The organism is Caballeronia zhejiangensis (assembly GCF_022879815.1).
Lineage (GTDB): Bacteria > Pseudomonadota > Gammaproteobacteria > Burkholderiales > Burkholderiaceae > Caballeronia > Caballeronia zhejiangensis.
The window spans coordinates 338,978-454,320 of sequence record NZ_CP084287.1 but is presented as its reverse complement, the minus strand read 5'-3'; the positions used below and the strand labels follow the sequence as shown (position 1 = coordinate 454,320).

Here is a 115,343-nt window from a genome sequence, read left to right as displayed (position 1 = left end):
AACGCATCTCCAAGCGCATGCGCCGATGATTGGCAAGTTGCACAAGCTCGTGAGTGCTGCACTCCCCAACGCGGCGCGCACCTGTTGGCTGTTGCACCGCTGTAAGCACCAGGCGGGCGAAGGCGTCGATCAGGTAAAGGGCTGCTGCCGCACCGCGCAGCGCACGAAGTGATCCTGGCCGTTGTTAGTTGGGCGTCGTAGCCGCAGGGCTCGTCCAGACTGCCCCTGCGGATCCCTTCGGTTCGCTCGGCAACCTACAAAGGGATCTGCCGACCGACGAACCGACGGATCGACGGGCGCCGTCGTTCAAGACTACGTGTGCGGCAAGTTTAGGGCTGCCCGCGAATGCCCCGGCACATCGGGCCGCTCGATCGAATATTCGGTGGATCTCGCGGCATGTTGGTCGACGAGAACGTTGACTTACGTCAACTTATGACAGGCGTTGGGTGTTTGAATAACAGCACTCCACTTGAACGCAACAACGGTACCGCGTCTCCTGAACGTTTGACGGACCACCTCACATCTGTTGGGAGGGATTTGCCTTCCAGAGCGAGCTCGATCATGCGCGCCCAGCCATTGCCGCGTAACACTCCCGCCTTTCACCTTTCATTTCTCGAATGGGTTCGTGGCTATCAGAAGTCGTGGGTCAGACCGAATGTCAATGCTGGTCTCACGGCCGCGGCTGTCGTGTTACCGAAGGCAACGGCTTACGCGACTGTTACAGAGCTTCGCGTGCAGTTCGGGCCGTACACGGCCTTCTTGCCCTTGGTGATCTACGCGTTCTTCGGCACGTCGAGGTCACTCAGCGTCAGCACCGATGCGACTCCTGCGATTCTAGCGGCGGCGGCACTCGGACCGGTTGCCCCAAGCGGCGATCCAAGGCAACTGGCCGTCGCAACTGCCACGCTCACGGGACTTGTCAGCGCCTTAATCGTTGCGGCACTGCTGAGGTCTGGCTTCATCGCAAGCGTCATTTCCGAGCCGGTGCTGATGGGCCCGGAGGGCGGATCCTTTTCGTCAATGCATCCAACATTGGTCACAAGATCGCACCGTTGATGGAGAAGGCGCGGCCTCAGGTGGTCGCTCGGTACATGCGAGCAGTATTTAATCTCGAGCCAAGGCGCTGAAGATGTGGACCGAGACGGAAAGAAAGTTCAGCGGACGCGCAATCGCCACATGGCTCGTCGGTCTGAACCCAGACGATTTCGCGGCGGTGGAGAGCGCCGCGCTTGGCAAAAGCGCTCAACACGGGCGCATGTTTCTCACACTCGAGCAGGCGCTTGATGCGCGGCATCCGCTGCAGGAAAAGCAGAACGCGTCACGGAGCTCGTACGGTGAATTACGAGGCGTAGGCACAGAAGGCAGCGGTGATCTAGGCCCCGCCACTCCGGCGAGGCGCAACGTACAGACGACAGTGCAACCCAGGTAGGTTAACTTATGGACAAGGTCGATTCATACAAGGTCACTCATCTCAAAGAGAGCAGCGCTGCGTCCTATCGCACGCCTGATGAGCGGGCGGCGGTAGGGCGAGCAATCCGGAACACAGTGCCACGTTTGTCGCAAGCTGGCTGGGAACCGCCGAAGAATCGCAATAACCCCATCGAGCTCCTAAGCGAATCTAATAAAGGCCGCATCGAGAGTTTGGTCCCGATTCGCTTTGGTCGAATGGCGGAGTCACCGTTTGCGTTTTATCGTGGCGCGGCTGCCGTGATGGCGGCTGACCTAGCCTCGACGCCAACGAGCGGCTTGCGCGTGCAGGCTTGTGGCGATGCTCACCTGATGAACTTTGGCGGATTCGCGACGCCGGAGCGCAACGTGATTTTCGACATCAACGATCTGGACGAAACGCTCCCGGCGCCGTTCGAGTGGGATCTGAAGCGGCTCGCAGCCAGTGTGGTGATTGCTGCACAACATCTTGCGCTGCCCGCGAGCGACGCCGCGCGCGTTGCCACGGACCTTGTCCGTGAATATCGTGAACGGATGCACGATTACGCCGGGATGCGGGCGCTCGATGTCTGGTACGACCGGATCGATCTGAAAAAGTATGAAGACCGTTCGGGCGATCCGCTTGTCGTCGCTGCGATCCGCAAGCGGATCGCAGAGCGGATCGAGGTGGAGCAGCGCAAGCAAGTTCCCGAGTACATGTATCCAAAGCTCGTTTCGCAGGATGGGGCGCAACCGAGGATTAAGGACGAGCCACCGCTTATCGTCCACCCGAATGAAGAAACCGCGCCCGGCCTCGAATCGGGCTACGCCGAAGCCATCGCCTCGTACCGCAAGAGCCTAGCGGAGCACGTCCGCGTCCTGTTTGACAGATTCCACCTGGTCGATTTGGCATCGAAAGTAGTTGGCGTGGGCAGCGTCGGGACACTGTGCGGCGTTGGCCTTTTCATGGCTTCTGACAATGACCCACTTTTCCTGCAGGTAAAGGAAGCGCGAGCTTCGGTGCTCGAGCCTTATGCAGGTAGAAGCCTGCATCCGAATCACGGCGAACGGGTGATCGCCGGTCAGCGCCTGATGCAGGCCGCAAGCGACGTATTTCTTGGATGGACGCGAGGAAAGAGCGGCCGCGACTTCTTTGTTCGCCAGTTGCGGGACATGAAGATGTCTGCCGTTATGGAGGACTGGGACACGGGGCTGCTGCGCCAGTATGGGCGCATGTGTGCGCACGCCCTCGCCCGGGCACACGCCCGCTCCGGCGATGCGGCAATGATGGCCGCGTATATGGGATCCGGCCAGACTTTCGACGATGCCATCACCGAGTTCGCGACTGAATATAGTTCCCAGAACCGGCGAGACTATCGCGAGCTCATCCGCGCGATCCGCGAAGGCCGAATTGCTGCCAAAACGGAATGAGGAGGCGCGAAATCGGCAGCCGATCGGTTCTCGTCTGCGGCGCCGCTCTGGCGACGAGGGAAGCCGTGGCCAATCCGTGTAAGGAAGAGCGGCGATGGAAACCGGAAAGTGCAGTGCCCGTCCCTGGATGCCGAGTACGCGTTTATTCGTGGACCGAGTGGGGGCTTGTCTAGCGATATGTGCGACACTCGGCGGCTGCATGTCCCTTGGGCCGACAACCATCGTGGGGGATAGGTTCGACTACAGTGCGGCGATTGCCGACTCTTGGAAACAGCAGACGCTGCTCAACATTGTCAAATTGCGCTACGTGGACCTCCCCGTATTCGTAGACGTGGCGTCCGTTGTCAGCGGCTACTCACTACAAACAGGCGTGACATTGAACGGCACTGTCTCGACCGACCGGGCCGTACAGGGCAATTTTCTCGGGACCGTAGTCCAAGGTGTGTACACTGACCGCCCCACCATCACCTATACACCGACTACAGGACAAAGTTTCGTGCATGGATTGATGGAGCCAATTGATCCGAAGAACATCTTCTTCATGCTTCAGAGCGGCTATGCTGCGGACCTTCTGCTGGGCATGGCTGTCGAGTCGCTTAACGGCGTGCGTAACCGATCGACTGCAGCCGGGTTGATGCGCGAGGCTGACCCAGCGTTCGTTCAGGCCATTACGTTAATGCGCGAGGTTCAGGCTGCTGGTGCATTCACCATGCGTGTGGAGGAGGACAAGGCCAAAGGTCCCACCGCAGTGATTCTCTTGAGGCGCGATGGAATACCTGCCGATATCGTAGACAAGCTTGCTGAAATTCGGCGATTGCTCAAGATGCCAGCGACTGCTCAGAAGTTCACCCTTATCTATTCCCCGGTGCGCGGCGCCAATGATGAACTGACCGTCAACAGTCGCTCGATGCTGCAGATAATGGCCGCGTTTTCTAGCTACATGGATGTCCCTGACGAGCACTTGAGGGACCATAGCGCCCTACCCGCCATCGCGCAGCCTAATGGTGAGATCCCAGACCCGATGCTTCACATCTACAGTGGACAGAAAAAGCCGGCCGACGCCTATGTATCGGTGCGCTATCGCGGTTACTGGTTCTGGATCGACCAGGGTGATCTGCGGACCAAACGGGCTCTCAACGCCGTCATGCTGTTCTTCACGCTTGCAAATACGGGCAGCAAGGAGCCCCTCCCCTTGATCACTATCCCGGCGCAATAGCGCAATTCCGCTATGTAGCGCTACGGGAATGGCAACGGTCGTTTAGCCCATTCTGTCGTTCCCAGGGCATTAGAAACGATGCCTCAAGCCGACTGTCGCCTCAAGTCGATTAGGTCGTGGAAGACGGCGCGGTGACGCCGCTAATCCTGACCACGCGCAATGAAGAAGTGCCGCTCGGACTCGACGAGATATGCTCGGATCTGCTGTACGGGGAGTTGAGGCGGGCGATTGAAGGCGGTGGAGGCTTTAGCTGAGAATCTGATTGTCGAAGTCGGAAACCAGCAAACAACAAACCATCCACCATGAGCAAGTTTACGGAAAAAGCGGACATCGGTCTATCAGAAAGCGGTCTGGGCCTGGATGAATTGGTCCGTCACGGAGCCCGTCAGGTGATTCAACAGGCGATCGAAGCGGAGCTGCAGGCGCTGCTGGAGCGGTTCGAAAACGTCAAGACGTTGCACGGGCGACGGGCGGTGGTGCGCAATGGCTATTTGCCGGAGCGCGAGGTATAGACGGCGGCCGGCCCGATTGCGGTGAAGGTTCCCAAGGTTCGCGATCGTTCAGGGTCAGGTGTGAAGTTCAATTCATCGATCGTGCCACCGTATGTGCGCAAGTCGCCGCGTGTGAGTGCCGCGTTGCCGTGGCTCTACCTGAAAGGCATTTCAACGGGCGACATGAGCGAGGCGTTGAGCGTGCTGCTGGGCGAGGATGCGAAGGGTTTGTCGGCAAATGTGGTGAGTCGCCTGAAGACGCAGTGGGCCGACGAGCATGCGAACTGGAGCCGGCGTGACCTGTCGAAGTCGCGCTATGTGTACTGGTGGGTCGACGGCATTCACACTGGGCTGCGAAGCGAAGATTCAGACGGGCAATGCCTGCTGGTGATCATCGGCGTGTTGCTTTAGCTTTGCCTTGCTGCGACTTCGGCAAGCTGTTTTGCTTCAAAGCTGGCGGGTGGGACGGTGGTCGCATACAGTGGGTGGGGCCCACCGCCCCACATCGTATCGAGGACTCGCATGTTGCGGGGCCGAAAAGTATTGTGGTCTGTGTAGACCGCGGTTCAGAAGGACGTGTCTTGCGGTCTTGACTGGAGCACGCGAATGAACAAGACGTTTAAATTGGTGCGGTGACGATCATGACAGTTAATGTAAGTCAGGCTCGCGTCAAACAGTCCCTAGGGAAACACTGATTAATGAGGCTCGGCGGTCATCGCTCACGTAGCTGCGGACGTTATAGAAGGCAACTCACGAAACGGACCCACGAGGATGAAGAGGCAGATGGGCTTCGCGGAAGCGGAAACTGCAGGCAAGAAGCGCGTGACGAGGCGCCAACGCTTCTTGGCGGAGATGGAGAAGATTGTGCCGTGGCAGCGTTTGCTGTGTGCAATCGAACCGCATTACCCGAAGGGCACGCGAGGCCGTCCGCCGATAGGACTGGAGCGAATGCTGCGAATCTACTTTCTGCAGCAGTGGTACGGGCTGTCGGACGAAGGGCTGGAAGACGCGCTGTATGACAGCATTGCGCTGCGCGGCTTCGCCGGCATCGATCTGGCGGTCGAGAACGTGCCCGATGCGACCACGCTGCTGAAATTCCGGCGTCTGCTGATCGAGCACGAGCTTACAAGGAAGCTGTTCGACGAGATTGGTATCTCGCTGTGCGAGCGTGGGCTGATGATGAAAGAAGGCACGCTGGTTGACGCGACGATCATCGAAGCGCCATCATCGACCAAGAACGCCGGGAAAAGCCGTGACCCGGAGATGCACCAAACGAAGAAGGGAAACGAATGGCACTTTGGGATGAAAGCCCACGTTGGCGTGGACGCCGATTCGGGCTTGGTCCACAGCGTGGCTGGCACGGCGGCCAACGTGTCGGATGTGTCGCAAGCCCATTTGCTGCTGCATGGCCATGAAGAGGAAGCGTTCGCCGACGCGGGCTACATTGGTGTAGACAAGCGCGATGAAATGAAAGGCAAGGCAGTAAAGTGGCACGTCGCTGCCAAGCGCGGAAAGATCAAGGCGATGCAGGAAGGACCGCTGAAGGACCTCGTGACTGCGCTTGAGCGGACCAAGGCGCAGATCCGTGCGCGCGTCGAGCATCCGTTTCATATCGTCAAGAATCTGTTTCACCATCGCAAGACCCGATACAAGGGCTTGGCCAAGAACACTGCGCAACTGTTCAGCTTGTTCGCTCTGGCGAATCTGGTGATTGCGCGAAATCTGTTGCGATCGGTTCATGGGAGCAATCCGTCATGCGTATGAAAAATGAGAGCAGAGAGGCTCGCTTACGAGCCGAATTCGCCGAAATGCGCGCCGACTCGATTCGTCATCTAGAAAATCCGACGCTTTTTGCTCTGCAAGCCGACCCGACAACTCATTAATCAGCGTTTCCCTAGGGCGGCACACTGCTTTGTGCATGCCTTACGCCGGCAACGCAACATGCACGCTGCGAGCGCCGGAGAATCGCGGGGCCGCAGCAACGCAGTTTTGTTGGGGGCGTTGGTCATAACCTACCCGTGCCTTTCCGCAAGAACATGACCTAGATTAATTTTCCCAAAATCTCCCGGCCCTACGATGAGACTTAGCCCAGGAGTGGCAGCGACCGCTGACGCTTCCGCTCGTCCTTGCGGGTTCCACGATCCTTAAAGACCGGTGGGACAGGGCGATCCACCCATCGACTGGTTACCACTGCGGCATTTTGCAGGCTGAATCAGGTGAGAGAGGCGCTGAGGTCATGAATCGCTATTTTGACTTGGGACCACAAACAACAGATCATTCCGCCCCGACCGCGGACGAGATACTACGCGATACGCAGAACTTCTCACTGGTTCTGGGCGGCCCGCTCTTTCAGTTGCTGCGCAGGGCGCACATGGCCGACGATGCTCTAGAGTTGGTCCGGCAGCGAATTCTCGTCATCTCGCTTGTAGCCTGGTTGCCGCTGCTGGCACTCTCGGCTCTCGATGGGCGTCTGCTTGGCCATTCCGTGGCGGTACCGTTTTTGCTGGACCTTGAAGTTCACATCCGTTTTCTTGTGGCGGTGCCTCTGCTGATCCTTGCCGAACTGGTCGTGCACCGGCGCCTGCGCCCAATCGCGCGTGCATTCCTCGAGCGTAAGATCGTATCGGAGGCGTCCGCCGCGCAATTCGACGCGGCCGTCAGGGCGGCATTCCGACTCCGCAATTCCGTCGTCGCCGAACTACTGATGGTCGCTTTCGTTTACGCCGTGGGTATCTTCGTTGTCTGGCGCCAATACACCGCAATGCAAGCGACGACTTCGTGGTACGCCGTACCCGGCGCCGGTGGGCTGTCGCTTTCGCTCGCCGGATTCTGGTATGGCTATGTGAGCGTGCCAATATTCCAATTCCTCCTGATCCGCTGGTACTTCCGGCTTTTCATTTGGACGCGCTTCTTGTGGCATGTGTCGCGCATCGAACTGAGCCTCGTACCCACACATCCTGATCGCGTGGGCGGCCTCGGATTTCTTTCCAATACAGTTTACGCGTTCATGACTCTTTTGGTCGCGCATGGCGCAATGCTCGCCGCACAGTTCGCCAATCGAATCTTTTTCGCCGGGGCCGCACTCACAGAATTCAAGGCTGAGACCGCAGCAATGGTTCTCTTTTTGCTCTGCCTGGTCTTTGTTCCTCTGCTGGTCTTCGCACCTCAGCTAGCACAGGCGAAGCGGACGGGTCTGAGCGAGTACGGCTCGTTGGCAGAACGATACGTACGCGAATTTGACACCAAATGGTTGAGGAGTGGCATGCCTACCAGTGAGGCATTGGTTGGCAGCGCCGACATCCAGTCGCTTGCGGATCTCGCCAATAGTTTCGACGTGGTCAGGACCATGCGTATTGCTCCCATCACCAAGGATGCCATCATACGCCTCGCGGCTGCGGTACTCATCCCGATCGTTCCGCTCGGATTGACGATGATGTCCCTAGAAGAACTGCTAAAGCGACTGTTCGGATTGGTATTTTAGGCGTTGGCGTTCCTCGCGAAGGCTCCCGCCCTACCCCGGAGCCAGCTGAATGCGACATACGCGACGGGGCGCGCGATCGGTGGACCCATACCCTTCGTCACCTTCTGACAGCGCTGTTTCTGGCTATATCACTCGGTCTGACGACGCTCGACCGACATTGAGTACCAATCAGCAGGCCCATCACCCGCCCCACCTCGGGAAGACGGATAAGGGGCTTCGGCATCGAAGAAGGAGCGACCACCGGACCGGAAACGACTTGTTTCGGGGCGTTCTCACACTCATCTTATTCACGGAGCACAGAATGCTCAATGCACATGAAGCAGACGCCCGCGGGCCCGGCGAAACCCGCCGAGCCAGCCTCGCGGGAAATGCAAGAACGGCGATATCGGAGGTGGGCGCCCCGTGCGACAGGCGCGAACTGATCGCGTGCCACGAGTGCGACCTGCTACAGCACGGGTGCGACGTTCCGCCGGGCGGTGCGCTGCGCTGCTGCCGTTGTCGCGCGGTGCTCTACCGGTGTCGCCGACACGACTTCGATCGCGCCCTCGCCTTCGCCCTTGCGGCGGGTGTTCTCTGGGTCATCTCGAACGCGTTTCCGATTGTCGGTCTTTCGGTCAAGGGCCATCTCGTCCAAACTACATTGATCGGTGCGGTGGGCGTGCTGTATCGGGATGGTATGTGGCCGCTCGCGGCAATCGTTTTTGTCACGACGATTCTGATGCCTGCGCTGCAAGCGGTCGGAATGGTTTGGCTGCTTCTTCCGCTCTTTCTGAACCGTACGCCCTATCGCGCCGATGCTGTGTTCCGCTTGTTGCGCATCGCGCGCGACTGGGGTATGACCGAAGTGCTGACGCTGGGCCTGCTTGTCGCTGTCGTCAAGCTCGCGCACATTGCCTCCGTTGTGACCGGGCCGGCCCTGTGGTCGCTCGCGGGGCTAATGCTGCTGCTGGTCGGGACGGTGTTATCGTATGACGAACGCGAGATGTGGAATCGCATCGAAGGCGCGCCTCCCGCGATATCAATGCAGGAAACGCTGCAAAGACGTACAGGTGCAGCGAGCGGCCTCTGGGTTTGTCACGATTGCGGCATGTGCGCGCGCGCGCACCGCTTCGGAGAGCACGGCGCTGACGGCGCATACTGCCCCCGGTGCCACGCCCGCCTACATGTGCGCAAACCCGCGAGCTTATCTCGTACGTGGGCGTATCTGATCGCCGCAGCGATTCTCTACGTCCCTGCGAACTTGCTCCCCGTGATGAACACAACTTCGCTCTTCGGCTCACAGAAGGACACGATCATGAGCGGGGTCGTTTACCTGTGGACGTCTGGGTCCTGGCCGCTCGCCATCATTGTGTTCATCGCCAGCATCGCCGTGCCAATACTGAAAATTCTTGCAATCGGATACCTGGCGACGACCGCGAGTTTTCGCATGACGCAGCGGAGTCTGCAGCGCGCGCGCATCTACCGCGTCGTCGAATTCGTCGGCCGCTGGTCGATGCTCGATATCTACGTCATCGCCGTGCTGGTCGCACTCGTGCAGTTTAGCGCGCTAGCGACAATCGAAGCCGGCCCTGCCGCAATTGCTTTTGGCGCCGTTGTCGTGTTGACGATGTTCGCCGCAATGTCGTTCGATCCACGCCTCATCTGGGATCCGCAGTCGCCCGATGAGCCTTCGCGATGAGCAGACCGACGACATGTTCAGCGCCAAAACCCTGTCGAATTCGCGCAGGCGCACCCCATTGGTCTGGCTTGTGCCCGCCACGGCTGTAGCGTCGGTCTCTGGCACGCAGTGCAGGCCGTGCTCGCGCAAGAGCCTACCGTCACCGACAGCTTCAAGACCGGCGAACGGTTCGAAGCGGGCAAGACGAGGGTCATGTTTAAGGTGCGTGGAAATCGGCCTCGTGAGGTCGGTGGCGCTGTCCGACAACGACACGCGCGTTGCTGCGACGGCCGAGTTCGAGCGCGACGCCGCGGGTCGTGCGGGTCAAGGGCGGGAGTCCGGCGCAGTGAACCCTCGAGGCGCTTTGCATCGAAAAGCTGGAGGACATGGCAGGTTGCGGCAGAATGCGGCAACCACAAATAAAAGACCAAGCGGAGAATGACGAATCCAACTCATTTGAAGCCCGCCCTCGGAATCAAGGGACCTTGGTAGGTGCAAAGTGTCGACCTTGATACGCCAAACGACAGTTGACGATCGAGGTGGACTTTGTCGCGGGAAGTCTCTTCGCCTACTCCAAGCTCGCCGGTAAACCGAATTGCTACGCCAGCGGTGCACCAACGGTGCATCAGAAGAAAACAGGCTCTCCTGAAAACGAAGTGGGTAATGGCTCTCAGCCGGCATGCGAGTTCAATGCGGAGAGTCAAGTCTGCAGCGATGAGAAACAGCTCCGTTCGCATGGTTGAGAAGTCCGTGCGATCACGCACCTTGCGCTTGGCCGCCTGAAACAAGCCGTTGATGGCTGCGACGAAGCCGTCGGTCTTTAGGCTCTGCATCCACGCAACGATGCCGTCGCAGTGTCGGCGAAGCGATCGTGCGACGTCCTTCATCGGTTCGACTTTGGAACGCATGACGCTGCACCGCCCAAACCTTGCGTATCCGGAATTCTGGCAAGTGTCATATCCTCAGGAAACATATGCTCGCGCAGGATGGCGGCGTCCAGAAGTTCGTAAGCGCGCATTAGACGGCGTCCCTTGCGCACCGCCATGCGACATACGTCAGGCTATGGTTGGATTCAGTCGCCAGGGCAGCAAAGCCTCGTAGTCGTCGGCGGTGTGCGCGTGAGGCAGACCTTTGAACAACGCGATGAGGTATTGGTACGGCTCAATGCTGTTGGCTTTGCAGGTTTGCACGAGCGAATACAGGTTGGCGGCGGCGTTTGCGCCGGCGACGCTGTCACTAAAGAGCCAGTTCCGGCGTCCGACCGTAAACGGTCTGATCGCGTTCTCACACGGGTTATGCCGACTCCTCGATTATGCCGCGTCATGCATGCACGGACACAACGGTTGGCGGATCTCTGTTCCCGGTCACTCCGGTTGTCGGCATTATCAGAGGGCCTCCAGGAAGGCGAGCAACGGATCTGGAGGTTTGTAGCGTGTCGGTGCAACGCCACTCGCCGTCGCGTGCGCGAGCGCCCGTTCCTTGAGTTGCATGTCGGCGTGCAAATAGATCTGAGTAGTCTCGGAGGACTCGTGCCCGAGCCAGAGTGCGATCACGGTCAGGTCGACGCCGTGATGCATCAGGCTCATCGCGGCCGTGTGCCGAAGCGTATGAGGCGTTATTGATTTCTTCTTCAGCGAGGGGCACGAGAGGCGCGCGATTTCGGCGTTGCGCGACACGAGTTGCTGAAGAGCATCAGCACTGAGATGACCGCCGCGCGAACTGGGGAAGACCGGATCGCCTGGTTCGCCTGGTTGATACAGCAGCCACTGTTTCAGGACGGCAACTACATCGGGTCGCAGCGGAGTACATCTCATCTTTCTGCCTTTGCCGAGGCAACGAACGTGGGCGCCTGTCCCGAGCGCCACATCCTGACGCCGGAGTGCGGTCAATTCGCTATTGCGCAGACCCGTTTGAACCGCTACAAGAAGCAGCGTTCGGTCGCGGTTGCCGATCCAGTTTCGTACGTCAGGCGCCCCTACCAGAGCTGCGGCCTCGCTCTCGGTCAGAAACTCAACCGGGCCGTGCTCGCAGCGTTTGGATGGGATTGCAAGAATGCGTTGACACTGCAGAAACAACGCAGGCTCGCTGACCGCGACGAACCGGAAGAAGGCATGCACGGCGGCAAGCCGCGTGTTGCGTGTGCGCACCGAATTGCCTCTGCCATGTTCGAGGTGCTGCAGGAATTCCTCGATCAGCGACACGTCGAAGTCCTCGATTCGCAGCTTTGACGGCGCGCGCCCTATATGCTTCGTGGCGAACGCCAGCAACAGCCGGAACGTGTCACGGTAACTTGCCACCGTATGCGAACTCAGACCTTGCTGCTCGAGCAGGCGCTGGGTGAAGAAGCGCTGAACGAGGGCTGGGAGACTGGCGGCGCTCACGTCCGTTCTCCCGGACAGTCCTTGTCGAGATAGGCTGCCGCGAGTTCAAGCAACTCAGGAACCGATTCGATATACCAGTACGTAAGGCCGATGTTGACATGCCCGAGGTAGGCGGCAAGTTTCGGCAATTCCCGACTTACGTCCAGACCGGCGCGATACCATTCGACCAGCCTTCCAGTCGCGAAGCTATGCCGGAAGTCCTGGAGGCGCGGGCCGTAACCATCGCGCCCGTCCTCTGTCGACGATCGCAGACCAACAGCGCGCGACATTCTGACGAACATGCTTCGTGCCGTGCCTGCCTTCAGTCGCTTGCCGTGCTCACTAACCAGGAACGCATCGCTCGATCGTACAGGACAGAGTTGATCGCGTTTCCGGGCATATTGTTCGAGCGCCACCCGGGAAGACTCTGCTACGGGAACAAAGCGGGATTTGCCGAACTTCGATTCCCGGATGGAGAGTATCCCGCTGACGAGGTCAACGTCGGACCGATCGAGCCGGAGCGCCTCGCCTGGCCTGAGGCCCGTTGCTACAAGAAGCCCTATGAGCGTCGAATAGGTAAGTGCTCGCATGCCAGTTCGGGATCGCAGTTGAGCGGCGCGGGTCATAAGCCGATCAATTTCCTGCTCAGTGTAAATATGCGGGGCGTTGCGCCGTCTGCGGGCACTCAGGAGTCCTGCTGGAGGAATCTGGTTTCGACTGTCAATCACGTTCATCCATCTGGCAAATCCTCTTACTTGAGAGAGGCGCCGTCCCCACGTAGCGCGTTCGACGAGTTCAGGCGTCGTCGCCCAGCGCAGGGCCAGATTGGTTGTAATGAACTCGGCGCCTTCGCGTTCCAGCAGGTCAACGAAATGACCGAGTGCCAACGCAGGCTCATAGAATGACGCCCCTAGAGCACGGCGGACTGCCACGTACTGGGCGAGAGACTCATGGATCGCAGTCATATTGCACCTCCCGCCGTGGGCCACGAACGCGCGACACCGCGCAGGTCTTCAAACGCGACCTTTGCGTAGATCGCGGTACTGTCGGGTGAGCGGTGCCGCAAGACCTCGGCGATTTCTGCCATCGAGGCCCCGTGGCGAATCATCGTCGTCGCCAGAGCGTGACGGAACAGATGTGCAGCGCCCCTGCACGCGGGGCGGAAACCAACACGTGCGAAGGCCTGACAAACAATCTTGCCAATCGCCGCCGGGCCCGCCAAACCAACTCGAGGCGCCAATCTGCGCAGGAAGACGCGACGCGATGCACTCGCTCCGCGACCATCGCGGAGATATGTTGCGATTGCCTCTCCAACCTCCGATGAGAGCGGCACGTGCTCGACCATCTGCCCCTTGCCATGAACGAGGAGTTCCCCCGAACGCCAGTGAATGTCGTCGAGCTCGATTTCGATGATTTCTCCGGCACGTAAGCCGAGCCTCGCCAACAACAGCAGGATTGCATAGTCACGGAGCCCAGTCGGAGTCGACCGGTCTGCAGATGCAATGAGAGCTTCTTGCTGCTCAGGCGTGAGGAACGTCGGCACAGTCGACTGTCGCCACTTACGAACCGAGGGCACTGACCCAGCCAGGTCTCGGGCCGTATCACCACGCAGAAAGAGGAAATGGCAGAACGAGCGAAGCGCAACTGCCATCAGCCGAGTGTACTCCGCCGATCGGCCTTTGCTGCGGGCAAGAAGATGATTCCGGATCGTTACCGCGTCAAATGCATCTGGCAACAAACTTCCGTCGCCGGCCGAGTGACTGTGGAGAAAGTCGCGAATGAACGGGCCGTAGACGAGCAGAGAGTTCTTCGCGAGTCCACGATCCTGCCTCAGATAGTCCAAGTATCGGCGATAAGTGTGCGCGATCGCGGACTGGCCGTCTAATGTCGGCGAACACACAATGGCTTCCGCGCGCAGATAGGCGAGAAACTGCCGTAATGTGGGACGCGCACGCTGGACGCGGTCTCGTGATGCGTCGATCATGCGCTTCATATAGCGAGCCGTGACAGACTCATCGAGGTCAATCAGGCCGATGTTCCTGTGCTTCATCCACCGAGAGAACGCACACAGGACTCTTCTTTTCTTGCGAAGCGATACCTCGGAATAGTGTGCCGTCCGTAGACGATCAAGAAATGCATCGATGTGATGGGCCGGCAGTCCGCCGGATTCGCTGACTGTGCGTGTTGCGTTCATCTGATCTCTCCTGGCCAGCGCTTTAGCCAGCCTGAGAAATCATATGTTTATGCCGACGCAGCGATCATGAAAGGCCATACCCACCGCCACGCGCATGCACGACGCGGCATAATCGAGGAGTCGGCATAATCCCTGTCATGCCGCTAGCGGCATGACACGGGTTGTTCGAGATGGGCCACGCTCCGTTGCTGACGTAGCGAACCAGCTTGGGCCATTGGCCTCGCAGATATTGAAGCGCTTTGCCGAACCCGCTTTGCGGCAACACCGTGTTCAGATGACGCGATAGCAGCGCCTCGATCTGATCAAGAACTGGCTGACTTCTGGCCTGTCTGAGTTGCTGGCGCTGCTCCGGGGTCATGTGTTCGGATCGTGCCTCAACGGCAAACAGCTGGCCGATCAGGCGAATGAATTCGCTCACCGGATGATTGCCGCCGCGCTGTACCTTTGGGAGGTCCTCTTCGGCCTCAATCAGGTAACGTCGCGCGTGCGCCCAACATCCGAGGTGCACCAGCTGGTTTGTTCGGGCGATTTCGTTGTACGGCTCGTAGCCGTCGCTCATCAATACCGCGCCGGGTTTGATGCCAGCATAGAGCACGGCGGCCTGCGCCGCGCTGCGCGTGGGACTGTAGCTGAACATTCGCACTGGTGGTCCGGTACCGTTCATCTGCGCCCACATGTAGCTCTTGCGTTGTGCAGCACGGCCTGGCTCTTTTAGTACCTGCACCGTCGTTTCATCGCCGTAGACGATGTCGGCCTCGAGCAGATGGTCGCGCATCAGGTTGATCAGCGGCTGCACTGCCATGCCGACGCGCACTACGCTTGCTGCCAGCGTGCCGCGTGAGAGATCGCCACCGAAACGGTGCAGCAACGCGGCGATCCGGTACAGCGGCAGCGCGTCAGCAAACTTACTCACAACCACCCATGCAAGCGCTGATTCAGTGAGTAAGCCCTTCGGGATGATGCGCGAAGGTGCCGGCGTCACCTTGATGCCAAGGTCGCAGCAAGTGCATGCGTATTTGATTCGCTGGTGCTGAATGACGCGAACCTGCTGCGGCACGATATCGAGTTGCTCGCTGATCTCGGCGCCGATCTCGACCAGTGCGTGGCCGTCGTGTGCGCAGACGCGTTCTGATTCGGGCAATTCATGGCGCACGACCTCGCGAGGCAGCATCGGGTCTAACGGTTTGCGCCCACGCTTCTTGCGTTCATGCGCGCCGACTTCGACGCTTTGTTCAGTTTCGGTGTGTTGCGCCGGCTCGCATCCCGTTGCGAGCGCTTCTGCTTCGTTCAGGAAGAGGTCGCGTTGCTCAGCACCGCGCACTTCGCTCCTGGAAGCAAACAACTGCCGCTGAAAGGCCTTAAGTCTCTCGCGCAGCAAATCGCGTTCGACTGTCACCACACGCAACTCGCCCTTCATGGCAGCGAGTTCTGCGCGCAGCGCCTGCAGTTCGTCGGTAGAGGAAGAGGATGATGGCGGCATCGCTGAATTAGACCAGCCATGCCGGTTCTCGTTTCAGGTCACGCGCTGATAATAGCGCCTCGGATGCGCGCGCATCGCTTCGATGTCGATGCCCTCCAGTAGCCAGTGAAGTTGCTCTGTTCGCAGCATGAGCACCGCTTCCTTGCGCGGCCATACGAAGCGGTCCTGCTCGAGGCGTTTCATGAGAAGCCAGAAGCCGTTACGGTCCCACAGCAGCATCTTGATGCGGTCGCGCCGCTGATTGCTGAACACATAAACCGCACGCGCGAATGGATCGAGCTTCATTGACTGCTCGACGATGGCTGCGAGACCGTTGATGCTCTTGCGGAAGTCAACGGCGTCACGATGCACATAGACTTTCAGTTCATCGTCCAGGCGGAACATCGCACCGTCCAAGCGTCTCGATAATGGCCGATAGCAACGGCGCGTCATTGTCGGTGCATTCAAACCGGAGTGTGACGCCGTTGGGCATCTGCACCATCAACCGCGCCGAAGTGGGCGATGACGTCCTTGCTGCGGGGGTGTGGCGGTGTGCCTTCGTGGATGCGGGCGCAACCACCGCTTCGTGACTATCGACTTCGACTACCGGAACGAAAGCGGTGCCAGTCGGCGCCGGCTGTAGGGACGTGCCAGCCAGTCGCTGCTGATGCAGCTTGATCCACTTGCGCAGCAAGTTGGCGTTGACTCCATGCTTGAGTGCGAGTCCGGCGACCGAAGCGCCCGGCTCAAGACACGCTTCCACCAACTTCTGTTTGGTTTGCCGATCATATCTGCGCTTGCCGTCCCGACCAACGTTGACGACCTTCAACCCGGTCGCTTCTGAGTGCTCTTCTGTCATGAAAGGTGTCCACTGATCCGAAACAGTGGACATAGCCTGCGCGCTCAGGTCAAACAGTTCCAGACGTCCATTTCTGCGCGCTTACAGAAGTTCGAGTTCTCGAAGCAGCGCGGCGTGACGCGCTGCCGGAATCGTCTTCATAAGATTCTCAATCATGGCCCGCAGGCGCCGCTCAATCTGTAGGCTACCCGCGCCATACTGGCGTATTTCCCTGAAGCTGATATGAACGTAGTCGTCCCAGTCTGGCGTACGAAAGAAGACTCAGGGCTGTCCACGCGCGTCGCTCACCACTCGATTCGCGAGCGATCGCGTCCCAACGAGACGAAGCAATCGGTGTAACTGGTCGATCGCGAGTACGGCCGTCGTAGGATCATTGATCGCCGGTGACAGCGCCTTCAACGCAATATCGACCTCTATGCGAAAGGCAAACATGGGATCCTGCTCCATCGTCCTTTCGGTCCCAAGCGCGACGAGGCTTTGCAATCGGTGCTGAGCGGCGGCATCAGGCGGGCCGGCCAAACCAAAAAGATGGAAAAGCGGTTCGTCTGTCGCAATGAAGTCGCCGACCTGCGCCACGAACTCGACGGTGCACTCTAATCGTCGGGCCGCGCGGGCCAGCCCTTTCAGATGCACCGCTAGGACGACGCCGGAATGGCCTTGATGGTAGACAACGTGCGGACTCGTTGCCGAGCGAAACCACGCATTGTCATTGTCCGCGCGCGTCAAAGAACGATCTACTGGGAAACGGACCTCTTCACGAAAAGCCGGCGTATGGTCAAGCGCGGACTCCTGCTCGAAAGAGTATGGATACAGCTTGCGAATGACAGAGAACCCATGCTCCGCCACACGGCCAATAAGGCTCACCGGGCGCATCAGCCGCGCAGCATAGTCTATGAGCAGAATGAAGGCGATGAGGGAGGCAAGGCCGATGACCGTCGCGAGCAACACTTGCAACTGGGGCACGGCGTCCGATTGCCCCAACTCGGCCATCGTCCTATGCGCCCACAACAGCGAAAAGACGAATAGTCCTACGATCCATCGGATGACGTTATCGCGTAACAGGGTCGTTGCGATGATGCGAGGCGTGTACTGGCCGCCCGCCACCTGTATCGCAACCAGCATCGAGCCGAAGCTGAACACAAGACACGAGAGGTTGAGCGTGAAGATTCTGTCGAGAATGGCGTGCGCCTCTTCAGCGTTGACCGAAAGGAAACCGTATTGCAGGTCGTAGGCATCGTAGGTACTCAGCCATGAGCCAATGAACTCGGCTGTCCGTTTCAAACCGATGCTCGCCATGACGGCGAGAATAGGAACGATCCATAACGACGATCGCACATAGCTGACTGCGCTGTATCTGCGGCTCCAACCCATTTTCGACTCCGCGGCGACAAATCTCAATCCCTTCGATATCTAAAGTGACCGCGCCGCGACGCTCCAAAGTCAAGCCGCCCTGCCTGCATCAGGTTGAACCATCGTCGCTGCCCCTGCCGGTTTCGTCGATTCCTCATCCGAATGACGCAGAAACCCCTCCAGTACATCGTCTACCGAAACCCGCCGTCCGATGTCACCGACGTCCTCTTCGAGTCCTTCTGCACGCAGAATGTCACGCGCGTCGGCGTGGCCGCCAACGATTCGCAGACGTCTTCCCCCCTTCACCAGATCGGCGTGGAGCGCCGCGAGCATGCGCGCACCGGCGATATCAACGGTCGGAGAGTTGGATAAATCGCATATCACCAGCTCTACTGGACAGGTTCTCGCCTGGATCCTGTCCCAGATGGTCGCACGCACGTGTTCGACGTTGAAGTAGAGCAGCGATGCCTCTGGACGGAACACCAATACTCCGAGGGTCGCCTCATTGTCGGGATTACGTTCGATATCCGAGTAACGGCGCGTTCCGGGAATCCGGCCCAGGACTGCCACGTGAGGATGTGCAGCGCGCCTGATGAGCAGGAGCATCGACGCCAGAACCGCGACGATCACGCCCTTCAGGATGCCAAGCATCAATACTGCAGCAAATGCCACCATTGACACCATGAACTCATATCGGCTCACCTGCCACACGTGCCGCAGTTCCTTGATATCGACGAGGCCTTTTACCGCCACCAGGACGATCGCGGCCAGCACCACGTTCGGCAGGTTGGTAAGCAGGCCGGTCAGGAACATCAAACAGAGACCGATGGTAATCGAAGCGAAGATCAGCGCGAGCGGCGTCTTTGCCCCGGCCTTATCGTTCACGGATGACTGCGACAACCCGCCCGCGACGGGGTATCCCTGAAAGAGGCCTGCAGCGAGATTGGCCGCGCCTAAGCCCAGCAGTTCCTGACGCGGATCGATTTCATAGCCGTTCTTCTGTGCAATGGCGCGCGCGGCTGATACGCTCTCCACGTAAGATAGCAACAGACAGGCAAACGCTAGCGGAATGATGCCATCGACGTCACGCACGCGAAGGCCCGGTGCATGAAAGGCCGGCAGTCCCCGCGGCAGTGTGCCGACGACGCTGAATCCCATCTCTCTTAGCGGCGTAAAGGAGAGCAGCACGATGGAAAGCACCACGACCAAAAGTGCGACCGGACGACCCGGCAAGAACCGCTCGCCCAAAAGGAGCAGGGCCAGCGCACCGACGCCGAACGCCAGGACCAGGACATGTGTGTCGGGGAGCTGACCAGCCAGAACCGTGAGGCGCTCGAAAAACTGTTCACCGCCCCCCTTCACCCCAAACAGTTTAGGCAGTTGGGTCAGCGCAATGGTGAGTGCGGCTCCAGCCTTGAATCCAAGCAATATGGTTTCGCTAATGAAGTTGACAAGCGAACTCAGACGAAGTATCCACGCGACCAGACACATGACCGCGATCAGGATCGCCGTCAACGCGGCGATTGACGCGAATCTCGATGGATCTCCCGCCGCCATATTCGCAACCGTCACGCCGACGAGCATCGAGATTGCTGAGGTCGGCCCGATGGCCAGTTGCCGAGACGAGCCAAACAGCGCGTAAAAGAAACCTCCAACCAGATAGCAGTAGATGCCGTATTGCGGCGGCAAGCCCGCCAGCGTCGCGTAAGCAAGCGAGACAGGGATGCCATAGGCGGCGAGCGTCAAGCCTGCGACGGCATCCGATGATAGCCATGTCAAATCGTAAGTAGACAACCATTGGATCGGAGGGAACAGACCACGCTCCCGGCCCCTTCGAGTGCTTTGTGCCTCGACGATGGCAACATGTTTCTCGTCCATCGCAATCTCCTTTCCCGGCGATCGATCCAAAAAAAGGAAACAAAGCCGACCAGCCAGCCATTGCCGCCGTCACCGCAGGCAGACCTAATGCACCCGGCGATGCTCGAAAAGTTTCCGGCCCCCATCAACTCCCGGCACGGGACGCTGACGCTGGCCACGAGAAGGAAACGTTGACGCCGCCATGTCGCGGACCATTACGTTCCATTCCTGGCGGCAGTTCGACGTCCTGCCCGCTTGCACATGCCATCATCAACTCGCGCCAGTTTTGCGCGATCTTCTGCCGCTCCGCGTGGCTTCCAGCATTGCGCATTTGTGCGCAGAACTCAACGCGTTCGGCGGGCGTCGTTAGTTGAGCGGGCGTTATCTTTAGCCGGGACTGCGCGAGCTTGGTTCGATATTGTGGCAATTAGACAAACAGTCGAACACAGAGTCGCGATCAATGGCACCAATGGAAATCTACGCATGATATGTCGGGGGCCGCTATCAACTTGATACGATTCTAGGCGCCGGTTCAATCCAGCTTGCTTGATCTCTGTCAAGCAATTGACACACGTTTCTTCGTTAGCTCCGGTATCTGCTCGAATTGGTATTAATCGGTCGCCGCGCTGTTGAACCGAGGCGAGCATGCTCTGTCCGCAAAATCTCCGTCACAGTCCTCAGTGTCGAGCAGCATGCTGGAAAGCGATGCTTCCCGATCTCAAGCGCGACCAAGCCGGTCAATTATTTTGCAAAGGCTGAGCGCGGCGAGTTCCGTTAGAAACGTCGGAAGTCCAGCATTTGTGTGTGCCGATCTTCCAGCAAAAGCTACGTGATCGACAAGCGCGTCACCCCGCGCTTCATGAAGTACGAGAAAGCGGAGAGGCGCTGGGAGAAAGCGCATGGGACGACTGGAGGCGCCTGCGACAGGCGAATCGTCCCATCTCCTTCAGGCCGCGACCTACTTTCAAACGTCTCGCCATGCTCCGCCCGTCGACTCCGTTGATAAAAGTCCGGAGATGAGTGGTGACCCCATCGAGGCTTTCGCGATCTCATGTCAGATCATATTCGCGCATCATTTCCACGATTACCGCTTTCAACGGCGCGAGGCACTCCTGCGCAACCCCTCGAAACTCGTCGATGACCCAATTCCAACCCGCGTTTTCCCCCGGATCAACTTTGCGCGGAACCGGGATGTCGCCATCACGACAGCTGTCACCAAGATCGACGCTCTCCTGAATCCGGCGCAGAATCTCGTTTCGAATTTCCTCCGCAGTACCAACATTCTTAATCACGCGTGCCTCCTATGATCGGCCGGCGAAAAATCCTACCACGTGAATCACCGATGGAAGAGCTAGGGTAGTTCACTTCCATTCTTTCCTGCAAGCATCCAAGATCGTTGACCCACATCAACGAGCGTCACCGTTATCCGATTAATTTGGGTTCACCCATTGGACCACCGAGGTGTAGAACCGCACGAGCCAGATCATGCCGGATATCGCATCTCCCCAAAGCGGGGTACGCGCGCGTACCCGCCGCACCACCCTCCTCATTTTCCTGCTCATCCTTATCGGCGGCGTCGGCTATGTCGGAATGCATCTCGCGTCCGATCTCGAATCCGTCCGGCTGAGTTCTGCGCTGCCCTATTTCCTGCTCGGGGTCGCGCTGCTGATCGCACTCGGATTCGAGTTCGTCAATGGCTTTCACGACACCGCAAACGCGGTCGCGACTGTCATCTATACGCACTCGCTCACGCCCGATTTCGCGGTGGTCTGGTCCGGTACGTGGAATTTCATCGGCGTACTGGTGTCGAGCGGGGCCGTCGCGTTCGGTATCCTGCAACTGCTGCCCGTCGAACTGGTCTTGCAGGTCGGCACCAGCGCGGGCTTCGCGATGGTCTTCGCATTGCTGATCGCCGCGATCATTTGGAATCTCGCGACCTGGCACTTCGGGCTACCGTCATCCAGCTCGCACACGCTGATCGGCTCGATCGTCGGCGTTGGCCTGATGAACCAATTGATGCGCGGGCCGAATGGCACAAGCGGCGTTGACTGGTCGCAGGCGGCGGGCGTCGGTAAGGCGCTGCTGTTCTCGCCGATCGTCGGCTTCATCTTCGCCGCTCTGCTACTGCTGGTACTGAAGGCGATTGTGCGCGTGTGTCACGGGGCGGCGTAATGGCGCCGGGGATGGGCGGCGTAATGGCGCCAGCAGAAGCGGGGTAAAACGCGGATTCGAACGGTTTCAAGATTGCGGTTTTTTGCCGTTTTTGGCAACCGCATTTTCGCCGTTGTCGGGCATCGGTTTGGGCTTGCGGAAGCTCTCGCCCTCGATGACGACACGATAGGCGCCGTGGCGCAGGCGATCGAGCGTTGCAGCTCCAAGAACGCGGTTGTCGGGGAAGGCGTCGCCCCATTCGCTGAAGTCCAAATTGGAAGTCAAGATCGAGGCTGCGCGCTCGTACCTTGCAGCGATCAGGTCGTGAAAGTCCTCATCGTGGGGTGCACGAAGCGGCTTGAGCGCAAAGTCGTCAACGATCAGCAGTGGCACACGCACGAACTGCTGAAACTTACGTTCGTATAGATCCGTGGCGCGCGCCGCATGCAGCTTCTTGAGCAGATCGGTCTGGTTGATAAACAGCACATCGCGACCTTGGCGCGCGGCACAGTGCCCGAGCGCCTGCGCTAAATGCGACTTGCCGACGCCTGTCTGGCCGACCATCAGAACGCAGACCTTCTCGTCGATGTATCGGCCCGTCGCAAGGTCGTGAAGGTGCGAACGGTTTAGTTTAGGCAGTCGGTCGAAGTCGAAGGTCTCGAGCGTCTTGCCCATCGCAAAGCCGGCGCGGGCAAGACGCGCGCCGAGCTTCTTCTGCGCACGTCGTGCGACTTCGTCATGCAGCAGCATGGCAAGAAACTCGGTGTAGGCGATTTGCCCATCGATGGCCTCCCGATTGCGCTGTTCGAGGGAGTCCAGGATGCCAGACAGTCGCAACTGCCTGAGGATGATATTCAGTTCGGGACTTGGATTCATGGCGTTCAATGCAGTAGAAAGGACTGGAGATCGCGGCCGAAGCGGCCACCGTTCACGTAGGTGTCGGCCGGTTCCGTCGCCTGTGCCGTCGCTGCTGGCTGGCCGTCCAGTCCCTTGTCGAGAATGACCTTAACGGTGCGATACTTCGGGCTGGAGAACGTGAGTGCGCGCTCGCAGGCGGCGTTCAGGCGCGCGTCGCCGTACTTCTCGCGTAGACGGACGAGACCCTGCGCGCCGCGCAGGTTCACGAGCACCTTGTCGTTGAACATCGCGAGGATCACTGCAAGGCAGGCTGGCCCAATCTCTCTAGCTTGGGCCAGACACCACTGCGGATCGCGCTCAAGCCACGCCTGCGCCTCGGGCGGCTGGTGATCCCGCACCGTATGCCGATCACCAGGCTTGCGTAGTCGCGGATGCGTCGCAACGAGTTCATGCCGGTGGAACACCTGTACCACGGTATCGGTGACCTTCAACCACAGCTGCTTGCCAACAAGCGTGAACGGCACCGAGTACAGCGCGTTCTTGTAGACGATGTGGCCGTCCGTATGCACCTTGACCTCGCTCCACACGGCCAGCACCGGCGGCACGTCAGGCAGGCGTGCAAGCAGCGGGCGTTCGATGGCAAAGCGCGCAAGCGGGAGGTCGCGGGTCGTGCCGTGCACGCGGGTGCCGGCCTGCTGCGTGACCCAGTCGCGCAATTGCCGGTTCGCATCGGCCAGATCCCTGAACTCGCGTAGCGGTACGAAGGATTTTTTTACGTATTTGACTCCAGATTCAACAATTCCTTTTTTAGCAGGGTCGTGCGGCGGACATGCGTCGATCCGGAATCCATATCCCTCAGCAAGCGCGGCATAGGATCGCTGGACTGCAGGCTCATATCGGCACGCCTTGACGATCGCGCACTTCGCGTTATCGATGATGATCCGGCCGGGACAGCCGCCGAACCATTCGAAGGCGCGCCGATGGCAGGCCAGCCACGTCTCTACCGTCTGGTCGAGCACGATCTCGGCGTACTGGTGACGCGACCAGCAAAGCGTCATCACAAAGATCCACGTCTTGAGCGGAAGGCCGGATTCATGTGTGAGCACTGGGCCGGCGCCGAAGTCGACTTGCGCCGCGTCCGACGGAGGAAACTCTAGGATCGTCGTCGTGGTCCCCGGCTTGCGCTCGGCACCCAGACGACGCAGCATGCGCTTCACGGCGTCATAGCTGCCCGTGTAGCCGTGATTGCGTTGAAGGGCGGCGTGGATGGTGGTGCCCTGGACGCCCGCAGCCGACCAGTCGCGGATCTGTTCACGGAACGGCTCTGCCGTCGACACGCAGGTGTGCGGCAAGTGCGGCGAGCGACCGAAAACGCCAGCGATCGTGGCGTCATCCGGCAACGGCTGTGTCGGATCCAGCCATCCGAGCCCCTCGGCTTCCCGGCGCACGGTCGTCAACTTCTTGCGTCCCATCAAGCCGCCGCGCGCGATGTCGCGGTCGGAATCGCCCTGCCGCATGCGGACAAGGACTTGGCGGTACTCGAACAATTCGAACCTCCGATTGGCCATGGACGCCCCGCTCAAATAGAACGGAGAGTACCGACTTGGAAAGTTCGAATCGCGTTCTCGCCCCGATGCTGCTGGCTCCTATGCGCCGCCCCTCGAGTGGCTCCAATACGCCGCACTTAGGGTGGCGCCATTACGCCGCCCATCAGGTGGCGCCTTTACGCCGCCCTCAGAATGGCTCCATAGTGCCGCCCCGTGACACGAGTCGACGCCGTTCGGTCAAGTCGCGCGTGACTTTCCCGAAACCTTCCAAAACACCATCGGGACCGACGATCGCGGTGATAATCACATCTGCCCAAAACCGGCTGCCGTCCTTGCGCACGCGCCAGCCCTCGTCTTCGACTTACCCGCGCACGCGCGCCGTGGCCAATAGCAAAGGCTCTACGCCCGCTGACATTGTTGGGCGCCATTTCTCTGTCTTCCATACGGAGGAAGACGATCAACAGCTGATAGCGACGCTCCATGGCGATGTCGCTTCGGTTGTGCCGCCGGTCCGAAAATCGGATGAAATGTTCGCCGCTTGCATGAATCGCCCCGACATCGGGCTTAGTGTTTCGACGACGAAAAGGACATGGCCAAGCCGATACTCGACGACGACTTTTGGGCGCTCATCGAACCGTTGCTGCCCCCTCCGAAACTGCGGCCCCACCGTTACCCAGGGCGCAAGCCGCTCGACAATCGTGCAGTACTCACGGGCATTATCTTCATCTTGCAGACGGGCCTGCGTTGGGACCTGCTTCCTCGCGAGATGGGCTGCGGCAGCGGCATGAGTTGCTGGCGCCGCTTGCGTGACTGGCAGGAGGCCGGCGTCCGGGACCGGTTGCACGAGGTGCTGCTTGCGCGATTGCGCGCAGCCGACCAAATCGACCGGTCTCGCCTCATCGTCGATTCCTCTTCAATCCGCGCTGTGGGCTAAGGTCAAAAACAGGACCGAATCCCACAGACCGCGCGCGACCCGGTTCAACGCACCACCTCACCACTGGATCGCAGGGCATCCCGCTCGCGGTGATACTGACTGGCGCCAACCGCAACGACGTCACTCAGCTTCAAGCGCTGGTCGGCTATCCCGCCTATCAGCGGCAAGCGTGGCCGACCACTATCGAAGCCCCGGGTCGTTCAGGGCGACAGAGGCTACGACCACGACAAATATCGACGTCCACTACAAGAGAATCAGTCTCGCTTTCCTATGCAGCCGGCATTGCAACCGAAATCGCCCGGCGCGGCCAGCCTCACGGTAGCGGTCTATGCAAGACACGCTGGGTCGTGGAGCGGACCATTTCGTGGCTTCACAACTTTCGCCGACTGCGTATTCGCTTCGAACGGCTCGCTTTCATCCACGAAGCCTTCATGAAAATCGCCTGCTGCATCATCTCAATCAATGTGGGCATGTTCGTAGGCCGAAGCGCTGCTACCCAAGTACAACCCGGTACTAATAGGCCTAAAAAAATGAGTTCTTGAATCTTCGCCAACATAATTCCGTGAGTGCACGTGCGACGTGATTCTCCCGCGCCGTGACGGTAGAAATATCGTGTCGGTCTCCCACGCCTTCCGTACATCTCCAGCTCAGTTCGACAAATGCGCGACGTCGTGATCCGACTTCCGGTATTCCAAGCCCCGACCGTCAGCATTGTGGCACCTTTGTTGTCCCGTCGTGCAGCCGATTCCCGTCATCGGCGCGCGGCCGCCACAGGCGAAGTCGTCTGGAGTGCCTTTACGACGCCGCCATCACCGGCTCGCGATGGGTGAGATACGAGAGCACGAGTTCCGTATTCATCTGCCTCATCCGTCTCGCTTCCGCCGGATCACTCAGATCGACTCCTAGCGTTGCTTCCAGGGTGAACCGATTCGAAACGATGTAATACCCGAGTGCAGACAGAACCGTGTAGAGCTTCGCGGGGTCAACGTCGTCGCGAAACACGCCGGCCTGTTTTCCTCGATCGAGAGCTCGCGTGAGCGCCTCGAAGCCCGGCGAGACGATTCGCCGCAGGTCTGTCGTTTCTTTCGTGAGTTTTCCTTCGCGGAGATTTTCGTCGTTCAGAAGGCGCACGAGGTCGGGATGATCGCGATAGTAATCCCAGAGGAAGTGCGCCACTCGCATTACGCCCTCTTCCGGGGAAAGAAGGGTGAGATCGAGTGAGCGCTCGTCAGCCTTTAGCGATTCCAATACATGATCGAGCACCGCAAGGAACAACCTGTCCTTGCTTCCAAAATAGTAATAGAGCATGCGCTCATTGGTTCCTGCCGCTTGCGCTATGCGATCAACGCGTGCGCCATAGAACCCACCCCCGGAAAACTCTTTTTGCGCGGCAGTTAGGATGCGATGCCGCGTGCGCTCCGGGTCGCGTCGACTTCTCAGTTCTTTCGTGACTGTTTCCATGAAGGTTCTCCTCGCGATGCGTTGTCAAAGCGGCTGAATATTTGATGCCTGCTTGCCCTTCGGGCCTTCCTTGACCGTGTACTGAACTTTCTGATTGTCGACCAGTGTTTTTGAAGCCTCGACGGACGATCTCGGAGTAGTGAGCAAGAGATCACGCCCGCACGCCGGGCGTGATAAATCCGAATCCTTTCACTTCGTCGAACCAGTTGACCGTGCCCGTTGCCATGTCTCATACACTCCCGACAGTTGAATGACCAAGCGACAATATTTCTCCAAGCGGCTTTGACACGTGTTGATCGAGGTCAAGCTGACGGCGATCACCTGGTACTTGCGCGTGGTCACGGGCGGTGTCTGAAGGCACAATCGTCTTGCTTCTTGGCGGCCGTATCGTTGTCGTGGGAAATGGACTCTGAACTGCGCTGCTCCATGCACTCATAAACGGCGAGCTTCACGGTGGCGCGTCTTCACCGTTGAAGACTTTCACTGGCGGAGTCGGCATCGGCTTGCCCTCAACGTAAGCAAGCGCGGAGCGGATGGCGAACTGCATGGCGGCACTTCGGTTCACAAAGAGACCCAGATCCAAAAGGGAATCCGTTTCGCCTTCTTTGCTCTGAATGAGTGCACGAGCAGCGAAACCGTTGCCGACACGCACCGCCGAAGGTTGTACGGCGGCTCCATGGTGGTAGAAAATCATGGTCACTCTCACGGCTTATGGCCCTCTCTGCAAGCAGAACACGGCATCGCGTCGAAAAGTGCGCGTGTTTTCCGACCACGGCAATCAACATGCGCGATTTCGATTCTTGGTTAGTCATCGGACGAAATATGAATCATCGGATGCTTGCCAAAATGTCGGCATCTCGCACGAATCGGCAAACAACTAAATGCGTAATGCAAAAAAGCAACTGTGCTTTCCATTAGGCGTGATTTGATTACATCGACGTTATTGCAAGTGGCTGATATCTTGTAATCTCTCAAGCATGCTGCCCTCCCAGGGAGCATGTTTTCATCGCCCTTCTTTCGAGGGCGGCCTTTCTTTTTATTGCCAAAGTTAAGCGCGCCGGATTCATCGAAAGTTTTCTGGGCGTCAGCGCTAGTCGTCAAGCATTCTGAAGGGAGGCGGCAACGGCTCATTCCCGTCGACCCGCGCGATTGCCCAATTCACAGCGAAAAGCGCAGCCGCTCTATTCGAGGCAAATCGACCGATGCCCTCGTACAGCTGAAAATCACCGCCGGGGCCTCGAATTAACAAGCTCGAAATAAACACGCTTTTCGTCTGGCTAATAATTGGACGAATGGTCGCGCCGTGATAGTGCATTTCCATATGATAATTACTCATCTCTCAGGTTCTCGTGTTTGTCTAAGCTTTGCACAGGCTTAAAACAATGTGAAGGGCGGAGCAGCGCTAAAATTTATGTTCTATGCCCTACGTCCGCAAAGATTTCCGGCGCCAACGAAAACACACCACCGGTGGGCGATAGCTCTCGCGGTCGCTAAGCATCGGATAAGAAACTTTTGATATGGTGCGCCGCCGCCCTAGAACCCTGACTTCGGGGCGTCCTCGGCCGCTTTTGCCGGCCCGACATGGGCCGGTCACGACGCCCCGGATGCGGTGCGCCGCCCCGACTTGGGACAAGACCGAGCAGGCTGCGGCTGTCGCGGGTGCCTTTACGGTTGAACTGTCGTTGCAACCGCGAAAAAGTACCTGAAACGCAAGCACAAATGGATCATCAGCGGCTAACCCTGGAAACCAACCTCACTTGAGCGACGACGGACCGCATTCGCGTCGCAAGCCAGAGCGCCTGACGCTGGTCAGGACAACGACCATGAGTGCAACCCTTGGACGCGGTGATCCATGCCTCCTCGAAATGCGGCTGGTGTTGCGAGGCTTGTCTGTTGCCGCCCCTTTCGTCTGGCGGTGCCCTAATACCCCAACCCTAACCCCGTTTCAGATCCCGCTCATCGAACCGGACAGGCAGATCTCCCGCATGCGGCTCTCGGACAAGACATCACGCCTTCGTACACGGCAGGTTCACAACCATGGGCCACTCAGAGGCACGAGACCGAAGTGCCCGTAGAAGTGCGAGGATGGATAAGTCCCACCCTGCGACGCCTGAGCTTGTACTTGTTGCGTAACCTGAGATTGACCCGCCAAAACGGACACCTATCCTTTGGAAAAAGGGGGTGCCAAAATGGGCAAGCATCGGGCACCGTACCCGAATTAGTAAGGACTTTCCCGATGCGAGGCATAGCGATATGCCAGGATGGTTGTCGGCTCTTGGAACCGCTCGCTATATCCCGCCCGCCGAGGCTGAGGCAAACTACTACAGGCAGCTCAGAAATGCCGCTGACGTGCCGGCATTAAGTTAAACCAACCGGCCTCCACGATTCCCGGTGCGGTTCAAATTCCTTAGCGTTGCAATATCACTGCTTCGATCACTGACCTCAGCCTGACGTCATCTCTCCACGTAAGTACTTGCAGTAATGTTGTGCGACTACACGTTTGCCTTATTCGCTTACCGGCTAAGCAACTAGCCGTGCGTCTTGTTTCGGTTTCCTATCGAATATGTGCGGACGTGCAGGTGATGCGAACGCCCGTATCGGAAAGGCTCGCGCAAAAAGAGCTATCTGTTTGACTGAGGTCACACCCGGAGCGGGCGCCTCAACGACGCGGACTCTTGATCCGATGGCCTGTTTCAGGCAGGTCGTGCCGTAGCCGCGTATTTGATCAATTGTCGCCTGGCTTAGCTGATCAGTCGGCTCGGCTTTCGGATACATCGTGAGAGGTTCAACAAAATCTACTGTGAAGAGTGCGTCTTAACCTGTCGAAAGAGTTCACGCCCTAAGTAGCTTCAAGAAGAGCAACTTGGCACGCAGTTCCGATCGCGCGCAGGCACGGCAATCTGAATTAACGAGGTAGCTAACAACCAGGAGAAGACCATGCGTAAAACGATTTGTGCCTCTGCGATCGCGGTCGCAGTGATACTCATGACGGGATGCGCCAGCACCGACAACACGCCGACACAATCAGAGTACTCCGGTTTCCTTGGCGACTATTCCAACCTCCAGCAGACTCAAGATCCTAACGGGGAAACGTTCCTGAGATACGTCAATCCTAAACTCAATCCGATGAACTACAGCGCGGTCATTGGCTGCGCGCCCGCGACGGTATCGACCGCCATTGTGGCTACGAAGGCCATCGGAACGGCGTGTCCCGGCACCGCCTCGGCGTCGGTACCCCCGCACGCAGGTCAAACCGCTGCCAGCCTACAGCGCCGATCAGCGAGGGTTAGACTGCAGGTCGCAATAACCGGCGTCGCCAGCACAGCGCAGGGGCTGAAGCCATATCAGTTACCTTGACAAGAAGAGGCGCGCTCCTGAGAAAACGCAGCCTGCGGCTGGTGATGATTCCCGCGTTACTTCAACAGATTTGGAAATAGAGTCGCACCAGTCGTCCATAATCGGCTTGACCGACTCGAACGTGATCACGGGCATGTTCGATGAAACCCGCTGCAGCTTTGCCCCGGTATGCGTGCGCACAACCTTGGACAATCCCTCGCCGGAGACACTGTCTGTGCCTCGCGCTTCAACGAGCAGTTTCGCCTGCTGCCTTTTCGCGAACAGCGCCCACACGCAGCAATATCCAATGCTCGACGCTGCCTCGAGCCGGCTGTTACAAAAGTACCAGCAATCAAGCTGTGGGCAGTCGTGGCAGGAGCGTGCGGCAAAGAAAGGTGCACCCCGGTCACCGGCTGAGGAGAAGGTGATGCAGCCAATGCGCAATGATCGACAGATGCGCGCCGAGCTTATCAACCGGGTCTCGGCGCCGATCGCCAACAAGATGTTCGAATGCGGGATGATCCCCTGATCGCCGGTCGGGCGTCACGCTACGCCACGCTTGATCTCGGAGGCTGCAATGACTGTGTGGAAACAGGTCTTGCGCGCAACTGCCGTCGCGCTGGGCGTATGCCTCGCCGCCAGCGGTAGCGCGCAGCAACGCGCAAACGCGCCCTCGAAAGCCGCGGCGACGCAGACGAAGCAGGCCCCCGCGCCCGACTACCAGCCGGCGCTCGATCAGCACGAGCTCGACGTCATTAAGGCCGCCTGCGACCGCGTCGCGGCCGCGAAGTCGATGGCGTTGACGGCCATCGTGTCGTACGAGAGTCCGAGCCAAATCGGCCCGCCCCTCATCTACTCGACCAAGTCGGAAATCCTCATGCAGCGGCCCGACAAACTGCGCGTGATCACGCCCAGCGACGGTCCGCGCTCGGAGTTCTATTACGACTGCAAGACAATGACGGCCTTCTCCCCGGCCGAGAGACTTGTAGCCGTGACCGACGCGCCACCGACGATCGACGACGCGCTCAGGAAAGCCTACGATGTCGGTGCGATATATTTCCCGTTCACCGACGTGCTCGTCGCGGACCCGTACAAGGACATCGCCAACGGACTGAAGATCGCGTTTTTTATTGGCCAGTCGACCATAATCGCGTACGTGACCGGCGACGTGTTCGTGCAGGCCTGGATCGGCACGGAGGACAAATTGCCGCGGCGCATCTACGCGATCTACCTCCCTTGTCAGGTCCTGCAGACGCTTGACGTCGGAATGCAACGTGTCACTCTTCGCCGCTCTCTTCCTCGTCGGCAAAAGGCTCGATGAACTCGAAATTGTTCTCAACGACTTCGACGCGGATTTCTTCGGCGTCGTCCTCGATTTGGAGGTTGTTCGGTGGCGTCGCGATTACTCGGAAGTCGTAACCCAGGGCACTTGCCTCGGCAACGAATTCGCCTTCTTCGTCCTCGCGCAGGATGTCGTCTTCAAGCAACGAGCGCTTCTCTAAATGGAAGTCCTTCTCAGTCAGGACGAGCCGCTCCTCCTCCTGCGTCGCAACATCAACAACGAGCAGCTCTGCGTTACCGGAAAGTTCGAGCATGGCGCCCTCCACGGTTATTTGACACTTGGTACTTCGATTGATGTGAGAGTTCCAGGATTTGGCCTCACCGTGGCGTCTGTTTAAATCTTCAGGTAGCCTAGTGATAATAGTGCCCCGCTGTGATGCCGCTGTTCAACAAAATACGTTGCAGTAGGGACTGGCTTGCGCGAAAGAAGCCGGGGTGACCATGGCCGCCATAGAGCACGTGTTCGTTCTCATGCTCGAGAACCGTTCTTACGACAGCGTATTTGGATGGTCGAACCTGGCGGGCTCCACGCCTACCGGCGAACCGACGACCGCGAACGGGCTGCCTGCTGCTTCTATCGTCAACTTCGGACGGACGGGAACTTCCTACCAGCTAGGAAGAGGTGCGCCCTATGCGCTTGGCTTCGACCCGGGCCATGAATTCACCGATGTTTGTGTCCAACTGTGTGGCCTGCAGGTCGCAAGCGCCGACACGGTGCGCCACGACTCGCTCGTTATTGGGGCTGCAGGGTATCCACCGTTCGCTACAGACACGTCAACGACGGGTTTTGCTGGAACATACGAAGACCACTCGGATGTAGTAGCCGATGCCTTCAATGCCTTTACGCCTGACCAACTTCCCGTCCTAAACTTCCTGGCAAGCCAATTCGGTGTATGCGACAACTGGTTCTCGTCGGTGCCAGGACCCACTTGGCCTAATCGCTTCTTCGCAGTTGCAGGAACTTCTTCCGGGCTTGACCATTCGCCGAGTGCGGCTCAAGTCCTAGAGGCAGTGTTTTTCAACGCCCCAATTTTCACTTTTCCGAACGGAACGGTCTTTTCGAAAATAGGAGAATCAGACTGGCTTATCGTGCAAGGCGACGTTGCTCAGACACGCGGCATCTACGGGATGCAAAATCTGCTCACGCGGTTCGTCAGCATGGATACCCTGCTCGCCCGCCTTGCTACAAACTCATTGACGGAGAAATTCATATTCATCGAGCCCACCTACGACGCAACGAACGACTTTCGAAACGGCAACTCAATGCATCCGGCCGGTGACGTTCGTCGAGGTGAAGCATTGGTTAAGCAAGTCTACGACGCTGTCAGCACATCTAGTGTATGGTCAACGAGCGTGCTGCTGGTTGTCTTCGATGAACATGGGGGCTTCTTCGACCATCTGACGCCTCCGATTGCAGTGACGCCTGGCTCCGCCGAAAACGCCCGCTTGAAGACCCATAATTTCTCGTTTGACAGGTTGGGAGTCCGGGTTCCCGCTATTGTCGTATCTCCCTTCGTTCCGACCGGTACTATCGACCACTCGGTGTACGACCACACATCGATTCTCAAGACGACAGACAAGCTGCTCGGGCTGAATGGACTGCTTGACCTGACGGCGCGGGTGCGCGCGGCCGATGACTTCACAAAGATGCTGAGTCTTTCGACGCCTCGCACCGAAGTTCCGGTGTGCCCACCGCCTATCACGACAGCTGGCGCTTTTAGACCATCGAGCGAGGGCGCTCCGCGCTCGAAGGACCCTTTCTTGCCACTGTACGCGCACCATTGAAGCTAACAATTGGAGGCGGGCCATTGAGAAGTCGCCTGCAATCGCAGCAACGCTCTTACGCCCGTCACCTACCCTCCAGTGTTCGGAATGGTCTGTGACAAGAGAGTGCGACACACTGAAGGAAGCGGCTGCAGGCTCGGCTTCTGGCTATGGCGACAATCACTCATTGAAGTTCAGTCGAGACGCATAAAGAGCGCAAGAACGTTACAAGGCGGTCGGGCGAAGTGCCCTTTCTGAAATATCCGTCAAAGAGCGCCCCTTGCCGGCTTCGAGTGACGAACTCGCTGTCCTTCGATGTGTACGCGCAAATGAACATCGCGGCTGAATTCGGATTGCTACGGATGGCCCGCGCGGTCGCAAAACCGTCTCGCTGCGGCATCATCAAGTCAAGCAAAACCACGTCTGGTGACCAGTATCGAAGTATTTCAAGGGTTTCGCCGCAACCGCCTGCCACTCTAGTTTGAAGCCCTTCTAACGATAGACATTCGGCCGTCGCGACGGCTGCCCCTCGGTAATCGTCGACAATGAGCACCCGCTCCATGGCTTCGACTCGACGTTGCCTCCACTTCCCTTGTTCGGTCACCATCGCGCTCCCCCATTGACGACCTGCTCACGAAGGCTCGATTATGCAAGGAGGCATCACACTCGAATGCCGTCAACCGAACACTTGAGTTATCGGGGCCTGGGGTTTTGGTGTCAGTGCCGCTAGCGGAAGAAAGGGGGTGGCGAGTTTTGGCCTGCCCGCAGCCGGGAGAAGGACCGGATTCCATGCGTCGGCGTGGTGTTGCGTTTGGGTGCGACCGTTCGCTTTTTCCGACCTACTTGGCTTTCCCACCGGCTGCGTTCGAGGAAGTGTCCCCGCTTTCAACAGACCCTTGCGCGCCCGCAGTGTGTGCCTTAAGCCGTTACTTCGACCAAACGACGTCCCTAGACGGCCTTGATGTTTGCCGCTTGCTTGCCCTTCGGGCCCATCTTTACGTCGAAGCTCACTTTCTGCCCTTCCGCCAACGATTTGAATCCCTCCGCACTGATTTCAGAAAAGTGTGCGAACAGGTCATCGCCACCGTCGTCCGGGCTGATGAAGCAAAAGCCCTTCTCATCGTTAAACCATTTCACTGTGCCAGTTGCCATCTCAAACCTCTGGAATGTTGAACGTTCGGTGCTTGTCGGTGCTTGCCGGCCGCGAACGTTCGACGGAGCATCGATGAAAGCCGCGACGTGAAACGCACACGCGTGTAATGAGAGACGCTTGTCGAGAATGCCTATGCTTTCGCCGGCGTCCGCGCCTCCGCCTGCATTGCACACTGTTCACCAAAATGCGCGCAACGAGCGTTCCCGATAACGGGCCAGCTCGCGAGATGCGCCGCACAGTTCACATGTGACGCGCCTTCTTTTCGCCTGTCGTTTCAACGAACGTGATTGCTGTCCCGGGCGCAGGTCGTCATAGTAGACGTTTGTTTGTGGCAAAACCGCTGACGCGAGGGCCGGACATCATCGCCTATCGCGACGCTGCTACCGTCCCGCGATACGCATTCAGGGTTGCATAGACGCGCTCCGCGAGCGCCACGTGCGCTGGCGTGGGACTGCGCGACGCACTCAGCACACATTCTGCCGCGGAGCGCTCACCGCAGCCTATTTTGCAGCGCGCGCGGGCCCATAGGTTGGCAAGGTGACCTTTCCGGTCAATCTAGTCGGTCACAAGCAGGCATATACTTTGTAGTGCCGTGAGACCAAGCTCGAGCCTTTTCCGTCCCTGTCCGTGGGATGCGAACCGCGAGGAAAAACCATCATGGGTGATGTAACCCAAGATATGCAGACGCCTTTTCTGCAACAACTCGTGGATTCACGAATCGAAGTGTTCGTGTTTCTCGTCAACGGCATCAAGTTGCGCGGCGAACTGATAGCCTTTGATACGTTCTCCCTAGCCCTCCAGGCAGCGGGCTCAACACAGACAATCTTCAAGAGCGCTGTCTCGACTGTTTGTGATGCCTCCGCTGCGCCTATCAGGACAGGGGCGACGTCGGAGCGCTCTTCGTATGAAGCACAACGCTCTCCGTCGATGCTCGAGACCAACGGGAAGTATCGTCGGCGCATTAGGTCGGAATAAGATACTCTTTCATTCTCTAATTCGCGCCCGAAGGCCAGCCAGCTCACGGCAAGCGTTGCGGCGTCGCACGTCCCTCCGCACTACTTCGGAAACATCTCGCGTTCTCGCAGACCCGTAAGCAGCCTCGATGATTCAGTGGCTGCCTTAGACGCGAAGCCGCAGTGACGTCGGTTGTAGAGACACCGACTCACAGGACGATTCCCGCGCAGAAGCGCCTTATTGCATCAATGCCGCAACTTGCGCTTCGAGACGCTGCAAGCCTACCGTCGCCGGCGTCGCTTCTACGATGCCAAACATCTCGCGGCGACTCGGTGACGGGTCAACGAGTAGATTATGTGGGTGCTGATTTTGTCGGTCCCACGGAAGCATTGACTCGGGCGGCACAACCTCGAACGCACTGCCGACAGCGAGAAACAAATCGCAGGGGCGCATCTCTTCTCGAAGTCTGTGCAGGTTCATGTAGGCAGGCGCGGCCTCGCCGAAGAACACCACGCCAGGTTTAACACCTTCGCTGTTTCCACAAAGCGGACATGCCGCCTCCGGGTCGAAATACAACCCATCTTTCGGGAAAGCGAAGTCGCACGCGGTGCAGAGCATGGAATTCAGGTCACCGTGAAGATGGATGACCGACGTCGCGCCGGCTTTCTCCAAGAGGTCGTCGACGTTCTGTGTTAGCAGTTCAACGCGGTCCGCTCCCCAGCGGTGCTGCCAAGCGGCAAGCAACTTGTGCGCAGAATTTGGCTGCGCGTTGTGCTTCTCTCGAATCCGTTCGTTATAGAACTTGAAGACAGCTTCGCGGTTTCGCCGCCATGTGCGGATATTACAGACCTCGTCGATGCTGTTTCGCGTCCAGATGCCGTCGCCAGTCCGAAATGTTGAAAGCCCACTTTCGGCGGAAAGTCCTGCACCGGAAAAAACAAGAAGTTTGGGGACTTGGTTGTTCATTTCAAAGGTGACTGGCCAACTGTTGGCTGATTCGAAATCCCACACGCCAACTATGGTACCACCGCATCGCCATACGGCCCGTCTCGAGTCCTGGAGTCACGACATTGGTCTCGTGCTGGTGTAGAGCCAGACCCCCCGTCTGGATGTTCCTCGTAAATGGTATCAAGCTGTCCGGCGTCATCTCGTCGCTTGACACGTTCTCGCTGAGCATCCGGTGCGGGACGGACATCCAAATGATTCAAGAGCGCGTTCGACGGTGATAGAACAACACGCTCGGCCGGTACTGTCGACACAGCTTTCCGCGGACCGGCCGAGACGCGGACCATCTGATAAGCAGCCGTGAAACCAACCAAGCGCTCGCGCGTTCGCGCTACAGCTCAGGACTTTCTAGGTCCGAGCGCACTATCTCATCACCGCGCTGAAGGGCTAGTTTCGTTGCTTCGTCTTTTGATGGGCAAGGGCCCAGTTGCTCGGCACCGTCGTATGGGTACAAGAGCCTGCCATCAGTTTGCCGAACGACTCAAAGTTCCAACGAACACGCCCCCGACATGCGGCCGGTACGATGCGTATATGGCGTAGTCATCCTGGCTGGCGCCAGCCTTGGCCGGGACGAGCTGCTTACTCGGGAAGAGGACAACCTTGGGTCGGCGGGACGAGGTTTTAGGCATGTCGGACAGGAGAAGGAATTTACGGTACGTGACCGAAGCAATCCTACGCCGCAGGCGACGCGGCAACGTGTACGAAAGCCGACCAATACGCCGCCGACGGATGGCGCTGGGAAGTGGCGGAGCGTGCCGAATCCGGTCAGTGTATCGAAGGAACTTTGATGAGCCGTAACGGAGAAGGCTAAGCAAGCTACAAAAGGAAAGCCAGAAAGGCGGAGCGTCCATTGTCCAGAGGCACTATTCAAGCTTCGACAACTTTGCGCTCCTCCCTAGGACAAGCTGCCTTCTTACCCTAGCTCCGGCAAAACCCGCGTGACCCTTCCGCTGCTTTTTGAAGTCGTTCCATGCACTCATTCTGTGCCCCGTCGCTGTTCACCTTACGCCTACCCTACTGGCATGTGGCTTGCCGGATTCGAAAACGCGCTTAAGGGAGCAGACTATGGACAACGCCAGAGCTTCTCGCTCGTCTGTGGACGAGCTCGAAACGGTTCCAGATACGGCTAGCCCTGCTTATGCAAATCGACGTTTGCTATCCCGGGCCTTCGATAAATTCGCGGGCCTAGTTACAAGGTGGGCCGGCTCCCCAGCCGCATTTTGCTTGGCGGTGCTGACAGTACTTTCGTGGGTTGTAACCGGGCCGTTGTTTCACTACTCGGACGGCTGGCAGCTAGTCATCAACACAGGCACAACTGTCATCACGTTTCTAATGGTTTTTTTGATTCAGCAGAGCCAGAACAAAGACAGCGTTGCCCTACATTTGAAGTTGAACGAGCTCCTCTCATCGCATCGTGCTGCAAGCAATCAGCTCATTGGGATAGAGGACGCTTCGGAGGACGAATTGAGACGGCTTGCGGCAGCTTATCTCCGCCTCGCGACGCAACAGAGAGGTTTGGGCTCGGGTTCAATTTCAGAAGACGCTGCAGCGGAATTCATCGACAGAGATAAGCCCTCTTCTAGTGCGTAGTGAGCACGCCGACTGCTATTAGTGGAACGGCGTTTAGACGTCGCGCGTGGAGCGTGCGCATTCCTTAGGGAAACACTGATTAATGAGGCTCGGCGGTCATCGCTCACGTAGCTGCGGACGTTATAGAAGGCAACTCACGAAACGGACCCACGAGGATGAAGAGGCAGATGGGCTTCGCGGAAGCGGAAACTGCAGGCAAGAAGCGCGTGACGAGGCGCCAACGCTTCTTGGCGGAGATGGAGAAGATTGTGCCGTGGCAGCGTTTGCTGTGTGCAATCGAACCGCATTACCCGAAGGGCACGCGAGGCCGTCCGCCGATAGGACTGGAGCGAATGCTGCGAATCTACTTTCTGCAGCAGTGGTACGGGCTGTCGGACGAAGGGCTGGAAGACGCGCTGTATGACAGCATTGCGCTGCGCGGCTTCGCCGGCATCGATCTGGCGGTCGAGAACGTGCCCGATGCGACCACGCTGCTGAAATTCCGGCGTCTGCTGATCGAGCACGAGCTTACAAGGAAGCTGTTCGACGAGATTGGTATCTCGCTGTGCGAGCGTGGGCTGATGATGAAAGAAGGCACGCTGGTTGACGCGACGATCATCGAAGCGCCATCATCGACCAAGAACGCCGGGAAAAGCCGTGACCCGGAGATGCACCAAACGAAGAAGGGAAACGAATGGCACTTTGGGATGAAAGCCCACGTTGGCGTGGACGCCGATTCGGGCTTGGTCCACAGCGTGGCTGGCACGGCGGCCAACGTGTCGGATGTGTCGCAAGCCCATTTGCTGCTGCATGGCCATGAAGAGGAAGCGTTCGCCGACGCGGGCTACATTGGTGTAGACAAGCGCGATGAAATGGAAGGCAAGGCAGTAAAGTGGCACGTCGCTGCCAAGCGCGGAAAGATCAAGGCGATGCAGGAAGGACCGCTGAAGGACCTCGTGACTGCGCTTGAGCGGACCAAGGCGCAGATCCGTGCGCGCGTCGAGCATCCGTTTCATATCGTCAAGAATCTGTTTCACCATCGCAAGACCCGATACAAGGGCTTGGCCAAGAACACTGCGCAACTGTTCAGCTTGTTCGCTCTGGCGAATCTGGTGATTGCGCGAAATCTGTTGCGATCGGTTCATGGGAGCAATCCGTCATGCGTATGAAAAATGAGAGCAGAGAGGCTCGCTTACGAGCCGAATTCACCGAAATGCGCGCCGACTCGATTCGTCATCTAGAAAATCCGACGCTTTTTGCTCTGCAAGCCGACCCGACAACTCATTAATCAGCGTTTCCTTAGCCTGTTGAACCGTCAAAAGGAAATCGCAGCCCGTCACCTACGTCGGGGGACGTTGACTCTAAACGCAGTCCGCGCATCGCTGACTGCATCGCGCGGCGTGCCAAGTGGTTCAGAAGAAGCCGCTGCCTGCGCCGGACGCTTCTCTCCGACGGCACCGGTCTAATGCAACGCAAACGAGGACTATCATGAAAGCGAACTTGCTCTTTCTTGCGGCGGTAACAGCCGCTTTGTCGACAACTGCTGCGAAAGCTCAAGACGCCACCGGCGTCCAAGGTTCATCGGCGCCCCAAGCCGCGACGTGGCCCACGTCCACAGATGCATCGAGCTACGGCGACCGACGCACGCAATCCGCATCGGGTTCAATCACGGAAGCAGCGGGCAAGCAGCCCGGTTGCGTCGGGCCAGCTTCCTTCTGCAATATATACAAGGGCGGGCAGTAACTTCCGCGGTCGTGCGTCTCGCGCCATCGCGCCATCGCGCCATCGCGCCATCGCGCCGCACATTGTCGATGCGTTTGCGAGAACCTCCTTGCGCTGCGGGGAGGCTACCCGTTCTTGGCAAACGGCAACGAGCTTCATTCTGCTTAACGCTGGCGAAATGCGTCGGCAGGCGGTCCGATGTGGGCGAGGGCCCAAATGCTAGCCTCAAGTGCGGCAGCAATAATCGCCTGAAAGAGGCCAGTTACAAAAATCGTCGGATATAGGATGTGGTAGAACCACGCTGGCAGCTGAAGACCGTCCAAGCCAATGGCAGCGATGACTTTGCGCAGCGTTGTGCCGCCCATGAACCCACCGATGAGGGCCGCGGCGAGCAACCAGTTTCTCGAAGTCACGCCGCGATGTTAGCGGCGTGACGGATGACAACGTCGCAGCAACGCAGCTCTGCGTGACAAGCCATAGCACGAGGAACGGGTACGGGTCGGCTGCCGGCAATCTGTACAGCGCGTCGACGCATATAAAGAGTCCAATTGCGAAGCCCAGTGCTGCCGCTCTTTGAAGCCTGGCCTTTTCTAACGTTGTCACTCTACTCGCGGCGTCGCCGTCCTCGTTGCAGAAATGTCTTCAGACGCCGCTGCTCTCGATGGCTCGTGCGACTTATCCAATACCTGAGCTGAGCAATGCGTCCAAAAGCGGGAACACGCAACCCACTGCTGGTCGGAACTGTTGCTTTCTCCAAGCAGTCGGCGTTCCTCGCTGTGCGAAGACTTGACCTTCGCTTCCCGCGGGGGAATCGGAGCGCTGAATCGACGCGGATTACCTTCCCATGAACCGCCCGCTTTCAGTGGCCATCGGCGAGCACTCGTTCGAGCTCGAGTATCGCTGCAGGCTTGACGAGATGATGCGTGAATCCAGCTTCTGACGACAGGCGCCTATCCTCCGATTGCCCGTAGCCGGTATGCGCAACGAAGACGGCTTCGCGTGTGCCAGAAATCTGACGCAGTTCGCGTGCGAGCTCATAGCCGTTCATCCCAGGCAGGCCGATGTCGAGAATGCAACGGTCGAATCTCTCGTGCTTTGCGCGCTCAAGCGCGCCTTGCGCCTCATGCTCAATAGCGACTTCATGTCCAAGAATCTCGAGTACCATACCGACCGACTCGGCGACCTCTACATTGTCGTCAACGAGAAGCACGCGCCTACGGGGCGAACTGCCCCGTGTCGTAAGTACACGCTCCTCGGTCTGGCGCTTGGTCGCGGTTTCGCCAACCAACGGAAGTCGCACGACGAGCTCGCTGCCCTTGCCGGCGCCTTCACTCACTGCTGTGACAGTACCCCGCTGTTGTTCAACAAGGCTCTTAACGAGCGCAAGGCCTAGCCCGAGGCCGCCTTCATTTCGGGAGATGTCGCGCTCGCCTTGTTGAAATAGGTCGAATGCCCTCTTTAACAATTCCGGCTCCATACCGATGCCATTGTCCTTCAATCGAACGATGACCTCGTTCGCTCCGCGTTCGGCCGACAGCGTAATGACGCCTCTGCCCGGCGTGTATTTCGCGGCATTATTGAGCAAATTGCTCATCACCTGTACCAGTCGATTATGGTCGCCACGCACGCAGATGGCTTCGGCGGGCAGATGCAGATTCAAGCGGTGTCGGTGTGACTCCAACACCGGGCGCACCTGCTCGCAAGAATCATGCACCACTTGCTTCATGTCGACCGTGCGCTCCTCCAGCGATACGCGTCCCTGAGTGACGCGCGAGACCTCAAGCAAGTCGTCAATCAGGCTCTTAACATGTGCAATCTGTCGAGCAATCATGTTGTGGAGGGCGACAATCATGTTGGCCGGTGTAGCGGCGAAGGTTTTGGCCGGTGATGAGGAGTCGAAGGCGGCGTAGCCGCCGAAGACGACGCATCACCGGCGGCGCCGAGTCGGCCGGGTTCTACGATGGCTGATCGAACAAGAAAGCGATCAGCTACATGTCTGGAACCCGCATTACCGACCAACAGGTTCGCCTCTACATGTCCAAACGCAAACATCACTCGCAGGAGATCGCCGCCGCCAAGGCGGGCATCAGTGTCCGCAGCGCAAGGCGCATCGAACGTGACACCACCCTGCCATCACAGAAACCCCGTCGTTACTGGCGTTCCCGTCCCGATCCCTTCGCCGACGTCTGGGACACCGAAGTCGTTCCGATGCTTGCGAACGCGCCACAACTTCAGGCGATCACCATCCTGCGCAAGCTGCAGGAGGATCATCCCGGGCAGTATCCGGACAGCACACGTCGCACACTGGAGCGGCGCATTCGGCACTGGAGGGCGATGTCCGGTCCACCGAAGGAAGTCTTCTTCCCGCAGTTGCATGAGCCTGGCGCACGCGGCCTGTCCGACTTCACCGACATGGCCGAACTGGGAGTGACGATCGCTGGCGTGCCATTCGAACACCGGCTGTACCACTTCGTGCTCGCGTTCTCGCGCTGGGAATACGCTAATGTCGTTGAAGGCGGCGAGAGCTTCGAAGCACTGTCCATGGGATTGCAAAATGCACTATGGCAGGCCGGGGGATGTCCGCGCGAGCATCGCACCGACAGTCTGTCGGCGGCGTTCAGAAACCTCGCGGATAAAGACGACTTCACAGTGCGCTATGCGGCGCTGCTCGAGCACTACGGCATGAACGGGACGCGCAACAATCGCGGCCTGGGCCACGAGAACGGTAGCGTGGAGTCATCGCATCGCTATTTAAAGGAAGCTGTCGACCAGGCGTTGATGTTGCGCGGCCATCGGGACTTCGTTGATCGTGCGGCCTATGATGAGTTTCTGCGCGAGGTCGTCATGCGTCGCAACCGGCGTAACGCAGCGGCGTTCCGCCTTGAGCGCGAACAGCTCATGGATCTCCCGTTAAGGCGCACGACCGACTTCGTCGAGGAAGAAGCGCGCGTTACACGCTGCAGCACCTTCACCATACGCGGCATTCTGTACAGCGCGCCGTCGCGCCTGATCGGTCATCGTCTGAAGGTGCGCGTGTATGGTGACCGGCTCGACTGCTATCTGTCAGGCGCGCTGGTGCATAGCACCTCGCGAGGTTCGCGTGCCGGCGACAACCGCCGCGCACTTGATTACCGACACTTCATTGAGAGCCTCAAACGCAAGCCGCAGGCATTCAAGGGGCTTGCGTTTCGAGACGAGCTGTTTCCGCGCGAGGCCTATCGCCGGACCTGGGAACAGCTGGAGGCGAGACTGACGCAACGCGAGGCGTGCAAAGTCATCGTTGGATTGCTTGAACTCGCCGCGCTCGATGGCGTCGAGGCCGTGCTGGCCGCGCACCTCAACGCGTTGCTGGTTGACGGCAAGCTGCCTGATCTGAAGGCTCTACGCGAGGAGTTCGCGCCGCGTCACGCCGATTGCCCAAACGTCAATGTCGAGATGCCACCCGCAAGCAGCTATGACGACCTGCTCAACAAGGAGGTCGCATGAGCACGCATGCTTACGATGCCGGCCGTCTTGCCTTGATGCTCAATGAACTGCGCCTGCCGACCATCGCCCGCCTTTGGCCCGAGTTTGCGGAGCGCTCCGACAAGGAAGGCTGGCAGGCCACACGCTTGATCGGCGCATTGCTCGAACACGAACTGGCCGAGCGGGCCAAACGGCGCATTGAACGACATCGTGCCGAGTCGCATCTGGACCCGACCAAGACGCTTGCGACCTTCGACTTCAGCATGGTGCCGATGGTTTCAAAGGCACACGTCATGGCGCTCGCGACCGGCGATTCGTGGCTTGAGAAAGGTGCCACGGCGCTCCTGTTTGGTCCGCCTGGGGCCGGCAAGAGTCATCTAGGTTCGGCCATCGGACACGCGTTGATTGACGCCGGCTACCGGGTGCTGTTCACGCGTACGAGCGAGCTCGTACAGAAGCTGCAGGCTGCGCGCCAGAGCCTGCAGTTGCCTTCAGCTCTTGCCAAGCTCGACCGCTTCGACCTGATCATCCTCGACGACCTGTCGTACGCCCGTAAGGACCAGGCCGAAACAAGCGTCCTGTTCGAGCTGATCGCCGAAAGATACGAGCGCCGCAGCCTTCTGATCACGGCCAACCAGCCCTTCTCGGGATGGAATAACGTGTTTCCGGATCCCGGCATGACTGTCGCTGCGATCGACCGACTCGTCCACCATTCGACGATCTTCGAGATGAACGTCGAAAGCTACCGTCGTCGCGCAGCCAGCGACAAACAGAACAACCGGCGCCGACAATCCTCCAGCGACAAACATCAACAAGGAGCGACAACCATGACCGGATAACGACCGACAATCATCCCGGTCGACCGGCCAAGATGGTTGTCGGTAAACCGGCCGTGCTGCTTGACGCTGTCCAATGTTGCTCACCTGTTCGACCCGCTGGTCATGTGTGTTTAATCGCGACAACATCTCGGCACCGGCTCCTATGGGTACGAGCGGATTGCGAAGTTCGTGCGCCAACATCGCGAGGAATTCATCCTTCCGACGGTGGGCGTCTTGCAACTCCTGCTCGGCGGTAACTTTGTCGTGCACATCAGTGTTCGTTCCGACCCATTTCACGATGGTGAGTTCGTGACCTCTGGCGGCCCGGATAGGCTCCGCCCGGGCTAGCGTCCAGCGATACTCCCCAGTGCGGTGACGCACGCGAAAAGTGGTTTCATACTTTTCCCCCGTTGCGACACTGCGAGCCCAAGCGGCTTGCGCACTCGCGAGGTCTTCTGGATGCACGAAATTCACCCAGAGTCCGTCGCTGGCCACCTCTGGAGGCGCACCCGCGAATTTCGCGAATCGCTGATTGTGATAGTCGAGCTCGCCCTCGGAATTGGACGTCCACACAATCTGCGGCAGCGTGTCCGTGATGAGCTTGAATTTCTCTCCTTCGAGTTGCCACGCTCGCGCCTCTCGGGAGAGATTCTGCAGTGCTTCGGTCGCCTGTCCGAGTGCATCGCGGTGGCTCGCTATCTCGTCAGCAAGTCTCGCTTCCAACTCCTGCGAGCGCTGCTCAAGCGCCCGGTTCGCCTCCTGACCTTGGGCGTACGCCGTGACATCTTCGAGGCGGTGGATGACGCAAAGTAGTTTTCCATCTGCGGCCAGCACCGGCGCGTTTGATGCACGCCAGAACATAAGTTCTAACTCGCCACTTGGATGTGCTAGGTCGTGCCGCTCGACTGCCATGGCATGTATCGTTCGCGATTCGACGACAACTGCTAACGACTCACGCAGTGCAGCCGAGCCGTTAGCCGGTGCATTTGGGTTATAAGGGACAGCCTGGAAAACAGACCGCCCGATAAGTTCATCTCGAGTGCACAGGGTCTGCGCGAGATAAGCATCACTTGCCGCGACGATGGTGAACTCTGCGTTTGGGAGCAGAATCAGCAGTGGACTCGGGATGGACTCTAGCACTCGTCGCGCGTCGCCGGATTCACCCTCCTGACTTCCGTTTCGCGCGGACTGGAACGAGCCAGTTGAACTCAAGAGAAAATGAGGCATATTGAGCCTTCCCTCCGTGAGGCTTGAGACAAGCACTACATGGACGCAACACGCCTCTCGTAGTGCTTGTCGGGACAGCTCTCTACTGGCTTGGTGCGGCGTCCGAGCCAGCGCGGATGCGATGCTCAATCGACTCCTTTGCGGAAGCGGTGACACTCTTAGACTAGCACCGACTGTGGCGGGACGAGCGTCTACATTCACGTTCCTCTTGCTTGGCTTTCGGACATCGCTATCCGTGTGATTCACGCGGTGCCTCGGGCGTTATAGACGGGTGGAACGCTTCCGCACAGTTTGGAGAGTTACCAAAAGTGCGCGGCGAGTCGCGCCTTCAAAGGGGATTGACTTCAGAGGTGCGAACCCTCCCAGATAGCTGGAGCCGGTCTCAGCACCCATCATAGGTGGTGCACGGAAAGGCAGCGGTTTCGTACGCACTCCGCAGCACAAGTGTGTGCCACACTTGCTAGACGAACCCTGAGGGCGAACTCATGATAAGTAGAGAGGGCGCAGATACCGCCGAGGTTATTGTTAGGTCCACCGCGCGCGGAGGCTGGCAGGTCGAAATTCCGTGTCCTGGAGGCGCGCAGTTTGCCATCGCCAGCACCCGGGAGCAGGCCGTCCTCCTCGCACGTCACGTCACGCCTGCTTGCACAATCAGAATCTTGCCAGCGCATTAAGGCGTGTCTGACACCGAGGACGCGAAGTCACGCCTCGTCGCAAAATTAACCTGTTCGCGCCCGCCATTTTTCCTAGCGGACGGCGCAAAGTCAGGCGCAGTGTCATCGTTTCCGCACGGGATAAAGCGCCTGGGCGTCGTATGTCCGTCGGAAACTCGCGTTTCTCATTCGCGACCGCTCTGACCATCTAAGAGACCGTTACAGCGAACGAGAAAACGACACGTACAGCTGGGCGAAAAGAAGGAGCTGACGACCGTAACAACGCCGGCAACCAGAGTCGGGTAACAGGGGGCCGGAGTAGACGTCGCCGGTTACGGCGACCCTGCCAAAGGCTGGCGGGAGCATAAATCTACCAAACAGCCAGGTGCTCTCCTTTCAGTTGGGGGCCTGGCTCTTACTGGCCCGACACGATGCATTTGTGCATCGTGTCGTAGGTGAATTCTGGTCGCGCTTGGCTGAGGCCGTCGGCATCGTCTTTTCGAGACAGGCCGTGCATTCGCCATACGACGACCTTGTCAGAAGCCTTAACGCTTGACGCCGAACTTCCCAAAACGGCTTGTCTCGGTTCAAATCGGCCTACTGAGCATGAAGCGTGATGATGCAAAGACGTTGGACTTGACTGGCCGGGCATACTTCGTCCCGTAAGCTACAGGAATCGGTGGTTGCCGAGAACGCAGCATCGCAATATCGATTTCAGATGGCAGCGCGGCTCGAGCGCGCCGGCTTCTAAGGCCTCACCCGCTGGTCGACTGACTTGGTTTCCGAACGCACATCGGACGAGGCGCCTAAGCCTGAAAAATCCTCCTTATAAGTCGAAATTCGTCGGCATTAGCACAACATCACGGATGGTCAATCCTCGTTGCCGTGTCAGCATGAACTCAATGGCGTCCGCAACTTCGCTCGGCTCGATGAGGCTGCCCGCCTCCTTGGCCTCTCGCAACTTCTCCTCGGGCCAGTCCGCGAGAAGCGCGCTAATCACCGGTCCGGGGGAAACGGACCCAACTCGAATGCCGTGCTTGAAAACCTGCCGGCGCACCGTTTGCACGAAGCAATTGATTGCCCACTTAGATGAGGCATATACCGGCTCCCATGGTGTTGGGAAATGAGCCGCCAGCGAACTCGTCACGATGATGTCGCCCGTCTTTCGCGCAATCATGTGTGGCAGGACATCATGCACGTTCTTCATGACTACATTGACGTTCAAGTTCAACATCCTGTCGATTGCCGCTGAATCTGCCTCTATTAGTTCGCCGCCGACATAGGTGCCCGCGTTCGCGTGAAGAACGTCGATTTGACCCGCAACCTCGAGCGTTCGGGACACCAACGCAGCACACGCATTCGGGTCGAGAAGGTCCACTGACAGCGGAATCGCCGCAGAGCCCAACTGCGTGCAAACGGATGCGAGTGCTGCCTCATCGCGGTCCGCAAGGACCACACGCGCTCCGGCGGAAATGAGCATTTGAGAGCTGGCCAGTCCGATTCCCGACGCTGCTCCCGTCACCAGCGCTACTTTGCCTTGCAACTGCGTACCCATGGATGCTCCCTGTTCACTGGTTTTCGACGGCGCCAGTCCATCAGCTGCTCAGTCTTCGGTAGGCGTTAAGGTGCCTGATTAGCCCACGTCGGTCACCGCGCTTTTCCAGCAACATCGCGAGGTTGTGATGGGCATCGGCGTAGTCGGGGTTGAGGGCGAGGCACCGTTCATAGCTCGCCCGGGCCTCTTCGAGCCGTCCCATGGTGTCGAGCGCCACCGCTCGATTGAAGTGCAGAATTGCGTCGTCCGGAAAGTGCCGTAGCGCTTCGTCAAATACCTCGAGCGCCTTGCCGCATTGATGCTCTTGCTCGCATAGCAATGCGCCCAAATCGACGAACGCCGCATAGAACGGCTCCGGTGCCAGTTCGATGGCGCGCCGATAGTGCCGCTCAGCAGCATCGGTGTCGGTGCTCGCCAATTGCTCAGCTAGCTCATAGCGCTCCTGGGCTTGAGCTGCCGCAACGCTCTTGCGCTCGGGTGATGCATCTAGAAGGACGACATCGCCTCCCACCTCCGCCACTTCGAAGTCCAGCAGCATCTGCCCCGTGATTGCATCCCAGCGTGAGGCACCTGTCTTGACGACAATCGCGTCGCCCTCGGCGGCGACGCGAATCCCAGACAACGGGAGTTCATCCGGGAGCTCGCGCTTGAGTCGCGCAAGCGCTTCTCGCAGTTTCCGTGGAGTTGTCTTGGCCGTTCGCAGTTGTAGTGCTGTGCGCAGCAAGACGACGTCCTGGAACGTGAAGCGCAGCGCGTTACGTGGTCCGCGGGTGGGCGTGACCAGCCCGAGGTCAATGAGCCCGTCAACAACGCGCCGCGAAACCCCAAGCATCGATTGAAGCTTGGCGAGCGAGACGTGATGCGATACGTCGCGCTTGCTCACTTGCGGGCGCGCACCTTCGCTGGAGCCTCGGTGGCGACCTTTGGCGCTCGGGCGGCAGGCTTACGCGTCTTCGGAACCACGGGCTCTTCAACCGCCTTCAATGCGGGTTTGCGCTTTTCAGAGGGTTTGGCTTTCTCGCCGCTCTTTGCGAGACTTGCACGCAACGCCTCCATTAGGTCGATGACCGCGCCAGTCGGCGCAGCTTCGCCGCCCGCAGGCGCGACAATCTGTTTGCCTTCAATCTTTTGGTCGATTGCTGCGAGAATGCGCTTCTTCTCTTCGTCCTCATATGCGGATGCGTCGTAATTGTCTTCGGCGCCCTGTTCGATTATTTGGACGGCAAGCTTCAACTCGGCGTCAGAGACCGCCACCTGCTCGATGTCCAAGTCCTTCAAAGACCGGACTTCATCTGCGAAGAGCAGCTGCTGAAACACCATGCCATCGTCAGTCGGGCGTATCTGGACGATTCGGGTCTTCCCTTTGTAGGACCATTTCGCCAGGGCGCATCGGCCAGTCTCAGCAAGCGCCCGCTGTAACAGGCTGTACGGCTTTCCGCCTCGCTTGTCCGGCGCGATAAAGTAAGCTTTGTCGTAGAACAAAGGGTCCACCGCCTTCTCCGGAACGAAGGAGACAATTTCGACAACGTGACTTGCGCCTTCTTCCAGTGCCTTCAACTCCTCGCCGGTGAAGACGACGTATCGGTCCTTTTCAAACTGGTATCCCTTTTGCATCGAAGCTCGCTCAACGACGTTTCCCGTGGTCTCTGAGACATACTGCTGCTTCACGCGCGACCCATCCGGCGCCAGCATGTTGAACCGGACCTCCGACGAGCTTTCAGTGGCAGAGTAGAGCCGAACCGGAATGGAGACCAATCCGAAGGATAGAGAAAGCGACGCGATTGAGCGAGCTGCCATGGGCTTCTCCTAGCCGGCTGTTGGAGTTTGCCGGACGAAAAGGACGCAACCGTCGGGCACGGCCGCCGGGGCGCCGTGGACAGAATAGCACCGCCCGCGCCGGGACATCCGCGGCGCGGCCACAGCCGCACCGCTAGGGCGCCACCAAATGTCGGCATATCGCTTGCTGTCCCAGTCGTGCAAGATACCGGAGGGAACATGGCTACGAAGACGAGAGAGCAGCACCCTAACAGCGAGAAGTCCGAGGACCTTATTGATGAATCGGTCGAGGAGACTTTTCCGGCAAGCGACCCGCCCGCCACCGGCGGCATTACACGCATTGAGATAGACGACGAGGAGGCCGGCGACGGCTCCGAGCGCAACGATGCTACGTGAACGATGGCTCCCGAGCGCGGGTTCCGACCTATCGCGAAAGGCGTGCGACCGGCTCGCACGTCGCCTTCCTGACCGCCGAACATGGTTTCGCCCCATGACACGAAGTCCCCGCCGCTTTCACGCTACCGAAAGAAGCGCGACTTCAGTATCACTCCCGAGCCGTCGGCATCTACCGCTCAAACGGCCGGCGATGCAGGCAGCCTGAGTTTTGTCATCCAGAAGCACTGGGCGAGCCGTCTGCACTACGACTTCCGACTCGAACTGGGTGGCGTACTGCTATCGTGGGCCGTTCCCAAAGGTCCTTGCTACGACCCCAGCAGAAAGCAGATGGCGGTGCACGTCGAAGACCATCCTATCGACTACGCCGGGTTCGAAGGCGCGATTCCGCCAAAGCGGTACGGCGCCGGTACGGTGATTGTGTGGGACCGGGGAACATGGGAACCGGTAGGCGACGCGGTCAAGGGCATGGGAGCCGGCAAGCTCGTGTTTCGCCTGCATGGCGAAAAGCTCGCGGGCTTATGGGAGTTGGTGCGCATCTCAAAGCCCGACGACAAACAGGACCAATGGATGCTCTTCAAGAAGCGGGACGAATGGGCGCGCCCGCTCGATGAATACGACGTCATCAAAGCACTTCCTGACAGCGTCATCACAAATCCGCTCGGGCTCGTCGAAGAACGTGAGCCAAGAGCAGCGAGACATTCGCGGGCGACAGAGCAAGACGCTGACTTCTCCGCTGCGCAAGACGCACCGTTACCTGCGAAGCTTGAGCCGCAGCTCGCAACGCTTGCCAACACTCTTCCCACGACCGGCGATTGGGTGACCGAGACAAAGCTGGACGGCTATCGGCTGCTGGCTCGTATAGACGGAAAGCGAGTCAAGCTGTTCACCCGAAATGGTCAAGACTGGACGGCGAAGTTTCCGACGCTCAAAGCGGAAATACAAAAGCTCGCTGTCTCAAGCGCCTGGCTCGACGGCGAGATTGTCGTATTGAAGGACGGCATTCCCAGTTTCTCGGCACTCCAAGATGCAATCGGCGGAGCGACCAATGCGGACATCGTCTACTTTCTCTTTGACATGATGTATCTGGAAGGACAAGACTTGAGAAAGGTGCCGTTGTGGGCGAGGCGCGCTCGGCTAGCGTCTCTTCTCGAAGGCAGCGGCGAGCACCTTATCTTTAGCCAAGACTTCGACGCTCCGCCCGTCCAGGTTTTCGAGGCCGCAGCCGGGCTCGGTCTCGAGGGTCTCGTGCTGAAGCGCAGAGACGCGGCGTATCAGTCGGGTCGCACCGAAACGTGGCTGAAAGCGAAAGCGAGATTGCGCCAGGAGTTCGTCATCTGCGGCATGACCGGTCGCGGCGGCAACGCTGGCGAGGTTGGCAGCCTACTGCTCGGTTATTACGTCGGGAAGAAGCTCCATGACGCCGGAAGCGTCGGAACAGGCTGGAATTCCAAGACGGCGCGAGAACTATGGCAGCAACTAGCACCGCTTCAAGTGGGTGAAGCGCCGTTCGACACGCCAGTGAAAAAGCCCGGACGATGGTCAAGACGCGCGGCCGGAAGTGAGCGGTGGGTCAAACCGACGATGGTCGCCGAAGTTGAGTTCGCAGAATGGACTGCGGAAGGTGTTGTTCGACAGGCATCGTTTCGAGGATTGCGACTTGATAAGCCCGCCAGCAGCGTCGTCCGCGAGTGCGGAAAAACTGAGCTCCCTACGACGCCTCCCGAGTTTAAAATCACCCACCCCGAGCGAGTGATTGACGCGTCATCGGGCGTCACAAAGGCCGACCTTGTCCGTTACTACGCGAGCGTCGCCGAGTGGATGCTGCCACACCTGAAGGACCGCCCGGTTGCGCTGGTCCGTGCGCCGGAGGGTGTGTCCGGCCAGCTCTTCTTTCAGAAGCATGCAGAGCGAACCGCGATGCCCGGTCTAGCGGCTCACGACCGCAGCTTATGGCCGGGGCACCCGCCACTGTTGACCGTCGATACTCTAGACGCTTTGTTGGCGGCTGCTCAAATGAACTGCGTCGAGTTTCACACATGGAATTCGGTAGTCTCCCGTCTCGACAAGCCTGACAGAGTCATCTTCGACCTGGACCCCGGCGACAAAGTCCAATGGGCCAACGTGCAGGAGGCTGCCCTCCTCGTGCGCACACTGCTATCGGAGCTAGGATTGAAGGCGTGGTTGAAGACGAGCGGCGGTAAGGGCTTACATCTTATCGTGCCTCTGACGCCGCGTGCAGATTATGCAACCGTGAAGGCGTTCTCTCAGGCGTTCGTGCGGCATCTAGCGAAGACGATTCCCGAGCGGTTCTCCTCTGTCTCGGGACCAGCAAACCGAATTGGAAAGGTCTTTGTCGACTACTTGCGCAACGGCAAGGCACAGACGACCGCAGCGGCGTTCTCCGCACGCGCCCGCGTAGGAATGGGCGTCTCGATGCCGGTCGCATGGGAACAGCTCGCGGACCTGAAAGGCGGTGCCCAATGGAACGTTCAAACGGCGCGTGAGTATCTGAGTTTCCAGTCCGAAGACCCGTGGAAGGACTTTTGGTCCACTCGCCAATCGGTGACCTCAGCGATGGAACGCCTACCATGAACAACCGGTGCACCCTTTTTTCGGGGCGTCCTGAAGTCGAACGTTCCGTGACGGTGCCATCGTCTGCTTCGACCGCGCGTCCATGCAGGCGCTCACATTGACCCGCAGACATCTTGACCGACGCTCCACGACCTCATCCAACGCAAATTCAAATGCCGACGCAACCCACATCGTTTTTCGAGCGCCCTTGGTGGGGCGTTATCGCGCTAACCTTCTCGGCTTTTATTTTTAACACAACCGAGTTCGTTCCGGTTGGGCTACTGACGGATATTGGAGACAGTCTCGACATGCGCCCAACTGACGTTGGCCCCATGATGACAATCTATGCATGGACCGTTGCCATCGCATCGCTCCCCCTTACCTTGTTCGTACGCGAAGTCGAGCGCCGGACACTCCTGATGCGCGTCTTTGCTGTGTTCATCCTCAGCCATGTCGTCGCACGTATTGCACCCAACTTCGAAATTCTCGTGCTCGGCAGAATCGGAGTTGCCTTTGCGCATGCCGTCTTTTGGTCGATTTCCATTCCGCTTGTGGTGCGCCTCGTCCCGCCCGAGGGCGAGCGCCGGGCACTCGCCATGATGTCTATCGGAACGTCTGTGGCCATGGTTGCTGGCGTACCCATCGGCAGAGCAATAGGAGATGCGCTGGGTTGGCGCGCGACGTTCCAAATCATTGCATGCGCGGGTGCGCTCGCAATGGCCGCCGTCTGGCTGACGCTGCCGAGAATCGAAAGCCAAGGCTCTGCTACGTTCGCGAGCCTGCCCAAGTTGCTGAGAACTCCGATGCTCCTTGCACTGTTCGCGGTCACGGTGCTTACTGTCTGCGCGCATTTTTCTGCCTACACCTACCTTGAACCGTTCGCGCGCCGCGTCGCTGGCGCGAGCAATAACGAAGTGACTTCTCTGCTCGTGTTGTTCGGTGCCGCAGGCTTGCCGGCTGCTATTGTTTTTAGCCGCTTCTACGGAAGCCGGCCGCGGCGATTCTTGGTCTTGACGGTCTCTGTCTTGACCGCCTGCCTGGTTCTACTCCGACCGGCGGCATATCACATGGGCACGCTCTGGACGCTCCTAGGGTTTTGGGGCATCGCCATCATTTGTTTCGGTCTAGCCATGCAAGCCCAGGTGTTGCGACTGGCTCCCGACGCAGCTGACCTGGCAATTTCAATGTTTTCAGGTCTCTACAACGTTGGCATCGGCGCCGGCGCTTTGCTTGGAAAGACAGTTGCCCACACGCTCGGAATAGGTTGGGCCGGTATGTGTGGCGCGTTGGTCGCGACGTCTAGCCTGGTGGTATGCGGAGTGACGTTTGCAGTGTCTCGTAGTTCTTCTGGGCGCGACGCGATAGCATTGGCTGACTAACGAACCTTAGCCGGCGCGCCAGGCAACTCGGAGTATCGTCTCGAATCTACCTGTCGGGCAGCAGGACTTCGACTTTCTATGCGGTTACCCGCCCATGTCGAACGTCGCGTCGCGACGACTGAACTGACTGAACTCAACTCTTGACGCGCGTATCGGTCACTACGACCGTATTAGCTAAGCGGTCATGCAGCGCTTGTCTTCGTGAATTGAACAACACCCATGCGAATCCTGTCCGAAGTGAATGTCTGAGACGTGGACGAAAATCGCTGACATCTAATCCCCAAGTGATTTAGCCGAGTGCTGGCTAACAGTAGTTAGACGTGTGTCTGATGTCGCACTGGCGTTTTGACGACGAGAAAACGCGTATCGGGACAACAGGTACTCACTGGCTGCCGAAAACGCGAGAGTCAGTGATCACACAGATGCTGTGACGGATCCATCCGCTGATGGAGGATGCGGATTACATCAATCAACGTATCGGTTTCCTTGAAGAACAGAACGTGCGAACCAACCAGCGCACGGCGGTAGCCTGCTCGGATGTGAGAAGCACCCTGGCTTAGCTGTGTGCCGTGCGCCAATCCAACGATTGTGTCTTGGATCATTCGAATGTAGCGCTCGGCCTGATTGAGGCCCCAGTGCTCAGCCGAGTAATCCCATACGTCGTCTAGATCCAACTCCGCCGCAGGCGAGAGGACAAACTCCTTCATTTCGTCGACTTTCGCTTACGTGCAAGGAAAGCGTCGAAGTTGAAGGGCCGCGACGGGCCTGAGCGCTCGCCTTTCTCTAGTTCCGCGCGCAAAGTGTCGAGCTTCGCCTCTTGCTCTTCCAACAACCGAAGGCCAGCCCGGACCACGTCGCTTGCCGTGTTGTAGCGTCCTACGCGCACACGGTCTTCAACGAAATCCGCGAAGTGCTCGCCAAGTGAAACGGACGTGTTTTTGGCCATCATCTCGACTCCGAATTTCGACCATAGTACCAAATTTTGGTAGTCGCGGCGAGAATACGCTTCAATTCAGTCCGATCAACTCGCACCTATTTGCTCCCATTCGCCCGCTAAACCGTCGACACCTAGGGTTGCATACTGCAGCAGTCCGTGCGTGCGTTGGTTCGCAGGTCAGGGCAACACACAATCTGCGGTCGACCGTGCGTAATAATCGGCAATTTCCTGCAGCACGCGCCGCTTCTTGGCCTGCACGTAGATGGTCGTGGTCTGCAGCGACGCGTGCCCCAGCACCTTCTGCACGACGTCCACCGGCACCTCGTCGGCGACCGACTGGGAGCCGAAAGTGTGGCGAAACCCATGGGCATTCGACTGCCCGAGCCTCACGCGTTCATCACGGCTCAGTCCATCCATCGCCTTAACCAGTTCGGTGACCATCCGACTAATCAGCCGGTTCAGTCCATCGGCGGTGTAGCCCGCTTCTTTCGCAGGCTGCCCCTCCCCGGCCTCCGCGCCTTGCCCGGTCCCGGTCCGGTATCGCCGACGTGACGCGTCGGTCCGCGGAATGACGACGGGGCTGAGCAGCGGCCCGCTCTGTGTCAACGTCGGACTTAGTTTCCCCAAAAGGGGATGCGGACAAAAACTTGGACTACCTGGAGGTAGTTCATGTTTTCATACGAAGATCGCATTCGAGCGGTTCGACTTTACTTGAAGCTGGGCAAGCGCATCGGAGCTACCATTCGGCAGTTGGGCTATCCGACCAAGAACTCTCTCAAAGCCTGGCATCGCGAGTACGAGCAGTGCCACGATCTGCGGGCGGGCTATGTCCGTTCGAGGCCGAGGTATTCTGATGAGCAGAAGACGATTGCCATCGATCATTATTTGAGTCATGGCCGCTGTGCTGCCGCCACTTTGAGAGCTTTGGGTTATCCGAGTCGCGAGACGCTTGCGACCTGGATCAAAGAATTGTGTCCGGAAATCGGCAAACGTATCGTTGGCCGAGCCGTTGGAAGTGTTGCAAAATCACAAAAGGTGAAGCAGGCGGCAGTTATTGAACTGTGCACCAGAGAGCAAAGCGCTCGGGTGGTGGCCGAGAAAGCCGGTGTCAGCCGGCCAACGCTTTATAACTGGAAGAATCAGCTACTCGGTCGAGAGGTTCCAGCATCTATGAAACGCAAGAGGAAGTCAGCATCGAACAATGAGCGTGCGGAACTGGAACAACAGGTCGAATCGCTTCGACGCGACATCCGACAGCTGCAGCTTGAGCACGACATTCTGAAGAAGGCGACCGAACTGATAAAAAAAGGGATGGGCATCAACCCGCAACTCCTGAGCAACCGGGAGAAGACAATGCTGATTGATGCCCTAAAGCAAAGCTATGCATTGCCAGAGTTGCTAGCCGCTTTGAGTCTTGCCCGTAGCTCTTACTTCTATCACCGTGCACGGCTGTCGGTTGCTGATAGGCATGCTGACGCGCGGCGCGTCATCGCGGACATCTTCGAACTTAATCACCGTTGCTACGGTTATCGGCGGATTCGCGCGGCATTGATCAGGCAACAGGTCTTCATTTCGGAGAAGGTAGTGCGTCGCTTGATGCGACAGGAAGGTCTGGCGGCCGCCACGACGAGGCGACGTCGCTACGGCTCTTATCGTGGAGAAATTAGTCCCGCGCCGGAAAACATCATCAATCGTGACTTCTACGCCGCTGCTCCTAATCAGAAATGGCTCACGGACCTTACCGAGTTTCAGATTCCGGCCGGCAAAGTGTATCTGTCGCCGGTTATCGACTGCTTCGACGGTCTTGTTGTGAGCTGGTCAATCGGTACGCGGCCGGACGCCGAGCTCGTCAATACCATGCTGGATTCAGCGATCGAATCAGTAGTCGGCTGCAAGGAGCGACCTGTAGTCCACTCGGATCGTGGTGCGCACTATCGCTGGCCAGGATGGCTCTCGCGTATGCAGGCTGCCAGACTGACTCGTTCCATGTCGCGCAAAGGATGTTCGCCGGACAATGCAGCCTGCGAAGGTTTCTTCGGGCGACTGAAGACGGAATTGTTCTATCCTCGTGACTGGCGAGCCACGACCATCGATCAATTCATCGAGATCGTTGACTCGTACATCCGCTGGTACAACGCAAAACGGATCAAGGTCTCGCTCGGCTCCCTCAGCCCCATCGAATACCGGCAGAGTCTTGGAATCGCGGCATAAATCAGTCCAAGAATTTAGCCGCACCCCCAAATGAGGAGTATCTATCCGACGCTGACAGCGGGACCTGTCGAGCTCACGCTGGGTCTACTGGTGGGCCGATGGCATCCACACGCAGGCACGAACGGAGGATTCCGACGGTCAATGCCTGCTGGTTATCATCGGCGTGAAGCCGGACGGCGAGAAGGAGCGCGTTGCGCTGTGCGACGGTTACCGCGAGTCGAAGCAATCATGGATTGAATTGCTGCTCGATCTGAAAGCGCGCGGCCTGCAGGCGCCGCCGCTGCTCGCGGTAGGTGACGGCGCGATGGGACTATGGGCGGCACTCGACGAGGTGTTCCCGCAGACGCGACATCAGCGCTGCTGGTTCCATAAGGTCGGAAATATCCTCAACGCGATGCCCAAGTCGCAGCACGGCAAGGCCAAGGCAGCGCTCGCAGAGATCTGGAATGCCGCGACACGCGCCGATGCGATTGTTGCGTTCAATCAGTTCGTCGACGTGTACGTGGCCAAGTACCCGAAGGCGGTCGAGAAACTCACGAAGGCTCGAGACGCACTGCTGGCGTTCTACGACGTTCCTGCGGAGCACTGGCAGCATGTGCGGACCACGAATCCGATCGAATCGACGTTTGCGACGGTACGCCATCGCACGAGCCGCACGCGCAACTGTCTGTCGCGCTCGACCTTCCTCGCGATGGCGTTCAAGCTGATTGAGGCGGCCGAGCAGACCTGGAGGAGGATTCGCGGTGCCGAGAAAATTGATCAGCTTCTGAAGGGTGTTCTCTTCAAAGACGGAACCCCGGTGATTGACAGCACACCGGCTCCTCACGCGCTGGCCGCCTGATCATGCCGTCCCGCCCGCGTACACCAGTATTGACGATTGCTCCGTGCCTTCTCGATCCCGTCTTATTCGATTTGCGCTCATGGCGCGGTGACCCCTCCATGCAAACCTAATTAAGGGCTGCAATAATGCCGCCACTACACGAGCCCTCTTGACGACAATCAAACGACACGAGAATGTAGAAAGTGCGGTCGCGCATTACGCAAGTTCATCGGATCTCCTCGAGGCTCACGGCCCACGCGGCAATCAGTTCACTCGTCATCGAGCCCTGCCTCGCCCGTGCGTGACCTCTCGCCCCAGAGAAAGGCACTTTTCACCTTTCACGCCTGAAGTGCGCGCGCGTTGCCGAGAGCAATCGGATCGAATGACTGTATGGTCCTCTCGCGCTCGACATCGTCGATCTCGCGCCCAAGGGCAAACACGATAAAGCCATCACTGGATGGGTCGAGAAACTGTGCCCATTCTTGGTCTTCTCAGCAAACGTACCCCCGGCTAAGTCGCGCAAAGTTCTGCCGAGAATCCCAACGCGCGTTCGCCGACGATAACTCCAGTCATCTCAATGTCGTGGTCCATCGCCTCGGCGAGAAGGCTGCGCGCTTAGAAATCGCTGAGAACGAAAACGCCTTTTCCGCGACCCTTCGGTTCCATCGTCTCAAGGCTCACTCAAAGCATCAGCGACTAGGCTCTTCGAAAGAGCGCCCGCTCGCGCAAGTCAGCGTCAGGCGCCGCCCACGCGACGAACCCGGCGTGCATTCCCGTCGCTTGCCTGAGGTCTTTGGCTACGTTCGAACGTCTTGACTTCCTACCTTCATGGACTTAAATAGGGAATTCCGACAGCACTTCTGGAGCACAACTATGCACATGCTCGTGCCATGGCAAGCAAAGCTGGCTTCGAAGGTCATTGCCGCAAACCTCGGTATTCCTTATTCATTCTGGCGGCGCCATGGAATCTCTAAATTGGGCGCAATGCTTGATCCAGCATACGCCCGAGATGTCTACTATCATCACCTCGCTCACGCTAATCCGAGCGCGGAAACGCTCTTGGAGATGGGTCCAGGCGACTCGCTATTCACAGCAGTGTATGCACATCCGCGATTTCGAAGAAAGGTGCTAGTAGATGCCGGGCCCTTCGCCGAAACAGATCCCCTTGCCTACCGTGCCTTGCTTGACGAACTTTACAGTATGGGCGAGTCCATGCCTGAGGCTGCAAAATATTCCTTAGACAGTCTACTCAATGCGCTTAATTGTAAATATCTGGTGAACGGCGTCGCCAGCCTGTCCGAGCTTCGAAACGGCGAGATCGATTTCTCGTTCTCGCACTCCTGCCTACAGCATATTCCCTTATACCAATTTCAGACATTCTCGGACGAACTTTATCGAGTCACTGCGGATGGCGGCACCGGTTCACACCTTCTCGATTTTCGCGATATGCTTGCCGGAAGCTTGAATCACCTGCGTTTTCGAAGTTCCACGTGGGAGCGCGGCTTCCTTAGGAAAACGAATATGTATACCAATCGTCTCAGGATTGGTCAGGTTAGGCGCATATTTCAAAAATCGGGTTTCGAAGTTGAAGTGGTCGAACGGAAGTGTTGGGACACATTGCCAATCGCTAAGGCCTCGTTAAACGACGAATTCAGGTCAATGGATGACAAAGAGTTGTTGGCCTACGGCGGTCATCTCGTCGTTCGGAAAGGCGCGAGGGATTTGAGGACCGAAGACTAAGCGATTCAGGGATCGACGTCGCCCGCGGGGTGAGAAAGAGGAGCACCTACGAATTGCATCGGCACCATGCACGCGCCTCACCCCCGGAAAGAGCCATCGTAGCGATTGGCCGTCTGAGGACCGCGACGGCGACGTCACAAACTAATTATCTCGGGGGGGAAGTTTGTCTACCTTTAGGCGTGCGGAATTGCATCTTACCCGGGCAGCACGAGCTCGTGTTCATCAGTAGACCCATCATCGTGTTGTTCAACGTCGAACACACGCTCCATGCGAACGGCGATTTGTGTTGTCATAACGGCGGCCGTCGCCAGCACGAAGTTCGACGGCTGCATGATGCGCTTTACGGCGCACCCCAGCACCTCCACGCGAGGACACGACGCATGCATGTAGTAAGAATACTGGCCGTCGGTACCCTCTTGGTCCAGACATCGGGTGGAAAATTCGCGTTTAGCATCGACCAGTCCTCGACAGCTCGCCTACTCTTTTCCGGCCTGCAAAACCAAGCTGGATTGAAGTGGCCGCTTCCTGCTCTCCGCCCGAATATGCGTTCGGCTTCCTAATGGGCCCGTAAGCTTGAACTGATCAGCATCAGCAGCTATGCTGCCTTCAATTCTTTGCCAAGCATTGGAAGAGGACACGTCGGCTTGAAAATCGTGGCGCTGCCACATAACGCTACGCGCATTGAACTTGCAGTCGCTGATCGTTCGCGCTTCAGCGCCCGCATAACTACACGGCGGGATAGCACGGTCGGATCACCGGTAATTGATAGAGGATTCCCGTCTGTCCAAGACGGTAACCAACCAGACCGAGGGAATCGCCATGGATCATGCCAAACTTCTTGCGATTTCAGCAGCAGTGCCGTGTGACTACATCTTCGTCGTCGAGTATCACTCGGCGGGCGATGCCGCATACATCATCAAAGGCCAGCGATCGGAGCCCGATGCCTGGCGCAAGCTCGCGACCGAACACGATTTGCGAGGGATACACTCGATCACGATCGTAGCGCAGCCCGTCTAGGAACTCTGTGACAAGGCGAGGAAACGTGCCACAGCATTAATCCAAAAAAAAACAAGGCAAGATCGAGCGCCATCTCAAGGACCTTGGCTCCGAAGCCAGAAACATTTCTCGTAAAAGTCCTGGAAAGACGGCGTTTTGTCGATTACGATACCGTCCGGTATCGCCTTTCGAGGCGCTTTCATTCGCCATACTAGTGAACGCCTATTAGTTTTTTCTTTCTCGCATCTCTCAACGGTTGCGAATTCACGTTGAGTTCGGGGTACGTATTCACGCATTGCTCGTCCGGCTGTCGCAAGCTTACGGAGAGGCAAGATGATTAATATCGGTCTGGGCTTCGCAGCCACGTTCTTTATGACGTGGTTACTGGTCCGATATGCAGGGAGATATATACGCTCATCGATGGACCTGGATCTTAGTGGCGTTCAGAAGATACATCAAAGCGCGGTTCCCCGAGTCGGCGGTCTCGCAATCTACTGCGGCACCGCCATCACCTTCGCTGCTTCACGTTTCCTTCAGACAGCGCCATCGCACGATACATTCCTGTTGTTGGTCTGCGCCACATTAGTCTTCATTGGCGGACTGGCTGAAGATCTTACCAAGCGCGTGACGCCACGCATGCGTCTGTTGTGCGCGCTCGGCGCGGCGCTCGCGGGCTGCTTCGGGCTGAGCGCGGTAGTCGACCGCGTAGACGTGCCGGCCATCGACTGCGCGCTCGCTATTCTACCTATCGGAGTGCTTTTCACGATGGTCGCGGTGGCCGGAGTTACACACGCGATCAACATCATCGATGGACTCAACGGCCTCGCTTCAGTCATCGCCATTCTGATCTTCGCTTCGATCGGCTACGTGGCAGTCTGCGTGGACGACTGGTTTATCACGAGCGTTGCCTTCACGATGATCGGGGCAATCGGCGGCTTTGTTGTCTGGAATTATCCTTCAGGGCTCGTGTTTCTCGGCGATGGCGGGGCCTACCTCATCGGCTTTTTGATCGCAGAACTTTTGGTGCTGCTGATCGTGCGTCATCCCGACGTCAGCGCCTACTATGCGATCGTCGCGACGTATCCGGCTTTCGAGACGCTCTTCTCGATCTATCGCCGCCGCTTTGTGCGCGGCCAGGCGGTCGATACTCCCGATGCGCTGCATCTCCATACGCTCATCTACAAGCGGATCGCACGCAAGGGGAGTACGTCTAAGGACAAGCAGCATGTCACGCGGCGCAACTCGATCAGCTCCCCCTATTTGTGGCTGTTTAGCCTAGTTACGATCGTTCCGGCGACATTCTTCTGGAATTCGCCTCGTGTGCTCGCGTTCTCGGCTCTTGCCTTTGTGGGCATCTATGTATGGCTTTATTCGGCCATCGTCAGGTTCAAGACTCCAGCGTGGTTAATCATGCCCGTCTCGACATTTAGCCAGATATCCCGCTCAAGAACGGATGTCCCGGCGGCGCGGGACCGCCCGCGTTGATCCGGCGAATCTGACGATGCGTCCTCTTCAAAGTCACGATGCGCGTAAGCGGAGACTCAGATGAAATCCGCTCTAAGTTCTACACAACTGCTTACGAAAACGTAGTCGCCAAGCGTACCGAAGTTCAGCGAGACAATGGGCGCCGCAATATCGAATCGACGTTTTTGTCGTATTGCTTCCTAGCTTAAGGGTAAGATCATATGGCGACCGCTCTCAAATGGGGCGTAGGTTCACACTCGGTCTCTGTGCTCTCTGTTCGTCGAAAACCCTACGCCCTCACATCGGGTCGCGGTCAAGCATAACGCTTCGATCGAGCTCAAGCGAGCGCGGTGCCCTGTGCGTTGCGAGGAAGATTATGCTTGTAGCTCACATCAATCGCTTTCGCAGCCGCCTTTCGAACATTCACCCCGTTCACAAGCGGATTGCAAAGAGCGCCGCGCGAATCTCGCTTTTCGTCATCGTCGGAAAATGCGCAGGCGCGTTCAAAGAGATGTCTATTGCCTACCGCTATGGCATTAGTGACGTCGTGGATGCGTATCAGTTGACGTTCACACTAAGTACGTTCTTACCCTCTATTTTCATCGGCTGTATGAGCATTGTTCTGATTCCAACATTGGTTGCATTGCGAACAGCGACCAAGGCAAAACAAGCAAAGTTCGTTAGCGAAGTCGAGGTCGCTAGTGTTTCACTGGGTATACTCATGGCTCTAATTCTCTACTTGTTATGGGATCCCCTCCTAAATATGATCGCGGCAGATCTGTCGGAGCAGACGCGGGCAATATCTCGCCAGCTCGAGTTCGGGATGTTGCCGGTTGGGGCACTGCTGCTGACGATATGCGTTTCAGCCGCGCGACTCCAGGCGCGCGAAAGACATGTCAATACGCTTTTGGAATGTGTGCCGTCGGCCACGGTATTGGCCTCCGTACTATTTGCTCACAACTCCCAATCCCCCGCACCGCTAATGTGGGGCACGGTGATCGGCTTTATCCTACAGGCAACACTGCTAAGGGTGCTCGCGCTCAGGGCTGACAGCATTCGGGTGACGCCTCGCTTCTCATTGACGTCTCCGGAATGGCCGTATATCTATCGATCCGTAGGCGTCGTCTTGTTTGGCGGCATTGTCGTCGGGCTTGCGACACCTCTTGATCAATACTACTTGGCACATCTCGGTGACGGCGCAATCGCCACTGCGGCGTATGCAAACCGACTTCTGGCACTACTACTTGGGATCGGAGCACTGGCAATTGGTAGGGCGACGCTACCTATCCTGTCGGAGGTCCTTTCTACCGGAGATATGGTCCGTGCTCGCGATACTGCGGTAAAGTGGTCTTTTCTCATGCTGGGTTCCGGCGCGGTAACCATGGCCGTACCGTGGCTTCTCGCGCCATGGGGGGTTGCATTGTTGTTCGAGCACGGCGCATTTACGAGCCAAGATACGATGGCCGTTAGCACACTGTTGCGCTGGGGCCTCGTACAGGTCCCCTTCTACTTGGCGGGCTTGGTTCTCTTGCAGCTCTTTGCCGGTCAGCGCCGCTTTCATGAAATCGCGGTGGTAGCGGTGATCTCATTCGCACTTAAGGCTCTTGCTAATTTTTGGCTAGTTCGCTGGTTTGGCGTGGTGGGCGTGCTCCTTGCAACCGCCGTGATGAATGCCGGAGCATTAGGTTGCTATTTTCTGCTTTTCGTCGTTCGATACAATCACATGGCGACGGACCACGCCGACGAATCAAGCCGAATGGAAGACGTTGTTCGGAAGCGGTAGGCGCTTCCTAACTGGACATCTACTCATCGAGTGCGCCCCTGCAGTCAAGCCAGGTAGCTTTCCAGAAAATGCCCAGCCCTTCTTCTCGATGATCTTAGCAGGAGCCCATGATGCGAAAAGTGCTCGTCTCAAGTGGTGATGCGGCCTTCCGACTCCTTTGTGAACCTTCCCTCGAACAACAATGGCGTGATCTGTATCAGGCTTGTCCGTGGGCGACCGCCTACCAGAGCCCGGACTTCGTTAAGATATGGTACGATACTTATAGTGATCAGTTTGTTCCAGTAATCCTAACCATGTTTGATGAATTTCAAACATTATCTGGGATGCTTACAGTTGCGATCAATAAGGCGACTTCGGAATTAGTCTACGCGGGTGACACCCTCGCTGAATACCAGGTCTGGCTTGCACGGCCTGACACACGAGACTCTTTCATTTGTGAAGCTTTGGCCATTCTCCAAGAGCATTGGCCTCGTCAGGTTTTAACGCTGAAGTTCCTTCCACCTTCAACGCCTCTGACCTGGTTACCGAAGTCCATCAGCTTCAAGAGAAAATGTATACTGACTCCGTCTTCACGTCCGTTGCTCGGCCTAGTCGAAGAAGACGTCAACCGCGCGTTGAAGTCGAGGCAACGCGGTCTGAAAGGATTGAAGCAACTGGGAACCGTATCCTTTTCAAAGATTGGGCGGGATGAGTTCCCCGAGATTTTCGACCGTGTGTGGCCACTGTATGAATTCAGGCAGATCGGCCAATACAATTGCCATCGCTCACGAAGCGACCGCTCGTTGAAATCATTCTATCTTGCGATGGCCGCCCGCTCCGACTTGCTGCACATGACAGTCCTGCGCGTCGATGACACAATCGTCGCATGGCTTGTAGGAACACGAAGCAATGGTTATTTCCACCCCCTTGCGTTCGGTCACTCTCCGTTTCATGCGCGGCATAGCCCTTGCGTCCTTCTTTTCCTGATGTCGGCCCAGCTACTATTACGTGAAGAGAAACGCGTATTTGACCTCACGCCCGGGGGCGACGCGTACAAGGAAAAGTTAGCGAAAGGCCGTCAGGATACTCATACCCTTTACTTCTTTCCTGGACTCAGGAGTCTGATCGAGTTCAAACTAACCCATGAGTTGGCAAAGAAGGCCGTACGGAAGCTATTAAGGGTTGGCTTTCGGCAACCGTTCCTCTCTTTATCGCAGGCAATCCGTTCTCACAGAGGGCATCAAGACGCGGTTGCGTCGGGCAATATGACTAAATCTGGATCCGACATTCTCTTCACGCTGTACCAACTCAACAACGACCCGAACGAACGCATCCGATGTTCGGATAAAGTCCAGAAGAACGAAATCTCGGAGCTCTTAAATTACAAATCGTCAGCGCATGGCGTGTCGCTTCGAGACTTTTTGATTGATGCGCAGCGCTTCATCGATATGGGTGCTAATCTATATACCTTGTCGGAGAATGATCGGTTGGTCGCTAGTTGCTGGTTAGTCCCGGGAAATGTAGCCGCCCCTGCTAATACACCGTCTCTCAGCCTGCCATCGGGCACGCCCCTGCTTGTCGGCTTCTATGCGCATCCAGATGGGGATGCAGCGTATCTACTTCGCTTGTGTGTAGCGCGGTGGATTAGTGAAATAAACCAGCCACGCGGCGAAGCTCAATTAATCCTCGCCTTGCCTGCAAGTGATGTCAAGTTGAACGAATACGTATCTCGTGATAACTTTTTTCTAGCTGCACCTTTGAGCGTAGACGCATGTCAAAACGATAATAAGCGCGCGGTCGTCTCGCCTTACGCGGTGTGATTGTGTTGAGAGCATCGTCTACTTAATCGAACTGACCCGGAGGGTGGGACGGTGTGACCTATATTCTTGCATTCTACGTCTGATCCGCGACCAAGCCTCGCCCTCTCAATTCATCGTGATGCGGTTATGATTGCATTGACGTGGTTCGAACGGGTGCTACACTTCGTATCGTCATTGTGTGAGCGAATCTTATCCTTTTCGAGAGACATAATAGATCCAACCACTCTCACTGTCATGTGCCACGATCTTCCCCTCTGCGCTAAATGCTTCGATTCGGTGATCGAATCCGACAGAACGTAACTGCCGAATTTGAGCCGGAATAGAAATATAGTACTGCATCATCTTATACTCATGCGCCGGCTCGTTGATGATTGCATATTCACTCTCGAAAACCTGGTTCGTGCAATTCCTTAAGTGCCTGCAATAAAGGAGAGGGAGTCTAGCAATCCGTTTAATGGTTCTTAGAGGGTTCCGACTTAGGCGAATCGTGGGAATCATTCGTAGGAAGCTTTCAAATAGCACGAAATCACGATTGTGGCTCGAAAAGACGAAGTATCCGTCTGGTTTGAGAATGTTTAAAATTTTCGAAAGGATATCCAGTCTGTCCACATGCCCTACAGTGTCCAGACCGTTGAATGAAAAGAATACCAGGTCGAAATGGTTAGGCGGGAATACATCCAACTTTCGAGCGTCATGGACCACGAACCTCTGCTGTGGGAATCGGTCCTGGCATACGTCCACCATACCTTGCGAATAGTCGATGCCAGTGTATCGATTACTTATCTTCAATAAGGCAGGTGTGGTCCGTCCGCATCCCACACCAATGTCTAAGATCTCGCCCCCGTGTATATCACTGGCGATCTTTGTTAATATCACCTGCTCAGGCTTTTGAAGGTCGTAACCATGGGCGAAATCGCCAACAATGCGCTTGTCGCCATAGGCCTTAAGATTGATTGAGTCTTGGTTCATGCTCTGTTCTCAACAAATCAGATAGCTTTGGCAGGAGTGCCAGTTACATCGACTCGTACGGACCGACGAACTGTCCTGCTCGATTAGCACGTCGTGCCATTGCGAAACGTCGGTCCCGCCATGAGGTGGCGGAAATTATTCGGTAGTGCCGAACTGCGCAGCAGTCGTCGCCAAATGACAGTTCTATGCACGCGGCCAGAGCTTGAGTGCGCCGAACGACGACTGCCGCAGTCAAAGTATGCAACTGTCCAAAATACAGAAAGAAGGTTAATCGTTAGATCAAACATATCCTCTCTCGACTGTTGGGGGCGGCGCGCATGTACTTGCCTCTGTATCTAGAGTAACTTGTGCGCTGTCGGCAATCTGCGAATGATGCACACACATCGCTTCTCTGGATTACCGGAAGGCACCTACGGGTGCACCAGGGTGCTCACTTGACCCTGATCACCATCGGATAAGACATCGAGCCGTATCGTAGTTCAAACACAAGTCCATCAAAATTGCTTTGTATAAACGACGCTGGTCACGGGCATCTTCATGGTAGGTGACGCGTTTCGATGTCACCTTTGAACGATCATGGCGGCTATGCTCAACTGGTGCATTGAATTTCAATGTGCGTTTCCCCACAGTAAGCTTCAAAACAGTAGGAGTGCGCAGGGCGACCTACGATATGAACGAGATGCCGCCCTCCTTCACGTTGCGTACGTGGTCTAGCCAATGCGTACAATGCCTCATCCAGATTCGCCCAACGCGGCGTAGCTACGGGCAAATCCGGGCCTAATGTGCCGCGTATTGTTTGAGTAAGCATAAGCATGCTTGCTCACCTCCGATACAGGTCATTCGATCATTGCGACTGTCCTCGGGGCGATGCGAGTTCCGGGCGCGGCACCGATGAACCTGTGCCTTCGATTCGCATTCGCTCGCTTCATGGTCAAGCCACGTACGATGCGGGTGAAGGAGTTGCGCGGCCTATTATGTAAGCCCAGCATGAGACGCTGGACGGGGGCGTTGCCGGCCTAGTTGAAGTCTGCTAGCGGCTCCTGCGAACAGAGCACGGTGCTCCAATTCCCTCATATGCCCTCCTGCGGCTGCCAGGCGACGACCCCGCCTTTATAGTTTCTTGATCTCGAATCCCATGATTTCAAATGTCGCACCAAAGAAGGCAAGCCCTCTCGTCGCGACGATGACCTGTCCTTCTGTGTTTGGACTGGGGTAACGGTGGCAAGATCCGATTTCCGGAATACGCGCGCCAAAAGCCGCCTGCCCGCGCACGCCGCCCCTAGGCAGTACGGTCATATTGCGCCGCCTAACCCGCCGTCGCGTTCGGACAGCCGGCCCGCGCTCGGGTGATCAGCCCTTCAGGCTCGCTGGCCACTCAGCTTCGCGCGCTCGTTGATCTCGAACACCATCATGCCTGCAAGCATCGTGGCGACGAAGCCCCACGCCTTCGGAATGCCAGCGCCCAACGCAACCAAGGCGGTGCCGGGACAAAACCCTGCAAGGCCCCAGCCGACGCCAAACACTGCGCTCCCGAGCACAAGCCTCAGTGTTACCGCTGTTGGTGCGGGAATGTGCATCCGCGACCCCAGCAGGGATTTTTTGCGGCGTCTCGCATGTAGAAACGCAGTGGAGCTCACGGCGACGGCCCCGCCCATCACAAAGGCAAGAGACGGGTTCCATCGTCCCGCTACGTCAAGAAATCCGAGTACGTTCGCCGGATTAGCCATGCCTGAGACCGTCAGGCCGACGCCAAATAGCAGGCCAGAAAATAGCGCAGTGACCAAACGCATCTCAGCCTCCCAGCAGATGTCTCGAGATGAGCACAGTCAGCAAACCGCTTACCATGAACGTTGCCGTCGCAACAAGCGAACGGATGGAGCCGCGCGATATGCCGCAAACTCCATGGCCGGCTGTGCAACCATTCGCATAACGCGTGCCGATGCCAACCAGAAATCCGGCAATTAGTATCTCTATCCACCCGGCTTGGATTTGAAGCGCGATCGGCTCGCCCAACAAGCTCTCCAGCAAAGGCGCCCCGATGAGCCCCGCAATGAAAGCGATACGCCATCCCACGTTTTTCGGTGGTGCGCGGAGCAGCCCACCGAGGATGCCGCTGATGCCGGCGGTACGTCCGTTAAAGAACACAAGCACAGCCGCGGCCGTGCCAATCACCAGGCCGCCTGTCAGCGACACTCCCGGAGTAAAGCTCGCAATATCAATCGACATAACCGTTCCTCGTGTTCATTGGCCGCAAGACGGTCGTAGAGTAGGTTCAAGACTGCAATCATCTTTGTTCCAATAAGATCGGGACTTTCCTTCCCGGGTCTGAACGAGCGGGGTATCGCCCAACCCGCCGTGTTACTGCGAAATTTTTAGCTGACGAATGCTCAACTGCTGGTCCAGATCAATCACGAAGAGTTCGAGTGGGCAAGTGGCACATTAGCAGCAACCGGTCACGTTTGACCACCACCATCCGCGGCGCGCGCGCCTTCCTTGCCGCGCTCTTCTGCAGCACCGATAGGTCGACTGACGCAGATCGGACGCTTGGAATACGCAATTCATTTCCACCTCCTCGACTACCGTTCCACGGCTCAACACACCTCGACAAGCGCGAAGGATCATCGTATTCATCGCCGACATGACCAGTTACTGCGGATCCTAAAAAACAAGGCATGTGGACAACCTGTCTGCGTCGGGCTATCTGCGGAAGGCGTTCGGCGGGATGGTTGAGAACCGCGCGAAATGCACAGCGTTCGGCGGCTCTTATAGAAGAGTTTTAAGGTTATGCTTAACTGGCCTGTGATTTTACGACGTGTCTGCACCGTGGAGATCTTTTGGATGGTGGCGATCAGCACCCCTTGATACGTAACCCCTGCGGGGTTTGCACGCGGGCGGTTTTGCTACTCCTCACCCATACGGGCGCACCTGTGCAGGCACTCGCCTTTGCGACAGAAAGACGTTGGCGAGCGCCAAAGGGACGTGCTCGCACTCTGGGCTAGCTGCGGAGCGTACCTCTGTGGAACGCCTGCGTCATTGACCACCAAGACGACATGCGCCACACGGGAGCGGATCTTTCTTTCCTCGTCGGGGTAAGCAGACGCCGAACACACAGTGTCTTCCAGTTTCAACGGCGGGGATGGAATTCCGATAAGGCATGGAAACCGCCATTTTTGATCACGAAAATGAGGACGTAGGGGATGGCACGAATCACCGGCTCACTTGAATAGGCGAGACATCCTGAGCTGGCTCCGCTCCAACTCCAACGGACGACGGCTATCGCTCTTCACCAAAGTGCGTTGCAGGAGTAACACTCGTTGCCCCACGGATGAGCGAAGACCATTTGGAAGTCGGTGGCGTCACCAACCTAAGAGCTTGCCGGGCATGTCCATTTCAGCAGGGGAACAGTACGTGATTCGGCCAACTTGTAGTTACGCACAGTCGTCCTCTGGAAGTTTATAGTGATGTCAAACATCGACAAGGTCGCGCAAATCGCGCCATAGGACGGCTATGACTGACAGCAAGCAGGAGTTGGGCAAGCCCGAAGAGGCTGCGCCGCAGCGTCCGTGCCTGTGCAGTGCGAAGAGTGCCTTCGCGACTCTGTCAAGAAGTTCGACTTTGCTTTGTGTGACGGCTAGTTGGGCAGAGATATCGGGAGCACACTGTATGGCCAGGGTCATCAGAAGCTGCGCCAACATGGCACTGAGAACATCGCGATGAGATTTCCTAATACGATGACCAATTTGTCTGGGAGACGCGAGCCATGCTCGCCTTTGATACCGCAATTCAAGTATGGCTCGTTCACGTCGCTGCGTCTTCGGTTGTATTCTCTTACGCCGTTTTCGCGATAACCGAGTTCTACTTTACTAAAGGCCTCGTCCCGTTGGCGATTCTGTGCGCCATCTGGTTTCACCCGGGAGACGCCCAGCAATGGCGCCGCGAGATTGTCGTCGCAATACTGTGTGCTGCGCTCGTAGCATTTCTGCTCGGCCGCCTGTTCGCGCTGACGCTGCCGTTTCGACTCCGTCCACTCTATGATCCCGCCGTTCATTTGCTGTTTCCGTTAGCTGATAAGACCGGCGTCCGCATGCGCTTGTGGAGCTCTTTCCCCAGCGATCACGCTGCACTTTGGATGACGATAGCCGTCGGCATTTTCCTCGTCTGGCGATGGATCGGCATGCTCACGATTGCGCAGTGTGCAGTCTTTGTGTGTCTGCCTCGCGTCTATCTGGGGCTGCACTATCCCAGCGATGTCCTCGGAGGCGCAATCATCGGAGCGTTCTGCGCATGGATGTTCAGCCGCGCGCCGATCCGTAGCCGCATCGCGCCGATTTTCGTGCGATTCATGGAATATCGGCCAGCCGTCGGCTATATGCTCGCCTTTCTGTTTTTCTTCGAACTCGCAACGATGTTCGATGAGCCGCGGTACCTTGCGACGTTGGTCGTCAAACAACTGCACGGCGGATCGCTTCGTTAATGTCTGGTTCGCGGCGAACGGCGCGACCCGAGCGCGCCGCGCTTGCTGTTCAGCAAGGGTATGTCATGCAATAAAGCGTCCAAATCCTCGGGGCGACCGAGTTATGGCCACCGGGTCTCCCCGGTGAGTTCAGGGAGCCGCCGCCTTCTTAAGATTTTCACACGTGCAGTGGCAAAGAACTTGCGAACAACCCATTTGTGGGTGATCTGGGAGTTTTCCGGCGACTCCTGCTCTTGAGAGATAAAGGTAAGCGATCCACGAACGACGCCGCTCAGAGTAAGGTGGTAGAGCGCGTGATGTGTGATAGCGAAGTGGGTCAGCGGAGATCTGCGGGCATCTTCCAGGGCAGCAGCGCGTCGTAGTCGTCGACGGTCTTCGCCAGCGGAAGGCGCTGGAATAACCAGTGGAGGTAACGATAGGGATCGATGCCCCCGGCTTTGCAGGTTTCGATCAGGCTGTAGAGGTTTGCACTTGCGTTCGCCCCCGCTACGGTGTCGCTAAAAAGCCATGAGCGGCGCCCGACGACGAATGGGCGAATCGCATTCTCGCAAGGGTTATGCCGACTCCTCGATTATGCCGCGTCGTGCGTGCGCGTGGCGGTGGGTATGGCCTTTCATGATCGCTGCGTCGGCATAAACATATGATTTCTCAGGCTGGCTAAAGCGCTGGCCAGGAGATATCAGATGAACGCAACACGCACAGTCAGCGAATCCGGCGGACTGCCGGCCCATCACATCGATGCATTTCTTGATCGTCTACGGACGGCACACTATTCCGAGGTATCGCTTCGCAAGAAAAGAAGAGTCCTGTGTGCGTTCTCTCGGTGGATGAAGCACAGGAACATCGGCCTGATTGACCTCGATGAGTCTGTCACGGCTCGCTATATGAAGCGCATGATCGACGCATCACGAGACCGCGTCCAGCGTGCGCGTCCCACATTACGGCAGTTTCTCGCCTATCTGCGCGCGGAAGCCATTGTGTGTTCGCCGACATTAGACGGCCAGTCCGCGATCGCGCACACTTATCGCCGATACTTGGACTATCTGAGGCAGGATCGTGGACTCGCGAAGAACTCTCTGCTCGTCTACGGCCCGTTCATTCGCGACTTTCTCCACAGTCACTCGGCCGGCGACGGAAGTTTGTTGCCAGATGCATTTGACGCGGTAACGATCCGGAATCATCTTCTTGCCCGCAGCAAAGGCCGATCGGCGGAGTACACTCGGCTGATGGCAGTTGCGCTTCGCTCGTTCTGCCATTTCCTCTTTCTGCGTGGTGATACGGCCCGAGACCTGGCTGGGTCAGTGCCCTCGGTTCGTAAGTGGCGACAGTCGACTGTGCCGACGTTCCTCACGCCTGAGCAGCAAGAAGCTCTCATTGCATCTGCAGACCGGTCGACTCCGACTGGGCTCCGTGACTATGCAATCCTGCTGTTGTTGGCGAGGCTCGGCTTACGTGCCGGAGAAATCATCGAAATCGAGCTCGACGACATTCACTGGCGTTCGGGGGAACTCCTCGTTCATGGCAAGGGGCAGATGGTCGAGCACGTGCCGCTCTCATCGGAGGTTGGAGAGGCAATCGCAACATATCTCCGCGATGGTCGCGGAGCGAGTGCATCGCGTCGCGTCTTCCTGCGCAGATTGGCGCCTCGAGTTGGTTTGGCGGGCCCGGCGGCGATTGGCAAGATTGTTTGTCAGGCCTTCGCACGTGTTGGTTTCCGCCCCGCGTGCAGGGGCGCTGCACATCTGTTCCGTCACGCTCTGGCGACGACGATGATTCGCCACGGGGCCTCGATGGCAGAAATCGCCGAGGTCTTGCGGCACCGCTCACCCGACAGTACCGCGATCTACGCAAAGGTCGCGTTTGAAGACCTGCGCGGTGTCGCGCGTTCGTGGCCCACGGCGGGAGGTGCAATATGACTGCGATCCATGAGTCTCTCGCCCAGTACGTGGCAGTCCGCCGTGCTCTAGGGGCGTCATTCTATGAGCCTGCGTTGGCACTCGGTCATTTCGTTGACCTGCTGGAACGCGAAGGCGCCGAGTTCATTACAACCAATCTGGCCCTGCGCTGGGCGACGACGCCTGAACTCGTCGAACGCGCTACGTGGGGACGGCGCCTCTCTCAAGTAAGAGGATTTGCCAGATGGATGAACGTGATTGACAGTCGAAACCAGATTCCTCCAGCAGGACTCCTGAGTGCCCGCAGACGGCGCAACGCCCCGCATATTTACACTGAGCAGGAAATTGATCGGCTTATGACCCGCGCCGCTCAACTGCGATCCCGAACTGGCATGCGAGCACTTACCTATTCGACGCTCATAGGGCTTCTTGTAGCAACGGGCCTCAGGCCAGGCGAGGCGCTCCGGCTCGATCGGTCCGACGTTGACCTCGTCAGCGGGATACTCTCCATCCGGGAATCGAAGTTCGGCAAATCCCGCTTTGTTCCCGTAGCAGAGTCTTCCCGGGTGGCGCTCGAACAATATGCCCGGAAACGCGATCAACTCTGTCCTGTACGATCGAGCGATGCGTTCCTGGTTAGTGAGCACGGCAAGCGACTGAAGGCAGGCACGGCACGAAGCATGTTCGTCAGAATGTCGCGCGCTGTTGGTCTGCGATCGTCGACAGAGGACGGGCGCGATGGTTACGGCCCGCGCCTCCAGGACTTCCGGCATAGCTTCGCGACTGGAAGGCTGGTCGAATGGTATCGCGCCGGTCTGGACGTAAGTCGGGAATTGCCGAAACTTGCCGCCTACCTCGGGCATGTCAACATCGGCCTTACGTACTGGTATATCGAATCGGTTCCTGAGTTGCTTGAACTCGCGGCAGCCTATCTCGACAAGGACTGTCCGGGAGAACGGACGTGAGCGCCGCCAGTCTCCCAGCCCTCGTTCAGCGCTTCTTCACCCAGCGCCTGCTCGAGCAGCAAGGTCTGAGTTCGCATACGGTGGCAAGTTACCGTGACACGTTCCGGCTGTTGCTGGCGTTCGCCACGAAGCATATAGGGCGCGCGCCGTCAAAGCTGCGAATCGAGGACTTCGACGTGTCGCTGATCGAGGAATTCCTGCAGCACCTCGAACATGGCAGAGGCAATTCGGTGCGCACACGCAACACGCGGCTTGCCGCCGTGCATGCCTTCTTCCGGTTCGTCGCGGTCAGCGAGCCTGCGTTGTTTCTGCAGTGTCAACGCATTCTTGCAATCCCATCCAAACGCTGCGAGCACGGCCCGGTTGAGTTTCTGACCGAGAGCGAGGCCGCAGCTCTGGTAGGGGCGCCTGACGTACGAAACTGGATCGGCAACCGCGACCGAACGCTGCTTCTTGTAGCGGTTCAAACGGGTCTGCGCAATAGCGAATTGACCGCACTCCGGCGTCAGGATGTGGCGCTCGGGACAGGCGCCCACGTTCGTTGCCTCGGCAAAGGCAGAAAGATGAGATGTACTCCGCTGCGACCCGATGTAGTTGCCGTCCTGAAACAGTGGCTGCTGTATCAACCAGGCGAACCAGGCGATCCGGTCTTCCCCAGTTCGCGCGGCGGTCATCTCAGTGCTGATGCTCTTCAGCAACTCGTGTCGCGCAACGCCGAAATCGCGCGCCTCTCGTGCCCCTCGCTGAAGAAGAAATCAATAACGCCTCATACGCTTCGGCACACGGCCGCGATGAGCCTGATGCATCACGGCGTCGACCTGACCGTGATCGCACTCTGGCTCGGGCACGAGTCCTCCGAGACTACTCAGATCTATTTGCACGCCGACATGCAACTCAAGGAACGGGCGCTCGCGCACGCGACGGCGAGTGGCGTTGCACCGACACGCTACAAACCTCCAGATCCGTTGCTCGCCTTCCTGGAGGCCCTCTGATAATGCCGACAACCGGAGTGACCGGGAACAGAGATCCGCCAACCGTTGTGTCCGTGCATGCATGACGCGGCATAATCGAGGAGTCGGCATAACCCTTGTCATGCCGCTAGCGGCATGACAAGGGTTATTCGAGATAGGCCAACTGCCGTTCTCGACGTAGCGGATCAGCTTCGGCCACTGTTCGCGCAGATAGGTCAGTGCCTTTCCGAGCAAACTTTTTGGTACGACGCCGGGCGACTCCGCGAGGGCTAAAGCGTAGATGGCGTCGAGTATGCGCGTGCTGTATCGCCGTCGCAATCGCTGTCGTCGCTCAGGCTTCCATTTCTTAGAGCGGGCCTCCGCAGCGAACAGCTTGCCGATCAGCGTGATGAAGCGTGCCGCGAGCAGATCGGGCGAACGCGCGGCTTTCGGCACGTTCTCCTCCGCTTTGATGAAGTACCGCCTCAGGTGCGCCCAACATCCGAGGTGCACGAGGTCGTAGCGTTGAGCGATGTCGTTGTAGGGCTCGTAGCCGTCAGTCACCAGAACCGCGCCCTTGCGGATGCCCGTGAACAGCTTGTCGGCCAACTTGGCGCCGCGTCCAGGTGTATAGCTGAAGCAGCGGATAGGAACGCCCGAGCCGGTCATCTGCGCCCAGAAGTAGCTCTTCGTTTGTGGTTTTCTCCCTTTTTCTTTCAGTACCTGGAACGTTGTTTCGTCGCAGTAGATCAGCTCTGCCTCGAGCAACGCATCGCGCATCAAGTTGATCACGGGCTGGGTCGCGAGGCCAACGCGAACCATGCTGGCGGCGATCGTGTTCGACGAGATGTCGCCACCGAAGCGACACAGCAAACCAGCCTGACGATACAGCGGCATGCCGAATTGATACTTGCAGGTGGCGATCCATGCAAGCGCCGATTCGCTGAACAGTCCGCGCGCGATGATGCGCGGCGGCGCCGGCGTGACCTTGATCCCGAGGTCACAGCAAGGGCACGCATATTTGACGCGCTGGTGTTGGATCACCCGAAGCTGCTCCGGGATCACATCGAGCTGCTCACTGATCTCCGCGCCTATCTCGACGAGCGCGTGCCCATCGTTCGTGCAGAAGCGTTCGGCTTCGGGCAGTTCGTGTCGTACGACCTCGCGCGGCAGATTCGGATCTAGCGGCTTGCGATGACCGCGCTTCTTGCGCTTGTGCGCGGCGACTGTCGTCTCCGGCGTGTCTTCCTGCGCGGGCGCGCTGTTCGCTCCGAGCGTCTCGGCTTCGTTGAACAAGCTAGGTTGATCAGAATCTCGTGCTTCACTCTTGGCGCCGAACAGTTCGCGACGATAAGCTCGGAGGCGCTCCTCGGCGAGATCGCGCTCGGCCGTCACGAGCCGCAAGGCGCCGCGTAATGCCTCCTGTTCTTCTCGCAATGCACGCGCAGCATCGCGCTCGGCGAGCAACGCCTTCAGTTCCTCGGCGGTGATCGTGACGTTGATCGGCATGGCTGGTTAGACCCGCACACCGCCTCACTGTTCAGCTCACGCGATGATATTCCTGCTTCGGATGCCGCCGGATTGCGGTGATGTCATCGCCGTCGAGTAGCGCGTGCAGCACATTGGTGGTCATCGTCACGATCTCAGCCTTGTTGTCGGGCCAGATGAAATGGCTTCTCTCCAATCGCTTTATGAGAAGCCAGAAACCACTGCCATCCCAGCCAAGGATTTTTATCCGATCGCGACGCCGGTTTCCGAAGATGTATAGCGAAGTGTCCATCGGATTCAGGCGCATCGACTGCTCGACGAGAATCGACAGGCTATTCATGCCGTAGCGGAAATCAACGGGATCGCGGTGCAGATAGACCTTCAGATCGTCGTCGAACCGGAACACGGCATCCTCCCCAGAATCTGAACCATGGTCGTCAATTCGTCGATGGTCGCGATTGCCCCGCCGAGTTCGAGCTCGACGCCGTTCGACAGACGCACATGCAAGGCAAGTGTCATCGATGGTGGTGTGGACGGATGTGTCGGCGACGCTGAAACGACCGACACGAACGCAGACGGCTTTACCGCGACGGGGACGGGTTGGTGCGACCCTGGCAGAGCGGCGGCCACCTCATTAATCGACTTGTCGGGAGGAGGCGCGTTGTATTCGTCGTTGCCATTATGCTGCGACGCTGGCGAAATGCCTTTCTCGCGCTCCACCAAGTACTTCGCGATCCACTTGCGCAGCAGATTGGCGTTGATGCCGTGCTGCTGAGCCAGACCGGCGACTGATACTCCGGGACGAAGTGATGCCTCAATCAAGGCGCGTTTACTTTTTTCGTCATAGCGGCGACGACCATCGCTGCTACGACGTACTACTGCCAACTCTGAGTCTATGCCAGTCATAGGTGTCCACCTCAAGATAGGTGGACACCTATGGTCCTCGCTACTGTCGCTCACTGCCAGACGTCGGAGATGGACCGCTTACAGATAAAGTAATGGGAAACGTCGGCAATTCGACGAAGAAGGCAGCGCCCCTCTTAGTGATTGGGCAAGTGACGAGTGTGGCAGCAGGGTTGGGCCGCGCTAGCCTGATTCGAACGGGGCGGACCCTTTGGGCATCTGGCCGCGGCCTGCGTAAGACGAATCAAAATCGCAGCCAACGCTGTGCCGCGCAAGACAAGCGATATCGTGATGATCGTCGAAGGCGATCATCCGATCAATGCTTACGCCGGCTCGAACCTGCACAAAAAAGAAATCGAGGTCCGATTTACGCCGCTTGAACACCCGGATTGCGACGGCGAAGACCTTCGAAAACGGACGGGGTAGACCCATGATGCTTTACGTCGTTCGCACGGGAATTGTCCTGTCAACACTTATGTCGGCAGTGGCCGGTCGACGAGCTTCGCACTCCAAGCAACGGACGACCGCGCCTGCAGCGGCGCAAACTTCCGCCCTCGCCCCGCCTCTGCCGTTCGACTCGCTGTGGACTGTTCGTCTTTTATGAAGTTCAACGGTCGCCCAAGCGACCACGGAAAGGACGCGGCAAACGGTTAGTTTTGGCCGAGCCTTTCCGAATTACCGACGCGCGAGGTTCGGTCATAGCCGACACTAGGCCGGGTGACCTTGACGTCCACGTCGCGGCAGGATGCTGACCTTGACGGTGGCACGCGCCAGAACTGCAACCGCCAGCGTCAGCAAATTCTCAGTTACCACCCTTTGATGACGGTGGGATTGACCCAATCCATTGGCGGCTATCAGAGGGCGACGCGCGCCCTCACCATTGACTCTCCCGTAGACGAGCGCTCTTGTCGACGTTCAATGTGGCGGGCTCTCGGCTGCATCGCTATCAAGCCGCCCGAGAGGTTCGTCGCATTGGAAACGAATGCTCCGCCGACGATTGCTAGAGAAATCGAAGGGGCATGTCTTCCCATTTAGTGCCTGACTTTCCCTTACCGTCGTGGCGAGCAACGCTGCAAGAGTACTCGATAGTGCTATCGGGCCCTGACTACTTGCAAGCCACTCGAGAGACTTTGTTGTGAATTGCGGCCCGCACCGACATAGCCCCGTCTGTTTCTTTTGGTCGCAGCAGGTGACAAACTCACTGCCTCGCCATGTCGGTTGCGGCCACGCGGAATCCACGATTCTCCTACCTCGTATGCAGGGTCACCGTGTGCCCCGACTTCCACTGAGGTGGCTTGATAGATTTGAGGCCTGAGTCGATCGCCGTCACCAGTTATACATAGCGTCCCCGCGTCCGCTGACGACGCGACGAAGAGACGCATCAAGGACGCCTGGAAATCGAGCATCTAATCCGCCTCACGTAGTCTTCTCGGGCAGTCGCGACGGCCGCGGCGGCAAGCAACCAATACCACGCGAGATTAAGGCCCGCTCGCCGTGCGTTCTGGCGTGGGCGAGCTGCTTTCGCGCTCTCTACAAACTGGAGTGATCCGCCGGCATCGCGACCGCCTTGCGATGCATGTGGGCTTCGGGCGCATGCTACACGTTATCTTGGTAATGTCGCGGATAATTCCCACAACGCGGCCACCACTTGAATTGGCACGCCGGCTCGCCTAGATTACACCTGTAAAGCACGTGGAGGCCGTGCCAGCCACGTGGCGAAGCGGCGTTGCCGTCCCAATCTGTCGCCGGCGAAATTGCTCGGCATGGAGTCCTTCAATGCGGCCGGTTCCGACGACCTCGCTTTGACGTCACACTGTTCGGCGTGCTCACGGTATCCTGCACTGCCGCATTTGCGCAGGGAGGCGCGCGCTTCGCGATCGAAGCAGTCAACAAGCGCTTCGAGCAGGCGGTCGCCCAGGGAGATCCGCCCGGCGTCGCCACTGTGGAGGGCTTCCGTTCACAACCGTCGCAATAACGATGAAAAGTGGTGCACTAGCAACTAGTCGACTGCGTCATTGATTTGGCACCTGGCGGATTCGACGTGAAGGATCGTCATACTTCCACTTGATCGGCTTTGGATGTTTATTGTGCTCGCGGATGTAATGCATGAGTTTGCGATCCAGATCTTTTACTGAAGTGAAGATGCCACGGGCGATCACATCACGCTGGATGCGCGAGAACCAGTTTTCCACTTGGTTAAGCCACGACGAATAGGTCGGCGTGAAGTGCAGACGTACGTTGCGATGCGCGTTGAGGAAGGTGGCCACCCGCTCCGTCTTATGGCTACTCACGTTGTCACAGATGACATGGATTTCTCTGCGTTTGGGCTGGCTGGCCACGACGTCGGTCAGGAAGGCCACAAACTGTTCGCTGGTGTGGCGCGGCGCTGTTTTGCCCAGCACCTCGCCGGTCGCAGTATTGAACGCCGCGAACAGGCTGAGCGTGCCGTTGCGCTTGTACTCGAAGCCGTGACTCTCGGCGCGCCCCGGCGACAGCGGCAGCATCCGGTCCTTGCGCTCGAGTGCCTGAATCGCGGTCTTCTCGTCCACACAGAACACCGCTGCGTGCGCCGGCGGGTTCAGGTAAAGCCCGATCACGTCGGCTGCTTTGGCCTCGAAGTCCGGGTCGTTGGAGACCATGTGCCGCTCCAACTGATGCGGCTTGACCCCATGCTTGCGCCAGATGCGCTGCACGGTCGAGACCGACACGTCGCCGAGCTCTGCCGCAAGCTTATAGCTGCTCCAGTGTGTCGAGCCGTCGGCGGGTTTGTGCTTGAGAGTACGGTTGAGCACACGCGCCTCAAGTCTGGCTGGCGGCTGCTTGGGAGCGCGCCCGGGATGTCGGGCGTACATGCCAGACAGTCGCTCGCTAAGAAAGCGCCCCGACCAGCGCGCGATGAAGCGCGAGTCGCAACCCAGTGTGCGCATGATGCTGTCGCGCGATTCGCCGTCCTCGAGCATCAGGATCAACTTCGCGCGTCGTACGTGCGCCGCACGCACCGTTCGGCTGCGCGCCGCCGACAGCAGTTGCTCGCGTTCGGTATCGGTCAGATTCATTTTGCCCATGACCTGCATCTGAACACACTTGGGGTGCCAATTCAATGATGCAATGCACTAGCGCGGCCAACGCAAATCCAGTTCGAATATTTCCTTCTTTTACTGCGCATCTTTATAGAGAGGCGACGCCACTAGATCGACAGGGGAAACACCGGCAGACGCCTCACACCGCTTTTGAACATAGCCAGGCTACGCACGTCGGGAATAAAATGCAGGTTCGAGAGGTCGTCGCGGACCGCGTCGACAAGGCGAAGGATCACTTGCTCCTGTTAAAGTGCAGCGCTAGCTACGCGTTGTGTATGTTCTGCTTACGAACGTGCTCGACGAATGCTTCATTGAAAGACCAACGCACTCGCTGGGCCCAGGTAAACGGAATTAACGGAGAAACAGACGGATTGAAAATTGAGGAACGTGTCGCCTGTGACTCCTACTACTTGTTGAATTGGTCTTTTGGACGACGAGCTGCATGTATTTCCCACGATATCGGCGGGCCGTGGGAGGTGAACGGCTCTGAGCCCTCTTGACGTCGGACTGCCCAGGTCAGTCGTCGGCCGCCAAATCCCCATGCGTGAATAGATCTGTGTGCGGCGCTCGCGTCTGTAGAAGCAAAGTCAATGGAGACGATCGTGGAACCGGCACTGTCAACACATTTTGAGTGCTTTCGTTGCCATAACCGGTTCGAGGGCGAGGTGTATGAGATCGTCCGCGAACGCTCTCGCCTTCATTTCGACAAAACAGTGCCTTACTTTGAGAGTGGAGCACAGTTTGGCCTGGCCTGTTACTGTTCTCGAAACTGTCTTAACGCGTCTATCGGCGATGTGATGATGCACGAGAAGGTGCCAATCACTTTTCCGAAAATGAATCGATTAGCGAATTGCGCGATTTGTAGGTTATCCGTAGACAGAACAAGCTTTCACCGGGCCTATGTGGCCACTCTATCGGAACCGATGGATGATGCCATCTGGGATACCCTAGAAATGGATTGTCTCGCAATCGTTTGTGAACGATGCGCCGCAACAACATGGATTCGCGAAATCAAAAGATGACGACTGTTCATATGAGTTCCGGGAACGTATCAGCTTTATCGCCCTCGTTAGAGTCGAGAAGGGGTTATGCTAAGCGCCTTCGGCCGCGGCACCTTGCCGGGGAATGGCCGCTTTCGGCACCGCCAACTCACTGTTTCGACTCATTCGAGGCGTTGGGACACCGCTGCTCGGAGAGGCCGCTTCGACAAGAAAAGTGGGGGTCGCCCGCGTGCGCGACCCGAGTGGATGTTTCCCGAGTACCATCGCTAGCGCCGCGATGTCATGTCAAATCGCGGAGAGGATGCCGATCGGACAGCCAGCGGTCGCGCCGCACCGCACCGTGAATTAGCTCACACCCTGCAGATTAAGATGGATACACGGTGCAAGTGCCTAGAGGCGCGTGTTCGTCAGGGCCACCGAGACCGCCGCCGCGCGGATAGCGATTTCGCATGGCCTGCCGGCGTCGCATCCCGCGATGAAGGCACGAACCTGGCAACGGTCCGCCGATCCGACGCACGCCACGACCTGACAGGCACACGCAAACAAGATCCTGCAAACCGGCTTGAGCCGGGAATTCCTTTTAACCTCTCGCACCGGAACACTCATGGCTTCAGATTTCACCGTCGCGCGCGCCTGCCGCGCGCTGGCGTCCCGTTGGCCCCAGAGCAGCATGATACGGTCGACCGCCGGTTTCCCGCCTGCGGCATAGGCCGCGTTCGACCCGTGTAGAAGCCCTGCGAACAGAGCGAAGGGACCGGATGTTTGTCTGTTGAGATCTGGGGTTCGGGCACGAGGACTTTCATGAGCAGACTGAAGAAAAGCACCGGGTAGACTGGTGAAACCTCGCTAGATCGCCTATCGCGTCCCGGTGAGCGCACCGCCGATTCTAGCCGTCAACCGTAACTCGTACCGAGACGTGCGCGCCGCTTACGCGTGCGGCGCTGCACGCCATCGTCAAGGGCGCCTTTGCGGGGGCAGCGGCGCGCTTGCGTGAGCGCGATGAGACGCAGAGCGCGCGGGCTGATCTGCTCGAAAAAGCGTCCGCGCATTGGCTCAGGCACAGCGCCGGCTCGCATATGGCTGATCAAAAGATTGACCTGCGCACGGTGCGCGACAACCTCGGCCACGCTTCGCTGACGACAACCAGCATCTACCTGCACGTCGACGACGATCGGCGCCATCAGGAGTGGCCCTCAGCTTCGTCATCGATTGGCGCGGAGAAAGCGTGTCGTGCGTCGTGACGCGCAGGTGCTTGGAAGTCTTTTTCTGGCTCCCGCCCAACGCGGACGATAGCCGGCTGGTGAGCGTGTTCAGGGACGGGTTCGCCCGGATCGAAGCGGTCGCGCGACGGAAACTGCGGGCCCGGCCAACGAGTCTCGTCCGTCTCACAGAGGCTGACTTTCCGGTGGTTGACGGTCTCGCGTCTCATTTTGCAAACCCACACTGAAACGCTGGGTGCACCGCAACGCAAAGGCGCATGGAAACAGAGACTATTAGTTGCATCCGGCGGAAGGAAACGCCCCGGTCCAACCACGGCCGCGCCACCGGCGACACCCCAACTCACACTTTCGACCCGTTGCCGTCATCTGCCCAACGCCGGTCGATGTCTGCAAGGCGACCCACAGCGGACGTCCGTAGGCCGCCTGACCAGCATATCAAGGCTCGTGATCGTTGCCCGGCTGATCTGATTAGCCGCGATCCAGGAGCGACGCGAGTTGTGGCAAGTCGGAGGCGATAACGTCGATGTATGGCTCCGGCAAGGTGTCGACCTCCGTCCGTGGACCGTTCTCAAAGGGACGCGGAACGAATGCTGTGAGCAGGCCGCTCCGCTTGGCCGCCATCAGATCCCACTTGTGGGCAGACACCAGCATGATCTCGCCCGGCACAAAGCCGAGATACTCGGACGCGAGCTGGTAGACACGCGGATCAGGCTTGAACGCGTGCACCAATTCGCCGGTGAGGATCGCGTCAAAGGGCAGTCCTTCGCGTTTGACGAGGTTGATCATTCCCGCCATCGATGCATTGGTCAGCGTTGCAACGACGAAGGCCTTGCGCAGCGACGTCAGTCCTGGCTGCGAATCGCTCCACGGTGTCATCGCTGCCCAGACGTCGAGCAAGCGGGTCTTGTCGTCGTCGGAAAGCGCATTGCCGCCTCGGTAGCGCGAAAGCAACGCAGGCAACACGCCGGCATACACGGCGCGGTTGGGCTGCCATGGCTTGCTCCCGGCGGCGATCTCGACGATAACGTTGTGCGCCGCAGCGCTCCACCGTCCCGGAAAAGTTGACCAGTCCTGAAGCCGCGGCTCCACAGCGGGAAGCCGGGCCAGTTCATGCAACATCGGATCGTAGAAGTTGAAGACGGTGCCTTGCATATCGAAGACAAGGGCCTTGGGTCGAATGGTGTCGTGTGCAGTTGTCATTTCAGTTCCTGACGGCGAGGGTGACAGCCCGTGAGCGAGTGAGGCGGCGGAAACGAGCGGCAGCGATGCGAGGATCTGCACGAAACGTCGTCGCCCGGGCTGCACTACATGAGGTTTCGAGAGATTCATGATATTTCTCGTTGCATAATCCGGTGTCGTCGATTTGGCCTGACGCTCAGCACCGCCCTAGTACGTCTCGGGCAGGCGCGGGCGCCGGACGCTCCGACCATCGATACCTCGCAACAACCACGAGCCCCACCACCGCCAGAGCCACGCCGGCGTACACCGTCGTGAGGACGTCGACGCCTGCGAGCGTCAGTCCGCCTACGAATGACCCGCCAGAAATGCCGAGGTTAAACGCAGCGACGTTGAGCCCCGCCGCCGTACCGACCGCCTCGGGCGCCACACGTCGAGCCACGAGAACGACAGTGGCCTGCATGATGGGAGGAACGGCGAAGGCGAAAGCGCCCCAGACAAACAGGTTGAGCAACACCAGCACCGAGTGGTGTGCGGTGAGCGAGAGCGTGGCGACCGACGCGGCGGTGCCGGCCAACGCGATGTTTATGCTGAGCTTCGGGCCATATCGATCAGACAGACGCCCTCCGCCGATCGTCCCCACCACCGAACCGAGTCCGAACACCATCAGCCCGAGGGTTACGCCTTCGCTTCCGAACCCGGTGGTATGAGTCAACAGCGGCGACAGGTACGTGAACACCGCGAACGTCGCTCCCATGCCTAGTGCAGCGATCGCATAGAGCGGCATCAATGCGCGGCTTTTCAGCAAAGCGAGCTGCGAGAGAATGGTCCCGGCGCTGCGCTGAGGCGCAAGCGCGGGCAAGAGTCGCCAAAGACCGATGGTCGCCAGCGCACCCGTGGCAGCCACTGCCAGGAACGGCAGCCGCCAGCTCATCAGATCGCCGAGCCACGTTCCGCCAGGGACGCCAGTCACCATCGCGATCGTCAGGCCGCTGACCATGATCGCCACGGCTCTGCCTGACTTATCCGGCGGCACCAGCGCCATGGCAACGGTTGTACCGAGGCCGAAGAACACGCCGTGCGCGACCGCCATCACGATCCGGATCGCGAGCAGCGCTGGGAAGTCTGTCGAAAGTCCGGCCGCCAGATTGCACAGCGTAAAGAACGCCATCAGCGCGAGCAGCAATGCGCGGCGCGGCAAGCGCGCGGTCATGGCCGATACCACAGGCGTTCCGACCGTAATGGCCAGCGCGTAGAAACTCACGAGCAAACCGGCCGTCGACACGGAGATGCCGAACGCCCTTCCAATATCGGGCAACAAGCCGACGATAACGAATTCCGTCGTTCCGATTGCGAACGCTGCGAAAGCGAGGGAAAACACGGCTGCGGGCATGGTGAACTCCTCAATGAAGTCATTCGGGCTGGCTTCGCGGTGACTGGAACGCGGACGGGCCAGAAGCGCTCTGTCCCGCCCGACGCTCAGCTACCGCGGCGCCACGCTTCAAAAGTCCTGAACGGTGGGGCGAATCACGATTTCGTTGACGTCGACCGAGCTGGGCTGCTCGATTGCGTAGGCGATGGCTTGCGCAATCGCGTCGGCGGGGATCGCCATCTTGTAGAAGTCGACGACAAAATTGCGGCTGTCGTCGTGGCCCGACCCGAACTTCAGTTCTGTGTCGATCGCACCCGGCGATATGACGGTCGTGCGGATGTTGCCGCCCACTTCGTGACGCAGACCCTCAGAAATCGCGCGCACCGCGAACTTCGTTCCCGAATAAACCGTGCCTCCGGGGCTGAAGACCTTCAGGCCCACGACCGACGCGATATTGACGAAATGGCCCGACTGCTGTTTTTCGAATACCGGCAGCGCCGCAGCAACTCCGTACAGGAGGCCCTTGATGTTGATGTCGATCATCCGGTCCCACTCGTCGGTCTTGCGCAGCGACAGGGGCGCGATCGCCATCAGGCCAGCGTTATTCACCATGACGTCGAGGCGGCCATGTTGCGATACGACGTCGCTGATCAGGCGGTTGACCTGCTCCTGATCCGTCACGTCCACCTGATGGATCGAGACTCGCCCGCCTTTCGCCAGGATTTCCGCGGCAACGCGTTGCAGCCTGTCGATGCGCCGAGCGGCCAGCGCGACAGTGGCGCCTTTCGAGGCAAGAAGTTTGGCGGTGGCTTCACCGATTCCGCTGGAAGCACCCGTAATGACGACGACTTTGTTTGCCATGATTTCTCTCCAAGAAGTTGAACTGCTTGCAGAGAAGTCTCGTCTCGATCAGCATTTTTGATTAGACTGGAATATATGGAATGTCTTTTCCATAGCTGCAAAAATCCCCACGACGCCATCCATGACCGCACTCGCCGACCTCAACGACATCGCCGTTTTCGTGCGCGTAGCGCAGTTCGAGAGCTTTAGCCGGGCCGCGCGGGCACTCGGCATGCCTGTCTCAACCGTTAGCCGCAAGGTGACCGCGCTCGAAGAACGGCTTGGCGTCACGTTGTTGCAACGCACGACGCGCAGGCTCAGCCTGACGTCACAGGGTCGCGCCTACTTCGATCAATGCAGCGAGCCGCTAGGTCATCTGTATGACGCCGAGCGCGTGATCACCCAGACGCAGAAGAAACCGGGGGGCGTGCTACGCATCTCCGGTCCTGTGATGCTCGAACAGGAACCGTTTTACGCCTTCCTGTCGGCATTTTTGAATAACTATCCGCAGATCCAGGTGGACCTGTACTTCACGAACGCGTTCATCGACCTGATTGCCGAAAACGTCGACGTTGCTATCCGTTTTGGTGAATTGCAGGACTCAAGCCTCGTCGCACAGCGCGTGGGACGAAGCGTGCGGCACCTCGTCGCGTCGGCCGACTATGGGCGTAGCCATGTCCTCCCCTCGAGGCCCGACGAGCTGAGCCAGCATCCCTGCGTGCTGATCAACGCCCGCAACAACGAAACGGAATGGCAGCTGGTCAGCGGGCGAAAAGCGGCGAAGGTGCACGTGAGCGGCCCCGTCGCCGCGCGCGACTTTCACATCGTCCATGCATTCGCCCTCCGCGGGCACGGCATTGCGCTGCTTCCGTCGAGCTATTGCGACCCGCATATCGCCAGCGGAGAACTGGTGCGGGTGCTGCCTGACTGGGCGTCGCCGGAGCTATCCGTGCATGCCGTCTATCCGACGCGGCGCTTCATGCCGTCGAAACTCAAGGCGTTCCTTGATGCACTCAAAGCATGGGACGGGCCGCTTTGGCTGCCGTTGCGGTGAAGGGCTTTGGTACTAACGCCAGCCGAGCGCCGGAGCGACGTGGGTGAGGATCGATTCGATCACGTGTGCGCAGTACTCCACGCCGAGCTGGTTCGGCACGGTCAACAGTAGCGTGTCGGCTTCCGCAATCGCCTCGTCGGCTGCGAGTTGCCTGACGAGCGCGTCCGGCTCTGCCACATAACTACGGCCGAAGATCGTCCTGATGTTGCCGTCCAGCAGTCCGATCGTGTCGTCGCTGTTCGCGTCACGTCCAAAGTACCTGCGGTCGCGATCGTTCACCACCGCGAAGATGCTGCGACTCACCGACACGCGCGGTTCGCGCGCGTGGCCGGCTTCCTTCCACGCCTGCCGGTAAGCACGAATCTGCTCCGCCTGCTGGACATGGAGCGGACGGCCCGACTCGTCGTTCTTCAGTGTCGAGCATTGCAGGTTCATGCCCATCCCGGCTGCCCATACCGCGGTGGCGTCCGATCCCGAGCCCCACCAGATGCGATCGCGCAACCCTTCGGAATGAGGCTCGACGCGTAGCAGGCCCGGCGGGTTGGCAAACATCGGGCGGGGATTTGGCTCAGCGAAACCTTCGCCACGCAGCACCTCGTAAAACACTTCCGTGTGCCGACGTGCCAGATCGACGTGCGTCTCACCCTCTTCCGGCGCATAGCCGAAATAGCGCCAGCCGTCGACCACCTGTTCGCCCGAGCCGCGGCTGATGCCGAGTTGCAGGCGTCCACCGGCGATCAGGTCGGCTGCGCCCGCATCTTCGGCCATGTACAGCGGGTTCTCATACCTCATGTCGATGACGGCTGTACCGATTTCGATTCGACTGGTTCTCGCCCCCACAGCCGCCAGCAACGGAAACGGTGACGCGAGCTGGCGCGCGAAATGGTGCACGCGAAAATATGCGCCATCCGCGCCGAGTTGCTCGGCGGTGACCGCGAGGTCGATGGATTGGAGCAGGACGTCGGACGCCGAACGCGTAAGCGAGTGTGACGAAGCAGACCAGTGGCCAAACGATAGTAAACCGATTTTCTTCATGTCAGTGTTGCGCAAGCCCGAAAGGCAATGACCGCATCGTGTGAATCGGGCAGACGACGCTTGCATGCGCGCGGTCTGCCCGTTCGTTCCTTGCGGCTCAGGCCGGGAAGTCGGTGGATGCGGAAAGCGCCTTCCAAGTTTCCGTTTCCGCCGTCACATATGCATTCTTTTCCGCTACTGCCTTAAGCGTGTCCGTGCCGAGCGGCAAACGCATAGGCGGCGTCTCTGCATCGACGAGCCTGACCATCGCGGTTGCCAGTTTTGCGGGATCGCCTGGCTGATTATGATTAATCTCGCCTGCGAGTTGCCGCAGTTTGCCCGACGTCTCTTCATAGTCGCCAATGATCGTACTGCCGACGGCTAGCGACGACGCATCCAGAAAGTCCGTGCGGAAGAACCCGGGCTCGATCATGGTTGCGTGAATGCCAAGCGGCTTGAGTTCGGCATGCAGCGCTTCGGTGATGCCTTCCACAGCGAATTTCGTCGAACTGTAGACGCCGACACCTGCCGCCGCCTGATAACCGACGAGGGACGACGTGTTGATCACATGCCCCGAACGCTGCTTGCGCATCACCGGCAACACGGCGCGTGTCACGTTGAGCAACCCGAACACGTTCGTCTCGTAGATGCGGCGAACTTCAGCATCGCTCGATTCCTCGACGGCCGCGAGCAGCCCGAAGCCCGCGTTATTGACCAGTACGTCGATGCGGCCGAACTTATCGACCGCGGCTTCGACCGCCGCCTTCGCCTGTGCCTCGTTTGTCACGTCGAGCGCAAAGGTGAGCAGCGCGGGCGACTCTCCAAGCCGCTCGGCGATCGCGGCGGCGTTGCGGCCGGTGGCGACGACAGCATTACCGTCGTCGAGAGCGGCTTGCGCGATGAGCGAGCCCAGACCGCGCGACGCGCCGGTGATGAACCACACGCGTTTGAACTGCTGGTTCGTGACGTTGTTCATGACTCTTCTCCGTGATTCGTGATGGATATAAAACGAAATGCATGGAGAGAAGTGTCGGCGTCACGCGGAGGTTTGATTAGACGGGTATGGATGGAATGACTTTTCCGCGTGTGGAAAAATCGCGCGAACGAAGGGACACGCGTGATGCGTCTTTCCGAGACGCAGGCTGCGCGAATGTCGACAAAAGTGGGTGTGACACGTTCACCCGAAATGCGGTGTCCGGTATGGAGGTTACAACGGCCGTGCAGCACACCGCCGGGATCGTCGCTTCATGGCCGGACTCAGACGTTGCTCTGCAGCTTGCCGCCCAGCCCTGCCGAACTTGCCTTCGCCGGTGACACAATTTGATTCGCTCCGGGAAGCCGTTGCCTTGCAAGGCTCAGCGGGCACGGGCCTGCGTTCTACGGCGAGTTGACAAATTTGTTGGCGCAAAAGTGACAGATTCATTACGGTGTACGGAACAACAGCGCGAAGATCGCCGAGCCGATCAGATACCCCGAATTCAGCGACATGGACACCCGTTCGCCGCCCGTTTCGCAGAGCGTCGTCGCGGCAATCTCGACGATCCAGAAGAACAGCGTGATGTCCGGAACTTTGGATTCACCTTTCATTAGGATACGTTTCGGTTTCAAGTGTTGCAGTATGCTTGGAGCGACTCGGCGTTACGTCGACAAGTTCGCGCGGTCCTCCCGCGCGGCGCACGCGCTCGGCGACGAGCCACGATGCAAGCGCCAGGCCGCCCGACAGCACTTCGCGCATGCGCTTGACGAGCGCGAGCGACAGCGCCGCCTCCGTGCCGATGCCGGCGAGCTGGCTCGTCAGCACGATGGCGGCATCCTGCACGCCGACGCCGAGCGGCACGAAAAAGGCCCACATGCCGCGCAATTTGCGCGACGGCTTCGACGGCGACGGCATCGGAGAACGTCACGGGCACGCCCATCACCCAGAGCGCGAAGAAGTTCTCGATGGCGCCCGCGCCCTGCCCCGCGAGTTGCCACGCGGGCGCGGCGAGCCACGCGCGAGGACGTTGCGCCAGCGCGCGCAAGGCGGCGTCCCACCTTCTCGGTAGGTTGCGGCCAACGCTTCCCCACACCACGCGCTCGGGGCTGCATCCATGTACGCACGGGCCATTTTCGTCACGTCTTCATAGCTCGGCGGTCCTACTCTTGTGTTCAGGTAAGCGGCGGACACCTTCACCTACGTGCGCACTCGGTCGAGCATTCCACGGACGACGTTGTATGCATCGCGCCCTGATTCAGTTGTCGGCAAGAGGGCAATGTGGTCGAAGACTACGGACAGGCAAGCTCACAGGCTTCATCCGATTTTCTTCGGTCGGCGTCTATGGTGCAGAGCTTAGGTGCCTTCAAGTAGAAGCAACCGCGTCGACCTCGCTCATGCTCGTCGAAGGCACCGAAGGCACCGAAGGCACCGAAGGCATCGAGTCTGCAACTTTCTCTGCCGATGCACGACTAGCCTTCTTGGCGACAACCTTCTTCGCCGGAGGTTTCTTGCTCCCAGCCTGCGGTCCCTTCTTCGCTGCGGACGTCGACTTCTTTGCAGTAGCGCTCTTGCCTGCAGATGTCTTCGCAGACGTCGCCGACGCCTTCTTGGCAGCGCCCTTCTTTGCCGTTGAAGTCGCGGTCGTTTTCTTCGCGGTTGCTTTCTTCGCCGCGACTGCCTTCGGTGCGCGTTTCTTCGCCCCATCAGCCGCCGTGGACGCCGCGCCGTCAATCAGAAACTTGGTTCTGTCTTTCGCACCAGCAAGCCAGCTCGGCGCCTTACCACGACCGCTCCACTCTGCGCCGCTTTTGGGGTCACGATATTTCGCGGGTTGAGGTCCGCGAACGTAATTGCCTGCAGGCTTAACTAAACTTTTGTCGGAAGTAGGCGCTGTTGGCGCATTGCCGTCAATCAAGAACTTCCTTCTGTCCTTGGCACCAGCAAGCCATCCCGGTGCCTTGCCACGACCGCTCCATGTCGCCCCCGACGTGGGGTCGCGGTACAGAGCCGGCTGCGGACCGCGTTTGTAATTGCCGGGCTTCGCGCCATTCGTAGAGGCTTTGTTCTGGGTGGTCAGATTGCTCGTCGTGTTGCCATCAATTAAAAATTTGTCGCGATTCTTTGCGCTCGCAATCCAGCCTGGCGCGCGGCCATGTCCGCTCCATGTCGCCCCCGACTTTGGGTCTATGTATTTGGAAGTCGACGTATTCCCCTTCGCGCGTACACCGTCCGTGCTGACGGTGCGCCCGCGCTTGCCGGCATCAGAGCCTAGGTCCTCAACGGTAATCCCGTGTTCCGCCATCAGAGCTTGAATATCGGAAATGACCTTCGTCGATTGCTTCTTGACGATAGCCTCCGTTTGCGCTTGGAGCTTCGCAATTTTCGCGTGGATGGACTGTAGCGTAGCCATGACTTCCCCGATTCGTGGTTGCATGCACGCACTATGCCACACGGGCGACTACAAATGCGGGTTTGCAAGCGGTCGATTTTTGAACGAATGTGAGTTGGCCGCAGAAGTCATTTCGAAAGCGCCAGAAATGTCGGCCCGATTCCATTAAGGACGTGGCACATTGCGCAGCGAATCGGCCCAAAAAACTTTTGATAAGAGAGCATCCACTGAAAAGAGAGAAAGTCTACTCAAAGAAGACGCGGCCCTCGACCGACTAATCTCACGGAAAGGAGGAGTCGTTGCAAGCTTAGTTTGCACCGATGCGTTTGGATGAACCTGCTAGCTCAGAAAGCCGTAGGAAATCGGCGAAGGCAAGCTTCGCGAGCCGCAGCGAGGCTACCGAATGCCCTTAACGTCTCCTACGAACGACAAAACGCATCCTAGCCCTTGTCAGGTCCTGCAGACGCTTGACGTCGGAATGCAACGTGTCACTCTTCGCCGCTCTCTTCCTCGTCGGCAAAAGGCTCGATGAACTCGAAATTGTTCTCAACGACTTCGACGCGGATTTCTTCGGCGTCGTCCTCGATTTGGAGGTTGTTCGGTGGCGTCGCGATTACTCGGAAGTCGTAACCCAGGGCACTTGCCTCGGCAACGAATTCGCCTTCTTCGTCCTCGCGCAGGATGTCGTCTTCAAGCAAGGAGCGCTTCTCTAAATGGAAGTCCTTCTCAGTCAGGACGAGCCGCTCCTCCTCCTGCGTTTCGACATCAACAACAAGCAGCTCTGCGTTACCGGAAAGTTCGAGCATGGCGCCCTCCACGGCTATTTGACACTTGGTACTTCGGTTGATGTGAGAGTTCCAGGATTTGGCCTCACCGTGGCGTCTGTTTAAATCTTCAGGTAGCCTAGTGATAATAGTGCCCCGCTGTGATGCCGCCGTTCAACAAAATACGTTGCAGTAGGGACTGGCTTGCGCGAAAGAAGCCGGGGTGACCATGGCCGCCATAGAGCACGTGTTCGTTCTCATGCTCGAGAACCGTTCTTACGACAGCGTATTTGGATGGTCGAACCTGGCGGGCACCACGCCTACCGGCGAACCGACGACCGCGAACGGGCTGCCTCCTGCTTCTATCGTCAACTTCGGACGGACGGGAACTTCCTACAAGCTAGGAAGAGGTGCGCCCTATGCGCTTGGCTTCGACCCGGGCCATGAATTCACCGATGTTTGTGTCGAGCTGTGTGGCCTGCAGGTCGCCAGCGCCGACACGGTGCGCCACGACTCGCTCGTTATTGGTGCTGCAGGATATCCACCGTTCGCTACAGACACGTCAACGACGGGTTTTGCTGGAACATACGAAGACCACTCGGATGTAGTAGCCGATGCCTTCAATGCTTTTACGCCTGACCAACTTCCCGTCCTAAACTTCCTGGCAAGCCAATTCGGTGTATGCGACAACTGGTTCTCGTCGGTGCCAGGACCCACTTGGCCTAATCGCTTCTTCGCAGTTGCAGGAACTTCTTCCGGGCTTGACCATTCGCCGAGTGCGGCTCAAGTGCTGGAGGCAGTGTTTTTCAACGCCCCAATTTTCACTTTTCCGAACGGAACGGTCTTTTCGAAAATAGGAGAATCAGACTGGCTTATCGTGCAAGGCGACGTTGCTCAGACACGCGGCATCTACGGGATGCAAAATCTGCTCACGCGGTTCGTCAGCATGGATACCCTGCTCGCCCGCCTTGCTACAAACTCATTGACGGAGAAATTCATATTCATCGAGCCCACCTACGACGCAACGAACGACTTTCGAAACGGCAACTCAATGCATCCGGCCGGTGACGTTCGTCGAGGTGAAGCATTGGTTAAGCAAGTCTACGACGCTGTCAGCACATCTAGTGTATGGTCAACGAGCGTGCTGCTGGTTGTCTTCGATGAACATGGGGGCTTCTTCGACCATGTGACGCCTCCGATTGCAGTGACGCCTGGCTCCGCCGAAAACGCCCGCTTGAAGACCCATAATTTCTCGTTTGACAGGTTGGGAGTCCGGGTTCCCGCTATTGTCGTATCTCCCTTCGTTCCGACCGGTACTATCGACCACTCGGTGTACGACCACACATCGATTCTCAAGACGACAGACAAGCTGCTCGGGCTGAATGGACTGCTTGACCTGACGGCGCGGGTGCGCGAGGCCGATGACTTCACAAAGATGCTGAGTCTTTCGACGCCTCGCACCGAAGTTCCGGTGTGCCCACCGCCTATCACGACAGCCGGCGCCTCTAGACCATCGAGCGAGGGCGCTCCGCGCTCGAAGGACCCTTTCTTGCCACTGTATGCGCACCACTGACGCTCCCAATTGATGCCGGCAGTCAAGCCATCTCCGATGAGAAGGCCGAGCGTTCGTGGGGAACGCCGTCTACCTTCCGACCGTCATCTGGACGTCGTCAATTGAGAACAACCGGCGGACACTGTTGGAAGCGACTACAGGTTGCCGTCTCATTATTGCGACCTTCACTCATTGAAGTTTATGATAGACGCACAAACCGCGTATGAAACTTAGGAGGCAGTCGGGCGACGCGCCCTTTCTGAAATATGCGTCAAAGAGTACCCCTTCGCGGTTTCGCGCGACGAACGCTCCGTCTTTTGATGTGTATGCGCAGATGAACGTCGCGGCCGAATTCGGATTGCTGCGAATGGCACGCGCAGTCGCAAAGCCATCCCGCTGTGGCATCATCAAGTCGAGCAACACCACGTCAGGCGGCCAATGTCGAATAATTTCCAAGGCTTCGCTGCAACCTCCGGCGACTCTTGTTTGAAGCCCTTCTAACGATAGGCATTCGGCCGTGGCGACGGCCGCCCCTCGGTAATCGTCGACAATGAGTACTCGCTCTGTTAGCTCAACCCGACGTTGCGTCCAATTCCCTAGTTCGGTCACCATCGCGCGCTCCTATTGCCGCCTGTTCACCACCCGCATTATGCAAGGCGGTCGGCCCGCTCGAATGGCGCCAAGCGCACACTAATGAATATCATATAGGGCTCGCTCAAGGGTCAGGGTCCCGAGCACGGTTCAGATTCTCAACTAAATTCAGTGCACTATCTCGGGACAAAGGGGCGTAAAGCGATTTCCCTTTGGCTCTTAGGTAACCGGCAATCCCGCATTGGTGCAAGACTTTTGATTGCAGCCCTATCGGCAGGGTTGAAACGGGCGAGAATGAACTCACTTCGCGATGCATTCCTAGAATCGTCGGGCGCGATGTCGCTCTAATGTCCCAGCTAGACTGTGACCGAACCGCTGACAAACCCCTGCCGTGATGCTGACCCGCAAGGGCCTTCGACATGCGCGATTCGGTCTTTTGATTACTACCAGTTCAAGCGTGTGGCTTCACGGTGTGATGGTGATGATGCTTCTTTTGGTGGTGCGTCTTCGCACTTGCCGCGACCGGAACTGCGACGGCGGTAATCAGAAGGACAGCAAGCGTCGTCTTGAACACGTTTTTCATAGCGGCTTTTTTCGAAGGAACGGTAAGTTTCGATTTGCCCGAATGGGCAGTCTCATTGTAACCGGACCGCCCACTCGCAAACCTCCAACGCGAAAGATGTGACGCCCGTCCGACAAGCGTTTTTCCTACCGGCGCCGACGGCGCAAGGCACTCGCTCCACCGCCGCGCGCCCTCCCACTAACCTGCCGACACTTGAATCCTTCGTGGCTTCGCTTCTTCCCGACGCGGGATAGTGAGCGTCAAGACGCCGTCCCTCAGTGACGCTGCGACCTTCGATGTATCAAAGTCCTCGCTGACGGTAAAGGTGCGGGCGAAGTACGGTGCCCGAACTTCGCTATGTGCGAGTTGCAGGTTTGCCGGCACCGGAACCACCGATTCCGCTTCGATGGTCAGGCTGCCGTCATGTACTTTCACATCGAGCTTATCCCTCGAAACACCGGGCAGGTCGGCCCAAAGCGTGACTTTATGAAGGTCCTCAACGATGTCGACGCTTGGCGTCAAGGTTTGTCGGCGACGCGCCTCCGTTGCTTCTTGGCGCGTCACGGCACCTTGGTCGCGTTCTGTGATTTGCGTATCGGCGTTATCGCTCATGGTGTCACCTCACTGTACAGTAATCGAGCGCGGCTTCGAGGTCTCGCGCTTGCCAACCGAAATCAGAAGACAGCCATCGATATACTTCGCTTGGACCTTGTCCGGGTCCGCCTGCTGCGGGAGTTCGATAACCCGGCGGAACGACCCATTGAAGCGCTCTTGCGCATACTGTCGGGCACCCTCGGGCGAATTTTTGTAGCCCGTAGTTCGTTCACCGGCGATAGTGAGCAATCCCTTATCGACGGACACATCTATCTTGCTCACATCCAGGCCTGGCGCGAATGCAACGATTTCGACTGAGTCTTCAGTCGACCCGACGTTGATTTGCGGGAACGTTCCGACACGCGTCGAACGAAGACTGGTAGGGAACCCGCCAAACAGGCTGGACATCTGGCGCTGCAGACGGTCCAGTTCGCCGAAAAGGTCGGGTGTGGTGAACGCATCACTCATTTTCGCTCTCCTCTCGCGGCGGGCGGGGGAGCTGCTTACGCGAATCAGCCCAGCTGCCCCAATGCCGCAGACAATCAAGTTGAAACACGCAGCGCGCGCGATTGCGAGCAACTGCCTTGCAACGCCAACAATAGTAGCGGCATATACGTTTTCAAGAGGCACACCGAAAAATTTTTCGACTCTGAGAACATGTAATTTGCCCATGTCCTCCCCGCCGCCGTAGTGAGTAGGAGGACACCGTGGAATTTGATACAGATTGGCGCACGCCCGGCACGCATCGCATTCGGCTCCGCTCGGTCATGGGTTTTCCAACAGAAGTCATGCACCAACTGGCAGAAGTGACGCGACTAGCCGTTGATAACAACATGAGCGCACGGACGCGCGTTGTGGACATCGTTCTACGAGAAGCAAAAAGCTACGACATCACAGTCGGTTCAACCTTGCCGGAGGACCGCATCTGCGCGCCGCAACTCGAAGCGGCTGTCGCAACAGCGATAGGACTGCCATCCGTGCAGGTGAACATTCTGTGCAGACCGTAGCTCAGGAGGAGGTTGACCTGCCTTCGGTGTCTACGAGCGAATGCTGGCGAAAAAGTTTGGCGCGGCGACGCCCATACAGTGACATACAGGTTCACTTATGGGCCGGCGCACCAATCATTTCAGAATCTTTATTGACCCATGCGTTCGTCGTTACTAAATTCTGCTTCGTCAAGGCCAGTGAACGCGACAGTTGGCTGCGGGACTTCATTATTTGACGTCGTACCGGAGTGACCCGTCGCATCCACCCTTGTGGCGAGTGAGATGACTGGATTTAAGAAGAATCATTCGCTGAGGTTTCGGCAGGTAGTCGACCAAGCGAATTTGAGGCTCGCAGATGCGAGGAAGCGTTGGAAAACTTCTTGGGAGGTAAGTCTATCGAAGGTGAACAAGAAATTGGGCGTCAAGCGCATGACAGTACCGACAAGTCAGTCGGGTAACTGCGTTCTATCTCGGAGCTACAAAATCGAGTCCATTGTTGGGCAAACATCCCGGCTCTTTCCGGGGCAAGTGTCTTCGGCATCGCCGCGAGCCGCGCTCAAACTGCCGCGGCTCGCACTCGTTGGACTACCGCCCGTACCAATACTTCAATGCTGTTTCGCGGAAGACCTCCCTGCACACGTAGGGCGCATCGCCGAGCACATCGACAGTGCAATCAACTGACGTCAACGCAAGCTGTCGGCGGCGCTTCGTAAGAATGCATCCGTTAATGGGCGTCTATAATCTGGAGGCCGACTTTCCAATCACTCTGGTGCTTACGCACCACCGTCGTCTCGCATCCTCTCTTCCGCGAGAGTGAGAACCGATTCTAGCTCGGCTAAACCAACCGGTTTTGTTAAGTGCGCATCAAAGCCTGCTGCCCTGGTTCTCTGTCGGTCCCGTGCCTGACCAAACCCGGTTACTGCTGCAACGACGAGCGCGACATTGCGCGCAGCGTCACGTAAGCGCTCGATAGCCTCGTACCCAGTCAACGATGGCATAGAAAGGTCTAGCAGCACCAGGTCCGGACGAAACAAAGCCGCTATGTCTATTGCCTGTGCGCCGCTATAAGCCTTCGAGACGTTGTGACCGAGGGCCTCCAGAAGCATCGCCATGCTGTCCGCCGAGTCATGGTTGTCATCTACCACCAAAACCTTTATCGTCCCTTTTTGCGACCGTGTTAGCCGTTCTTCTGGACTTGCGAACCTCGGGCTCTCTTTGTACGCCGGTAACCAAACGATGAATTTGGTACCGCGGCCGGGACCTGGGCTCACTACCTCGATGCGACCTCCATGAAGTTCGACAAGTGACCGCGCTAGAGTCAGCCCGATACCGAGGCCACCTTCTTCCGTGGACGAATCAGGGTCCTTGTCTTGCGCAAACAGGTCGAATACTAGGTCGAGTGACTCGGGCGCAATCCCGCGACCATTATCCTCAATGGAAATCGAAATCATCCAGTCGACGTGCAGCGCCTCGAGCTGAATGAGCCCGCCCGCCTGGGTATATTTCGAAGCGTTGTCTAAGACGTTGTAAATGACCTGAACGAGCCGTGTCACGTCGCCGTTGACGATAACTGGCTCGTCTTCTGGCATACGGACGTCGAGCGTTTGGTCTTTGGTTTCCACTTTGGGCCGAACAGCTTCGACCGCGCGGTCGATGACGTCTTGGATGGCGACGGGTGCCGGCGTCACTCGAACTTTCCCCGTGGTAATGCGCCCCGCATCAAGAAGGTCGTCGACAAGTCGAGTCAAATGCGATAGCTGCCGGTCAACGATGTCCCGGGCGCGGCGAAGCACGTCTGGGGTCGGCAGCGACTCTTGTTGGAGAAGGCCGACCGCGTTGCGTATTGGCGCCAGCGGATTCCTCAGCTCATGTCCCAACATGGCGAGGAATTCGTTCATCCGGCGACTAGAAGCTTCCAATTCCTCAAGCCTGCGTCGTTCCGTCATATCGCGGACGACTTTAGCGAAGCCTAGCAGTTTGCCATCCCCGTCTCGAATTACGGAGATGACGATGCTCGCCCAAAACAGGGAGCCATCCTTGCGTACACGCCACCCCTCTTCCGAATACTGCCCGCTACTAAGTGCCCGACGCAGCACTTCCTCCGGCCGACCTTTCGCACGTTGGTCCGGCGTGTAGAAAACGGAAAAGTGTCGCCCGATGATTTCGTCCGCAGCGTAGCCCTTGACGCGCTGAGCGCCCGGATTCCACGTCGTAACGATTCCAGTCTCGCTCAGCCGAAAAATGGCGTACTCACGGACTGAATTAACGAGCAACCTGAACGTCGCATCGTCGGTCCGCGTCCCGTTCCCCTCACCCCCCGGATGCCAGTTCGACGAGCTGTCGATGTCGGTCATCACCTTGGCCTTTTTTTAGGTTTGAATTTGAGTTCGCTGCAAGCGAACGGTGTTAGTTCGTAGGCGACAGCACCATCCAGCGGACGCGCGGCAGGAACGCGAACGGGAAGAGCGGCCACGAATAAAGAACTGAAGCAATCAAAGTGCCTTACCTCAATAAAGAGAGGCGTTTCTGAGCTCGGGTGTTCTCCCATCACCTCCATCGATGAAACACCGACACCCTTGCCGGATATCACACAGCCGGTGAGAGACTATCAATCTTATACACGTTTGCCGATGTCCATAATGGGCGACTTCACGACACAGTGCGCGGCACAGAACAAAGGTAGACCGCCTACAATGAATGAACGCTCACTGCCTTCAGCCTGAAATCAGAGCTGACATGTAGGAGCGTCTGAAATGTCTATCGTCGAGCGACTCCAACGCACGGGTTCAATCGTCACTTCCCGGCTTGACTCACGCCCCCATCGCTTGCCCGACTATGCTGCGGAAAATGCAGCGCTGCACGCTCTGGCAAAAGCACTTAGAGACGGATTCAAAAAGGCTGCTCTGTCCGTCTGAGGATGTTCCAGCAGACAAGGGAGCAACCGAGTTTGAGAAATGCTTCGTGAATGTCGGCGCGACGTTCGAAGCGAATACGAAGACGACGGAAGTTGTGAAGCCACGCATGAGTACGTTCGACAACCCAGCGGAATTTGCCCAGACCACTGCCGTGCTCTGTCCGGCGCTTGGCAATCACCGGCTTGATGCCGCGCTTGCGAAGCTTCTGGCGATGCGTCTCGGAGTCATAGCCACGGTCTGCGTAGATGACTTTGGGCTTCTGAAGAGGTCGGCCACGTACGCCGCGCATCGGTGGAATGGCGTCAACGAGTGGCAGCAATTGAGTGACGTCATTGCGATTCGCGCCTGTCACGATCGCGCTGACAGGAACGCCGTTAGCGTCTACCAGGATGTGGTGCTTGGAACCTGGTCGCGCGCGATCCGTGGGGTTCGGACCAGTTTTTCGCCCGCCCCAACGGCTCGCACAGAAGAAGAGTCGACGGCTGCTCGCGAGAAGTCCAGTTCGCCTGCCTCGCGCAACTTCGCCAGCAGTAGCTCGTGCAATCGCTTCCAAACACCCGCCTTCTGCCAGTCGCGCAACCGTCTCCAGCAGGTTGAGCCCGAGCCAAAACCCAATTTTGTCGACACGTCGCGCCAGCGGATACCGGTCTTGAGCACGAACAGGATGCCGTTCAGCGCAGCCCTGTTCGCGACTGGTAACCGGCCTGGATACTTCTTGCGCCGTGGTTTCGGCGTCGGCAGCAATGGCTCGATCCGTGCCCATAGTTCGTCATCAACAATCGGCGCACCCATCCTTGGTTCCCGTTGTTCAGATGGCCAAGGTTAACAGCTTGCCGAGAAGGTTAACAGCCCCACCGGAGTCTTTTTGATTCCGTCTCTTACTACGTCGCAGAGCGCGATGCTGCAGACGTTGGTCGACACGGCTCTTGCCCTATGTCGTGCGGGCAGTGCGGGATTCAGCCTTCACGAACAGCAGCCAAGTCAACCCGAGACTTTCCGTTGGATTGCGGCGTCGGGTCAGTGCGCTCGGCTCGTCGGCCACGTCATCCCGACGGACGAGAGCCCTGGCGGTCTGGCGTTTCGCTTAGGCGCGCCTCGGCTCATATCTTTCCCGAAGCTGGTATTCCCGTGCCTTTCAGTGATTGAACCAGACATCACCGAGGAGCTCGTCGTACCAGTCCCCGGCAGAGACGGTCCGCGCGGAGCGCTTTGGGTCCTCTCTCATGACCGCGAGATACCGATGATGATCTTGCCTGTCGCATCGAGAGATTTGATCCCCGCGATGAGCCCGCGAATCACTCCGCGTGCGATTTTGAATTTTTCATTGTTGTACTGAGTGTTCCACACGCCATCGACCCAGCCGAGCAGACATTGCGGCGCAAGCTCGTTGGTCACTTCATAATACGCATAGCGCTGCACGCCGACGATCTCCTGCGCAAGCTTGTATGAGGCGTTATAGGCGCTCTCTTCGTCCGCAAAATTCAGGGTTTGAATGATCACGGGGTAAACGGTGATTTTGCCAATTGAGGCCATGGTCTGAGCGAACTCCGCCAGCATGATGGCGCTACCCTCGTCGTAGACCTCGTTGCGGTACATTTTCGCGCGCAAACTCCCCAGCTGATCTTTTTGCAGAGCGGGGCTTGCGAGGGCATAGGGGCCGCCGCGGACCCAATGCCCGTTGATGCCATAAAACACGTCACTGCTGCTCGGAAAAATGACCGGTGACGGCACGGACTCCGAAGCATCGTGAGAAGTGGCCGGGGTGCTGCTCGATGAATCGCCGCCGCAAGCCGCGATCGAAGAAACCAACACAAAAGAGCCGACTACGTAGCAAAACGAATTGTAAAGGTTCATTTTTAACTCGACACCTTACGGAAGCTCTAACAATGGTTGCGCACTACTGCGGATTCGTCATGCGCCTCGGATGCGTGGCCGTCAGCGGCGACTTTCACGCCCGCCCATGCGCATAACAGGTGATTGTTCGCCGTTAGTCTTTGCATCACACCGGCCGGCGACCTTATTGCTAAGGTGCGCTTCCAGAGGCACAGTTGGCTTTGACATAGAGCAAGAAGTTTGGAGATGCTCGCTTGCCTTAGAACACAAGATAGGACAACGCAGAGTCGGTAGACCAAAAGGACACGACCGGACTCACCACCTCGCACGAGACGAGGAACTCTCGAGTGGATCGCGTTGCACCTCCGGAGGAAATCACCTTTGCCCTGCTTAAGAAGATTTCTAGAGGTCGAACGTCTCTTGCCGAGTTATCGTTGTCAGTCGACCATTACTTCGATCCATGCAGGATGAACTCAGCGTCCGTCGCGAAATCAGAGCCGAGGGAGTTGGAGGTACATCACGGCGACGCGTGGACTGACGCACCGGAGTTGCGCTCCCGTCTTGCTTGCTGTTTCGTTGATATTGATCAACGTCGACGGGGTCTGCGAGTGCAGTATTTCAGAAGTAGCCCCCGGGCGACTTCAACTCACCACTTCAGTTTCATGTCTCGACGTAAGGCCCACTGCAGGAGGCCATCATGCTGCGCGGTCTCGACGGGCATCAGCTTGCCATTGCCCACCACTCCATAGCTATCTGGCACCCGCAAGCGACGCGAGCTTTTCCAACGTTGCGGATGCGACCGCTCGCGTTCATTGGTCTGCCACTCTTTTTGTGCATTTCGCTAGCTCGCGCAGCGCCGCCAATGCTGCCGAAAGGCGGGCACTTCGTCGCCGGTAGCGGCTCCATCGCCGACGGCGGCCAATCGGTGACGATCACTCAGACCTCCGCGCGCGGCATCGTTGACTGGTGCTACTTCTCCATCGGCAGCGGCCGTACTGTCATATTTGACAACGGCTCCGGGGCGACGCTCAATCGCATTACGGGCAGCGACGCGTCCGTCATTCTCGGCCGTCTCAGCGCGACCGGGAGCGTTTATCTGATCAACCCGCAAGGCGTGGTCATTGGCCCAGGTGGCGTCGTAGCAACGGGCGGTCGATTCGTCGCATCCTCGCTCAACGCCGATAACAATGCATTCATGGCTGGAGGTTCGCTCACCTTCTCTGGGGGAGGCAACGGCGTGGTGGTGAATCTAGGCAAGATCGGTTCGTCGGGTGCGGATGTGATTCTCGTCTCGCGCACCGCCGTGATCAATGCGGGCGAGATCGATGCGGCGAAGGGCACGGCCGAACTCGCGGCCGGCAATCAGGTCCTGTTGCAGGATTCGGCCGGCAGCCGGCAAGTGTTCGTGCAGACTGGGAGTAAGGGCGACGCGATGAACGCGGGCGCCATTCGCGCTGCGCAAGTCAGTCTGCAGGCCGCCGACGGCAATGTCTACGCGCTGGCAGGCAACAGCGCGGCGATCCGCGCCACCGGCACGGCCACGCGCGACGGCCATGTATGGCTCGTCGCAGACAAGGGCGCTGTGCATGCAAACGGCGCAATCGAGGCGGCGGACAGCAGCGGCAGCGGCGGCACTGTCGAGACTCTCGCGAACAAGCTCGATGTGGGCGGTGCGACAGTGCAGGCCGGCGACTGGAAGCTCAGTGCGCCGAATCTGACTGTCGATCACTCGACCGCCAACACCCTCTCGCGCAGCCTGAGCAAAGGCACATCAGTCGATGCCGAAGCCAACGGCACGAACGGCGCGGCGGGCGACTTGACACTCAAGGGCAATGTCAACTGGACGGGCGATGCGTCACTCACGCTCGGCGCGGCGCATAACGTGACGATCACTTCGAAATCAACGGTCAGCAACACTGGGGTGGGGAACCTCAGGCTGCGCGCCGATGCATATGGCGTCGACAACGCCGGCGGCGTGAGCAACCGGGGAACGATCGACTGGTCGAAGAGCAAGGGTATCGTCAGCGCGCTTTACGACATGAACGGCAGTTATACAGCCGGCAAAATCGTATCCAATTCGGACTGGACCGCAGCGCCGTATAGCGGCGAGGTCGCGCAGGTCTCCGCATTTAAGCTCGTGAACAGCGCGGCGGATCTCATGAAGATTTCGCAGGACCTGAAGGGCAACTATGCGCTCGGCAAGGACATTGACCTGAAGGCTACAGAGGGCGAATCGTTCAGCCCAATCGCCCCCAGCGTTACAGCGCCGTTCGCCGGACAGTTCGACGGCTTCGGCCATCTCCTCAGCAACCTGAACATCTCCGTGCCGTACGGTTCTAGCTCGGCTTACGTAGGACTCTTCGGCGTTATCGGGACGAGCGGTGTGGTGCGCAATCTAGGAATCGCGAACGCCCACGTCGAAGGTGCAAATGGTGGTGTCTACGGCGCGCTCGCGGGTCGCAACGATGGCTACATCGCCTACGCATGGTCGACCGGCGAAGTAGCCTCGGGCCCGGGACCGACCTACGCGGGAATTGTGGGCGGCGGTCTCGTCGGATGGAACAAAGGCACGATCGAGCGCTCATGGAGCGGCGCATCGCTCGGAGGATACGGGGATTATGGCGGACTTGTCGGTGAGAATAACGGATTAATTGCGCAGTCCTTCACCACGGGCACAGTCGCCACCGGGTCTCATGCCGCTGGCGCCGGTTTCGTCTACTACAACGCCGGGCTCGTCCGACAATCCTATGCGACGGGTCCGGTCTACACCATGGTCCAAGACGGCTCATTCGCGGTTTGGAATACCGAGACGGGTGTGATCGAGGAGTCATTCACTGTGGGCAAGACGGCACAGCAACCCTTCCCTAATACGTACGGCGCCATTGCTGGCTCGAACTCGGGCACAATCCGTAATACTGTTTACTGGAACAAGGAAACGACGAATCGTCTGAACGCCGTGGGAAACGGCGGGGACAGCCCGGCCCCGCCCACGACGAATGGACTGACCACCGCGCAGATGAGCACCCCCGCGAGCTTCGTCGGGTGGAATTTCGGTAAGGGTGGCCTCTGGACGATGCCTGCGGGGGCAACACATCCGATATTGCAGTGGCAGACGGCGCCTAATTAGTCCGGCGCGGCGGTATATCCACACGCGGAAGCCGACCAAATTTCGACGGCGTGGTACGGCCCTGGTACTCGATACATCATTGTGCAATGTGATGCACGCTGCCGAAGCCGACGTTGCTCGTTCGGGGAATTTGCGGACGAATGTAAGCATGCTGGGAGGCGGCCCGAGGCGCCTGGCAGGTCGCTCGCCTTGTCACAGCTTTCGGAAACATCGCGCTTGATCCTGCGTGTTATCTACACGGTTATTCACGGTCCAAACGCACCGGTTGCCGACTCAACGTGCGTCTGCGCGCAGCCCGATGCTACTCAATGTCCCGGTCCGTTCTCCTCGATGCAGCTCAGCACGAGCGTACCGTCCGTGCCGGCCTCGGGGCTGAGCATCGCGGTATGAATTTCGGTGGCGGTGCAGCGCCACTCTGCCTGTAGATCTGTGCTGCATGAGCGCGCCGTGTAGCCGATGCTTTGCCGGTCCGCCACGTACTGGCAGGTATCGCGGCCATCGCATTGACGCACAAGATCGCCCGTCGCATTGCCGGCCGGTGCGCCGCAGTTCGCGCCATAGGTGCCGGACAGAACAGTGATCGTCCGGGCATCCACGTTCGAAAAACAACTCAGGCCAGTAATTCCTAATATCGCGCAAGCCCGGCCGATGCCCATTCTCCGCGCAACCGCGCTGTTCCGGTTCATGGCGCCCTCCTTGTGCTCCGGAGAACGCGTCGGCAATGCTATGACGCGTCAACGGATTTCTTCGGTAATACGCTCGCCACGACGCAATCGCACTGCGCCCCGCCGCATTCGAACACATCGCGCTGGGCAAGATCAAGCGCCTGAGCAAGCGATTCGCGCAACGTGCTGCGTGCGCGAAAATGCCGGCTGCGCACGGTCGCTTCGGGAAGGTGGAGGCACTGCCCGGTCTCCTCAACGCTCATTTCCTTGATCGAGCGCATCGCGAATACGGCGCGAAACAACTCGGGCAATGCATCGAGCTCGCGTTCCAGCAGCGCCGCGACCGTGGATGATTCTGCGCAAGCTTACGGAGATTCTCGTCGGTAGCGCAGTTCTCGCTGACTTCGAATCGCCACAACAAAAACCGCGTCGAACTCTGGCGACCACCGATACAGCGCCAGATAGCCATGGGCACCGTTTGAAATGACCAACTCGCGCATGCCTGGACAGTTGTCGACCGGCCGGCCGATCATCGGGCTTGACTGGAGGATGTCGAGCGCGGACACGATGTCATCGATGCGCTCGACTGCACGCTCTGGCGTATGTTCGAAGAGAAACTCAAAGATGCGATCGAAGTCCTCGTGAATTTCCGGCGCGAGGACTATTCGCGCCATCGCTTGACCTTGGGTACTCCCGGCGAGCCGCCTGCTGCCCGCTCGCGCAGATAGTCACGCATCTCGTTCCATTCGAGCCCCGCATTCGTCTCTAGCATCTTTGCTACTCGAGCATTCCCCTCGTCGAGAAACGCCTGTCGCAATTCTTCGTTCGCCACGCGCTCTGCGATGGCGTCGAGCATGAAACTGTGTGCCGTGGTGCCGGACTTGTCGGCCAGCCGGGAGACCCGCTCGCGAAGCTCTGACGGCAGGCGAAGTGTGGTGGTCGACATGGCATCCTCGTTGTGCTACACATGTGCTACATCCTACGCGAGCGGGCGCAACATTGCAAATGCCACCGGTTCGCACGGCCCGTCGAGGCACATATCCCATTGATTGATTTTGTGCGTTTGCTATTTGACATTATGCTTATAATGTTGATAAAGCAATGACGAGCCGATGTCAAATCGAACGTGACGAGCGCTTCGAGGGGCGTCGGGTGCAATGCATACGACGACGAAGCGTGACAGCCAGGCGCGGATCGCGTCGAGGTCGTGAGCGGCGGCAATCTGTGCGCGTCCCGTCACTGCGCGATTTCGTGACTTCAAAACATGCTGCGCCGACCGCAACGGATACGATCTCGGCGGACTGCGCATTGCGGAGGTCAGCGCCACCACCCCACGGGCGAGTTCTTCGTCCGACATGATGCGGACGGCGCGCTGCGCTGGTGGCTCACCGTGCACGGCAAAGGCGACAAGCAACGGCTCGTGCCCGCGACGCGCGAGATGATGATGGAACTGTCCCGCTATCGGCAGCAGCTTGGATTGAGCGCCCTGCCGTTGCCCAACGAAGATACGCCGCTTGTGCTGCCAATTGGCGCCACGGCGTCGAACGCGCGCACCGAGAGGTGCGCGCCGCTTACGCGTGCGGCGCTGCACGCCATCGTGAAGGACGTATTTGCGGGCGCAGCGGCGCGCTTGCGTGAGCGCGATGAGACGGCGAGCGCGCGGGCTGATCTCCTCGAGAAAGCGTCCGCGCATTGGCTCAGGCACAGCGCGGGCTCGCACATGGCGGATCAAAAAATTGACCTGCGCGCGGTGCGCGACAACCTCGGCCACGCTTCGCTGACGACAACCAGCATCTACCTGCACGTCGACGACGATCGGCGCCATCAGGAGACCGAAGAAAAGCATCGCGTAGACTGGTGAAACTTCGCTAGATCGCCTATCGCGTCCCGGTGAGCGCACCGCCGATTCTAGCCGTCAACCGTAACTCTGCTCATGAAAGTCCTCGTGCCCGAACCCCAGATCTCAACAGACAAACAGGCCCTCAGCTTCGTCGTCGATTGGCGCGGGGGAGAGCGTGACGTGCGTCGTGCCGCGCAGGTGCTTGGAAGTGTTTTTCTGGCTCCCCCCGGATGCGGACGATGCCCGATTGGTGAACGTGTTCAGATTTGGGTTCTCTCGCATCGAAGCGGTCGCGCAACGAAAGCTGCGCGCCGCCAACGAGTCACGTCCGCCTGACGGAGGGCGATTTTTCTAGCCGTTGGATGCTTAGCCTGCGTGCTTGCAGCGAGCCTTCGGCATTATTTAGTTGGCTGCCATTCAAAGGTGTGTGTGAACGAAGGCGATTAGTTGCATCCGGCAACCCAACATCAATCGCGCCTGTTGACCACGGCCAACTGCCACAGTTTCATCACCGGGCGACTCGCACTTTCGACGCACATGAGATTTTCCACTAAGCGAATGAGGGATCGACGTCGCCCGCGGGGTGAGAAAGAGGAGCACCTACGAATTGCATCGGCACCATGCACGCGCCTCACCCCCCGGTCGTATTCCTTCCTAGCTTAAGGGCAAGATCATATGGCGACCGCTCTCAATGGGGCGTAGGTTCACACTCGGTCTCCGTGCTCTCTGTTCGTCGAAAACCCTACGCCCTGACATCGCGTCGCGGTCAAGCATAACGCTTCGATCGAGATCAAGCGAGCGCGGTGCCCTGTGCGTTGCGAGGAAGATTATGCTTGTAGCTCACATCAATCGCTTCCGCGGCCGCCTGTCGAACATTCACCCTGTTCACAAGCGGATTGCGAAGAGCGCCACGCGAACCTCGTTTTTCGTCATCGTCGGAAAATGCGCAGGCGCGTTCAGAGAGATATCTATAGCCTACCGCTATGGCATTAGTGAACATGTTGTTCAAATGGCGGCGCCGGTGGGCGCGAAGCGTGATGCTGACCTCGTTGAGCGATCGCCGACGCTTCAAACCGGCCGATATCGTCGCCTGCTACGAGCGCCGCTGGCAGATTGAAACCAGCTACCGAGAACTCAAGCAGTCGATGCTCGGGATGGAACTGACTCTGCGTCGCCGCACAGTCGAAGGCGTCTATCAGGAAATCTGGGGAGCCTTGATTGCCCACAATCTGATCCGTCGCGAAATCGCCAATGCCGCCTTCGAAGTGAAACTCGCTCCAACGGACATCAGCTTTGTTCGCGCCGTCCACACAATCCAGCACGAGATGATGTGGGCCGCTGTCGCCCCTGCGTTCGCCAAGCTGCCCGCATGCCTTCAGCGACTGCGCGAACGGCTGAAGGCATTGCCAAATGAAAGACGACCCGGCCGCACGTGCGAACGAGTCGTTAAATCACGCCCCAGCCGTTACGCCGTGCGCAAAAGTTCTTAACTGAACGGCATTAGCCCTCCCGGGCTCTTTTTGAACTGGGCTTTTAAGGTTCAGCCAACGCGTCGCCATCGGGCAATCGACCTTTTTATTTTTCGTGCTTCTGCAGGGATAACGACGACGCGAGACGGCCTGCGTGTTCCTGTCCGATGGCGGCCTCTCGGTGTATCTGCTTGACGATCAACGTCGCTAGGATACGGGGCTCGTCAAACATCGTGGCCAGTTCGAAGACGAAGAGAAACGCCAGCATGTAACCTGCGGCAGGACGGTATTCCATGAATCGAAGGAAGAACGGCGCAAAGCGGGTGCGTATCGGTGCGCGGGTCAGAAGGAACCCGCAGAAGGCGCCGATCACTGCCCCTCCGATGACGTCGGTCGGATAATGCAGTCCCAGATAAACTCGAGGCAAACAGATGAAGACGGCGCAATGCACGATCATGAAAGCGCCGATCCATCGCCAGACAATGAAGATGCCAACGGCTATTGCCATCCAGAGCGCGGCATGGTCGCTGGGGAAGGAACTCCACAAGCGCATGCCTTCGCCCGTCGCGTCGGCCAATGGAAATGACAGATTAACCGAGGGTTCATAGAGTGGACGCAGGCGGAACGGCAGCGTGAGCGCGAACAAACGGCCGAGCAAAAACGCTACGAGCCCGGCGCACAGGGTCGCGACCACTGTTTCGCGGCGCCATTGCTGCGCTTCTCCGGGCTGGAACCAGATGGCACAAAGAATCGCCAGCGGAAGAAGACCTTTGGTGAAGTAGAACTCGGCGATCGCGTGAACAGCGTGAGTAAATAAGAATGAAGACGCCGCAATATGAACCAGCCAAGATTGAATTGACGTGTCGAAAGCGTTCATTCTTTGCGTCTCCATGAATATTGTGTTGCTGATAACAAGAGCGTACCTATAGGGTTGTGCCTTCGTACGTTCAATACCTCGCATAAGGTCTGCGGATTGCGGGATCTTTGTTTTCCTTACTAAGCTAAGAGCGGCGTACTTACTGTGGGGACGTTGACGCTTCCAGGCCGATCTTGCGAACGACAAGGCAAAGGCGCCAGCTTCAGGGAACGGCGGTGGGGATGACGCTGGGTCTGAGGTGCATAAGAACATCTATGCTCACACAGCGGCGGCATCCTTTGCGGGTTCATCGTTGGATGCCGGCGCTTCGTCAAGCATAACGTCATCACGTGCGATTACGTGCTTCGGCCAGCCGATGAACCTGCGCAACACGTTGCGCGTGATTTGATCCACGATCACGCGGCTTTCGGCTTCCGGATCCATCAACACGCGAGCCCAGTCGGTCGTGCCTCCATTGAATACCAGCCCTGTATCAGGGCCGCCACCGAGATCGGGTTGGAACACGCCCATCGCACCCTTGCCGCCCATGTCCCAGCCAACGAGTACAGGCGTATCCGCAAGCGTGGTAAAGCCGTTGGAAACGGGCGGTACGCCATCGACTTCATAGCCTACCAGCCGATCCCTCGCGCCGAATGTCTGGCCAACGGCGAGCCCCGTTCCGGCGAAGACCCAGTGATCGGCCTGCCGCACGGCATAACCGATTGCTTCGCGCTCGCGCTGGACCCAGCCCCCGCGCAGACGCTTCCATACGCCATACTTGCCGCCACCGTACGCGTAGCTGAGGCCAATGAGATCAGACTCGTCATATCCCGGCCATTGCTCGCCGAGACGAACCATCGTCTTGTAGTCGCCGTCGATGGGCGCATTGCCATAATCGACCGGGCGGAAGCACGTGTTGCCGCTGAAGATCGCCAGATTGCCGCCTTGCGCGATAAATTTGCCGACCCGATCGCGCATCTGCATCGACCAGTACTCGTGATGTCCGACACTCAACATGCAGCGATAGTTTTCGAGCAAGAGATCCGTGCCGCGATGCAGATCGTGATCGGTATAGAAGTCGCACGCGATGCGTTCCGCGCGCAGCCAGCGTATGAACTTCGCATCCCAGTGCGTGAATTGCTGACGGGGAGAGTGCGGATCGTATGGATCGGTCGGCTCGCCAAGTTGCGCGCCGAGTCCGCCGCCCGGGCGCAGCAAGCTTACTGTGGTCCGAGGTTGCGTGCGATGAATCGGATCGCCGTAATAGCAGCCACCACCTGCCGAGTTATAAGCGTGATATGTGTTGACCGGCACGATATAAGCGATGTGCGCCGATGGCGCGCGCGGCCTGGCGATGACGAGCGCCATGCTATCGCTCTCCGGCGGCCCCGCAAAGATCGGCTTGTGTGCGGCGGCGCGACGCCCGAGGTCCGTGCGCGGCGCACCGCGCGCATCGACTTCATACGCGACCACGACGTACGCACCTGTTTCCAGCGCATCCGTATGTGGCCGGATCTTTATAACAGGCCATTCCCAGTCTTCGTCGTGGCGCCTGGGTGTAGCGCGTCCCGGCGATTGAAAGACTATCTTCCCGTTCTTCAGTTCGGCGAGCACGGGGCCGCCCGGTTGCACGGCGACGCCGCCCACGCTCGTCAACGTTTCGTCATTGCCTTGATGATAGACCGCGACAGAAAAGCGGCATCCCGGCTGCACCGCGAGTTCGAACGATTCGCCGGCGGTGAAGCCGGGCCTGACCGGATAGATCTGCATGCTGAACGGACCTCGTGATTTCTTATCGTTGGCCGCCTGCCGACGGACGGCCACGCATGCTTGCCGGAGGATGCGCGCGCGATGCCGATTGCGGCGGGCACAGTTCGCGACCTAGCGCACGTTTGACAATGCGCTTGGCCTGAAACCAGCGGCGATCGGCGACGATCCTCATATGGAAGCGCAACTCCTTTGGGGTATCACTGCGATTGGCGGCGAACACGCAATAGCGCGCGGCGGTTCCCTCGATCGTTCTCATCGCGTCCCGGAACGCTTGTGCATCCACGCGCGCGGCCTGGAAGCATGCATACGAAAAGACCTTATGGAATACCGCGAGCCAGAACGGATCGAGTGGGCCGCCATTGCAGCGCTGCATCATTTCCTCGGCGCTGATGGCGAGCGACAGCACCGTGAATGGCGTCGCTCTAGTGGTGATGCTGCCCGCGCGTCGGCGATAGTAATAGAGCTCGTCGGCGAGACGGAAGAGCGACTGCGCGCGCGCATAGACGAGCGGAATCGCGGCGCAGTCTTCATAGACGCGTCCGGCGGGAAACTGGACGCCGTCCCACAGTGCGCGCCTGTAGACGCGCGCGGCTGGAAACGCCTGATGCACGCGCGCGAAATCCAGCAGCGCGTCCAGATTGCATCGGCGATGACCGACGGCCGCGGGATCGATCAAGCGGACCTTGTCGACCACCTTGCCAACGGAATCGATGATGCCCACGTTGAACTCGATGATGTCGGCGGCGCCGACATCGAGAAGCGGCATGACCTTCGCCGTGAAGTCGGCGGACCAGACGTCATCTGAATCGAGAAAACCAATATACGGCGAGTTCGCCTCTGCGATGGCCCGATTGCGCGCAGCGGAAACGCCACGGTTTTCCTGATGTATAACCCGAATGTTGCGGCCGCGCGGGTCCCGCTGCACGTCCCGGATGCGTTCAAGTGTTCGATCGGTCGAACCGTCGTCGATGACGATGAGTTCGATTTCATTGGCACGCGGTTGCGAAAGCGCAGACATCAGAGACTCGGTGATGAAATGCTCCACGTTGTAGGCCGGAATGACCACCGATAGCAATGTCTTGGGGTTGCCGTCATGGACGCGTGTCATAGTGCTCGTGTCGCCGTTAGAGTTTAAAATTGCAGCCGCCGTGGCCTGAGCCGAATCATATGTGGCCGCTCTCAAATGCGAAGTTCTCCCGAATACCATTCTATAGATTAGCTTCTGCACGAACCGTTCGGCCCACCGCATAATTTATTGCGCCTTCCCCGCGTCCGTATTTTTGCTGGCCAGCGGCGCGGCCAAGAAAAATTCGATCGATCGAGGGGCTTGCTTTGAAGCTTTGCTTGTGCGTGTAAGAACGAATCCTATTTACTCTGTCGCCCGGTAAAGGTCGAATGACAATCGCGAGCGGGCGTTCTAAAGGCGAATCAAATGAGGGCGATCTCTCTCGACGGATATCGGCGCGTTGAGGGACGCAACGATGCAGATCCGCATACGTGCATACCTAAGCTGTCTTACGCGAGGAATTGCTACAGCCGGCCCGCGAGGACGCAAGGCGCAGCGCTGCCGCAAGCGTCGTAGGCGCCCACATGCAATGATTTTTAGAGGGGTCGGCGCGGTGGCCTCTGCCTCAAGGGGACGGGCTATGCAGTTGCGACGCCTGGCAATCCGCTGTTGCTCTCACGCCCGGAAGTCAGGGAACTCACCCGCGTGAGACAGCAGCCGCAGCACAGAGCAGTGACATCGTCTGCTTTGATCAGTGCAGCGTCTGCTTCTTTGCACCGGCGTATTGCGTCGAGGCGGCTTTTGTAGCGTTTGTCTGCCCATAAAGTCCCGCCCGACATTCGGCTTTAATTTCGGCGACCGCCGACTCAATCAACGGGTGCCCGGGATATCTGGCCACCGTTGCATCGATCGCGGCTTCTACTTCGTGAATAGCGGCCTCAATGCTGTGGAGATCTTGACCATTCAATTCCACTTTGACTACGAGATCGTCGAGCGCCTGCAGGGCGGCGATTACTGCGGCCGACCATGGTGTTGAGGTCATGATGCCCCCTTGAGATGTTCATGAAAGTGCATGTTGGTTCTTGCGGAGTTCGTATTAACGGCATCGCAGGCACGCAGCGTCGCATTCGTTGACAACGCAATACGAGCACTTCGCGGCCGGCCGACTCTGTGTGCACAATGGCCCAAGAGGGCCCCACGTGCGGACGGCAAAACAGCAAAGGCGAACACCGGAAGGGCAACATGAAGCCAAACCGTATGTCGTCGGCAGTTGTGCCCTCGGGACACAGAGCGTGCGTGACCGTTGCTTAAGATAACCTTAAGAGGATCACCAACTGTTGTGCAATTGCCGTCCTTCGCAGATGAAAAGCAAACCGTCAGCCACGGCTTGTAAGCATTAGGCGCCCCAATCGGACAGGAGATGCTGACGCCAAGCAGGACGCTTGTCGCTTAAAGGCCCGCCGACGCGGAAGCAGACGGATATGCGTAATTCATTCCGCCGACAGTCAGATATTCAGGATTTTCCGGGCAGACGGAAAAGATGCGTCAGTGTCCTTCGGGGCCTGTCGCGGCGATCGACACCGTTCTCGAGTTCAGCCTGACGACGACGAGCTTGCCCGGGCTGTGCCGGTCCGATACCCGCGTGCGTCTTCACGAGGTCCATGCAGCATGGATTGACCTGCTCCACAGCGAATCGTCAGGCGGCTTCGAGCCATCGCAGGATGCGCTGCCAGTCTTTCGGAGGGCAGTTTATGGAATTTATGTAACAGTTCATATCGGAGACGTTCTTTCGACCGCTTTCCCTGCACCTGCATCGTTTGGACGCTGCTGGCCCCAGCTAGTGAAGATCCTTCGCATCGAGACAGACGCGCTAACCGGCGCCCGCGAGTCATCTGCCGCCAATTGCCCTTTTTGTTTTGGCTGATTCATTTCAAAGGCAAGCAGAATCGCGTCGCGTTGGCGGTACAAATGCTTACAAACCATCTTGCCGGCACGGTAAGCCGCCCGCGCTCCAGCGACGTTATTGCGGGCACAACCCAGTGGAGCTCGGCAATGAACACGAACGTCACCGCGAATATATCGCCTCGAGGTCACATCCATCCCTTGGTCGCGGGTGCAGCCGTGGCCGTTATCCTCGCCAGTGCCACCGGCATCGCGGCGATGACTGGGGTGCTGCCCGCTTCGCGAGCTGTTACGGCGCCTCTCGCGCAAACTGCACCGGTCGCCAGCGCGCCGGCCACTTCGACGAAACCATACGTCGAACAAACCGCCACGCAACAGGCGCCAGGCCAGCCACGCCTCCATCATCACCGTAGCGCTCCGGCTGAGCAGGCCCCAGGGTATGCGAACGGCGATACCTATCAGAGTCAGGCGCAGGCCGCGCCAAGGCCAATAGCAGTTGACCCGAAAGTCGGGAAGATTGTCGCCATCAACGTGGTCGAGGAGTCCGAGCCGACAACGGGGCTTGGCGCCGTGGGCGGCGCGGTCGCGGGAGGGCTGCTGGGAAATCAGGTCGGCGGAGGACGCGGTCGTGTTCTGGCAACGATTGCTGGAGCGGCCGGTGGCGGGCTTGCCGGCAATGGAATCGAGCACGCAGTGCGCAAGGGGAGGAGCTACCAGGTGCAGGTCAGAATGCAGGACGGTAGCTACCGGAATTTCAATTACCCCACGCAGCCGCCCGTCCAGGTAGGCGAACGTGTTCGTGTCTCCGGCGACTCCGTGTCGGCTTCGTAAGCACTGCGAGAGCCGGCAGTACATCACAACGGGTTACACGCGGTACAGGATTGGCATTTCAGCCGCACCTGCGTTCGCGTGCCGTTCGTAAGATGCGCAACCGTTCCCAATTGTCTGCCATCCAGTCAGAAGTGTGCTAAACAGGAGACCTCAATGAAACGCGCAACCCTTCTCTTTACAGTGGGCGTTTCGGCTGCATGCGCATCTGGCGCAGCTCTCGCTCACGCGGATATCGGGGTTTATCTCGGCGTGCCGGGCCCCGTCTATGTTGCACCTCCAAGGGTCGTCTACGAGGCCCCGCCGCCGGTCGTCTACGCGCCGGCTCCGGTCTATGGCTACGGCTATGGATATCCATATGACGGGGACTACGGTGACGAGCGCAGGTGGCACGGTCATGACCACGGTCGCCACCGTGGATGGGAACGTCGCCATCATGGGGACGACGACGACTGACCTACGGATAAGCGCGCTTCAATCTCAACGCCGTCAATATGATGGCGGTAACACCGAGCTTTCGACGCAAATTGTGGGTGGGTACTTGGATCGCGTTGCTCTCGATTTCCTCGTTCCATCCATACAATCGTTCCTCAAGCTGTTCGCGGCTGATGACGACGCTTGGATCTCAAACTATTATAGTTCTTGAAGCAGCGCGAACTCTCTGCTTGTGAGAGCCACCTCCTCGTTGTTCATCCAACCCTTGTGCTGCGCCTGATCGAGGCGAAGCGCCCCGGCTTCCAGAGTCGTTTGGGCGCGGCCGACTTTGCGGCGAGTTGCCTCGTATTTGCAAGGCACGCAAATGATGCCGCTGCCGACGAACGTCGGGTAGAACGTGCCGGCTACAGCGGGCGAAGATGCCTTTCGCTCTTCGAAGCCTGCAGCCGGCTTGGGCACCGCTGTGCGTCTTATGCTTTATTCGTCAGCGGTCCGCCCTTCCGACGGCGCGCATCTGACGAACATACAGATTTTGGAGGCACCGCCAGCTGAAGCGGCCGCGCCTTTTGGGAAGGTTCTCCACCACCGTTGCGAAGCAGCGTCGCCCGAAAACCAGAAGCTTCCGTGGTTGCTGCTTCAACCGGCGTGAAGCAACGCGAGGATCTGGCGCCAGTCGCTTCCTCGCATGGCCGTGAACCAGTTGTCGTGATCCGCGGT

General features: G+C 58.4%; 94 protein-coding genes and 19 pseudogenes (1 of these 113 cut by a window edge). 45 read left to right on the top strand and 68 right to left on the bottom strand.

Annotated features, from left to right (window positions below):
• The first annotated feature begins 396 nt into the window (after nt 1-396).
• The 7 genes and pseudogenes from LDZ23_RS31810 (at nt 397) to LDZ23_RS31780 (ending at nt 9,722) form a co-directional block, all read left to right on the top strand.
• A complete protein-coding gene (locus LDZ23_RS31810; RefSeq protein ID WP_244808391.1) occupies nt 397-1,056 on the top strand; it encodes a SulP family inorganic anion transporter in 660 nt (219 codons plus the stop codon).
• Between the two features lie 381 nt (nt 1,057-1,437).
• Complete coding sequence (locus LDZ23_RS31805) at nt 1,438-2,856, top strand: DUF2252 domain-containing protein (RefSeq protein ID WP_244808390.1); 1,419 nt, start codon at nt 1,438-1,440, stop codon at nt 2,854-2,856.
• 199 nt (nt 2,857-3,055) lie between these two features.
• The gene (locus tag LDZ23_RS31800) at nt 3,056-4,072 is read left to right on the top strand and encodes a hypothetical protein (protein WP_244808389.1); all 1,017 of its coding nucleotides are present in this window, start codon (nt 3,056-3,058) and stop codon (nt 4,070-4,072) included.
• A gap of 302 nt (nt 4,073-4,374) precedes the next feature.
• Nucleotides 4,375-4,965 (top strand): annotated as a pseudogene (locus LDZ23_RS31795) (transposase); the annotation flags it as partial.
• Between the two features lie 369 nt (nt 4,966-5,334).
• Nucleotides 5,335-6,327: an IS5 family transposase gene (locus tag LDZ23_RS31790; protein WP_244808388.1), complete on the top strand. Its 993-nt coding sequence runs from the start codon at nt 5,335-5,337 to the stop codon at nt 6,325-6,327.
• A gap of 472 nt (nt 6,328-6,799) precedes the next feature.
• The gene (locus tag LDZ23_RS31785; RefSeq protein WP_244808387.1) at nt 6,800-8,044 is read left to right on the top strand and encodes a hypothetical protein; all 1,245 of its coding nucleotides are present in this window, start codon (nt 6,800-6,802) and stop codon (nt 8,042-8,044) included.
• Between the two features lie 301 nt (nt 8,045-8,345).
• A complete protein-coding gene (locus LDZ23_RS31780; RefSeq protein ID WP_244808386.1) occupies nt 8,346-9,722 on the top strand; it encodes a paraquat-inducible protein A in 1,377 nt (458 codons plus the stop codon).
• A 649-nt stretch (nt 9,723-10,371) separates the two neighbouring features.
• Here the strand turns inward: LDZ23_RS31780 and LDZ23_RS31775 are convergent.
• The 11 genes and pseudogenes from LDZ23_RS31775 to LDZ23_RS31725 all read right to left on the bottom strand — a co-directional run.
• Nucleotides 10,372-10,615 (bottom strand): annotated as a pseudogene (locus tag LDZ23_RS31775) (transposase); the annotation flags it as partial.
• Between the two features lie 141 nt (nt 10,616-10,756).
• Nucleotides 10,757-10,999, bottom strand: a pseudogene (locus LDZ23_RS31770) (transposase domain-containing protein); the annotation flags it as partial.
• Between the two features lie 87 nt (nt 11,000-11,086).
• Nucleotides 11,087-12,082, bottom strand: a complete 996-nt coding sequence (locus LDZ23_RS31765; protein WP_244808342.1) for a tyrosine-type recombinase/integrase — start codon at nt 12,080-12,082, stop codon at nt 11,087-11,089.
• Nucleotides 12,079-13,026, bottom strand: coding sequence for a tyrosine-type recombinase/integrase (locus tag LDZ23_RS31760; RefSeq protein ID WP_244808343.1), 948 nt, complete (start codon nt 13,024-13,026; stop codon nt 12,079-12,081). The genes LDZ23_RS31765 and LDZ23_RS31760 overlap by 4 nt, the downstream gene beginning before the upstream one ends.
• Complete coding sequence (locus LDZ23_RS31755; RefSeq protein ID WP_244808344.1) at nt 13,023-14,255, bottom strand: site-specific integrase; 1,233 nt, start codon at nt 14,253-14,255, stop codon at nt 13,023-13,025. Before LDZ23_RS31755 ends, LDZ23_RS31760 begins: the two co-directional genes overlap by 4 nt.
• Nucleotides 14,256-14,400: 145 nt before the next feature.
• A pseudogene (gene tnpC, locus LDZ23_RS31750) lies at nt 14,401-15,735 on the bottom strand (IS66 family transposase); the annotation flags it as partial.
• Nucleotides 15,736-15,768: 33 nt separating this feature from the next.
• On the bottom strand, nt 15,769-16,131 hold the full coding sequence (gene tnpB / locus LDZ23_RS31745) for an IS66 family insertion sequence element accessory protein TnpB (protein ID WP_244808384.1): 363 nt from the start codon (nt 16,129-16,131) through the stop codon (nt 15,769-15,771).
• On the bottom strand, nt 16,100-16,573 hold the full coding sequence (gene tnpA, locus LDZ23_RS31740) for an IS66-like element accessory protein TnpA (RefSeq protein WP_244808383.1): 474 nt from the start codon (nt 16,571-16,573) through the stop codon (nt 16,100-16,102). The genes tnpB (LDZ23_RS31745) and tnpA overlap by 32 nt, the downstream gene beginning before the upstream one ends.
• Nucleotides 16,574-16,834: 261 nt before the next feature.
• Entirely contained in the window at nt 16,835-17,944 is a 1,110-nt protein-coding gene (locus tag LDZ23_RS31735; protein WP_244808382.1) for a DUF2254 domain-containing protein, read from the bottom strand.
• 69 nt (nt 17,945-18,013) lie between these two features.
• Entirely contained in the window at nt 18,014-19,801 is a 1,788-nt protein-coding gene (locus LDZ23_RS31730) for a SulP family inorganic anion transporter (RefSeq protein ID WP_244808381.1), read from the bottom strand.
• 1,028 nt (nt 19,802-20,829) lie between these two features.
• The gene (locus tag LDZ23_RS31725) at nt 20,830-21,072 is read right to left on the bottom strand and encodes a hypothetical protein (protein ID WP_244808380.1); all 243 of its coding nucleotides are present in this window, start codon (nt 21,070-21,072) and stop codon (nt 20,830-20,832) included.
• Nucleotides 21,073-21,265: 193 nt separating this feature from the next.
• Here LDZ23_RS31725 and LDZ23_RS31720 point away from each other — a divergent pair.
• A pseudogene (locus tag LDZ23_RS31720) lies at nt 21,266-21,934 on the top strand (inorganic phosphate transporter); the annotation flags it as partial.
• 84 nt (nt 21,935-22,018) lie between these two features.
• On the opposite strand, the gene istB (LDZ23_RS31715) reads toward LDZ23_RS31720, so the two are convergent.
• From istB (LDZ23_RS31715) to LDZ23_RS35100, 3 genes and pseudogenes are all read right to left on the bottom strand, one after another.
• Nucleotides 22,019-22,807, bottom strand: coding sequence for an IS21-like element helper ATPase IstB (gene istB / locus LDZ23_RS31715; protein WP_008352246.1), 789 nt, complete (start codon nt 22,805-22,807; stop codon nt 22,019-22,021).
• A gap of 5 nt (nt 22,808-22,812) precedes the next feature.
• Nucleotides 22,813-24,336, bottom strand: a complete 1,524-nt coding sequence (gene istA, locus LDZ23_RS31710) for an IS21 family transposase (RefSeq protein WP_200889179.1) — start codon at nt 24,334-24,336, stop codon at nt 22,813-22,815.
• A gap of 223 nt (nt 24,337-24,559) precedes the next feature.
• Nucleotides 24,560-24,694: pseudogene (locus LDZ23_RS35100) on the bottom strand (PAS domain S-box protein); the annotation flags it as partial.
• Nucleotides 24,695-24,925: 231 nt separating this feature from the next.
• Here LDZ23_RS35100 and LDZ23_RS35095 point away from each other — a divergent pair.
• Nucleotides 24,926-25,270, top strand: coding sequence for a transposase (locus LDZ23_RS35095; RefSeq protein ID WP_425306907.1), 345 nt, complete (start codon nt 24,926-24,928; stop codon nt 25,268-25,270).
• Nucleotides 25,198-25,812 carry a transposase gene (locus LDZ23_RS31700; protein WP_425306928.1) on the top strand — a complete coding sequence of 205 codons (615 nt, stop codon included), beginning with the start codon at nt 25,198-25,200 and terminating at the stop codon, nt 25,810-25,812. The genes LDZ23_RS35095 and LDZ23_RS31700 overlap by 73 nt, the downstream gene beginning before the upstream one ends.
• A gap of 253 nt (nt 25,813-26,065) precedes the next feature.
• Here LDZ23_RS31700 and LDZ23_RS31695 read toward each other — a convergent pair whose 3' ends face one another.
• The 5 genes and pseudogenes from LDZ23_RS31695 to LDZ23_RS31675 form a co-directional block, all read right to left on the bottom strand.
• Nucleotides 26,066-26,731 (bottom strand): TetR/AcrR family transcriptional regulator, encoded by a 666-nt coding sequence (locus LDZ23_RS31695; protein WP_244808379.1) that lies wholly within the window; start codon nt 26,729-26,731, stop codon nt 26,066-26,068.
• A gap of 24 nt (nt 26,732-26,755) precedes the next feature.
• A pseudogene (locus tag LDZ23_RS34910) lies at nt 26,756-26,957 on the bottom strand (cold-shock protein).
• 222 nt (nt 26,958-27,179) lie between these two features.
• A complete protein-coding gene (locus LDZ23_RS31685; protein ID WP_244808377.1) occupies nt 27,180-27,425 on the bottom strand; it encodes a hypothetical protein in 246 nt (81 codons plus the stop codon).
• 396 nt (nt 27,426-27,821) lie between these two features.
• Nucleotides 27,822-28,067 (bottom strand): hypothetical protein, encoded by a 246-nt coding sequence (locus LDZ23_RS31680; RefSeq protein ID WP_244808376.1) that lies wholly within the window; start codon nt 28,065-28,067, stop codon nt 27,822-27,824.
• Between the two features lie 1,184 nt (nt 28,068-29,251).
• On the bottom strand, nt 29,252-29,506 hold the full coding sequence (locus LDZ23_RS31675; protein WP_244808375.1) for a DUF3313 family protein: 255 nt from the start codon (nt 29,504-29,506) through the stop codon (nt 29,252-29,254).
• A 162-nt stretch (nt 29,507-29,668) separates the two neighbouring features.
• Between LDZ23_RS31675 and LDZ23_RS31670 the strand changes: the two genes are divergently transcribed.
• Nucleotides 29,669-30,088: a DUF3313 family protein gene (locus LDZ23_RS31670; RefSeq protein WP_244808374.1), complete on the top strand. Its 420-nt coding sequence runs from the start codon at nt 29,669-29,671 to the stop codon at nt 30,086-30,088.
• On the opposite strand, the gene LDZ23_RS34955 is transcribed toward LDZ23_RS31670, so the two are convergent.
• The gene (locus tag LDZ23_RS34955; protein ID WP_342346291.1) at nt 30,080-30,280 is read right to left on the bottom strand and encodes a hypothetical protein; all 201 of its coding nucleotides are present in this window, start codon (nt 30,278-30,280) and stop codon (nt 30,080-30,082) included. The genes LDZ23_RS31670 and LDZ23_RS34955 overlap by 9 nt on opposite strands.
• Between LDZ23_RS34955 and LDZ23_RS31665 the strand changes: the two genes are divergently transcribed.
• Nucleotides 30,210-30,596 (top strand): hypothetical protein, encoded by a 387-nt coding sequence (locus LDZ23_RS31665; RefSeq protein ID WP_244808373.1) that lies wholly within the window; start codon nt 30,210-30,212, stop codon nt 30,594-30,596. The genes LDZ23_RS34955 and LDZ23_RS31665 overlap by 71 nt on opposite strands.
• Nucleotides 30,597-30,644: 48 nt before the next feature.
• Nucleotides 30,645-31,388 (top strand): DUF2092 domain-containing protein, encoded by a 744-nt coding sequence (locus tag LDZ23_RS31660; protein ID WP_244808372.1) that lies wholly within the window; start codon nt 30,645-30,647, stop codon nt 31,386-31,388.
• On the opposite strand, the gene LDZ23_RS31655 is transcribed toward LDZ23_RS31660, so the two are convergent.
• A complete protein-coding gene (locus tag LDZ23_RS31655) occupies nt 31,345-31,662 on the bottom strand; it encodes a hypothetical protein (RefSeq protein ID WP_244808371.1) in 318 nt (105 codons plus the stop codon). The genes LDZ23_RS31660 and LDZ23_RS31655 overlap by 44 nt on opposite strands.
• 187 nt (nt 31,663-31,849) lie before the next feature.
• Between LDZ23_RS31655 and LDZ23_RS31650 the strand changes: the two genes are divergently transcribed.
• Nucleotides 31,850-33,193 carry an alkaline phosphatase family protein gene (locus LDZ23_RS31650; RefSeq protein ID WP_244808370.1) on the top strand — a complete coding sequence of 448 codons (1,344 nt, stop codon included), beginning with the start codon at nt 31,850-31,852 and terminating at the stop codon, nt 33,191-33,193.
• 163 nt (nt 33,194-33,356) lie between these two features.
• Here the strand turns inward: LDZ23_RS31650 and LDZ23_RS35090 are convergent, their stop codons facing one another.
• A complete protein-coding gene (locus LDZ23_RS35090) occupies nt 33,357-33,734 on the bottom strand; it encodes a response regulator (protein WP_425306927.1) in 378 nt (125 codons plus the stop codon).
• Nucleotides 33,735-34,120: 386 nt separating this feature from the next.
• Nucleotides 34,121-34,324 carry a cold-shock protein gene (locus tag LDZ23_RS31645; RefSeq protein WP_244808369.1) on the bottom strand — a complete coding sequence of 68 codons (204 nt, stop codon included), beginning with the start codon at nt 34,322-34,324 and terminating at the stop codon, nt 34,121-34,123.
• Nucleotides 34,325-34,982: 658 nt separating this feature from the next.
• On the opposite strand from LDZ23_RS31645, the gene LDZ23_RS31640 reads away from it, so the two are divergent.
• Nucleotides 34,983-35,300: an RNA chaperone Hfq gene (locus LDZ23_RS31640; protein ID WP_244808368.1), complete on the top strand. Its 318-nt coding sequence runs from the start codon at nt 34,983-34,985 to the stop codon at nt 35,298-35,300.
• Nucleotides 35,301-35,516: 216 nt separating this feature from the next.
• Here the strand turns inward: LDZ23_RS31640 and LDZ23_RS31635 are convergent, their stop codons facing one another.
• A complete protein-coding gene (locus LDZ23_RS31635; RefSeq protein WP_244808367.1) occupies nt 35,517-36,290 on the bottom strand; it encodes an SIR2 family NAD-dependent protein deacylase in 774 nt (257 codons plus the stop codon).
• A gap of 98 nt (nt 36,291-36,388) precedes the next feature.
• On the opposite strand from LDZ23_RS31635, the gene LDZ23_RS35085 reads away from it, so the two are divergent.
• Nucleotides 36,389-36,505, top strand: coding sequence for an RNA chaperone Hfq (locus LDZ23_RS35085; RefSeq protein WP_425306906.1), 117 nt, complete (start codon nt 36,389-36,391; stop codon nt 36,503-36,505).
• A 110-nt stretch (nt 36,506-36,615) separates the two neighbouring features.
• On the opposite strand, the gene LDZ23_RS34950 is transcribed toward LDZ23_RS35085, so the two are convergent.
• A complete protein-coding gene (locus LDZ23_RS34950) occupies nt 36,616-36,738 on the bottom strand; it encodes a DUF6723 family protein (protein ID WP_342346283.1) in 123 nt (40 codons plus the stop codon).
• Nucleotides 36,739-37,349: 611 nt separating this feature from the next.
• Here LDZ23_RS34950 and LDZ23_RS31630 point away from each other — a divergent pair.
• Nucleotides 37,350-37,874, top strand: coding sequence for a low affinity iron permease family protein (locus LDZ23_RS31630; RefSeq protein ID WP_244808366.1), 525 nt, complete (start codon nt 37,350-37,352; stop codon nt 37,872-37,874).
• A gap of 155 nt (nt 37,875-38,029) precedes the next feature.
• A complete protein-coding gene (locus LDZ23_RS31625; RefSeq protein WP_244808365.1) occupies nt 38,030-39,022 on the top strand; it encodes an IS5 family transposase in 993 nt (330 codons plus the stop codon).
• 1,412 nt (nt 39,023-40,434) lie between these two features.
• On the opposite strand, the gene LDZ23_RS31620 is transcribed toward LDZ23_RS31625, so the two are convergent.
• Nucleotides 40,435-41,427: a hybrid sensor histidine kinase/response regulator gene (locus LDZ23_RS31620; protein ID WP_244808364.1), complete on the bottom strand. Its 993-nt coding sequence runs from the start codon at nt 41,425-41,427 to the stop codon at nt 40,435-40,437.
• A gap of 140 nt (nt 41,428-41,567) precedes the next feature.
• Here LDZ23_RS31620 and istA (LDZ23_RS31615) point away from each other — a divergent pair, with 140 nt between their 5' ends.
• Both istA (LDZ23_RS31615) and istB (LDZ23_RS31610) read left to right on the top strand, forming a co-directional pair.
• The gene (gene istA / locus LDZ23_RS31615) at nt 41,568-43,061 is read left to right on the top strand and encodes an IS21 family transposase (protein ID WP_244807674.1); all 1,494 of its coding nucleotides are present in this window, start codon (nt 41,568-41,570) and stop codon (nt 43,059-43,061) included.
• Nucleotides 43,058-43,879 (top strand): IS21-like element helper ATPase IstB, encoded by an 822-nt coding sequence (gene istB, locus LDZ23_RS31610; protein ID WP_175983301.1) that lies wholly within the window; start codon nt 43,058-43,060, stop codon nt 43,877-43,879. Before istA (LDZ23_RS31615) ends, istB (LDZ23_RS31610) begins: the two co-directional genes overlap by 4 nt.
• 135 nt (nt 43,880-44,014) lie before the next feature.
• On the opposite strand, the pseudogene LDZ23_RS35080 reads toward istB (LDZ23_RS31610), so the two are convergent.
• From LDZ23_RS35080 to ku, 4 genes and pseudogenes are all read right to left on the bottom strand, one after another.
• Nucleotides 44,015-45,085: pseudogene (locus LDZ23_RS35080) on the bottom strand (PAS domain-containing protein); the annotation flags it as partial.
• A gap of 1,479 nt (nt 45,086-46,564) precedes the next feature.
• Nucleotides 46,565-47,293 carry an SDR family oxidoreductase gene (locus LDZ23_RS31600; protein ID WP_244808362.1) on the bottom strand — a complete coding sequence of 243 codons (729 nt, stop codon included), beginning with the start codon at nt 47,291-47,293 and terminating at the stop codon, nt 46,565-46,567.
• A gap of 40 nt (nt 47,294-47,333) precedes the next feature.
• Nucleotides 47,334-48,176 (bottom strand): tetratricopeptide repeat protein, encoded by an 843-nt coding sequence (locus tag LDZ23_RS31595; RefSeq protein WP_244808361.1) that lies wholly within the window; start codon nt 48,174-48,176, stop codon nt 47,334-47,336.
• Complete coding sequence (ku, locus tag LDZ23_RS31590) at nt 48,173-49,090, bottom strand: non-homologous end joining protein Ku (protein ID WP_244808360.1); 918 nt, start codon at nt 49,088-49,090, stop codon at nt 48,173-48,175. The genes LDZ23_RS31595 and ku overlap by 4 nt, the downstream gene beginning before the upstream one ends.
• A gap of 198 nt (nt 49,091-49,288) precedes the next feature.
• Between ku and LDZ23_RS31585 the strand changes: the two genes are divergently transcribed.
• The 3 genes from LDZ23_RS31585 to LDZ23_RS31575 all read left to right on the top strand — a co-directional run bounded on the left by LDZ23_RS31585 (nt 49,289) and on the right by LDZ23_RS31575 (nt 53,415).
• Nucleotides 49,289-49,465, top strand: coding sequence for a hypothetical protein (locus LDZ23_RS31585; protein ID WP_244808359.1), 177 nt, complete (start codon nt 49,289-49,291; stop codon nt 49,463-49,465).
• A gap of 81 nt (nt 49,466-49,546) precedes the next feature.
• Nucleotides 49,547-52,057 (top strand): DNA ligase D, encoded by a 2,511-nt coding sequence (ligD, locus tag LDZ23_RS31580; RefSeq protein ID WP_244808358.1) that lies wholly within the window; start codon nt 49,547-49,549, stop codon nt 52,055-52,057.
• 152 nt (nt 52,058-52,209) lie between these two features.
• On the top strand, nt 52,210-53,415 hold the full coding sequence (locus LDZ23_RS31575) for a sugar transporter (protein WP_244808357.1): 1,206 nt from the start codon (nt 52,210-52,212) through the stop codon (nt 53,413-53,415).
• Nucleotides 53,416-53,822: 407 nt separating this feature from the next.
• On the opposite strand, the gene LDZ23_RS31570 is transcribed toward LDZ23_RS31575, so the two are convergent.
• The 3 genes from LDZ23_RS31570 to LDZ23_RS31560 all read right to left on the bottom strand — a co-directional run bounded on the left by LDZ23_RS31570 (nt 53,823) and on the right by LDZ23_RS31560 (nt 54,793).
• The gene (locus tag LDZ23_RS31570) at nt 53,823-54,122 is read right to left on the bottom strand and encodes a type II toxin-antitoxin system RelE/ParE family toxin (protein WP_244808356.1); all 300 of its coding nucleotides are present in this window, start codon (nt 54,120-54,122) and stop codon (nt 53,823-53,825) included.
• Nucleotides 54,119-54,361, bottom strand: coding sequence for a type II toxin-antitoxin system ParD family antitoxin (locus LDZ23_RS31565; protein WP_244808868.1), 243 nt, complete (start codon nt 54,359-54,361; stop codon nt 54,119-54,121). Before LDZ23_RS31565 ends, LDZ23_RS31570 begins: the two co-directional genes overlap by 4 nt.
• Nucleotides 54,362-54,529: 168 nt before the next feature.
• The gene (locus tag LDZ23_RS31560; RefSeq protein ID WP_244808355.1) at nt 54,530-54,793 is read right to left on the bottom strand and encodes a tyrosine-type recombinase/integrase; all 264 of its coding nucleotides are present in this window, start codon (nt 54,791-54,793) and stop codon (nt 54,530-54,532) included.
• A gap of 228 nt (nt 54,794-55,021) precedes the next feature.
• Here LDZ23_RS31560 and LDZ23_RS31555 point away from each other — a divergent pair, with 228 nt between their 5' ends.
• From LDZ23_RS31555 to LDZ23_RS31525, 7 genes and pseudogenes are all read left to right on the top strand, one after another.
• Complete coding sequence (locus LDZ23_RS31555) at nt 55,022-56,563, top strand: IS3 family transposase (RefSeq protein WP_008352264.1); 1,542 nt, start codon at nt 55,022-55,024, stop codon at nt 56,561-56,563.
• A gap of 55 nt (nt 56,564-56,618) precedes the next feature.
• Nucleotides 56,619-57,404, top strand: a pseudogene (locus LDZ23_RS31550) (IS256 family transposase); the annotation flags it as partial.
• A gap of 852 nt (nt 57,405-58,256) precedes the next feature.
• On the top strand, nt 58,257-59,123 hold the full coding sequence (locus LDZ23_RS31545) for a hypothetical protein (protein ID WP_244808354.1): 867 nt from the start codon (nt 58,257-58,259) through the stop codon (nt 59,121-59,123).
• A gap of 762 nt (nt 59,124-59,885) precedes the next feature.
• Nucleotides 59,886-60,140, top strand: coding sequence for a hypothetical protein (locus LDZ23_RS31540; protein WP_244808353.1), 255 nt, complete (start codon nt 59,886-59,888; stop codon nt 60,138-60,140).
• A gap of 312 nt (nt 60,141-60,452) precedes the next feature.
• Nucleotides 60,453-61,604 carry an MraY family glycosyltransferase gene (locus LDZ23_RS31535; protein ID WP_244808352.1) on the top strand — a complete coding sequence of 384 codons (1,152 nt, stop codon included), beginning with the start codon at nt 60,453-60,455 and terminating at the stop codon, nt 61,602-61,604.
• A gap of 355 nt (nt 61,605-61,959) precedes the next feature.
• Nucleotides 61,960-63,366, top strand: a complete 1,407-nt coding sequence (gene murJ / locus LDZ23_RS31530; RefSeq protein WP_244808351.1) for a murein biosynthesis integral membrane protein MurJ — start codon at nt 61,960-61,962, stop codon at nt 63,364-63,366.
• Between the two features lie 107 nt (nt 63,367-63,473).
• Nucleotides 63,474-65,165 carry a GNAT family N-acetyltransferase gene (locus LDZ23_RS31525; RefSeq protein WP_244808350.1) on the top strand — a complete coding sequence of 564 codons (1,692 nt, stop codon included), beginning with the start codon at nt 63,474-63,476 and terminating at the stop codon, nt 65,163-65,165.
• A gap of 189 nt (nt 65,166-65,354) precedes the next feature.
• Here the strand turns inward: LDZ23_RS31525 and LDZ23_RS31520 are convergent, their stop codons facing one another.
• The 4 genes from LDZ23_RS31520 to LDZ23_RS31505 form a co-directional block, all read right to left on the bottom strand.
• Nucleotides 65,355-66,134 (bottom strand): class I SAM-dependent methyltransferase, encoded by a 780-nt coding sequence (locus tag LDZ23_RS31520; RefSeq protein ID WP_244808349.1) that lies wholly within the window; start codon nt 66,132-66,134, stop codon nt 65,355-65,357.
• A gap of 1,110 nt (nt 66,135-67,244) precedes the next feature.
• Nucleotides 67,245-67,430, bottom strand: coding sequence for a hypothetical protein (locus tag LDZ23_RS31515; protein ID WP_244808348.1), 186 nt, complete (start codon nt 67,428-67,430; stop codon nt 67,245-67,247).
• Between the two features lie 62 nt (nt 67,431-67,492).
• The gene (locus LDZ23_RS31510) at nt 67,493-67,924 is read right to left on the bottom strand and encodes a YeeE/YedE family protein (protein WP_244808347.1); all 432 of its coding nucleotides are present in this window, start codon (nt 67,922-67,924) and stop codon (nt 67,493-67,495) included.
• Between the two features lies 1 nt (nt 67,925).
• Complete coding sequence (locus tag LDZ23_RS31505; protein ID WP_244808346.1) at nt 67,926-68,360, bottom strand: YeeE/YedE family protein; 435 nt, start codon at nt 68,358-68,360, stop codon at nt 67,926-67,928.
• Between the two features lie 1,534 nt (nt 68,361-69,894).
• Between LDZ23_RS31505 and LDZ23_RS31500 the strand changes: the two genes are divergently transcribed.
• Nucleotides 69,895-70,608: a phosphatase PAP2 family protein gene (locus LDZ23_RS31500; RefSeq protein WP_244808345.1), complete on the top strand. Its 714-nt coding sequence runs from the start codon at nt 69,895-69,897 to the stop codon at nt 70,606-70,608.
• Between the two features lie 316 nt (nt 70,609-70,924).
• Here the strand turns inward: LDZ23_RS31500 and LDZ23_RS31495 are convergent.
• Nucleotides 70,925-71,167 (bottom strand): annotated as a pseudogene (locus LDZ23_RS31495) (transposase domain-containing protein); the annotation flags it as partial.
• Nucleotides 71,168-71,291: 124 nt separating this feature from the next.
• Here LDZ23_RS31495 and LDZ23_RS31490 point away from each other — a divergent pair.
• The 3 genes from LDZ23_RS31490 to LDZ23_RS31480 are packed head-to-tail and all read left to right on the top strand — an operon-like array spanning nt 71,292 to nt 74,460.
• Complete coding sequence (locus LDZ23_RS31490) at nt 71,292-72,524, top strand: site-specific integrase (RefSeq protein ID WP_244808344.1); 1,233 nt, start codon at nt 71,292-71,294, stop codon at nt 72,522-72,524.
• Nucleotides 72,521-73,468 carry a tyrosine-type recombinase/integrase gene (locus tag LDZ23_RS31485; RefSeq protein ID WP_244808343.1) on the top strand — a complete coding sequence of 316 codons (948 nt, stop codon included), beginning with the start codon at nt 72,521-72,523 and terminating at the stop codon, nt 73,466-73,468. Before LDZ23_RS31490 ends, LDZ23_RS31485 begins: the two co-directional genes overlap by 4 nt.
• Complete coding sequence (locus tag LDZ23_RS31480) at nt 73,465-74,460, top strand: tyrosine-type recombinase/integrase (RefSeq protein ID WP_244808342.1); 996 nt, start codon at nt 73,465-73,467, stop codon at nt 74,458-74,460. The genes LDZ23_RS31485 and LDZ23_RS31480 overlap by 4 nt, the downstream gene beginning before the upstream one ends.
• A gap of 108 nt (nt 74,461-74,568) precedes the next feature.
• Here the strand turns inward: LDZ23_RS31480 and tnpC (LDZ23_RS31475) are convergent.
• The 3 genes and pseudogenes from tnpC (LDZ23_RS31475) to LDZ23_RS31465 all read right to left on the bottom strand — a co-directional run.
• Nucleotides 74,569-75,927, bottom strand: a pseudogene (gene tnpC, locus LDZ23_RS31475) (IS66 family transposase); the annotation flags it as partial.
• A gap of 31 nt (nt 75,928-75,958) precedes the next feature.
• Nucleotides 75,959-76,312, bottom strand: a complete 354-nt coding sequence (tnpB, locus tag LDZ23_RS31470; RefSeq protein WP_045463971.1) for an IS66 family insertion sequence element accessory protein TnpB — start codon at nt 76,310-76,312, stop codon at nt 75,959-75,961.
• A complete protein-coding gene (locus tag LDZ23_RS31465) occupies nt 76,288-76,812 on the bottom strand; it encodes a transposase (RefSeq protein WP_244808341.1) in 525 nt (174 codons plus the stop codon). Before LDZ23_RS31465 ends, tnpB (LDZ23_RS31470) begins: the two co-directional genes overlap by 25 nt.
• 285 nt (nt 76,813-77,097) lie before the next feature.
• Here LDZ23_RS31465 and LDZ23_RS31460 point away from each other — a divergent pair, with 285 nt between their 5' ends.
• Nucleotides 77,098-77,235: a hypothetical protein gene (locus LDZ23_RS31460; RefSeq protein WP_244808340.1), complete on the top strand. Its 138-nt coding sequence runs from the start codon at nt 77,098-77,100 to the stop codon at nt 77,233-77,235.
• A gap of 1,586 nt (nt 77,236-78,821) precedes the next feature.
• On the opposite strand, the gene LDZ23_RS31455 is transcribed toward LDZ23_RS31460, so the two are convergent.
• On the bottom strand, nt 78,822-79,883 hold the full coding sequence (locus LDZ23_RS31455; RefSeq protein WP_244808339.1) for an IS630 family transposase: 1,062 nt from the start codon (nt 79,881-79,883) through the stop codon (nt 78,822-78,824).
• A gap of 1,927 nt (nt 79,884-81,810) precedes the next feature.
• Between LDZ23_RS31455 and LDZ23_RS31450 the strand changes: the two are divergent.
• Both LDZ23_RS31450 and LDZ23_RS31445 read left to right on the top strand, forming a co-directional pair.
• Nucleotides 81,811-82,131 (top strand): annotated as a pseudogene (locus LDZ23_RS31450) (tyrosine-type recombinase/integrase); the annotation flags it as partial.
• On the top strand, nt 82,077-82,337 hold the full coding sequence (locus LDZ23_RS31445) for a DUF1488 family protein (protein ID WP_342346281.1): 261 nt from the start codon (nt 82,077-82,079) through the stop codon (nt 82,335-82,337). The pseudogene LDZ23_RS31450 and the gene LDZ23_RS31445, both read left to right, overlap by 55 nt.
• A gap of 241 nt (nt 82,338-82,578) precedes the next feature.
• Here the strand turns inward: LDZ23_RS31445 and LDZ23_RS31440 are convergent, their stop codons facing one another.
• The 3 genes from LDZ23_RS31440 to LDZ23_RS31430 all read right to left on the bottom strand — a co-directional run bounded on the left by LDZ23_RS31440 (nt 82,579) and on the right by LDZ23_RS31430 (nt 85,519).
• On the bottom strand, nt 82,579-83,439 hold the full coding sequence (locus LDZ23_RS31440) for a haloacid dehalogenase type II (RefSeq protein WP_244808338.1): 861 nt from the start codon (nt 83,437-83,439) through the stop codon (nt 82,579-82,581).
• A 46-nt stretch (nt 83,440-83,485) separates the two neighbouring features.
• The gene (locus LDZ23_RS31435) at nt 83,486-84,679 is read right to left on the bottom strand and encodes an MFS transporter (RefSeq protein ID WP_244808337.1); all 1,194 of its coding nucleotides are present in this window, start codon (nt 84,677-84,679) and stop codon (nt 83,486-83,488) included.
• Between the two features lie 108 nt (nt 84,680-84,787).
• A complete protein-coding gene (locus LDZ23_RS31430) occupies nt 84,788-85,519 on the bottom strand; it encodes an SDR family oxidoreductase (RefSeq protein WP_244808336.1) in 732 nt (243 codons plus the stop codon).
• Between the two features lie 121 nt (nt 85,520-85,640).
• Between LDZ23_RS31430 and LDZ23_RS31425 the strand changes: the two genes are divergently transcribed.
• A complete protein-coding gene (locus LDZ23_RS31425; protein WP_244808335.1) occupies nt 85,641-86,552 on the top strand; it encodes a LysR family transcriptional regulator in 912 nt (303 codons plus the stop codon).
• A gap of 12 nt (nt 86,553-86,564) precedes the next feature.
• On the opposite strand, the gene LDZ23_RS31420 is transcribed toward LDZ23_RS31425, so the two are convergent.
• The 6 genes and pseudogenes from LDZ23_RS31420 to LDZ23_RS31395 all read right to left on the bottom strand — a co-directional run bounded on the left by LDZ23_RS31420 (nt 86,565) and on the right by LDZ23_RS31395 (nt 91,737).
• The gene (locus LDZ23_RS31420) at nt 86,565-87,587 is read right to left on the bottom strand and encodes an LLM class flavin-dependent oxidoreductase (protein ID WP_244808334.1); all 1,023 of its coding nucleotides are present in this window, start codon (nt 87,585-87,587) and stop codon (nt 86,565-86,567) included.
• A gap of 97 nt (nt 87,588-87,684) precedes the next feature.
• A complete protein-coding gene (locus LDZ23_RS31415) occupies nt 87,685-88,542 on the bottom strand; it encodes an oxidoreductase (protein WP_244808333.1) in 858 nt (285 codons plus the stop codon).
• A 458-nt stretch (nt 88,543-89,000) separates the two neighbouring features.
• Nucleotides 89,001-89,153, bottom strand: a pseudogene (locus LDZ23_RS31410) (hypothetical protein); the annotation flags it as partial.
• Entirely contained in the window at nt 89,143-89,457 is a 315-nt protein-coding gene (locus LDZ23_RS31405; RefSeq protein WP_244808332.1) for a hypothetical protein, read from the bottom strand. The gene LDZ23_RS31405 and the pseudogene LDZ23_RS31410, both read right to left, overlap by 11 nt.
• 448 nt (nt 89,458-89,905) lie before the next feature.
• Nucleotides 89,906-90,976: an H-NS family nucleoid-associated regulatory protein gene (locus LDZ23_RS31400; RefSeq protein ID WP_244808331.1), complete on the bottom strand. Its 1,071-nt coding sequence runs from the start codon at nt 90,974-90,976 to the stop codon at nt 89,906-89,908.
• Nucleotides 90,977-91,419: 443 nt separating this feature from the next.
• Nucleotides 91,420-91,737: a hypothetical protein gene (locus tag LDZ23_RS31395; protein WP_244808330.1), complete on the bottom strand. Its 318-nt coding sequence runs from the start codon at nt 91,735-91,737 to the stop codon at nt 91,420-91,422.
• A 187-nt stretch (nt 91,738-91,924) separates the two neighbouring features.
• Between LDZ23_RS31395 and LDZ23_RS31390 the strand changes: the two genes are divergently transcribed.
• Nucleotides 91,925-93,268 (top strand): alkaline phosphatase family protein, encoded by a 1,344-nt coding sequence (locus tag LDZ23_RS31390; RefSeq protein ID WP_244808329.1) that lies wholly within the window; start codon nt 91,925-91,927, stop codon nt 93,266-93,268.
• Between the two features lie 168 nt (nt 93,269-93,436).
• On the opposite strand, the gene LDZ23_RS31385 is transcribed toward LDZ23_RS31390, so the two are convergent.
• The 3 genes from LDZ23_RS31385 to LDZ23_RS31375 all read right to left on the bottom strand — a co-directional run bounded on the left by LDZ23_RS31385 (nt 93,437) and on the right by LDZ23_RS31375 (nt 95,462).
• Nucleotides 93,437-93,859 (bottom strand): response regulator, encoded by a 423-nt coding sequence (locus LDZ23_RS31385; protein ID WP_244808328.1) that lies wholly within the window; start codon nt 93,857-93,859, stop codon nt 93,437-93,439.
• Between the two features lie 739 nt (nt 93,860-94,598).
• Nucleotides 94,599-95,012: an Hsp20/alpha crystallin family protein gene (locus tag LDZ23_RS31380; RefSeq protein ID WP_244808327.1), complete on the bottom strand. Its 414-nt coding sequence runs from the start codon at nt 95,010-95,012 to the stop codon at nt 94,599-94,601.
• Between the two features lie 9 nt (nt 95,013-95,021).
• The gene (locus LDZ23_RS31375) at nt 95,022-95,462 is read right to left on the bottom strand and encodes an Hsp20/alpha crystallin family protein (protein ID WP_244808866.1); all 441 of its coding nucleotides are present in this window, start codon (nt 95,460-95,462) and stop codon (nt 95,022-95,024) included.
• A 239-nt stretch (nt 95,463-95,701) separates the two neighbouring features.
• Between LDZ23_RS31375 and LDZ23_RS31370 the strand changes: the two are divergent.
• Nucleotides 95,702-96,083 (top strand): annotated as a pseudogene (locus LDZ23_RS31370) (hypothetical protein).
• Between the two features lie 670 nt (nt 96,084-96,753).
• On the opposite strand, the gene LDZ23_RS31365 reads toward LDZ23_RS31370, so the two are convergent.
• The 4 genes and pseudogenes from LDZ23_RS31365 to LDZ23_RS31350 form a co-directional block, all read right to left on the bottom strand.
• Entirely contained in the window at nt 96,754-98,334 is a 1,581-nt protein-coding gene (locus LDZ23_RS31365) for a hybrid sensor histidine kinase/response regulator (RefSeq protein ID WP_244808326.1), read from the bottom strand.
• Nucleotides 98,335-98,869: 535 nt separating this feature from the next.
• The gene (locus LDZ23_RS31360) at nt 98,870-99,448 is read right to left on the bottom strand and encodes an IS5 family transposase (protein WP_241484852.1); all 579 of its coding nucleotides are present in this window, start codon (nt 99,446-99,448) and stop codon (nt 98,870-98,872) included.
• Nucleotides 99,449-99,492: 44 nt separating this feature from the next.
• Nucleotides 99,493-99,687, bottom strand: a pseudogene (locus tag LDZ23_RS31355) (transposase); the annotation flags it as partial.
• A 429-nt stretch (nt 99,688-100,116) separates the two neighbouring features.
• Nucleotides 100,117-100,749, bottom strand: coding sequence for a hypothetical protein (locus LDZ23_RS31350; protein WP_244808325.1), 633 nt, complete (start codon nt 100,747-100,749; stop codon nt 100,117-100,119).
• Nucleotides 100,750-101,425: 676 nt separating this feature from the next.
• Here LDZ23_RS31350 and LDZ23_RS31345 point away from each other — a divergent pair.
• Nucleotides 101,426-103,855: a two-partner secretion domain-containing protein gene (locus LDZ23_RS31345; RefSeq protein WP_244808324.1), complete on the top strand. Its 2,430-nt coding sequence runs from the start codon at nt 101,426-101,428 to the stop codon at nt 103,853-103,855.
• Between the two features lie 305 nt (nt 103,856-104,160).
• Here LDZ23_RS31345 and LDZ23_RS31340 read toward each other — a convergent pair whose 3' ends face one another.
• From LDZ23_RS31340 to LDZ23_RS31325, 4 genes and pseudogenes are all read right to left on the bottom strand, one after another.
• Nucleotides 104,161-104,541, bottom strand: coding sequence for a hypothetical protein (locus LDZ23_RS31340; RefSeq protein WP_244808323.1), 381 nt, complete (start codon nt 104,539-104,541; stop codon nt 104,161-104,163).
• 38 nt (nt 104,542-104,579) lie between these two features.
• Nucleotides 104,580-104,858: pseudogene (locus LDZ23_RS31335) on the bottom strand (sigma factor-like helix-turn-helix DNA-binding protein); the annotation flags it as partial.
• Between the two features lie 27 nt (nt 104,859-104,885).
• Entirely contained in the window at nt 104,886-105,194 is a 309-nt protein-coding gene (locus LDZ23_RS31330; protein WP_244808322.1) for a type II toxin-antitoxin system RelE/ParE family toxin, read from the bottom strand.
• On the bottom strand, nt 105,182-105,466 hold the full coding sequence (locus tag LDZ23_RS31325; RefSeq protein ID WP_244808321.1) for a CopG family ribbon-helix-helix protein: 285 nt from the start codon (nt 105,464-105,466) through the stop codon (nt 105,182-105,184). Before LDZ23_RS31325 ends, LDZ23_RS31330 begins: the two co-directional genes overlap by 13 nt.
• A gap of 346 nt (nt 105,467-105,812) precedes the next feature.
• On the opposite strand from LDZ23_RS31325, the pseudogene LDZ23_RS31320 reads away from it, so the two are divergent.
• Nucleotides 105,813-106,381: pseudogene (locus tag LDZ23_RS31320) on the top strand (tyrosine-type recombinase/integrase); the annotation flags it as partial.
• Between the two features lie 1,013 nt (nt 106,382-107,394).
• Nucleotides 107,395-107,850, top strand: a pseudogene (locus LDZ23_RS31310) (transposase); the annotation flags it as partial.
• A gap of 85 nt (nt 107,851-107,935) precedes the next feature.
• Here the strand turns inward: LDZ23_RS31310 and LDZ23_RS31305 are convergent.
• The 4 genes from LDZ23_RS31305 to LDZ23_RS31290 all read right to left on the bottom strand — a co-directional run bounded on the left by LDZ23_RS31305 (nt 107,936) and on the right by LDZ23_RS31290 (nt 112,503).
• Nucleotides 107,936-108,706, bottom strand: coding sequence for a phosphatase PAP2 family protein (locus tag LDZ23_RS31305; protein ID WP_244808320.1), 771 nt, complete (start codon nt 108,704-108,706; stop codon nt 107,936-107,938).
• Between the two features lie 258 nt (nt 108,707-108,964).
• A complete protein-coding gene (locus LDZ23_RS31300; RefSeq protein WP_244808319.1) occupies nt 108,965-110,455 on the bottom strand; it encodes a N,N-dimethylformamidase beta subunit family domain-containing protein in 1,491 nt (496 codons plus the stop codon).
• A gap of 22 nt (nt 110,456-110,477) precedes the next feature.
• Nucleotides 110,478-111,683 carry a glycosyltransferase family 2 protein gene (locus tag LDZ23_RS31295; protein ID WP_244808318.1) on the bottom strand — a complete coding sequence of 402 codons (1,206 nt, stop codon included), beginning with the start codon at nt 111,681-111,683 and terminating at the stop codon, nt 110,478-110,480.
• 529 nt (nt 111,684-112,212) lie between these two features.
• On the bottom strand, nt 112,213-112,503 hold the full coding sequence (locus tag LDZ23_RS31290; protein WP_244808317.1) for a YuaX family protein: 291 nt from the start codon (nt 112,501-112,503) through the stop codon (nt 112,213-112,215).
• A 1,010-nt stretch (nt 112,504-113,513) separates the two neighbouring features.
• On the opposite strand from LDZ23_RS31290, the gene LDZ23_RS31285 reads away from it, so the two are divergent.
• Both LDZ23_RS31285 and LDZ23_RS31280 read left to right on the top strand, forming a co-directional pair.
• The gene (locus LDZ23_RS31285) at nt 113,514-114,194 is read left to right on the top strand and encodes a glycine zipper 2TM domain-containing protein (protein WP_244808316.1); all 681 of its coding nucleotides are present in this window, start codon (nt 113,514-113,516) and stop codon (nt 114,192-114,194) included.
• A 153-nt stretch (nt 114,195-114,347) separates the two neighbouring features.
• Entirely contained in the window at nt 114,348-114,647 is a 300-nt protein-coding gene (locus LDZ23_RS31280) for a hypothetical protein (RefSeq protein WP_244808315.1), read from the top strand.
• Between the two features lies 1 nt (nt 114,648).
• On the opposite strand, the pseudogene LDZ23_RS31275 reads toward LDZ23_RS31280, so the two are convergent.
• Both LDZ23_RS31275 and LDZ23_RS31270 read right to left on the bottom strand, forming a co-directional pair.
• Nucleotides 114,649-114,962: pseudogene (locus tag LDZ23_RS31275) on the bottom strand (winged helix-turn-helix domain-containing protein); the annotation flags it as partial.
• A 300-nt stretch (nt 114,963-115,262) separates the two neighbouring features.
• A protein-coding gene (locus LDZ23_RS31270; protein WP_244808314.1) for an alpha/beta hydrolase crosses the window boundary here: on the bottom strand, nt 115,263-115,343 show its 3' end. Its footprint extends 726 nt past the window's final position; only the last 81 of its 807 coding nucleotides appear in the window; the start codon falls outside the window, past its right edge — the gene reads right to left on this strand; it ends in the stop codon at nt 115,263-115,265.

Excerpts from the sequence above, each read along its gene's own strand:
- LDZ23_RS31810 (WP_244808391.1), top strand. The coding sequence starts at position 397 with ATGTTGGTCGACGAGAACGTTGACTTACGTCAACTTATGACAGGCGTT.
- LDZ23_RS31805 (WP_244808390.1), top strand. The coding sequence starts at position 1,438 with ATGGACAAGGTCGATTCATACAAGGTCACTCATCTCAAAGAGAGCAGC.
- LDZ23_RS31800 (WP_244808389.1), top strand. The coding sequence starts at position 3,056 with ATGTCCCTTGGGCCGACAACCATCGTGGGGGATAGGTTCGACTACAGT.
- LDZ23_RS31790 (WP_244808388.1), top strand. The coding sequence starts at position 5,335 with ATGAAGAGGCAGATGGGCTTCGCGGAAGCGGAAACTGCAGGCAAGAAG.
- LDZ23_RS31785 (WP_244808387.1), top strand. The coding sequence starts at position 6,800 with ATGAATCGCTATTTTGACTTGGGACCACAAACAACAGATCATTCCGCC.
- LDZ23_RS31780 (WP_244808386.1), top strand. The coding sequence starts at position 8,346 with ATGCTCAATGCACATGAAGCAGACGCCCGCGGGCCCGGCGAAACCCGC.
- LDZ23_RS31760 (WP_244808343.1), bottom strand. The coding sequence starts at position 13,026 with ATGACTGCGATCCATGAGTCTCTCGCCCAGTACGTGGCAGTCCGCCGT.
- LDZ23_RS31755 (WP_244808344.1), bottom strand. The coding sequence starts at position 14,255 with ATGAACGCAACACGCACAGTCAGCGAATCCGGCGGACTGCCGGCCCAT.
- tnpA (WP_244808383.1), bottom strand. The coding sequence starts at position 16,573 with ATGACAGAAGAGCACTCAGAAGCGACCGGGTTGAAGGTCGTCAACGTT.
- LDZ23_RS31735 (WP_244808382.1), bottom strand. The coding sequence starts at position 17,944 with ATGGGTTGGAGCCGCAGATACAGCGCAGTCAGCTATGTGCGATCGTCG.
- LDZ23_RS31730 (WP_244808381.1), bottom strand. The coding sequence starts at position 19,801 with ATGGACGAGAAACATGTTGCCATCGTCGAGGCACAAAGCACTCGAAGG.
- istB (WP_008352246.1), bottom strand. The coding sequence starts at position 22,807 with ATGAATCCAAGTCCCGAACTGAATATCATCCTCAGGCAGTTGCGACTG.
- LDZ23_RS35095 (WP_425306907.1), top strand. The coding sequence starts at position 24,926 with ATGGCCAAGCCGATACTCGACGACGACTTTTGGGCGCTCATCGAACCG.
- LDZ23_RS31695 (WP_244808379.1), bottom strand. The coding sequence starts at position 26,731 with ATGGAAACAGTCACGAAAGAACTGAGAAGTCGACGCGACCCGGAGCGC.
- LDZ23_RS31685 (WP_244808377.1), bottom strand. The coding sequence starts at position 27,425 with ATGATTTTCTACCACCATGGAGCCGCCGTACAACCTTCGGCGGTGCGT.
- LDZ23_RS31680 (WP_244808376.1), bottom strand. The coding sequence starts at position 28,067 with ATGAGTAATTATCATATGGAAATGCACTATCACGGCGCGACCATTCGT.
- LDZ23_RS31675 (WP_244808375.1), bottom strand. The coding sequence starts at position 29,506 with ATGTATCCGAAAGCCGAGCCGACTGATCAGCTAAGCCAGGCGACAATT.
- LDZ23_RS31670 (WP_244808374.1), top strand. The coding sequence starts at position 29,669 with ATGCGTAAAACGATTTGTGCCTCTGCGATCGCGGTCGCAGTGATACTC.
- LDZ23_RS31660 (WP_244808372.1), top strand. The coding sequence starts at position 30,645 with ATGACTGTGTGGAAACAGGTCTTGCGCGCAACTGCCGTCGCGCTGGGC.
- LDZ23_RS31655 (WP_244808371.1), bottom strand. The coding sequence starts at position 31,662 with ATGCTCGAACTTTCCGGTAACGCAGAGCTGCTCGTTGTTGATGTTGCG.
- LDZ23_RS31650 (WP_244808370.1), top strand. The coding sequence starts at position 31,850 with ATGGCCGCCATAGAGCACGTGTTCGTTCTCATGCTCGAGAACCGTTCT.
- LDZ23_RS35090 (WP_425306927.1), bottom strand. The coding sequence starts at position 33,734 with ATGGAGCGGGTGCTCATTGTCGACGATTACCGAGGGGCAGCCGTCGCG.
- LDZ23_RS31645 (WP_244808369.1), bottom strand. The coding sequence starts at position 34,324 with ATGGCAACTGGCACAGTGAAATGGTTTAACGATGAGAAGGGCTTTTGC.
- LDZ23_RS31640 (WP_244808368.1), top strand. The coding sequence starts at position 34,983 with ATGGGTGATGTAACCCAAGATATGCAGACGCCTTTTCTGCAACAACTC.
- LDZ23_RS35085 (WP_425306906.1), top strand. The coding sequence starts at position 36,389 with ATGTTCCTCGTAAATGGTATCAAGCTGTCCGGCGTCATCTCGTCGCTT.
- LDZ23_RS31630 (WP_244808366.1), top strand. The coding sequence starts at position 37,350 with ATGGACAACGCCAGAGCTTCTCGCTCGTCTGTGGACGAGCTCGAAACG.
- LDZ23_RS31625 (WP_244808365.1), top strand. The coding sequence starts at position 38,030 with ATGAAGAGGCAGATGGGCTTCGCGGAAGCGGAAACTGCAGGCAAGAAG.
- LDZ23_RS31620 (WP_244808364.1), bottom strand. The coding sequence starts at position 41,427 with ATGATTGTCGCCCTCCACAACATGATTGCTCGACAGATTGCACATGTT.
- istA (WP_244807674.1), top strand. The coding sequence starts at position 41,568 with ATGTCTGGAACCCGCATTACCGACCAACAGGTTCGCCTCTACATGTCC.
- istB (WP_175983301.1), top strand. The coding sequence starts at position 43,058 with ATGAGCACGCATGCTTACGATGCCGGCCGTCTTGCCTTGATGCTCAAT.
- LDZ23_RS31600 (WP_244808362.1), bottom strand. The coding sequence starts at position 47,293 with ATGGGTACGCAGTTGCAAGGCAAAGTAGCGCTGGTGACGGGAGCAGCG.
- ku (WP_244808360.1), bottom strand. The coding sequence starts at position 49,090 with ATGGCAGCTCGCTCAATCGCGTCGCTTTCTCTATCCTTCGGATTGGTC.
- LDZ23_RS31585 (WP_244808359.1), top strand. The coding sequence starts at position 49,289 with ATGGCTACGAAGACGAGAGAGCAGCACCCTAACAGCGAGAAGTCCGAG.
- ligD (WP_244808358.1), top strand. The coding sequence starts at position 49,547 with ATGGTTTCGCCCCATGACACGAAGTCCCCGCCGCTTTCACGCTACCGA.
- LDZ23_RS31575 (WP_244808357.1), top strand. The coding sequence starts at position 52,210 with ATGCCGACGCAACCCACATCGTTTTTCGAGCGCCCTTGGTGGGGCGTT.
- LDZ23_RS31570 (WP_244808356.1), bottom strand. The coding sequence starts at position 54,122 with ATGAAGGAGTTTGTCCTCTCGCCTGCGGCGGAGTTGGATCTAGACGAC.
- LDZ23_RS31565 (WP_244808868.1), bottom strand. The coding sequence starts at position 54,361 with ATGGCCAAAAACACGTCCGTTTCACTTGGCGAGCACTTCGCGGATTTC.
- LDZ23_RS31560 (WP_244808355.1), bottom strand. The coding sequence starts at position 54,793 with ATGGTCACCGAACTGGTTAAGGCGATGGATGGACTGAGCCGTGATGAA.
- LDZ23_RS31555 (WP_008352264.1), top strand. The coding sequence starts at position 55,022 with ATGTTTTCATACGAAGATCGCATTCGAGCGGTTCGACTTTACTTGAAG.
- LDZ23_RS31545 (WP_244808354.1), top strand. The coding sequence starts at position 58,257 with ATGCACATGCTCGTGCCATGGCAAGCAAAGCTGGCTTCGAAGGTCATT.
- LDZ23_RS31535 (WP_244808352.1), top strand. The coding sequence starts at position 60,453 with ATGATTAATATCGGTCTGGGCTTCGCAGCCACGTTCTTTATGACGTGG.
- murJ (WP_244808351.1), top strand. The coding sequence starts at position 61,960 with ATGCTTGTAGCTCACATCAATCGCTTTCGCAGCCGCCTTTCGAACATT.
- LDZ23_RS31525 (WP_244808350.1), top strand. The coding sequence starts at position 63,474 with ATGATGCGAAAAGTGCTCGTCTCAAGTGGTGATGCGGCCTTCCGACTC.
- LDZ23_RS31520 (WP_244808349.1), bottom strand. The coding sequence starts at position 66,134 with ATGAACCAAGACTCAATCAATCTTAAGGCCTATGGCGACAAGCGCATT.
- LDZ23_RS31515 (WP_244808348.1), bottom strand. The coding sequence starts at position 67,430 with ATGACCGTACTGCCTAGGGGCGGCGTGCGCGGGCAGGCGGCTTTTGGC.
- LDZ23_RS31510 (WP_244808347.1), bottom strand. The coding sequence starts at position 67,924 with ATGCGTTTGGTCACTGCGCTATTTTCTGGCCTGCTATTTGGCGTCGGC.
- LDZ23_RS31505 (WP_244808346.1), bottom strand. The coding sequence starts at position 68,360 with ATGTCGATTGATATTGCGAGCTTTACTCCGGGAGTGTCGCTGACAGGC.
- LDZ23_RS31500 (WP_244808345.1), top strand. The coding sequence starts at position 69,895 with ATGCTCGCCTTTGATACCGCAATTCAAGTATGGCTCGTTCACGTCGCT.
- LDZ23_RS31490 (WP_244808344.1), top strand. The coding sequence starts at position 71,292 with ATGAACGCAACACGCACAGTCAGCGAATCCGGCGGACTGCCGGCCCAT.
- LDZ23_RS31485 (WP_244808343.1), top strand. The coding sequence starts at position 72,521 with ATGACTGCGATCCATGAGTCTCTCGCCCAGTACGTGGCAGTCCGCCGT.
- LDZ23_RS31465 (WP_244808341.1), bottom strand. The coding sequence starts at position 76,812 with ATGACTGGCATAGACTCAGAGTTGGCAGTAGTACGTCGTAGCAGCGAT.
- LDZ23_RS31455 (WP_244808339.1), bottom strand. The coding sequence starts at position 79,883 with ATGCAGGTCATGGGCAAAATGAATCTGACCGATACCGAACGCGAGCAA.
- LDZ23_RS31440 (WP_244808338.1), bottom strand. The coding sequence starts at position 83,439 with ATGAATCTCTCGAAACCTCATGTAGTGCAGCCCGGGCGACGACGTTTC.
- LDZ23_RS31435 (WP_244808337.1), bottom strand. The coding sequence starts at position 84,679 with ATGCCCGCAGCCGTGTTTTCCCTCGCTTTCGCAGCGTTCGCAATCGGA.
- LDZ23_RS31430 (WP_244808336.1), bottom strand. The coding sequence starts at position 85,519 with ATGGCAAACAAAGTCGTCGTCATTACGGGTGCTTCCAGCGGAATCGGT.
- LDZ23_RS31425 (WP_244808335.1), top strand. The coding sequence starts at position 85,641 with ATGACCGCACTCGCCGACCTCAACGACATCGCCGTTTTCGTGCGCGTA.
- LDZ23_RS31420 (WP_244808334.1), bottom strand. The coding sequence starts at position 87,587 with ATGAAGAAAATCGGTTTACTATCGTTTGGCCACTGGTCTGCTTCGTCA.
- LDZ23_RS31415 (WP_244808333.1), bottom strand. The coding sequence starts at position 88,542 with ATGAACAACGTCACGAACCAGCAGTTCAAACGCGTGTGGTTCATCACC.
- LDZ23_RS31405 (WP_244808332.1), bottom strand. The coding sequence starts at position 89,457 with ATGCCGTCGCCGTCGAAGCCGTCGCGCAAATTGCGCGGCATGTGGGCC.
- LDZ23_RS31400 (WP_244808331.1), bottom strand. The coding sequence starts at position 90,976 with ATGCAACCACGAATCGGGGAAGTCATGGCTACGCTACAGTCCATCCAC.
- LDZ23_RS31395 (WP_244808330.1), bottom strand. The coding sequence starts at position 91,737 with ATGCTCGAACTTTCCGGTAACGCAGAGCTGCTTGTTGTTGATGTCGAA.
- LDZ23_RS31390 (WP_244808329.1), top strand. The coding sequence starts at position 91,925 with ATGGCCGCCATAGAGCACGTGTTCGTTCTCATGCTCGAGAACCGTTCT.
- LDZ23_RS31385 (WP_244808328.1), bottom strand. The coding sequence starts at position 93,859 with ATGGTGACCGAACTAGGGAATTGGACGCAACGTCGGGTTGAGCTAACA.
- LDZ23_RS31380 (WP_244808327.1), bottom strand. The coding sequence starts at position 95,012 with ATGAGCGATAACGCCGATACGCAAATCACAGAACGCGACCAAGGTGCC.
- LDZ23_RS31375 (WP_244808866.1), bottom strand. The coding sequence starts at position 95,462 with ATGAGTGATGCGTTCACCACACCCGACCTTTTCGGCGAACTGGACCGT.
- LDZ23_RS31365 (WP_244808326.1), bottom strand. The coding sequence starts at position 98,334 with ATGACCGACATCGACAGCTCGTCGAACTGGCATCCGGGGGGTGAGGGG.
- LDZ23_RS31350 (WP_244808325.1), bottom strand. The coding sequence starts at position 100,749 with ATGAACCTTTACAATTCGTTTTGCTACGTAGTCGGCTCTTTTGTGTTG.
- LDZ23_RS31345 (WP_244808324.1), top strand. The coding sequence starts at position 101,426 with ATGCTGCGCGGTCTCGACGGGCATCAGCTTGCCATTGCCCACCACTCC.
- LDZ23_RS31340 (WP_244808323.1), bottom strand. The coding sequence starts at position 104,541 with ATGAACCGGAACAGCGCGGTTGCGCGGAGAATGGGCATCGGCCGGGCT.
- LDZ23_RS31330 (WP_244808322.1), bottom strand. The coding sequence starts at position 105,194 with ATGGCGCGAATAGTCCTCGCGCCGGAAATTCACGAGGACTTCGATCGC.
- LDZ23_RS31325 (WP_244808321.1), bottom strand. The coding sequence starts at position 105,466 with ATGTCGACCACCACACTTCGCCTGCCGTCAGAGCTTCGCGAGCGGGTC.
- LDZ23_RS31305 (WP_244808320.1), bottom strand. The coding sequence starts at position 108,706 with ATGAACGCTTTCGACACGTCAATTCAATCTTGGCTGGTTCATATTGCG.
- LDZ23_RS31300 (WP_244808319.1), bottom strand. The coding sequence starts at position 110,455 with ATGCAGATCTATCCGGTCAGGCCCGGCTTCACCGCCGGCGAATCGTTC.
- LDZ23_RS31290 (WP_244808317.1), bottom strand. The coding sequence starts at position 112,503 with ATGACCTCAACACCATGGTCGGCCGCAGTAATCGCCGCCCTGCAGGCG.
- LDZ23_RS31285 (WP_244808316.1), top strand. The coding sequence starts at position 113,514 with ATGAACACGAACGTCACCGCGAATATATCGCCTCGAGGTCACATCCAT.
- LDZ23_RS31280 (WP_244808315.1), top strand. The coding sequence starts at position 114,348 with ATGAAACGCGCAACCCTTCTCTTTACAGTGGGCGTTTCGGCTGCATGC.